General features: G+C 66.3%; 106 protein-coding genes and 1 riboswitch (2 of these 107 cut by a window edge). Of the genes, 51 read left to right on the forward strand and 55 right to left on the reverse strand.

The features are described from left to right. Nucleotides 1–123: the end of an MIP/aquaporin family protein gene (locus ACYVI5_RS03685; RefSeq protein WP_460579030.1), read on the forward strand. Its footprint begins 657 nt before the window's first position; the window shows 123 of its 780 coding nt (coding positions 658–780); the start codon falls outside the window, past its left edge; its stop codon occupies nt 121–123. Between the two features lie 108 nt (nt 124–231). Here the strand turns inward: ACYVI5_RS03685 and ACYVI5_RS03690 are convergent, their stop codons facing one another. After that, nucleotides 232–1,227 (reverse strand): stage II sporulation protein M, encoded by a 996-nt coding sequence (locus tag ACYVI5_RS03690; RefSeq protein WP_460579031.1) that lies wholly within the window; start codon nt 1,225–1,227, stop codon nt 232–234. 9 nt (nt 1,228–1,236) lie between these two features. On the opposite strand from ACYVI5_RS03690, the gene ACYVI5_RS03695 reads away from it, so the two are divergent. From ACYVI5_RS03695 to ACYVI5_RS03720, 6 genes are all read left to right on the forward strand, one after another. Further along, on the forward strand, nt 1,237–2,139 hold the full coding sequence (locus ACYVI5_RS03695; protein ID WP_460579032.1) for an RDD family protein: 903 nt from the start codon (nt 1,237–1,239) through the stop codon (nt 2,137–2,139). A 424-nt stretch (nt 2,140–2,563) separates the two neighbouring features. Then, a complete protein-coding gene (locus ACYVI5_RS03700) occupies nt 2,564–3,643 on the forward strand; it encodes an iron-siderophore ABC transporter substrate-binding protein (RefSeq protein ID WP_460579033.1) in 1,080 nt (359 codons plus the stop codon). Between the two features lie 55 nt (nt 3,644–3,698). After that, complete coding sequence (locus ACYVI5_RS03705; protein WP_460579034.1) at nt 3,699–4,817, forward strand: FecCD family ABC transporter permease; 1,119 nt, start codon at nt 3,699–3,701, stop codon at nt 4,815–4,817. Beyond that, entirely contained in the window at nt 4,814–5,926 is a 1,113-nt protein-coding gene (locus ACYVI5_RS03710) for a FecCD family ABC transporter permease (RefSeq protein WP_460579035.1), read from the forward strand. Before ACYVI5_RS03705 ends, ACYVI5_RS03710 begins: the two co-directional genes overlap by 4 nt. After that, nucleotides 5,923–6,768, forward strand: a complete 846-nt coding sequence (locus ACYVI5_RS03715; protein WP_460579036.1) for an ABC transporter ATP-binding protein — start codon at nt 5,923–5,925, stop codon at nt 6,766–6,768. Before ACYVI5_RS03710 ends, ACYVI5_RS03715 begins: the two co-directional genes overlap by 4 nt. Then, on the forward strand, nt 6,755–7,846 hold the full coding sequence (locus tag ACYVI5_RS03720; RefSeq protein ID WP_460579037.1) for a siderophore-interacting protein: 1,092 nt from the start codon (nt 6,755–6,757) through the stop codon (nt 7,844–7,846). The genes ACYVI5_RS03715 and ACYVI5_RS03720 overlap by 14 nt, the downstream gene beginning before the upstream one ends. A 144-nt stretch (nt 7,847–7,990) precedes the next feature. Here the strand turns inward: ACYVI5_RS03720 and ahcY are convergent, their stop codons facing one another. Together ahcY and ACYVI5_RS03730 are read right to left on the reverse strand one after the other, a co-directional pair. Continuing rightward, nucleotides 7,991–9,532, reverse strand: a complete 1,542-nt coding sequence (gene ahcY, locus ACYVI5_RS03725; RefSeq protein WP_460579038.1) for an adenosylhomocysteinase — start codon at nt 9,530–9,532, stop codon at nt 7,991–7,993. Between the two features lie 109 nt (nt 9,533–9,641). Further along, nucleotides 9,642–9,866 carry a DUF3499 family protein gene (locus ACYVI5_RS03730; protein WP_460531015.1) on the reverse strand — a complete coding sequence of 75 codons (225 nt, stop codon included), beginning with the start codon at nt 9,864–9,866 and terminating at the stop codon, nt 9,642–9,644. A 99-nt stretch (nt 9,867–9,965) separates the two neighbouring features. Here ACYVI5_RS03730 and ACYVI5_RS03735 point away from each other — a divergent pair, with 99 nt between their 5' ends. Further along, a complete protein-coding gene (locus ACYVI5_RS03735) occupies nt 9,966–10,403 on the forward strand; it encodes a metallopeptidase family protein (RefSeq protein WP_460579039.1) in 438 nt (145 codons plus the stop codon). Between the two features lie 131 nt (nt 10,404–10,534). On the opposite strand, the gene ACYVI5_RS03740 is transcribed toward ACYVI5_RS03735, so the two are convergent. The 5 genes from ACYVI5_RS03740 to manA all read right to left on the reverse strand — a co-directional run bounded on the left by ACYVI5_RS03740 (nt 10,535) and on the right by manA (nt 18,080). After that, a complete protein-coding gene (locus ACYVI5_RS03740; RefSeq protein ID WP_460579040.1) occupies nt 10,535–12,007 on the reverse strand; it encodes a DUF5719 family protein in 1,473 nt (490 codons plus the stop codon). Further along, complete coding sequence (locus ACYVI5_RS03745) at nt 11,997–15,182, reverse strand: glycosyltransferase (RefSeq protein WP_460579041.1); 3,186 nt, start codon at nt 15,180–15,182, stop codon at nt 11,997–11,999. Before ACYVI5_RS03745 ends, ACYVI5_RS03740 begins: the two co-directional genes overlap by 11 nt. Nucleotides 15,183–15,268: 86 nt before the next feature. After that, nucleotides 15,269–15,586, reverse strand: coding sequence for a WhiB family transcriptional regulator (locus tag ACYVI5_RS03750; RefSeq protein WP_460579042.1), 318 nt, complete (start codon nt 15,584–15,586; stop codon nt 15,269–15,271). A gap of 181 nt (nt 15,587–15,767) precedes the next feature. Continuing rightward, a complete protein-coding gene (galE, locus tag ACYVI5_RS03755) occupies nt 15,768–16,730 on the reverse strand; it encodes an NAD-dependent epimerase/dehydratase family protein (RefSeq protein ID WP_460579043.1) in 963 nt (320 codons plus the stop codon). A 126-nt stretch (nt 16,731–16,856) separates the two neighbouring features. Then, the gene (gene manA, locus ACYVI5_RS03760; RefSeq protein ID WP_460579044.1) at nt 16,857–18,080 is read right to left on the reverse strand and encodes a class I mannose-6-phosphate isomerase; all 1,224 of its coding nucleotides are present in this window, start codon (nt 18,078–18,080) and stop codon (nt 16,857–16,859) included. Nucleotides 18,081–18,244: 164 nt separating this feature from the next. Between manA and ACYVI5_RS03765 the strand changes: the two genes are divergently transcribed. From ACYVI5_RS03765 to ACYVI5_RS03775, 3 genes are all read left to right on the forward strand, one after another. Further along, the gene (locus tag ACYVI5_RS03765) at nt 18,245–19,423 is read left to right on the forward strand and encodes an acyl-CoA dehydrogenase family protein (RefSeq protein WP_460579045.1); all 1,179 of its coding nucleotides are present in this window, start codon (nt 18,245–18,247) and stop codon (nt 19,421–19,423) included. A 38-nt stretch (nt 19,424–19,461) separates the two neighbouring features. Next, entirely contained in the window at nt 19,462–20,796 is a 1,335-nt protein-coding gene (locus tag ACYVI5_RS03770) for an O-antigen ligase family protein (RefSeq protein WP_460579046.1), read from the forward strand. A gap of 76 nt (nt 20,797–20,872) precedes the next feature. Next, the gene (locus ACYVI5_RS03775; RefSeq protein WP_460579047.1) at nt 20,873–22,174 is read left to right on the forward strand and encodes an O-antigen ligase family protein; all 1,302 of its coding nucleotides are present in this window, start codon (nt 20,873–20,875) and stop codon (nt 22,172–22,174) included. A gap of 44 nt (nt 22,175–22,218) precedes the next feature. On the opposite strand, the gene ACYVI5_RS03780 is transcribed toward ACYVI5_RS03775, so the two are convergent. After that, on the reverse strand, nt 22,219–22,479 hold the full coding sequence (locus ACYVI5_RS03780) for a hypothetical protein (protein ID WP_460579048.1): 261 nt from the start codon (nt 22,477–22,479) through the stop codon (nt 22,219–22,221). Then, nucleotides 22,476–24,065, reverse strand: a complete 1,590-nt coding sequence (locus ACYVI5_RS03785) for a LicD family protein (RefSeq protein ID WP_460579049.1) — start codon at nt 24,063–24,065, stop codon at nt 22,476–22,478. The genes ACYVI5_RS03780 and ACYVI5_RS03785 overlap by 4 nt, the downstream gene beginning before the upstream one ends. 301 nt (nt 24,066–24,366) lie before the next feature. Between ACYVI5_RS03785 and ACYVI5_RS03790 the strand changes: the two genes are divergently transcribed. Together ACYVI5_RS03790 and ACYVI5_RS03795 are read left to right on the forward strand one after the other, a co-directional pair. Further along, on the forward strand, nt 24,367–25,506 hold the full coding sequence (locus ACYVI5_RS03790; protein ID WP_460579050.1) for an NAD-dependent epimerase/dehydratase family protein: 1,140 nt from the start codon (nt 24,367–24,369) through the stop codon (nt 25,504–25,506). Continuing rightward, entirely contained in the window at nt 25,503–26,708 is a 1,206-nt protein-coding gene (locus ACYVI5_RS03795; protein ID WP_460579051.1) for an acyltransferase family protein, read from the forward strand. The genes ACYVI5_RS03790 and ACYVI5_RS03795 overlap by 4 nt, the downstream gene beginning before the upstream one ends. Here the strand turns inward: ACYVI5_RS03795 and ACYVI5_RS03800 are convergent. After that, the gene (locus tag ACYVI5_RS03800) at nt 26,641–27,360 is read right to left on the reverse strand and encodes a glycosyltransferase (protein ID WP_460579052.1); all 720 of its coding nucleotides are present in this window, start codon (nt 27,358–27,360) and stop codon (nt 26,641–26,643) included. The genes ACYVI5_RS03795 and ACYVI5_RS03800 overlap by 68 nt on opposite strands. Before the next feature lie 123 nt (nt 27,361–27,483). Between ACYVI5_RS03800 and ACYVI5_RS03805 the strand changes: the two genes are divergently transcribed. After that, complete coding sequence (locus ACYVI5_RS03805; protein ID WP_460579053.1) at nt 27,484–28,398, forward strand: glycosyltransferase family 2 protein; 915 nt, start codon at nt 27,484–27,486, stop codon at nt 28,396–28,398. Between the two features lie 78 nt (nt 28,399–28,476). Here ACYVI5_RS03805 and ACYVI5_RS03810 read toward each other — a convergent pair whose 3' ends face one another. Further along, entirely contained in the window at nt 28,477–29,433 is a 957-nt protein-coding gene (locus tag ACYVI5_RS03810) for a glycosyltransferase family protein (RefSeq protein ID WP_460579054.1), read from the reverse strand. A gap of 78 nt (nt 29,434–29,511) precedes the next feature. On the opposite strand from ACYVI5_RS03810, the gene ACYVI5_RS03815 reads away from it, so the two are divergent. From ACYVI5_RS03815 to ACYVI5_RS03830, 4 genes are all read left to right on the forward strand, one after another. Continuing rightward, nucleotides 29,512–30,243, forward strand: a complete 732-nt coding sequence (locus ACYVI5_RS03815) for a glycosyltransferase family 2 protein (RefSeq protein ID WP_460579055.1) — start codon at nt 29,512–29,514, stop codon at nt 30,241–30,243. Next, on the forward strand, nt 30,240–30,632 hold the full coding sequence (locus tag ACYVI5_RS03820; RefSeq protein ID WP_460579056.1) for a DUF2304 domain-containing protein: 393 nt from the start codon (nt 30,240–30,242) through the stop codon (nt 30,630–30,632). Before ACYVI5_RS03815 ends, ACYVI5_RS03820 begins: the two co-directional genes overlap by 4 nt. 154 nt (nt 30,633–30,786) lie before the next feature. Beyond that, a complete protein-coding gene (locus ACYVI5_RS03825) occupies nt 30,787–31,740 on the forward strand; it encodes a glycosyltransferase family protein (protein WP_460579057.1) in 954 nt (317 codons plus the stop codon). Continuing rightward, complete coding sequence (locus tag ACYVI5_RS03830) at nt 31,737–32,594, forward strand: glycosyltransferase family protein (protein ID WP_460579058.1); 858 nt, start codon at nt 31,737–31,739, stop codon at nt 32,592–32,594. Before ACYVI5_RS03825 ends, ACYVI5_RS03830 begins: the two co-directional genes overlap by 4 nt. Nucleotides 32,595–32,634: 40 nt before the next feature. Here the strand turns inward: ACYVI5_RS03830 and ACYVI5_RS03835 are convergent, their stop codons facing one another. Together ACYVI5_RS03835 and ACYVI5_RS03840 are read right to left on the reverse strand one after the other, a co-directional pair. Beyond that, nucleotides 32,635–33,543: a glycosyltransferase family protein gene (locus tag ACYVI5_RS03835; RefSeq protein WP_460579059.1), complete on the reverse strand. Its 909-nt coding sequence runs from the start codon at nt 33,541–33,543 to the stop codon at nt 32,635–32,637. Then, nucleotides 33,531–35,216: a glycosyltransferase family protein gene (locus ACYVI5_RS03840; protein WP_460579060.1), complete on the reverse strand. Its 1,686-nt coding sequence runs from the start codon at nt 35,214–35,216 to the stop codon at nt 33,531–33,533. Before ACYVI5_RS03840 ends, ACYVI5_RS03835 begins: the two co-directional genes overlap by 13 nt. A 249-nt stretch (nt 35,217–35,465) precedes the next feature. On the opposite strand from ACYVI5_RS03840, the gene ACYVI5_RS03845 reads away from it, so the two are divergent. Beyond that, the gene (locus tag ACYVI5_RS03845) at nt 35,466–36,341 is read left to right on the forward strand and encodes an ABC transporter permease (protein ID WP_460579061.1); all 876 of its coding nucleotides are present in this window, start codon (nt 35,466–35,468) and stop codon (nt 36,339–36,341) included. Between the two features lies 1 nt (nt 36,342). Beyond that, entirely contained in the window at nt 36,343–37,110 is a 768-nt protein-coding gene (locus ACYVI5_RS03850) for an ABC transporter ATP-binding protein (protein ID WP_460579062.1), read from the forward strand. Between the two features lie 64 nt (nt 37,111–37,174). On the opposite strand, the gene glf is transcribed toward ACYVI5_RS03850, so the two are convergent. Beyond that, nucleotides 37,175–38,329 (reverse strand): UDP-galactopyranose/dTDP-fucopyranose mutase family protein, encoded by a 1,155-nt coding sequence (gene glf, locus ACYVI5_RS03855; RefSeq protein ID WP_460579063.1) that lies wholly within the window; start codon nt 38,327–38,329, stop codon nt 37,175–37,177. A 159-nt stretch (nt 38,330–38,488) separates the two neighbouring features. Between glf and ACYVI5_RS03860 the strand changes: the two genes are divergently transcribed. Further along, entirely contained in the window at nt 38,489–40,426 is a 1,938-nt protein-coding gene (locus tag ACYVI5_RS03860) for a DUF6541 family protein (protein ID WP_460579064.1), read from the forward strand. A 40-nt stretch (nt 40,427–40,466) separates the two neighbouring features. Here ACYVI5_RS03860 and rfbA read toward each other — a convergent pair whose 3' ends face one another. Together rfbA and ACYVI5_RS03870 are read right to left on the reverse strand one after the other, a co-directional pair. Continuing rightward, nucleotides 40,467–41,333, reverse strand: coding sequence for a sugar nucleotidyltransferase (gene rfbA / locus ACYVI5_RS03865; RefSeq protein ID WP_460579065.1), 867 nt, complete (start codon nt 41,331–41,333; stop codon nt 40,467–40,469). Nucleotide 41,334: 1 nt separating this feature from the next. Continuing rightward, nucleotides 41,335–41,943, reverse strand: coding sequence for a dTDP-4-dehydrorhamnose 3,5-epimerase family protein (locus ACYVI5_RS03870; protein ID WP_460579066.1), 609 nt, complete (start codon nt 41,941–41,943; stop codon nt 41,335–41,337). Nucleotides 41,944–42,014: 71 nt separating this feature from the next. Here ACYVI5_RS03870 and rfbB point away from each other — a divergent pair, with 71 nt between their 5' ends. Genes rfbB through ACYVI5_RS03890 form a run of 4 tightly spaced genes read left to right on the forward strand, consistent with a single transcriptional unit; the run spans nt 42,015 to nt 45,817 of the window. Next, nucleotides 42,015–43,010 (forward strand): dTDP-glucose 4,6-dehydratase, encoded by a 996-nt coding sequence (rfbB, locus tag ACYVI5_RS03875; protein WP_460579067.1) that lies wholly within the window; start codon nt 42,015–42,017, stop codon nt 43,008–43,010. Between the two features lie 2 nt (nt 43,011–43,012). Continuing rightward, nucleotides 43,013–43,879 carry an SDR family oxidoreductase gene (gene rfbD / locus ACYVI5_RS03880; protein WP_460579068.1) on the forward strand — a complete coding sequence of 289 codons (867 nt, stop codon included), beginning with the start codon at nt 43,013–43,015 and terminating at the stop codon, nt 43,877–43,879. Next, a complete protein-coding gene (locus tag ACYVI5_RS03885; RefSeq protein WP_460579069.1) occupies nt 43,854–44,990 on the forward strand; it encodes a glycosyltransferase family 4 protein in 1,137 nt (378 codons plus the stop codon). Before rfbD ends, ACYVI5_RS03885 begins: the two co-directional genes overlap by 26 nt. Nucleotides 44,991–45,034: 44 nt before the next feature. Then, entirely contained in the window at nt 45,035–45,817 is a 783-nt protein-coding gene (locus ACYVI5_RS03890; protein WP_460579070.1) for an HAD family hydrolase, read from the forward strand. Here ACYVI5_RS03890 and ACYVI5_RS03895 read toward each other — a convergent pair. From ACYVI5_RS03895 to ACYVI5_RS03940, 10 genes are all read right to left on the reverse strand, one after another. Next, nucleotides 45,786–46,025, reverse strand: a complete 240-nt coding sequence (locus tag ACYVI5_RS03895) for a hypothetical protein (protein ID WP_460579071.1) — start codon at nt 46,023–46,025, stop codon at nt 45,786–45,788. The two genes, ACYVI5_RS03890 and ACYVI5_RS03895, sit on opposite strands and share 32 nt — an antisense overlap. Nucleotides 46,026–46,069: 44 nt before the next feature. Beyond that, nucleotides 46,070–47,077, reverse strand: coding sequence for an acyltransferase family protein (locus ACYVI5_RS03900; protein ID WP_460579072.1), 1,008 nt, complete (start codon nt 47,075–47,077; stop codon nt 46,070–46,072). A gap of 129 nt (nt 47,078–47,206) precedes the next feature. Next, nucleotides 47,207–47,878 carry a transcriptional regulator gene (locus ACYVI5_RS03905; protein ID WP_460579073.1) on the reverse strand — a complete coding sequence of 224 codons (672 nt, stop codon included), beginning with the start codon at nt 47,876–47,878 and terminating at the stop codon, nt 47,207–47,209. 10 nt (nt 47,879–47,888) lie between these two features. Then, entirely contained in the window at nt 47,889–49,145 is a 1,257-nt protein-coding gene (locus ACYVI5_RS03910; protein WP_460579074.1) for a sensor histidine kinase, read from the reverse strand. Next, nucleotides 49,142–49,807, reverse strand: a complete 666-nt coding sequence (locus tag ACYVI5_RS03915; protein ID WP_460579075.1) for a DedA family protein — start codon at nt 49,805–49,807, stop codon at nt 49,142–49,144. The genes ACYVI5_RS03910 and ACYVI5_RS03915 overlap by 4 nt, the downstream gene beginning before the upstream one ends. A gap of 467 nt (nt 49,808–50,274) precedes the next feature. Continuing rightward, on the reverse strand, nt 50,275–51,399 hold the full coding sequence (locus ACYVI5_RS03920) for an acyltransferase family protein (protein WP_460579076.1): 1,125 nt from the start codon (nt 51,397–51,399) through the stop codon (nt 50,275–50,277). Between the two features lie 24 nt (nt 51,400–51,423). Continuing rightward, nucleotides 51,424–52,698, reverse strand: coding sequence for a lipopolysaccharide biosynthesis protein (locus ACYVI5_RS03925; protein ID WP_460579077.1), 1,275 nt, complete (start codon nt 52,696–52,698; stop codon nt 51,424–51,426). Next, nucleotides 52,695–54,050 carry an LCP family protein gene (locus ACYVI5_RS03930; RefSeq protein WP_460579078.1) on the reverse strand — a complete coding sequence of 452 codons (1,356 nt, stop codon included), beginning with the start codon at nt 54,048–54,050 and terminating at the stop codon, nt 52,695–52,697. Before ACYVI5_RS03930 ends, ACYVI5_RS03925 begins: the two co-directional genes overlap by 4 nt. Next, entirely contained in the window at nt 54,047–54,559 is a 513-nt protein-coding gene (gene purE, locus ACYVI5_RS03935; RefSeq protein WP_460579079.1) for a 5-(carboxyamino)imidazole ribonucleotide mutase, read from the reverse strand. The genes ACYVI5_RS03930 and purE overlap by 4 nt, the downstream gene beginning before the upstream one ends. 17 nt (nt 54,560–54,576) lie before the next feature. Then, a complete protein-coding gene (locus ACYVI5_RS03940) occupies nt 54,577–55,713 on the reverse strand; it encodes a 5-(carboxyamino)imidazole ribonucleotide synthase (protein ID WP_460579080.1) in 1,137 nt (378 codons plus the stop codon). A gap of 201 nt (nt 55,714–55,914) precedes the next feature. Between ACYVI5_RS03940 and ACYVI5_RS03945 the strand changes: the two genes are divergently transcribed. Next, the gene (locus tag ACYVI5_RS03945) at nt 55,915–56,487 is read left to right on the forward strand and encodes a GtrA family protein (protein ID WP_460579081.1); all 573 of its coding nucleotides are present in this window, start codon (nt 55,915–55,917) and stop codon (nt 56,485–56,487) included. A 49-nt stretch (nt 56,488–56,536) separates the two neighbouring features. Here ACYVI5_RS03945 and ACYVI5_RS03950 read toward each other — a convergent pair whose 3' ends face one another. Together ACYVI5_RS03950 and ACYVI5_RS03955 are read right to left on the reverse strand one after the other, a co-directional pair. Further along, nucleotides 56,537–57,076, reverse strand: a complete 540-nt coding sequence (locus ACYVI5_RS03950; protein WP_460579082.1) for a PH domain-containing protein — start codon at nt 57,074–57,076, stop codon at nt 56,537–56,539. Between the two features lie 7 nt (nt 57,077–57,083). After that, complete coding sequence (locus ACYVI5_RS03955) at nt 57,084–57,863, reverse strand: biotin--[acetyl-CoA-carboxylase] ligase (protein ID WP_460579083.1); 780 nt, start codon at nt 57,861–57,863, stop codon at nt 57,084–57,086. Between the two features lie 403 nt (nt 57,864–58,266). Here ACYVI5_RS03955 and ACYVI5_RS03960 point away from each other — a divergent pair, with 403 nt between their 5' ends. The 3 genes from ACYVI5_RS03960 (at nt 58,267) to ACYVI5_RS03970 (ending at nt 62,233) form a co-directional block, all read left to right on the forward strand. Continuing rightward, on the forward strand, nt 58,267–60,228 hold the full coding sequence (locus ACYVI5_RS03960; RefSeq protein WP_460579084.1) for a lysozyme: 1,962 nt from the start codon (nt 58,267–58,269) through the stop codon (nt 60,226–60,228). A 167-nt stretch (nt 60,229–60,395) separates the two neighbouring features. Beyond that, nucleotides 60,396–61,946 (forward strand): acyl-CoA carboxylase subunit beta, encoded by a 1,551-nt coding sequence (locus tag ACYVI5_RS03965; RefSeq protein WP_460531844.1) that lies wholly within the window; start codon nt 60,396–60,398, stop codon nt 61,944–61,946. A 50-nt stretch (nt 61,947–61,996) separates the two neighbouring features. After that, nucleotides 61,997–62,233 carry an acyl-CoA carboxylase subunit epsilon gene (locus ACYVI5_RS03970; RefSeq protein WP_460579085.1) on the forward strand — a complete coding sequence of 79 codons (237 nt, stop codon included), beginning with the start codon at nt 61,997–61,999 and terminating at the stop codon, nt 62,231–62,233. Between the two features lie 291 nt (nt 62,234–62,524). On the opposite strand, the gene ACYVI5_RS03975 is transcribed toward ACYVI5_RS03970, so the two are convergent. Genes ACYVI5_RS03975 through ACYVI5_RS03990 form a run of 4 tightly spaced genes read right to left on the reverse strand, consistent with a single transcriptional unit; the run spans nt 62,525 to nt 66,931 of the window. Further along, a complete protein-coding gene (locus tag ACYVI5_RS03975) occupies nt 62,525–63,619 on the reverse strand; it encodes a hypothetical protein (RefSeq protein WP_460579086.1) in 1,095 nt (364 codons plus the stop codon). Continuing rightward, nucleotides 63,616–64,842 (reverse strand): sensor histidine kinase, encoded by a 1,227-nt coding sequence (locus ACYVI5_RS03980; protein WP_460579087.1) that lies wholly within the window; start codon nt 64,840–64,842, stop codon nt 63,616–63,618. The genes ACYVI5_RS03975 and ACYVI5_RS03980 overlap by 4 nt, the downstream gene beginning before the upstream one ends. A 10-nt stretch (nt 64,843–64,852) precedes the next feature. Next, nucleotides 64,853–65,530, reverse strand: a complete 678-nt coding sequence (locus ACYVI5_RS03985; RefSeq protein ID WP_460530889.1) for a response regulator transcription factor — start codon at nt 65,528–65,530, stop codon at nt 64,853–64,855. A 39-nt stretch (nt 65,531–65,569) separates the two neighbouring features. Continuing rightward, nucleotides 65,570–66,931, reverse strand: coding sequence for a class I SAM-dependent RNA methyltransferase (locus tag ACYVI5_RS03990; RefSeq protein ID WP_460579088.1), 1,362 nt, complete (start codon nt 66,929–66,931; stop codon nt 65,570–65,572). Between the two features lie 173 nt (nt 66,932–67,104). Between ACYVI5_RS03990 and ACYVI5_RS03995 the strand changes: the two genes are divergently transcribed. The 3 genes from ACYVI5_RS03995 (at nt 67,105) to ACYVI5_RS04005 (ending at nt 71,201) form a co-directional block, all read left to right on the forward strand. Then, the gene (locus ACYVI5_RS03995) at nt 67,105–68,658 is read left to right on the forward strand and encodes an LCP family protein (protein ID WP_460579089.1); all 1,554 of its coding nucleotides are present in this window, start codon (nt 67,105–67,107) and stop codon (nt 68,656–68,658) included. 41 nt (nt 68,659–68,699) lie between these two features. Beyond that, complete coding sequence (locus tag ACYVI5_RS04000; protein WP_460530880.1) at nt 68,700–69,335, forward strand: Maf family protein; 636 nt, start codon at nt 68,700–68,702, stop codon at nt 69,333–69,335. 102 nt (nt 69,336–69,437) lie between these two features. Next, nucleotides 69,438–71,201: an acetyl/propionyl/methylcrotonyl-CoA carboxylase subunit alpha gene (locus ACYVI5_RS04005; RefSeq protein WP_460579090.1), complete on the forward strand. Its 1,764-nt coding sequence runs from the start codon at nt 69,438–69,440 to the stop codon at nt 71,199–71,201. Nucleotides 71,202–71,322: 121 nt separating this feature from the next. Here ACYVI5_RS04005 and ACYVI5_RS04010 read toward each other — a convergent pair whose 3' ends face one another. Next, nucleotides 71,323–73,020, reverse strand: coding sequence for an APC family permease (locus ACYVI5_RS04010; protein ID WP_460579091.1), 1,698 nt, complete (start codon nt 73,018–73,020; stop codon nt 71,323–71,325). Nucleotides 73,021–73,171: 151 nt separating this feature from the next. Then, entirely contained in the window at nt 73,172–74,605 is a 1,434-nt protein-coding gene (locus tag ACYVI5_RS04015) for an NAD(P)H-quinone dehydrogenase (protein ID WP_460579092.1), read from the reverse strand. Between the two features lie 98 nt (nt 74,606–74,703). Here ACYVI5_RS04015 and ACYVI5_RS04020 point away from each other — a divergent pair, with 98 nt between their 5' ends. Both ACYVI5_RS04020 and ACYVI5_RS04025 read left to right on the forward strand, forming a co-directional pair. Further along, nucleotides 74,704–75,540: a purine-nucleoside phosphorylase gene (locus ACYVI5_RS04020; RefSeq protein ID WP_460579093.1), complete on the forward strand. Its 837-nt coding sequence runs from the start codon at nt 74,704–74,706 to the stop codon at nt 75,538–75,540. Between the two features lie 101 nt (nt 75,541–75,641). Beyond that, nucleotides 75,642–77,315, forward strand: coding sequence for a phospho-sugar mutase (locus ACYVI5_RS04025; protein WP_460579219.1), 1,674 nt, complete (start codon nt 75,642–75,644; stop codon nt 77,313–77,315). A gap of 2 nt (nt 77,316–77,317) precedes the next feature. On the opposite strand, the gene ACYVI5_RS04030 is transcribed toward ACYVI5_RS04025, so the two are convergent. The 12 genes from ACYVI5_RS04030 to ACYVI5_RS04085 form a co-directional block, all read right to left on the reverse strand. Beyond that, nucleotides 77,318–77,632 (reverse strand): hypothetical protein, encoded by a 315-nt coding sequence (locus ACYVI5_RS04030; protein WP_460579094.1) that lies wholly within the window; start codon nt 77,630–77,632, stop codon nt 77,318–77,320. Between the two features lie 331 nt (nt 77,633–77,963). After that, entirely contained in the window at nt 77,964–78,236 is a 273-nt protein-coding gene (locus ACYVI5_RS04035; RefSeq protein ID WP_460530863.1) for a PTS sugar transporter subunit IIB, read from the reverse strand. Between the two features lie 33 nt (nt 78,237–78,269). Next, a complete protein-coding gene (locus tag ACYVI5_RS04040) occupies nt 78,270–78,743 on the reverse strand; it encodes a PTS sugar transporter subunit IIA (protein WP_460530860.1) in 474 nt (157 codons plus the stop codon). Between the two features lie 78 nt (nt 78,744–78,821). Then, nucleotides 78,822–79,970, reverse strand: coding sequence for an adenosine deaminase family protein (locus ACYVI5_RS04045; protein ID WP_460579095.1), 1,149 nt, complete (start codon nt 79,968–79,970; stop codon nt 78,822–78,824). A gap of 40 nt (nt 79,971–80,010) precedes the next feature. After that, a complete protein-coding gene (locus ACYVI5_RS04050; RefSeq protein WP_460579096.1) occupies nt 80,011–81,309 on the reverse strand; it encodes a thymidine phosphorylase in 1,299 nt (432 codons plus the stop codon). A gap of 99 nt (nt 81,310–81,408) precedes the next feature. Beyond that, complete coding sequence (locus ACYVI5_RS04055; protein ID WP_460579097.1) at nt 81,409–81,834, reverse strand: cytidine deaminase; 426 nt, start codon at nt 81,832–81,834, stop codon at nt 81,409–81,411. A gap of 28 nt (nt 81,835–81,862) precedes the next feature. Then, on the reverse strand, nt 81,863–83,158 hold the full coding sequence (locus tag ACYVI5_RS04060) for an ABC transporter permease (protein ID WP_460579098.1): 1,296 nt from the start codon (nt 83,156–83,158) through the stop codon (nt 81,863–81,865). Next, nucleotides 83,155–84,468 carry an ABC transporter permease gene (locus ACYVI5_RS04065; RefSeq protein WP_460579099.1) on the reverse strand — a complete coding sequence of 438 codons (1,314 nt, stop codon included), beginning with the start codon at nt 84,466–84,468 and terminating at the stop codon, nt 83,155–83,157. Before ACYVI5_RS04065 ends, ACYVI5_RS04060 begins: the two co-directional genes overlap by 4 nt. Beyond that, nucleotides 84,465–86,045 carry an ABC transporter ATP-binding protein gene (locus tag ACYVI5_RS04070; protein WP_460579100.1) on the reverse strand — a complete coding sequence of 527 codons (1,581 nt, stop codon included), beginning with the start codon at nt 86,043–86,045 and terminating at the stop codon, nt 84,465–84,467. The genes ACYVI5_RS04065 and ACYVI5_RS04070 overlap by 4 nt, the downstream gene beginning before the upstream one ends. A gap of 134 nt (nt 86,046–86,179) precedes the next feature. Next, on the reverse strand, nt 86,180–87,268 hold the full coding sequence (locus tag ACYVI5_RS04075; protein ID WP_460579101.1) for a BMP family lipoprotein: 1,089 nt from the start codon (nt 87,266–87,268) through the stop codon (nt 86,180–86,182). Nucleotides 87,269–87,442: 174 nt separating this feature from the next. Then, nucleotides 87,443–88,561: a mannose-1-phosphate guanylyltransferase gene (locus ACYVI5_RS04080; RefSeq protein WP_460579102.1), complete on the reverse strand. Its 1,119-nt coding sequence runs from the start codon at nt 88,559–88,561 to the stop codon at nt 87,443–87,445. Between the two features lie 30 nt (nt 88,562–88,591). Next, on the reverse strand, nt 88,592–89,380 hold the full coding sequence (locus ACYVI5_RS04085; RefSeq protein ID WP_460579103.1) for an LLM class oxidoreductase: 789 nt from the start codon (nt 89,378–89,380) through the stop codon (nt 88,592–88,594). A 185-nt stretch (nt 89,381–89,565) separates the two neighbouring features. Between ACYVI5_RS04085 and ACYVI5_RS04090 the strand changes: the two genes are divergently transcribed. The 5 genes from ACYVI5_RS04090 (at nt 89,566) to ACYVI5_RS04110 (ending at nt 94,304) form a co-directional block, all read left to right on the forward strand. Next, nucleotides 89,566–90,540, forward strand: a complete 975-nt coding sequence (locus tag ACYVI5_RS04090; protein ID WP_460579104.1) for an endonuclease domain-containing protein — start codon at nt 89,566–89,568, stop codon at nt 90,538–90,540. Between the two features lie 259 nt (nt 90,541–90,799). Next, nucleotides 90,800–91,222: a succinate dehydrogenase, cytochrome b556 subunit gene (gene sdhC, locus ACYVI5_RS04095; protein WP_460530826.1), complete on the forward strand. Its 423-nt coding sequence runs from the start codon at nt 90,800–90,802 to the stop codon at nt 91,220–91,222. After that, the gene (locus ACYVI5_RS04100) at nt 91,219–91,671 is read left to right on the forward strand and encodes a succinate dehydrogenase hydrophobic membrane anchor subunit (protein ID WP_460530823.1); all 453 of its coding nucleotides are present in this window, start codon (nt 91,219–91,221) and stop codon (nt 91,669–91,671) included. The genes sdhC and ACYVI5_RS04100 overlap by 4 nt, the downstream gene beginning before the upstream one ends. 42 nt (nt 91,672–91,713) lie before the next feature. Continuing rightward, on the forward strand, nt 91,714–93,516 hold the full coding sequence (gene sdhA / locus ACYVI5_RS04105; protein WP_460579105.1) for a succinate dehydrogenase flavoprotein subunit: 1,803 nt from the start codon (nt 91,714–91,716) through the stop codon (nt 93,514–93,516). After that, nucleotides 93,516–94,304, forward strand: a complete 789-nt coding sequence (locus tag ACYVI5_RS04110) for a succinate dehydrogenase iron-sulfur subunit (protein ID WP_460579106.1) — start codon at nt 93,516–93,518, stop codon at nt 94,302–94,304. The genes sdhA and ACYVI5_RS04110 overlap by 1 nt, the downstream gene beginning before the upstream one ends. A gap of 24 nt (nt 94,305–94,328) precedes the next feature. Here ACYVI5_RS04110 and ACYVI5_RS04115 read toward each other — a convergent pair whose 3' ends face one another. Continuing rightward, nucleotides 94,329–95,633 (reverse strand): putative GNAT family N-acetyltransferase, encoded by a 1,305-nt coding sequence (locus tag ACYVI5_RS04115; RefSeq protein ID WP_460579107.1) that lies wholly within the window; start codon nt 95,631–95,633, stop codon nt 94,329–94,331. A 24-nt stretch (nt 95,634–95,657) separates the two neighbouring features. Continuing rightward, entirely contained in the window at nt 95,658–97,301 is a 1,644-nt protein-coding gene (ptsP, locus tag ACYVI5_RS04120; RefSeq protein ID WP_460579220.1) for a phosphoenolpyruvate--protein phosphotransferase, read from the reverse strand. A gap of 110 nt (nt 97,302–97,411) precedes the next feature. Between ptsP and ACYVI5_RS04125 the strand changes: the two genes are divergently transcribed. The 4 genes from ACYVI5_RS04125 to ACYVI5_RS04140 are packed head-to-tail and all read left to right on the forward strand — an operon-like array spanning nt 97,412 to nt 101,450. Continuing rightward, nucleotides 97,412–98,812: a YihY/virulence factor BrkB family protein gene (locus ACYVI5_RS04125; RefSeq protein ID WP_460579108.1), complete on the forward strand. Its 1,401-nt coding sequence runs from the start codon at nt 97,412–97,414 to the stop codon at nt 98,810–98,812. 10 nt (nt 98,813–98,822) lie between these two features. Beyond that, nucleotides 98,823–99,662 carry an exonuclease/endonuclease/phosphatase family protein gene (locus tag ACYVI5_RS04130; RefSeq protein ID WP_460579109.1) on the forward strand — a complete coding sequence of 280 codons (840 nt, stop codon included), beginning with the start codon at nt 98,823–98,825 and terminating at the stop codon, nt 99,660–99,662. 25 nt (nt 99,663–99,687) lie between these two features. Then, entirely contained in the window at nt 99,688–100,698 is a 1,011-nt protein-coding gene (gene trpS / locus ACYVI5_RS04135; protein WP_460579110.1) for a tryptophan--tRNA ligase, read from the forward strand. Between the two features lie 8 nt (nt 100,699–100,706). Continuing rightward, on the forward strand, nt 100,707–101,450 hold the full coding sequence (locus tag ACYVI5_RS04140) for an HAD family hydrolase (protein WP_460579111.1): 744 nt from the start codon (nt 100,707–100,709) through the stop codon (nt 101,448–101,450). A 180-nt stretch (nt 101,451–101,630) separates the two neighbouring features. Here ACYVI5_RS04140 and ACYVI5_RS04145 read toward each other — a convergent pair whose 3' ends face one another. Beyond that, entirely contained in the window at nt 101,631–102,626 is a 996-nt protein-coding gene (locus ACYVI5_RS04145) for a hypothetical protein (RefSeq protein ID WP_460579112.1), read from the reverse strand. Nucleotides 102,627–102,841: 215 nt separating this feature from the next. Further along, a riboswitch (FMN riboswitch) is annotated at nt 102,842–103,039 on the forward strand. A 99-nt stretch (nt 103,040–103,138) separates the two neighbouring features. Between ACYVI5_RS04145 and ribD the strand changes: the two genes are divergently transcribed. Genes ribD through ACYVI5_RS04170 form a run of 5 tightly spaced genes read left to right on the forward strand, consistent with a single transcriptional unit; the run spans nt 103,139 to nt 107,276 of the window. Next, nucleotides 103,139–104,293 carry a bifunctional diaminohydroxyphosphoribosylaminopyrimidine deaminase/5-amino-6-(5-phosphoribosylamino)uracil reductase RibD gene (gene ribD, locus ACYVI5_RS04150; protein WP_460579113.1) on the forward strand — a complete coding sequence of 385 codons (1,155 nt, stop codon included), beginning with the start codon at nt 103,139–103,141 and terminating at the stop codon, nt 104,291–104,293. Between the two features lie 2 nt (nt 104,294–104,295). Further along, complete coding sequence (locus tag ACYVI5_RS04155) at nt 104,296–105,000, forward strand: riboflavin synthase (protein WP_460530794.1); 705 nt, start codon at nt 104,296–104,298, stop codon at nt 104,998–105,000. Beyond that, complete coding sequence (ribB, locus tag ACYVI5_RS04160) at nt 104,997–106,364, forward strand: bifunctional 3,4-dihydroxy-2-butanone-4-phosphate synthase/GTP cyclohydrolase II (protein WP_460530791.1); 1,368 nt, start codon at nt 104,997–104,999, stop codon at nt 106,362–106,364. The genes ACYVI5_RS04155 and ribB overlap by 4 nt, the downstream gene beginning before the upstream one ends. Further along, complete coding sequence (gene ribH / locus ACYVI5_RS04165) at nt 106,361–106,840, forward strand: 6,7-dimethyl-8-ribityllumazine synthase (RefSeq protein WP_460579114.1); 480 nt, start codon at nt 106,361–106,363, stop codon at nt 106,838–106,840. Before ribB ends, ribH begins: the two co-directional genes overlap by 4 nt. A gap of 22 nt (nt 106,841–106,862) precedes the next feature. Beyond that, a complete protein-coding gene (locus tag ACYVI5_RS04170; RefSeq protein WP_460579115.1) occupies nt 106,863–107,276 on the forward strand; it encodes a hypothetical protein in 414 nt (137 codons plus the stop codon). 4 nt (nt 107,277–107,280) lie between these two features. Here the strand turns inward: ACYVI5_RS04170 and ACYVI5_RS04175 are convergent, their stop codons facing one another. From ACYVI5_RS04175 to ACYVI5_RS04190, 4 genes are all read right to left on the reverse strand, one after another. Then, on the reverse strand, nt 107,281–107,766 hold the full coding sequence (locus tag ACYVI5_RS04175) for a DUF2269 family protein (protein ID WP_460579116.1): 486 nt from the start codon (nt 107,764–107,766) through the stop codon (nt 107,281–107,283). A gap of 68 nt (nt 107,767–107,834) precedes the next feature. Further along, entirely contained in the window at nt 107,835–108,668 is an 834-nt protein-coding gene (locus ACYVI5_RS04180) for an ABC transporter permease (RefSeq protein ID WP_460579117.1), read from the reverse strand. Beyond that, nucleotides 108,665–109,501, reverse strand: a complete 837-nt coding sequence (locus ACYVI5_RS04185) for an ABC transporter permease (protein WP_460579118.1) — start codon at nt 109,499–109,501, stop codon at nt 108,665–108,667. Before ACYVI5_RS04185 ends, ACYVI5_RS04180 begins: the two co-directional genes overlap by 4 nt. Next, nucleotides 109,498–110,424, reverse strand: a complete 927-nt coding sequence (locus ACYVI5_RS04190) for an ABC transporter ATP-binding protein (protein WP_460579119.1) — start codon at nt 110,422–110,424, stop codon at nt 109,498–109,500. Before ACYVI5_RS04190 ends, ACYVI5_RS04185 begins: the two co-directional genes overlap by 4 nt. 96 nt (nt 110,425–110,520) lie before the next feature. On the opposite strand from ACYVI5_RS04190, the gene ACYVI5_RS04195 reads away from it, so the two are divergent. Then, on the forward strand, nt 110,521–112,539 hold the full coding sequence (locus tag ACYVI5_RS04195) for an ABC transporter ATP-binding protein (RefSeq protein ID WP_460579120.1): 2,019 nt from the start codon (nt 110,521–110,523) through the stop codon (nt 112,537–112,539). A gap of 4 nt (nt 112,540–112,543) precedes the next feature. Here ACYVI5_RS04195 and ACYVI5_RS04200 read toward each other — a convergent pair whose 3' ends face one another. Next, nucleotides 112,544–113,281: a FadR/GntR family transcriptional regulator gene (locus ACYVI5_RS04200; RefSeq protein WP_460530767.1), complete on the reverse strand. Its 738-nt coding sequence runs from the start codon at nt 113,279–113,281 to the stop codon at nt 112,544–112,546. 139 nt (nt 113,282–113,420) lie between these two features. Here ACYVI5_RS04200 and ACYVI5_RS04205 point away from each other — a divergent pair, with 139 nt between their 5' ends. Further along, nucleotides 113,421–114,800, forward strand: coding sequence for an MFS transporter (locus ACYVI5_RS04205; protein ID WP_460579121.1), 1,380 nt, complete (start codon nt 113,421–113,423; stop codon nt 114,798–114,800). Continuing rightward, nucleotides 114,797–115,343: the beginning of a dihydroxyacetone kinase family protein gene (locus ACYVI5_RS04210; RefSeq protein WP_460579122.1), read on the forward strand. Its footprint extends 1,187 nt past the window's final position; 547 of the gene's 1,734 nt are visible here — the first part of the coding sequence; its start codon is at nt 114,797–114,799; the stop codon falls past the right edge of the window. Before ACYVI5_RS04205 ends, ACYVI5_RS04210 begins: the two co-directional genes overlap by 4 nt.

Here is a 115,343-nt window from a genome sequence, read left to right on the forward strand (position 1 = left end):
GCCATCTACGGCGGTCCAGATGCCATCGCCCAGGTCTGGGTCACGATCGTCGCGCCCATCATCGGCGCGCTGATCGCCGGCTTCACATTCCGGCCGCTGTTCGACGGCATCCTGAAGCGCTGACCGGCACCGCCTGCGCATCCAGACTGCACGCCCGCTCCGAGACTGTGGGAATCACCCGCTGTTTCGGGGCGGGCGTGCAGTCTCTCGATGGACAGGTGCTCACGAGTTTCACCCGGCGACGAGGCGACGGGTTGCGGCATCCGCATCGTCGAGGTCGCCGGTCTCCCCGGCCAGAACCGCACGGCGCCCGAGCACGAGCATGTAGGCGAGGAAGGCCGCCAGCGCCAGCGCTCCGATCGTGATCTTCGCCCACACGGGGAGCGCGGACGGCGTCACGAAACCCTCGATGAGGCCGGAGCAGAACAGGCTGATCGCGGTGCCGACGGCGATCGCGAACAGCGCCCGGCCCTCCTGCGCGAGCGCCTGGCCGCGGGTGCGGGCGCCTGGTGCGATCCACGCCCAGAAGATGCGTAACCCGGCGGCCGCGGCGACGAAGAGAGACGTGAGCTCGAGCATCCCGTGCGGCAGGATGTACGAGAACAGCACGTCTGTGCGGTCGTAGTGCACGAAGATGCCGGCCGCGACCCCGAGGTTCACCGCGTTCTGCAGCAGGATGTACGGCACGTACACGCCGAGGATGCCCGTGGCGATGCTCTGCGCCGCCAGCCACGCGTTGTTCGTCCAGACCTGACCGGCGAACGACGCGGCGGGGTTGCGCGAGTAGTAGTCGATGAAGTCGTGATTCAGGTACTGCTTCAGGTCCATCGTGCTGCCCACCGAGGCCAGCGCCCGAGGGTCGCCGACGAGCCACCACGCGGCCAGCGCCGCCACCAGCACCGTTCCGAGCGCGACGCACAGCGTCGCCCAGCGCACCCGGTACAGGGCCGCGGGCAGCGAGATCACGAAGAACCGGGCGATCGCACCGGCCGCACCGGAACGCGCGCCGGTGAACCGCAGCCGCGCCCGTGCGATCACGGTGGCGAGCCGGTCGGTGTAGGCGCTGTCGCCATCCGCCGAGCTCAGCGCCGACAGCTGCGTGGTCGCCACCTGGTACGCGGCGATCAGCTCATCGGATGTCTCGCCGTCCAGCCGCCGCCGTCGCGCGAGCGCACCGAGCCGATCCCATTCGGCGCTGTGGGCTGTGGCGTACGCGTCGGCATCCATGCTGTTTAGATGGTAGCCATGACGGGCAAGGCGGCGGGCACTGCGCGAGCCGCCGATCCGGCACCGATTCGCTACGCCGACACGGTGTTGACGCAGTACGGCGACGACGACCGGCAGCTCATCGGCGAGGCCGTGGGGGTGGATGCCCGCTCGGCCAGCTTCGTGCTGCGTGCGGCGGGCGTCATCATCGACGTGCTCGCCACGTACGCCGTCGTGCTCTTGCTGTTCTGGGCGCTCGCCGCGGCCGGCAAGGTGCTCGATGCGGCGGCGACGGCCGCCATCCAGGTCGTCATCGTCGCCGTCATGTTCGTGATCGTGCCCACGACCGTCGAGACGCTCAGCCACGGGCGCAGCCTGGGCAAGCTGGCGATCGGCGCCCGCATCGTGCGCGACGACGGTGCAGCCGAACAGCTGCGTCACGCGTTCGTACGTTCGCTCGCCGGATCCATCGAGATCTACCTCACGTTCGGCGGCGTCGCCGCCGTGGCAGGCCTGCTCAGCCCGCGCTCGAAGCGCATCGGCGACCTCCTCGCCGGAACGTACTCGCAGCTGCAACGGATGCCAGCGCCTCCTCCCCCGCCGCTCCCGCTGCCCGCGTACCTGGCGGGCTGGGCGACGGTTGCGGATGTCGCGGCCCTGCCACCCCGGCTCGCCCGGCGCATCGCGGAGTTCCTCCGGCACGCCGCGACCCTGACACCGGATGCCCGCGCCCGCGTCGCCACGGATCTCGCCCGCGAGGCATCCCCCTTCGTCTCCCCCCTTCCGAACACCGATGCGGAGTCGTTTCTCGTCGCGATCGCCGCGCTCCGCCGCGACCGCGAGTACGCCGCACTGATGGGCGAGCGTGCCCGGCTCGAGCGCGTCGAGCCGGCTCTCACCGCGCTGCCGCCGGGCTTCCACCGCCGCGACTGAGCCTTCTCCCGAGCACGAACAGGAATTCCCGTCCGAAGTGGTCGCTCACGCTCAGGGATAGCGACACATTCGGACAGGAGGTTTCCCGGGGTCCACGCTTTCCTGTCCGCGGTTGTCGTTTCCGCGGGCGGTAACGGCAACCGCGGACAGGAACTTACGCCGGACGCCGGACACGCGAGAGGGCCCGCGGGGCTGGACCGCTCGCCATCTCCTGAGTTAGGCTTGTGAGAGTTAGGTAAGCCTTACCTACTACGAACCTCGCTGACCAAGGCGAGAGTTCGAGACAAACGGGCATCGCCGCCGACGGCATCTTCGGCGCCCTCCTGCGGGCGGGCATCCGTGCTGCCGCTGGCTGCGCCGACTCTGGTCGATCGACTGGCCCGACCCCATTCACGCATCCGGATCACCCGACCCGAAGGACAGCATGACCCTCCGCGCCTCGTTCGCCAATCGCACGTCTGCCCGCTCCAGCGCGCCCCGGCGGCGATCGCGGCTCGCCGTCGCCAGCGTGCTCATCGCCGCCGCTCTCATACTCACCGGCTGTTCCGCGACGACCGGCTCGGCGACGAACGACGCGGAGAAGGCATCCGGTCCCTTCCCGGTGTCGCTGAAGAACACGTACGGTACGACGGTCATCCCTTCCCAGCCGAAGCGGGTGGCGACGATCAGCTGGACGAACCAGGACGCCGCCATCGCGCTCGGTGACATCCCGGTGTCGATGTCGAAGGCCACCTACGGCGACGACAACGGCGACGGCGTGCTGCCCTGGACGGCGGAGGCGCTGAAGAAGGCCGGTGCGAAGACGCCGCAGCTGAACGACGAGAGCGACGGCATCCCGTACGAGAAGATCGCAGACTCCGCACCCGACGTCATCCTCGGCGCCTACTCGGGCCTGACGAAGCAGGAGTACACGACGCTCAGCAAGATCGCCCCGACGGTGTCGTACCCGAAGGATGCCTGGGGCACGCCGTGGCGTGAGACCACCCTCATCGACGGCGAGGCGCTCGGCAAGAAGGCTCAGGCGCAGAAGCTGATCGATCAGACCGACGCCAAGATCGCCTCGGCGGTCTCGAAGTACCCGCAGATCAAGGGCAAGACCGTCATGTACGTCTGGGTCGACCCGAAGAACCTCGGCACCATCACGTACTACACGCCGAACGACGCCCGCGTGCGGTTCCTGAACGACCTCGGCCTGAAGAACGCACCGGCGATTCAGAAACTGTCCAAGGGCAGCACGCAGTTCTTCGGCACGATCAGCAGCGAGGAGGCCGACACGCTGGATGCCGACATCGCGGTCATCTACGTCGACAACGACGGCTCGTTCGACCTGATCAAGAACGACCCGCTGCTCAGCAAGATCCCGGCGGTGAAGCGCGGCTCCGTCGTCGAGCTGAGCAACACGACCGACATCATGGCGACCTCGGCGCCATCCGTGCTCTCCATTCCGTGGGTGCTGCCGAAGTTCGTGCCTGAGCTGGCCCAAGCCGCCGACAAGGTCCGGTAGGACAGCGACGGATGTCCGCACACCGCGCACGACGACCGGAACGATGACCGCTTCAGTGCATGAAACGCGCGCGGAACGGCGCAGCGGCGCCAGCGTGGCCGAACGCGCCGCGGATCTCGCCGCAACACGCGCCAGCGTCCCAGTTCACGGCCGCGCGGCGAGGCGGCGCACCCGCACGGTGCGGATAGCGGGAATCACGGCGTGCGTGCTCGCGCTGGCGGCCGCAGCGGCGGCATCGCTCGTGTTCGGCGTGCGGGACGTGCCGCTGCACGAGGTGTGGCAGGCACTGACCGGACCGCAGAACGTTGCGCACAAGGGCATGAACGCGGCCGCGGCGCTGAGCCGGGTGCCGACGACGGTCGCGGGCATCCTGGTCGGAGCCGGGCTCGGGATCGGCGGCGCGCTCATGCAGGGCGTGACCCGTAACCCGCTCGCCGACCCCGGACTGCTCGGCATCAACTCGGGAGCCGCCCTGTTCGTGGTGCTCGGCATGACCTTCCTCGGTGTCGGCAGCGCGATCGGCACGGTGTGGTTCGCATTCGCCGGCGCAGCAGCCGCCGCGCTCGTGGTCTACGCGGTCGCGTCGGCCGGGAGGAAGGTGGCGACGCCGCTCGGGCTGACTCTCGCCGGCGCCGCGGTCACCGCCGCCGCCTCGTCGCTGACGCTCGGTGTGCTTCTCACGCACGTCGACTCGCTGGACTCCTACCGGTTCTGGCAGATCGGGTCGATCTCGGCGGCATCGTGGCCGACGATCGTGCTGCTCGCCCCGTTCATCGTGGCCGGCGTGGTTCTGGCTCTGCTGCAAGGCCCGGCACTCAACGCGCTCGCGCTGGGCGATGACCTGGCGCGCGGCCTCGGCCATCGGGTCGGCCTCTCCCGCGTGCTGGCGGCGATCGCGGTGGTGCTGCTGTGCGGCGCCGCCACCGCGATGTGCGGTCCCATCGCCTTCGTCGGCCTGGCCGTTCCGCATGCCGCCCGCGTCGTCTTCGGCCCGGACTACCGCTGGGTGCTTCCGGCATCCGCGCTGCTCGGCGGCGTGCTGCTGCTCGTCGCCGACGTGATCGGCCGGCTCGTCGCCCGCCCGTCCACCATCGAGGTCGGCGTGGTCGTCGCCGTGATCGGGGCGCCCGTGCTCATCGCTCTCGTTCGTCGCACGAAGGCGGTAGCGCTGTGAGCGCGCAGACCGCGACCTCCGCCACGCAGACGCGAGCCGGGTACCAGCTCGAGGCGAGGGCACGGGATGCCGCGGTGGCGGGCATCCGCGGCGCACGTCGGTCAACGTTGCGACGCGACGCGGTCGTCGTGGCAGCCCTCGCAGTTGCCGCTCTCGCGCTCGTCTCGCTCACACTGTGCATCGGCGCCACCATCACGCCGATCGGCGACGTGCTGCGCGTGCTGCTCGGCCAGAACGTCCCGGCCGCGAGCTTCACGGTCGGCGAACTCAGGCTGCCTCGTGCGCTGGGCGGGCTGCTGGTCGGGCTCGCGTTCGGCGCGGCCGGGTGCCTGTTCCAGTCGGTGCTGCGCAACACGCTCGCCAGCCCCGATGTGATCGGGATCAGCTCGGGAGCGGGCCTTGCCGCGGTCGTCGCGATCGCCGTGTTCGGGGCATCCGGATTCGTCGTCTCGGTCGCCGCACTCGCCGGCGCACTGCTCACTGCGGGAGCGATCTTCCTTCTCGCAGCCGCACGTTCCACCACGGGCTATCGGTTCGTGCTGATCGGCATCGCCGTGGGCACGGCCGCTCAGGCGGTGGTCGGCTACGTCATCTCGCGCGCCGACATCGCCGACGCGCGACAGGCCATGGTCTGGCTCACCGGCAGCCTCAGCCGCAGCCTGTGGGATCAGCTTCCGGCCGTCGCGATCGCCATCGTCGTGCTGCTGCCCTTCGCGCTGCTCTCCGGACGAGCGCTCGAAGTGCTCCGCCTCGGCGACGACACCGCGACGGCGCTTGGCGCCAAGGCGGGTCGCGACCGCGCGCTGCTCATTCTGCTCGCCGTGGCACTCGTCGCTGTCGGCACCTCGTTGTCCGGTCCGGTGGCGTTCGTGGCGTTCCTCGCAGCCCCCATCGCCACACGGATGCTCCGCTCGAGCCGTCTGATCCTGCCCGCGTCCGCGCTGATGGGCGCCGTCATCATGCTCGGCGGCGACTTCGTCGGCCAGCACCTCATTCCCGGCGTCGCGCTCCCGGTCGGCGTCGTGACCGGCGCTATCGGCGCCCCGTACCTGCTCTGGCTGCTCGCCAGAGGCGGGCGCCGCAGCGCATCCTCCGGAGGAGTCTCGTGACCACGCACACCCTCGTCGCCGACCACGTCACGCTCGCGTACGACGACCGCGTCGTGGTCGACGACCTCACGCTGCGGCTGCCCGCGAACGGCGTGACGATGATCGTCGGGGCGAACGGATGCGGCAAGTCGACCCTGCTGCGCGCACTCGCCCGCCTGCTCGCTCCGAAGTCGGGAGCCGTGCTGCTGGATGGCGCGAGCATCCGTCGCACACCGACGAAGGCCGTCGCCCGGGTCGTCGGACTCCTGCCGCAGAGCCCGGTCGCACCGGAAGGGGTCACCGTATCCGAGTTGGTCGGTCGAGGCCGCTACCCGCACCAGTCCTGGGCGAGGCCGTGGAGCGCGGCCGACGACGAGGCGGTCTCCGACGCCCTGACCGCCACGGGCATGGCCGAGCTGGCGCAGCGCCGTGTGGACGAGCTGTCCGGTGGTCAGCGGCAGCGCGTGTGGATCGCGATGGCGCTCGCGCAGGAGCCGCACATCCTGCTGCTCGACGAGCCGACCACCTACCTCGACGTCGCCCACCAGATCGACGTGCTCGACCTGCTCACCGACCTCGCGCATCACGGCACGGCGGTCGTGGTCGTGATGCACGAGCTCAACCTCGCCACCCGTTACGCGGACCACCTGATCGTGATGAAAGACGGATCCGTCGTCACGTCAGGGCCGCCGAGAGAGATCGTCACGAGCGAGCTGGTCCGTAACGTCTTCGGGCTCGACGCGGCCATCGTGGACGATCCCGTGTCGGCGACACCGCTGGTCGTGCCGATCGGAAGGCACCGCACGAGAACGGATGCCCGGCCCACGTCGGCCGAGATGGTGGTGGCTGATGTCGGCCGCTGAACTGCACACGCCCGGGACCGACGACCAACCGATCTCTCCCGAACACGACACGCTCGCAGATGCGGCGGCGTGTACGGCACCGAACGCAACCCTGCGTCCGCCCGACCGCGACGCGCCCGGTGGGGACGGGCGCGTCATCGACGCTGGCACGGCGAGCGAACCGCTTTTCCGTTTGTTCGACGTCACCGTCGTCGCCACGGAGCGGATCTCCCCCACTTTCGTGCGCATCACGTTCGGCGGCGCCTCGCTCGACGAATTCGCCTGGGACGGCCTCGATCAGCGCATCAAACTGCTCTTCCCGAACGCGCTGGACCGATACCCGGCCATGCGCGCCAAGGATCCCTCGTGGTACGCCCAGTGGTCGGCACTGCCCGACGACGTGCGACCGCCGATGCGCACCTACACGATCCGCGACCGCCGCGACGGGTTCCGGGGAACGGAGGTCGACGTCGACTTCGCGCTGCACGAGGAGACGGCCGGGCCCGCGGCGACGTGGGCCGTCCGGGCACGAGCAGGGATGCCGCTGCGCGTTCTGGGGCCAAACGCGCGGGCGGAGGGCGACCGCGGCGCGATCGGGTGGATACCTCCCGCCGGCGTACGACGGTTCGTGATCGCCGGAGACGAGACGGCGCTGCCGGCGATGGCGGGCATCCTCGCCTCACTCCCTGCGGATGCCGCGATCACCGTGTTCGCGGAGCTTCGCCACCGCGCCGACCTGGCCGCCCTGGACGCGCCGGCTCACGTCGACCTCAGGCACGTGCCGCGCGGGACGGAGCCCGGCCAGGCATTGGCCGAAGCCGTGTGCGCCGCTTTCCCGGTCGGCTCGTCCGGCATGCGTGGCACCGAGCCGGACGACGTCGACATCGAGACCCAGGTTCTGTGGGAGGTGCCAGGCACCGACCCGCTCACCGGCGGCCGCATCGACGGCGACGTGCGGCGGGCATCCACCTACATCTGGCTCGCGGGCGAGGCTGCGGCGATCAAGCGCATCCGCCGCCACCTGGTTCGCGACGTCGGCTTCGACCGCGGGGCAGTCTCGTTCATGGGCTACTGGCGCCGCGGTCGCGCTGAATACTGACGCCTCTGCTCTCTGCCCTCTGCCCTCTCGCCTCTGCCTGCTGCCCGCTGCCCGCTGCTCCCAGCCACCCCCGAACTGCCCAACCACCCGCAAAACCGCGCAAAGTAGCGGGTGGCTCGGCAGTTCGGGGGTGGCCCGGCGAGGTCAATAGCGGTACTGGTCCGACTTGTAGGGGCCCTCCACCGGGACGCCGATGTAGTCGGCCTGCTCGGGGGTGAGCGTCGTGAGCTCCACGCCCAGGGCATCCAGGTGCAGCCTCGCAACCTTCTCGTCGAGCACCTTCGGCAGCGTGTGCACGCCGAGCGGGTACGCGTCGAGGTTCGTGTGCAGCTCGATCTGCCCGAGCACCTGGTTCGTGAACGAGTTGCTCATCACGAACGACGGATGCCCCGTCGCGTTGCCCAGGTTCATCAGGCGGCCCTCGCTCAGCACGAGCACGCTGCGCCCGTTCGGAAGCCGCCACTCGTGCACCTGCGGTTTGATCTCCACCTTCTCCGCACCCTCGAGCGACTCCAGCGACGCCATGTCGATCTCGTTGTCGAAGTGCCCGACGTTGGCGACCACGGCGAGATGCTTCATGGCCAGCAGGTGCTCGAGCCGCACGACATCCTTGTTGCCGGTGCCGGTGATCAGGATGTCCACCTCGCCGATCACCGACTCCAGCCGCGACACCTGGAACCCGTCCATCGCCGCCTGAAGCGCGTTGATCGGATCGACCTCGCTGACGATCACGCGAGCGCCCTGCCCGCGCAGCGCCTCCGCCGCACCCTTGCCGACGTCGCCATAGCCTGCGACGAAAGCGACCTTGCCTCCGATCAGCACGTCGGTGGCGCGGTTCAGCCCGTCGGGCAGCGAGTGACGGATGCCGTACTTGTTGTCGAACTTCGACTTGGTCACCGAGTCGTTGACGTTGATCGCGGTGAACAGCAGCTTTCCGTCGCGCTCCAGCTCATACAGCCGGTGCGCGCCGGTCGTCGTCTCCTCGGTGACACCGACGATCTCGCCGGCGATGCGCGTCCACCGGTCGGACGACTCCGCAATGGATGCCCGCAGCACGTCGAGAATCACCCGATACTCGTGCGAGTCGCCCGGCCTGGCATCCGGAACCCGGCCCTCCCGCTCGAACTGCGCGCCGAGGTGCACGAGAAGCGTCGCGTCGCCTCCGTCGTCGAGAATCTGGTTCGGCCCGATGTAGTCGCCACCGGATGCCCCTGCCTGTCGTGACGCTTGTGCCTCGGCACTCCAGTCGAACACGCGGGAGGTGCACCACCAGTACTCCTCGAGGCTCTCGCCCTTCCACGCGAACACCGGCACGCCCTGAGGATGCTCCGGTGTTCCGTTCGGGCCCACGACCACTGCGGCGGCCGCCTCGTCCTGCGTTGAGAAGATGTTGCAACTCGCCCAGCGCACCTGCGCGCCCAACGCCACGAGCGTCTCGATCAACACCGCGGTCTGCACCGTCATGTGCAGGGAGCCGGCGATCCGTGCACCGGCGAGCGGCTGGGCATCCGCGAACTCGGCACGAAGCGCCATCAGGCCGGGCATCTCCTGCTCGGCGAGGCGCAGCTGGTGCCGTCCCGCCTCGGCGAGCGCGAGGTCGCGCACCTTGTACTCGAACGGGCGGGAGTCGGGCGCCGCCGCGGCCTCGGTTCGCGCTTCGACACCGGTGGAACTCAGGGAAGTCATGTGCACCATTGTCGCAGGCGGCCTCGGGCAGCCATACCCTCGGGGAATCCCGGCTTCGCGCAGGTCACCGCCGGTGGAGGCTGTTGAAACCCGACGAGCGAGCGCGGAATCAGAGACCGAGACCCTGCGGCTCGCCGATCACCTGATGACGAACGACCTGCCAGCCCTGCGGAGCAGACAGCCGGTCGGCGTGGATCGCGCACAGATCGTACGTGTGCGGCTCGTGGGTCAGCGAAAGCGGCCCCAGCACCACCATGGAGTCGGCGTAGTCGTACGTCAGGGTCGCCACGGCGTCTCGCGAGCACGCGACCTTGGAGCACGTTCTGGCCACCATCAGGGCACCACATTACTCGCCGGCGGGCTGCGGGGAGAGCTTCCACAGCGGCGATCCGAGCGGCGATCCGGCCGGGCGCCGCAGCCTAGTATGGACGACATGCCTCGATCCCGGCCGGTGCGTTACGCGACACCGGTGCGCCGCTCGGACCGCCACGGTCGAGGCGCGCGCGGCCCCGTCACCGGTCCCCATCTGCCCCTGCTGCAGGACCGCATCGACGTGTTCGAGATGACGGTGGCGAGCACGGCCGACTTCCTCAAGGGGCTCTGGCCTGATGAGCTCTCCGACATGCGCGTGCAGATCGCGGCTGCACCGGCCGGAGCGCTCGGCTACGACGAGGTGGAGCGCTGGGGCGTCGACCCCGCGCACAAGGCGATCACGCTCTACCGGGTGCCGATCGAGCGGCTGGCCAAGCTGCACCGCAACGACGACCTGCACCGCAAGCTGCTCGTGGAAAGCTGCGTCTTCCGAGCCGTTGCCGAGCTGCTCGGCCGCGACCCCTGGGACCTCGCGCCCGGCCATTTCGGGCACTTCTGACGCCGCGTCCTCGCCAGGCGATGCCGCGATCACTCCGGCTCGCATCTACCACGGTTCAGGTCGCACTTTTTGTCGCCTCAAGCGACCTGAGACGACATAAAGTGCGACCCGAACGGAGCACACGAGCGGCGCTACTTCGGGTACACCGCGATGGGTTGCGCGAGCGGCCCGGGCGGGTTCAGTGCGAACGACGATGACGAGGCATCCGCCGTCAGGCTCATGGATGCCCGCAGCCCGTCGACGCCGTCGAGCCTGTAGGTGCTACGCGCGGTCACCGGCACCGCGACGGCCTTTCCCGCCGGCACGGACACCTTGATGGTCGCGCCGTGTTTCGGAGTCAGCGTGACGGAGGCATCCGTGCTGCCCCCGTTGACGAGATGCAGCGTCGGTGCCGAACCGGGCGGCACCGCGAGCATCGTCTTCTGCGGCAGTGGCGCGCTGGCCACGAACCAGGCGAAGTCCTGCGTGGCGGCCTCAGCCTGAGCCGTCGCCGACTCGTCCGCGCCGGGTGCCGCGCCGACGTCGACGGTGCGGGCCGCGGCGAGAACCGGGGCGTCCGAGGTGACCTGAACCGTGTAGGCGCCATCGATGAGGTGGTCGAATGTCACCTCGCGCACGGTTCCGCCCTGCAGCGTGATCCGCGAGGTGCCGCCCACGCCGGCGGTGGTCTCCGATGTGGCGGTCACGGTGACATGCGCGGCCGTCGTGCCCGGCACGAGAAGGCGCACGGCGGGCAGTTGGTTCGAGCCGCCGTCGGCGCCGGCGCTCAGCCGGGCGATGTTGGCCACGGTCATCCCCGGGATGACGAGGTTCTTGGCCGGCTCGGCGGTCGGCCCGACCAGCTCGACGCCCTGTGGAGCCAGACCCTGCACGCTGCTCTGCTGCAACGAGGCGTAGACCCTGCCACCCCCCACCTGCACATGCACGACGGATGCCTGCGCGTTCGGCACGATTCCGGCCAGCGGCACCACGAGCTGCGAGCCGGCGCGCACGACGAGTCCGCGTGCGCCCGGCGCCTCCGCTCGGCCGCCCTCGGTGTAGACGGTCAGGTCGACGGTCGCTTGCACCTTCGACGGGTTGCTCAGCAACACGAGGCTCGTGGATCCGAGTGTGGTCGCGCCAGCGACGAGCCAGCTGTCAGACGTCGCCTCGCCGCACGCGGCGGCCGCGAGCCCCGCGACATCCGACTCGCTCGCCTTCTGCGATTGAGCGCCGGCGATCAACGGCCGTGTCGCGGATGCCTGCGACTGCGTGCTGATGACGCGCGGGGCGCCTCCGCCGCCGTGCACGCTCGGTGCCTGCAGGCTGCGCTGACCGACGGAGGTGGTGGCCGTCGTCACGAGCGACGGTGATCCGATCGAGGTGAGCGATGACGCATCCGTGGCGTCTCCCTGATCGAGCAGTCCGCCTGGGCAGACCCGCTCCTGGTCCGCCGGAACGGGCGTGACCGTCTGGGCAGGAGGCGTCACATGGAAGCTCGGCAACGGCAGCAGGGCCGCCCCGGCCAGCGCGATCACAGCGACGCCGACGCCGATGGCTCCGGCAACGATGCGTACGCTTCCGCGGGCGATCGCCCGAGTGTTGCGGGTGCGGTCAGCGGACATCGTGGCCTCCCTCGAAGCCATGGACGCCGGAGCTCGAGGGCGCGGCAGGCGCATACGGCCCGGTCAGCACGGGCGGCCGCTCCACCGTGATCTCCTCGATCTCACCCTTCGAACGCTCGTCCTTGTCGGTCGGGTATTGACCTGTGGATGCGTCGTCCACGTCCGGGCCCGCGTCGCCCGGCTCTGCGGACGTGTCGTTCGGCTCTGTCGATGCGTTGTCCGGACTCGCGGATCCGTCGCCTCCGGCGACCGCTGCCGCCGCGTCGGTCACGGCATCCCCCTGCGGCCCGCTGTCCGGTTCCTCCGCGCCCGTCGATTCATCGCCGGCGGTGCCTTTCGCTGCCCAGCGACGCTTCGCCTGCCTGCCGAGAACCTCGGCAGCAGTAGGCCGCCGCAGGGTGCCGCGCTCTGTGCGCCCGGTGGGCAGTGCGAGCAGAAGCGTGAGGCCGAACACGACGCCGAGCGCGATGAGCGCGACGAGGCGTTCCCAGCCACCGGCATCCGGCGGGATCGGCACGCTGTGGGTCTGCGCCGGAACGCTCCACAGCACGGAGTCGTCGGTCGACGCGACCTGGGTGAGCAGCGGGTTGCTGTCCAGCGCCGTCTCGGCCCGCGACTGGGTCGCCGATGCCGGCGATAGTCCCTCGCCCGCCCCGGTGTCCAGCAGCACGAACGAGACGCCGAAGTGCTTCAGCAGCGACGAGGCATCCATGCCGCTCGTCGAGGTGAGGTTGCCGGCAAGAGTCGCCAGCCGGCGCTCGTCGGCGGTGAGCCCACGGCTCGTCGCGCTCAGCGTGCTCTGCTCGTCGAGAGTCGCGCCCTGCCCATGAACGAGTTGTGCGCCGAGCGATCCGTTGGACTGAGGTGACAGCCGGAGCGTGCCGATACGCGGATGCGTCTGCGCCTGCGCCGTCGCGTACGCCGGAAGTGCGGTCGCTGGGCCCGGAACGATCGCCGATGTCTGCAACGGCACCGCGATCGCCAGCGGCGCGATCGCGACCGCCACGAACGCCACCGTGACCGTCGCCGGCACGATCGCGAACCTGCCGAGCGCGACCAGCGCCATGGTCGCCGCTGCGATCAGGCCGAGCCAGTACAGACTGAGCGCCGTCCCCGGCCACAGTGGAACGGCCGCCGACCCCTGGGTGGACAACGAGACGTGCGTGGCGATGATGGCCGTCACGAAGCCGAGCAGGGCACCGACCAGGCACAGCGTCGCCCGGATCGTGCCGCGCAGGAACAGCGACAGCAGCGCGAGGATGGCCACCGGCGCCATCAGGATCGGCACCACGATCGAGGGGATCATCCCGCTGAAGCCGAACACGCCGGCGAGCGTCTGCCAGCCGCCGAGGTCGCCGTCGGAGAACCCGAGGGCGACGTGCAGCGGATGCGCTGTCGCTGCAGCTACCGGCAACCCGGGGTCGGCGAACACCGCCAGGGGCGTTCCCCGCATGACCTGCTGCACCACCAGCGGCGCGAACAGGGCGAGAGCTGGGATCGGGACGAGGAGCACGCGAACAACGCCGCGTCCGGCCAGTGCCGATCCGATCACCCAGACGACCAGCAGCGCCGGCGCGAGCAGGGGTGCGCACGCGAGCACGGCCGCCGCGAGGATGCCCGTGGTCGCCGCTGCCGCCCACGAGCGCCGCGCGGCGGTGCCGGCGAAGAACAGCCAGGGCAGCAGGATGTGCACGATCACCGCGGCCGGACGCCCGTGCTGCAGCGCGTCGAACAGCATCGGCGCCAGAGCCCACACGATCGCGAAGGTAGCGCGCAGCACCGCGCGATGCGTGAGCCGGGTGGAGAGGAACCAAGCGCCGAGCGCTGCAAGAGGCAGAGCGGCGAACCAGAGCAGCACGATCGCGAACGACGGCTGCCAGAACGTCAGCGAGCCGAGCACGGCGAGCACAGCGGTGAACGGATCGGCAGCGCCCGCGAAGCCGATTCCGATGTCGCGCCATCCGTAGCCGAGGTTCGCCCAGAGGGTGCCGATGTCGTTCAACGGCAGCAGTCCCCCGCCGCCGAGCTGCGACGATCCGAGCAGCGGCGCGAACAGGGCAACGCTCATCAGCGCGACCGCGAGCACGACCCAGGCGCCTCCGCCGCTGAAAAAGTTGAGCTCGCGACGCTCGCCGTGCTGGCGAACGAGGCTCGCCTCGCGACGCAGTGCGCGCATCCGCCGCACCTCGACGCGCGGGATGCGCAGCGGCGCGATCGCCTTCCACTTCACGGTGCGTGCCCGCTTCAGCGCGTTCCTCGCCTGCCCGATGTGGCTGCCGCCGAACGCGGTCGCGAAGGCCGCCGCGAACTCGCCGCCAATGGCGCCCGGCTGTTTGCCGAGCAAGAACCCGAGCGAGCGGATGACCGCGAGTGGCACCAGCGAGAGCCAGTGGAAGACGAGTGCGAACGCCGGCGCGTACGTCATGCGCCTGTGCAGTTGCGCGGCGCGGCGCAGCCGGTGCTGCCTTCGGCGCTGCCTGCCGCGCGGCGTTCGCGGTTGCACGCTGACGCCGTCGCCCGCCGATGCCACCCGAGCGCCGGGAACGATGACCACGCGATGACCGGCAAGGCGCGCTCGTACGCACAGGTCGAGTCCGGTATCGAACGCGGGGAGCGCGGGGTCGAATCCGCCGAGCCGTTCCCACACCGAATGCCGGATCAGCATGCCGGCGGCGGGCACGCCGAGCATGTCGCTCGTGCGGTCGTGCTGAGCCTGGTCGAACTCGTCCTCGACGGGCACGATCGTGGTGCCGAGACGCGTCATCGACAGGCCGAGCTCCCGGATGACGGATGCCTCGTCCCAGTCGACGAGTTTTGGTCCCGCGATCGCCACCGACGGCGACACCGCCACGGTGTCGATCAGGTGGGCGAGGGCATCCGGCTCCGGCGCTGTGTCTTGTCCGAGGAACCACAGCCACTCGTCGTCGGAGGTCGCAGGCGGAACCACGCGCGCGGCCACGCCGAGCGCCGTGGGGAACGGGAGTTTCTCGGTGGATGCCAGCAGCTGGTCGGGGGAAGCGGCTGCTGCCTCCGCGGTCGTCGCGTCGTCGGAGGAGACGCCGATCACGACGAGGGAGTCGACGGGTCGGGTCTGGGAGGCGAGGGCATCAAGGCTGCGCCTGAGATGCTCGCTGCCGCGGTGCGCGACGAGAATGGCGGTGACTGTCGGAGGCATCGCGGACAGCCTAGGCAGGTGCACGCGGAATCCCGGGCACCACCGTCGCGTGCTCCGCGAATTGGTCCGTCAGAACCGCAGAGTCGTCAGACCGCGCGCTTGCGCAGCTTGCGGCGTTCGCGCTCCGAGAGCCCGCCCCAGATGCCGAAGCGCTCGTCGTTCTGGAGTGCGTACTCCAGGCACTGCGCCCGCACCTCGCACGAGGCGCAGATCTTCTTGGCGTCCCGTGTCGATCCGCCCTTTTCAGGGAAGAACGCCTCGGGGTCGGTCTGCGCGCAGAGCGCATCCGACTGCCACGACAACGCGCCGTCTTCGTCTTCATCGACCGATCGAACCCCGGGCACCCCAAGCCGCACGGGATCGACGAACCAGTTTTCGGGTACCCCCGGTCGATATTCGCTCATCGCCATATCGATCTCCCCACCTGTGTTGCCACGCCTTGACGTGCCGTGTTCCCTGCACGAGGCGTTTCACTAATTACACCGGTGTAGTTCGATTGCGTCAAGTCGCGAATCGTAAAGGCTCAAGCGGTGCTCGAGGGTTCGCGACGCGCCGAAGTTAGACAACGATTTGTGCCCGTGGCGATCAGGACGCCCCTTGCCGGGCTTGCCACGCGCTATCGACCATGTCGGCCAGGGTGTGACGCATCCGCCAGTCCAGATCCCGGGCGGCGAGCTCGCCAGAGGCGACGATGCGCGCCGGGTCGCCCGGGCGTCGTGGTGCGATCTCCGGCGTGAATCGGATGCCCGTCACCTCCCCCACAGTCGACATGATCTGCCCGACGGAGACTCCGTCGCCGCTGCCCAGGTTGTACGCCGGCTCGAGCGTGTCGCCCTCCTGCAACCGTCGAGCCGCCGCCACGTGCGAGTGCGCGAGGTCGGAGACATGCAGGTAGTCGCGCACGCAGGTGCCGTCGGGTGTGGGGTAGTCGTCACCGTTGATGCGCGGGGTGCGACCGGCCAGCAGCGCGTCGAACACGAGTGGGAAGAGGTTGTGCGGGCTGGTGTCGTAGACATCCGGATATCCGGACCCGACCACGTTGAAGTACCGCAGGCTGGTGTGCCGTAGGCCGCGCGCGACGCCCTGGTCGCGCAGCAGCCATTCGCCGATCAGCTTCGATTCGCCGTACGGCGACTCGGGCGCCTTCGGCGTGCTCTCGGTGACGAGGTCGACGTCCGGCGTTCCATACACGGCAGCGCTGGAGGAGAACACGATCTTGTCGATCCCCGCCTTCTCCATCGCCGCCAGCAGGGTCGCCGTTCCCGTCACATTCTGCTCGTACGTGTGCAGCGGACGCTGCACTGAGACACCGGCGTACTTGAATCCGGCGATGTGCATGACGCCGTCGATCGGATGCTGCGAGAACACGTCGGTCAGCAGCCCGCCGTCGAGGATCGTGCCGCGCACGAACGGCACCTCGGGCGGAACGAAGTCCTCGTGTCCGCTCGAGAGATCGTCGATCACGACGGCGTCGATGCCCGCCTCCGCGAAGGCGCGCACCACGTGCGCGCCGATGTACCCGGCGCCGCCGGTCACCAACCAAGCCATGGAATCCAACCTATAGGCGACTGAGGTGAGAGCAGAGCGAGCTTGCTCGCTCTGCCGAGCCGATGGAGCCTGTTGAGCGCGAAGCGCGAACATCGGCCGCTGTGCGGGCCTCCCGCCCGCGCCAGCTCAGCGGTTGTCGGTCGCGACGAACAGCACGGCGTCGTCGTGTGGCGCGAACCGCAGCGTGCCCTCGTCCGGCGAGACGAAGACCGCGTCGCCGCGTGAGACCTCCACGCTCGACCGCTCCCCCGCCACCGATGCCGAGCCGGCCGTGCACAGCACGATCGCCGGCCCGGTCAGCTCGAGTGAGGCATCCGCCGTCACGTGCGCGAGCTTGAAGTCCGGTACGTCAGGGGTGAAGAGCTCGAGGGCACCGACGCGAGACGGCGCCAGCAGCGGCGCGGGAACGGGGGTGAAGTCGAGCACGCGCAGAAGCTCGGGCACGTCGATGTACTTGGGGGTGAGTCCGCCGCGCAGCACGTTGTCCGATGCGGCCATCAGCTCGATGCCTGTGCCGGAGAGGTACGCGTGGATGTTGCCGGCCGGCAGGTAGAGCGCTTCCCCCGGTGCGAGGGCGACGCGATGCAGCAGCAGTGCGAGCACGATTCCCGGGTCGCCCGGGTAGGCATCCGCCAGCAGCCGCACGATGCCGAGCTCCCGGATGCCCTCACCCTTCGGCGAGCGCGCGATCGCGGTCGCCTGCGCCACGATCTCCTCTGCGGCCTCTCCGCCGCCGAGCAGCAGCCCGACCGTGGCTCGGAGTGCGGCCTCCTCGTCCTCCCCCGAAACCAGCATGCCGTGCAGCACGTCGAGCTCGTCGTGCGGCAGTCCGCTCGCCTTGCCCGCGGCGATCAGCCGATCGAAGACGGCGACCGACGTGCCCACATCACGGAACCCGCACAGCGCATCGAACGGAGTGACGGCGTAGATCAGCTCGGGCTTGTGAAACGGGTCCTTGTAGTTGCGCTCGGGCGCGTCCAGCGGAACGCCCATGGCGTTCTCGCGGTCGAACCCAGCCTGCGCCTGCTCGGACGACGGATGCGCCTGGATCGACAGCGGGCCGGCGGCCGAGAGCACCTTCAGCAGGAATCCGAGGCGTGGCGCTCCCTCGTACGAGTCGCGCTCGCGCCATGCAGCGCCGAGCGTGGCGGCGGGGTCTTCCGAGACGAGCTCGGCGAGCGTCTCGGCGCCCTCGACCGGTTCGCGCAGCCGGCTCGGCGAGCCGGGATGCGCACCCAGCCACAGCTCCGCCTCAGGCCCTCCGGAGGCGATCCTGCCCAGCAAGTCGGCGATGCCGTGCGAGGACCCCCACGCGTAATCGCGAGGAACGTTGTCGATGCGCACAAACATCCGTGCCCGCCTTTTCTTCCGGTTAGTCGCAGAGTACCAACGGCCTTGGGGTGGCCGGATGCCGCTGCCTAGGCTGACCGCATTCCACCGGTCTTCACTGCGCGGCAGCGTGCGCTGTCGGCGACGACCGCACGCGACCCGAATCACGATTCAACGGAGCAGACATGGCATTCGAGCCTCTCGCGGCAGACTTCTACGGCTTCTCGAACGAGCTCACCGAACAGGAGAAGGAGGCGATCGCGAACCTGCGGGAGTACCTCGAGACGGAGGTGAAGCCGATCGCGAACGAGTACTGGGAGCGGGCGGAGTTCCCGAAGCAGATCATCCCCGACCTGCACCGCCTCGGCGTCGCCGCATTCGCGTGGGACGAGACGAAGCCGTTCCCGAACTCGGCCGTGTTCCGCGGATTCGTCGCCCTGGAGCTGGCCCGCATCGACGCCTCCGTCGCCACTTACGTCGGGGTGCAGAACGGACTGGCCGCCGGTTCGCTCAGCGCGTGCGGCTCGCAGGAGCAGCGCGACGAATGGCTGCCGAAGCTGGCCTCCGGCGAGATCATCGGCGCGTTCGGTTTGACCGAGCCGCTCTCCGGATCCGACTCGGCTCAGGGTCTTCGTACGACGGCCGAGCGGCAGGGCGACGAGTGGGTCATCAACGGCTCCAAGCGCTGGATCGGCAACGCGACCTTCAGCGACATCACCGTCATCTGGGCGAAGGATGTCGCCGACGGCCAGGTCAAGGGCTTCATCGTCCCCACCGAGACGCCCGGTTACCACGCCACGAAGATCGAGGGCAAGCAGGCGCTGCGGGCCGTGCAGAACGCTGACATCACGCTCGACAACGTGCGCGTGCCCGAGCGGCTGCGCCTGCAGAACGCGAACTCGTTCCGCGACACAGCCCGCGTGCTGCGTGCCACGCGCGCCGAAGTCGCCTGGGCGGCGGTCGGAGTGGCGGTGGGCGCGTACGAGGCGGCCGTGAAGTACGCGGGCGAGCGCATCCAGTTCGGCAAGCCGATCGCGGCGCACCAGCTCGTGCAGGACATGCTTGCCGGGTCCCTGGCGAACATCACGTCGTCGCTCGCGCTCGTCGTGCAGGTGTCACGGATGCTCGACGCCGGCACCCAGCGCGACGAGCACTCCGCGCTCGCCAAGGCTTTCACCACCTCCCGGATGCGCGAGACCGTCGGTTGGGCGCGCGAGATCCTCGGCGGCAACGGCATCGTGCTCGAGTACGACGTGGCCCGGTTCTTCAGCGATGCCGAAGCGCTGTACTCCTACGAGGGCACCCAGGAGATGAACACCCTCATCGTGGGCCGGGCGATCACGGGCCTCGGCGCGTTCGTGTAGTGCGATCCGGGCCACCCGCGCCCGGTTAAAGTAGCCCCATGACGCAGACCTCGCCGGCGACGGCGCCTCGCACCGTGCCGACAGGTCAGGGCTGGATGCTCGCCTTCGCGGGTTTCACGTTCTTCACGCTGTTCGCGCCAGACTTCTGGCGCAACTCGATCAGCTGGTACGGCTGGGGCGTCGCGGCGCTGATCGGTCTGATCGGCAGCATCGTGTTCCTGGTGCGGGCGAAGCCGCGTGTGCCGGTGCGCAAGTGGCCGAAGACGCTGCTGCTGTTCCTTCTGCTGTGCATCGTCTCGATCGCCTGGTCCGCATACCGCCTCGAGTCGGTGGAGGCCGCCGTCACGCAGTTGGCGACGACAACCGCAGCAGCGTTCTTCGCGCTCTGCCTGAGCTGGGAGCAGATCCTCCGCGCGCTCGGCGCCGCGTTCCGGTGGATCATCGGCCTCTCGCTCCTCTTCGAGCTGATCGTCTCGCTGATCATCCGGCATCACATCCTGCCGATCTTCACGACCTATCAGTACCCGTCGGGCAAGCTGCCGAACGCGTTCTACTGGAGCCGCGACCTGCTCTTCCACGGCGGTCAGATCCAGGGCATCGTCGGCAACAGCGACATCCTCGGCATGATCACGCTGTTCGCGCTCATCGTGTTCGGCATCCAGCTCGCGGACCGCGCCGTGAACCGCACGGCAGGAATCGTCTGGCTCGCGCTCGCCGGCATCACGTTCCTGCTCACCCGCTCCTCGACCGTGATCGTCGCCATGGCCGCGGTCATCGTCGTCCTGCTCTTCGCGTGGTGGGGGCGCAGCGTTCCGCAGAGCCGACGCGTTCCCATCTACGTGACGGCCGCCGCCGTGATCGTGGTGGGCGCGGCATCCGTGATCCTCTTCTGGGGAACCATCACGAAGATCCTCGGCAAGAGCGCCGACCTCACCGGACGCACCGACATCTGGGACAAGGTCATCCACCTGGCGCAGCAGAAGCCGTACTTCGGCTGGGGCTGGATCAGCTATTGGGCGCCCTGGGTCGAGCCGTTCAAGGGGCTGGCGATCCGAAACAAGGTGGAGTACCTGCAGGCGCACAACGCGTATCTGGATGTCTGGCTGCAGCTGGGCATCCTCGGTCTCGTGATCTTCGCGCTGCTGGTGCTCACGGTCTTCGGACGCTCCTGGTTCAAGGCGGTCGACCGTGCCCCGTTCGACGAGCAGGGCGTCGTGCGGGCGGATGTTCCCTACACGGCGATCACGTTGCTCCCGCTGCTCTTCATGGCCGCGCTCATCGCGCAGTCGTTCACCGAGAGCAGGCTCCTCATCGAGGCCGGTTTCGCGCTGCTGGCGATGTTCAGCATCAAGACGAAGCTCGAGCGGCCGTAGGGTCAAGACCCTCAACGTTAAGATGAAGCATGCCCGCCTCGCCCGTCTACGTCTCTGACCTCGGGTCCGCGTCGCAGTGACCTCCACAGCACGGCGCGTGCCGCGGTGGTTTGCCCTCACCAGGGCACTTTTCGAGTCGGCGAAGTTCTCCCGGGCGCTTTCGCTGTGCGTCGTCGGCTCCGCCTTCCTCACCACCGCGATCAAGGACGTCATCGGATGGCCCGGCCTGATCGGGGTGCTGGCCACCGTAACGGCAGTCGCGATCTGCTCGTTCATCGCCCACTGGGATGTCATCGAGTGGCACGGCCTGCTGCCGGTCTCTCTCCTGGTGTTCGTCGGATGGTGCGCCGTCTCGGTCGTGTGGAGCACGTATCAGTGGGCGACACTCGCGGCCGTGATCTACCAAGGGATCTTCACGTTCCTCGCACTGTATCTGGCGCTCGTGCGCGACGCCATCCAGATCGTGCGGGTCATCGGCGACGTACTGCGTGTGCTCTTGGCGGCATCCCTCGCCCTCGAGGTGCTCAGCGGCCTGCTGATCGACGCACCGATCAAGTTCCTCGGCATCGCCGGCAACCTCGCCGAGGGCGGCCCGATCTCGGGCCTGTTCGGCAGTCGTAACCAACTCGGACTCGTCGCCCTGATCGCGGTCGTGACGTTCATCATCGAGTGGCGCACGAAGTCCGTCATACTTGGGGTGGCGGTCTTCTCCGTCGCGGTAGCGCTGCTCTGCCTGCTGTTCGCGAACTCCCCCGTGATTGCGATCATGATCGTGATCATCCTGCTGGCGGCGGCGGCGCTGTTCGGTATCCGGCACATCCGCCGTGAGCGCTGGAAGTTCGCCGTGCAGGTCTCGCTCGGCGTCGTCACGCTGGTGCTGGCCGTGCTCGCGTTCATCTTTCGCGCCCCGATCATCGATGTGCTGCACGGCCGCTCGGTGATCACCGTGCGCTACGACGTGTGGCTGCAGATGTGGCATCTGATCCCGGTGAACGAGCTGCTCGGCTGGGGCTGGATCGGCTTCTGGCGCGGCTCGCTTCCCCCGTACTCGCTGATCAACGCGATGACCGGCGCCCCGCACGCGAACGGTCTGAATGCGTTCCTGGATGTCTGGCTGCAGGTCGGACTCGTCGGCTTTTTGCTCTTCCTGATCCTGCTTGGTCTCGCCATGGGACGTTCCTGGCTGCTCGGCTCCAACAAGCGCAGCGTCATCTATGCGTGGCCCCCGCTGATTCTGATCGCCCTCATCGGCACAGCGATGGCCGAGAGCACGATGCTCTACGAGAGCGGCTGGATGCTCGCCGTCATCTGCACCGTGAAGGCCTCGCAGGGCATGTCATGGCGGCAGGCGCTGCCCGCGGCGCCAGAACACGGGTGAGCCCGCCGCTAATCAACGTATGTGGCAGCGCTCCGCCATTCCGGTCAGCGCCGCTCGGCGTCCGAGCGAACGCGTTCCACGACGAGGTCGTATAACTCCGCCACATGGCGGCCTTCCCGCCGTAGCTCGTCGATCTCGTCGCGCAGTCGGCGGTTCTCACGGACGAGCTCATCGAGCTGGGGCCGTAGGCGGTCGAATGCAGCCTGAAGAGTTCCATTGCGTTCCCTTACCTCAGCCAGATCCTTCAGGGAGGCCATCGTGCGGGGAGCGAGGCGCTCCGCCATTCGGCCCAAGAACTCCTTCATCGCGTCGCTCCTTCTTGCCTTCGCACTATCACGTGTGCTGTAACTCTCGTTCGCCCACGGTCATCGGGTGAGACGACCGTGCGCACGGTTTCTGCGGCGAGGTCATGTGCGTTCGTCATGGCTATGAATTCATCGACCGGCAGGTGCCACGAGGTTGGATCCTCGAATGCGTGATCATCCGGCAAGTCCGTGTCGAAAGTAACCGCTGCCACGGCGGTCCCGCTCAGGATCCAGTGCATCAGTAAAACCGCGTTCTCCCGGCCGTCGCCGTCGAGCCCCTCCAGCACGTGCTCGAACACCAGGCTCGTCTGCCGGCCGTCGGCAATCCGCTCCAATGCGAACTCGAGCACGCGGTGTCGGTCGTTGAGATTGAGGTAGACAGCGTCACCCTGCCTAGCGCCTTCAACGGCTGCTTGGGCGAACAGCGCAGGGAGGCTGAAGTCCGCTACAATCGCGCTTCGTCCGCTGTCGTGCACCCGCTGCGCGGTTCTTGACGTCCCCGCGCCGATGTCGACGACGACACTGTTCGCGGGCGTTGTTGCGAGCGTCTCCAGCACAAAGGCGCAATCGCGAGAATCTGTGATTGCAGCGCCTCCGTGCCGCGCCTCCCAGAAGTCGCGGTGCAGGTTGAACGAGCCGAACCAGGAGTCGAACCTGCGCCTGGTGTCTTCGGGTATCCCGAATTGAAATCCAGGATCCGGTGTGCGCCAGCCTCGGCCGTAGTTCAGCTCGAGCCACTTCTCGGGGACCGCCGGACTCGGGTAGCTGTTGCCTTCAAGTTCGATCCCAACGAAGGGCTCGAGCGCCTCGCGAGGAAGCTCCCCGCGAATAGAGAACGGTTGATTGAACGTGCCGTCCGGGTCGAAGTAGGCCGTGAAGATGTCGATGTAGTGATCGAGGTCGCCCTCTTTGTGAAGAAACACGATCTGCAGGTGGGCGTGTGTGTGCCGCACCACGGTGTATCCGAGACCAGCGAGTGCCCGCTCGATGCGCTCGCTCTCGATCACGAGATCGGCAGGATGCTGCGTGTCTGTGACGTTGCCCAGATCGATGTCGTCGTCATGCGGAAGGAAGCGCCCGTTGCGGATGGCGCCGAGGAGCGAGCCGCTAGAAAGGAATGGTCGGAACCCGAGCCCACTAAGGTCCTCGATCAAACGATGTGCTCGATTCAAGAGCCGCTCGCGTGCGCCTTTCTTCTGCGATTCCAGCGGAACTCCGAGATTTCCCCATTTGTTGATTGCTAGCCAGCGGCCACGCCGGTCGACGACTGCGGTGCGTGTAGCAGAGTGGTCGAACGAAACAGTTCCCCTCGCGACGACGTCCTCGGTTGCTGCCTTCACGACGGTGATGTTCGTGCTGCCCGCAAGCATCGGCCTCAGGTTGACGGGCCAGTCAAGGTGCACGTGCTCATGAGAAAGACACACAATGTCGGTCGACCAAACGCGATGTCCATCGAAACGTATGTCCACGCTCTCGTTATGGACATCCGCCACGGATACAAAGGACAGCGAATCTTGCGACGATTGAAGGAAGCCCGGGTTCGGCAACCTGGCTTGCATGTGACGTCGTGCCGGGTTGAGAGGCAAGTCAGCTCCTGTGAAGATACTCAGATACGAGTCTGCATCTATTCTTCGGGCGCCACAAACGGGCCGAGCGAAGCGACCCACTCTGGCGCTTCCTTCGATGAATCGGCTATGCGTTGCTTCCGAACTGAGCAGTCGATGGACGACTTCGGCCTGGACGGACCGCTGAAATGAACGTGCGGAGAAGAGGGGCACAAGGTCGGTCCGAGCAGGCATTGTTTCTCGGCGGCGAGCTGAGGGGCGTTACGATCGTGGGGCGTCGGCGGCTTTCCGTGCGGCGCCGACCGTACGAAGGAGCAGCTGCTTGTCGCAATCCGTCTTGATCACAGGAGGCGCGGGTTTCATTGGCACGCGACTGACCCGCAAGTTCGTGGATGCCGGGTACGACGTCACGATCTTGGACGCTCTCATCCCACAAGTGCATGGCGAGGATGCCGAGCGGACGTCGTCTCTGTTCGGATCGGTGGCAGACATCGCCGATGTGATTCGGGGTTCTGTCACAGACGCTGAAGCCATCGCGCGGGCCGTCGAGGGGAACTCGATCGTGGTGCACTTGGCTGCCGAGACCGGAACCGGTCAGTCCATGTATGAGATCGACCGTTATGTCGAGGCGAACGTCGGGGGAACCGGCAAGCTGCTCGACTTCCTCACGAATCACGATTCCGAAGTCCGGCGACTGGTCGTCGCTTCATCTCGATCAATCTACGGCGAAGGCGCGTACAAGCGCGCGAACGGTCAGATTGTCTACCCGCCCCCTCGCGCAGAAGTAGATCTTTCTGCGGGAATCTTCGAAGTGAGAGACTCCGAGACAGGCGAGCCGCTAACCCCTGTGCCAACACCAGAGAGCGCAAAGCTCCACCCGTCGTCGGTGTATGGGATCACGAAGCAGATGCAGGAGTCCCTCGTCATGACTGTTGCTCCAGGAATCGGCATCGAACCGGTTTCACTTCGATATCAGAACGTCTACGGGCCAGGACAATCACTCAAGAACCCGTATACCGGGATCTTGTCCATTTTCTCCACCTTGATCACCCAGGGCAGGGAGATCAACATCTTTGAAGACGGGAAGGAGAGCCGAGATTTCGTCTACATCGATGACGTTGTGGACGCCACGTTCCTCGCGGCTGTGCACCCGGATGCAGCCGGACACATCTTCAACGTCGGTAGCGGAATCGCGACCACCGTGGACGATGTAGTGAGCGCGTTGTTCGCCGCATTCGGCAAACAAGTGCCGACACGTGTGTCCGGCAACTACCGAATCGGCGACATCCGATACAACGTCGCCGACACGGAGCGGCTGCGTAAGCGCCTGGGATTCGCTCCCCGGGTTGACTTTGGTGACGGCGTTCGTCGCTTCGTCGAGTGGGTGCAGACAGAGTCCGTCGAAGACAGCGGCTACGAACGGTCGCTGAAGGAAATGTCCGAACGTAATCTGCTGAAATGATGGAGAACGCCCTGCTGCGCTCGCGGCCATTCCCTTCACGACGGAACAGTATGAACATGTTCCGCCTCATCTTTGCCGCTATGGTGTTGTTCGCCCATAGCTGGTATACAGCGGGGCGCGGAGCGGGACCGGTTTTCAACAACGAAAACCTGGGGGGCTGGGCTGTTGCAGGCTTCTTCGTACTCAGCGGTTTTCTCATCACCGGTAGCCGGATCTCTCATTCCGCCGGCGAGTATCTCGTACACCGTGTTGCCCGAATCTTCCCTGCCTTCCTGGTGTGCCTGGCGTTGACTGCGTTCGTCTTCGCGCCGATCGCCCTATTCGCCCTTCATCACACCCTCGCGGGTTTTTTCTCCACCGGGCCGACGCCTCTGAACTACATCTGGTCGAACGCCGGCCTACATATGAACACGTACGCGATAGGGCGCAGCCTCGATGCGGTCCCCTACAAGGACGCGTGGGACGGTTCATTGTGGACGCTGTACTACGAGTTTGTCTGCTACCTGATCATCTGGGTTCTGGGTGGGCTCGTCATCTTTCGGAAGTCCGTGGTCCCGGTGGCAATCCTGTGGGTCCTATCGGTCATCAACTACGCAGGGCTTGGACTGGCATCACGTCTCGGCCTCAACCAGGATTACATGCTGCTTTCCCGGCTGCTCCCGTTCTTCCTGGGCGGATCGATCGTCTACTTCGTCATACGTCGATGGGGAATCAGCCCGGTGATCGGGGTCGGCACTCTGATCATCGCGGCGGTCGGAATCTGCTTTATTCCCGGGTTCGGCGGGCAAGCGTCCGCACCATTTCTGGCGTACGGCCTAATCTGGCTAAGCACTGTCGTACCTCAGCCCGGATTCATCGCTCGCAACGACATCTCGTACGGTTTCTACATCTATGCATGGCCCATGCAACAACTAGTCACCGTCTTCAGTGGCGCCTCGTTCGGGATGTGGATCTATTGGCTGATCACGCTCATCCTGACCGCGGCACTTGCACTGGCAAGTTGGTTCGTTGTCGAGCGGCCGATACTGCGATTGGTCAAGCGTGCGAGAATCGCCATTCCTCGCGAATCGGATCACAGGCATGGTGATATCGAGGCCGACAGATCGTCGGTTCGTCCCGAGGAGCACGGTCGCACTATCGCTTCGGACCCGCGCGTCGCGCGCGCAGGTCGCGTCGATAGGACACAAGAAGGCACCGTATGAGCATGACACGCGCCGCGAGTACCCTCCCCAGACGTCGCGGGCGCGTGGGTGTCACATTCTCACTGTGGACCCGACGTTGAAGAGTGGGCTCTTCAACTAGGCCGATGGAGTGCGCGACGTTCCCCGCAATTGCGATCCAGAGGTCGTGCGACTCGTGGAGAAAACTAGGGAACGGGAGAATCCGGGACACGAAGCTTCGCCGGAAGCCCATTCCGCAACCGTAGTAGCCGCTTACCCCGGCCAATATCCGCACTATGTTCCTGCGCCATTGTGCCGCCTGGGAGGCCGGCATCCGCCAGTTCGGGCGCTCACCGGTTCCGAGAATGGTCATGTTGCTGGCTACGACTGCTTCTGACCGAAGTACGTCGAGCATGGCATCTACACGACCTGGCAGCCAGATATCGTCTTGGTCGGCAAGCAAGACGAACTCCCCCCGGCTAAGGCTCACTGCGCGCTCGAACGATCGCACATATCCTCTGTTTTCTCGGCCCACCAGTAACCTCAGCCGGGCGTCGCCAAGCTCGTTCAGGATGTCTACGGTGCGATCCGTCGAAGCGTCGTCGACGATGACGACCTCGTCGAAGGCATTGAGTTCCGCAAGGATGGATCGAACCTGATCAGCCACATAGAGTTCGCCGTTGAACGTCGCCATGCATACGCTCACCCGAATGTTGTCTGACAAGACACTCCTCTCCGGCGCTGGCCGCTATCGCTGCGTCGTGTCCATCTTTCCGGATGTGAAACGATGGATGCTGCTCAAGAGATGGGATGCAGCATGACGTTCGACATCATGATGCCGTTCTACGGTCGCGTCGACCATTTCAAGGCGGCGGTCTCGAGCGTGCGCTCACAGTCGAACGAAGACTGGCGATTGGTCGTCATCGATGACGTCTACCCGGACCTCACGGCCGGCCAGTGGCTCCTCTCGTTGGCCGACCCGCGAATCGAATACATTCGCAACGAAGTCAATCTTCGTCCGAGCCGAAACTACCGGAAGGCGTCTGGTCTCATGACCAGCGAGTTCTCCATGCTCATGGGTTGCGACGACATCATGCTTCCAGGCTTTCTCCGCCGCGTCGAGGAGCTGATCGATGCCCACCCGGACGCCTCACTCGTGCAGGTGGGAGTGCAGCCGATCGATGCCAACGGCGAGCCCCGACGACCGGTCGCAGATTGCGTCAAAGCGTTGCTTACGCCGCGCGGGCCATACCCCCGAATGCTCGACGGCGAACCGCTGGCCAAGAGCCTCTTGCGCGGCAACTGGACGTACTTCCCCTCGCTCGTCTGGAGGGTTTCGCAAATCCAAGATCCCGGGTTCCGCGTGGATCTCGACGTGGTCCAGGACCTAGAGATGCTTCTGCAGATAGCGGAGCGCGGCGGCAAGATGGTCGTTGACGACGAAGTTCAGTTCCAATACCGCAGACATAAGCAAAGCTACTCGGCGGTGACTGGACCGGATGGATCGAAATATGCGCAGGAGCGAACTGTCTTCGCGGAAGCGGAACGGGCTACTCGGGCTCTCGGCTGGAACCGCGCCGCTCGATCGGCGCGCTTCCATCTGACGTCCCGTCTCCATGCAATTGCAGAGCTGCCCGCCGCTGTACGCGCTGGAAGCGGCGCGGGCGTTCGCGCCTTGAGCAGGCACGCATTCGGACCGTCAGAAGCGCCACAGCGCCGAGCCTCCAACTAGTCGAGGAAGCTCATCCCGCCCAGCCGCTAATGCACCCACCACCACGCACACGGTCGCGGCGCGCTCATAGGCGTGACGTTATAGATGAAGGGTGCCGTCAGGCCGGCCGTCTGACGAGTCGTGGGGCCGGCCCCGCCATGCGATTCTCGCGGCGATTTGAGCTACCTCCGGGGGAATCCGTCCAGTGCGACCTAGCCGAGCATCACGTAGCCCTCGCCATAGAACCGTCAGCATTGATCGGCGGGGCCGCGCGAACAATAACACCGCCACGAAGTGAGCGGCATCAAGAGCGCTGTCGCGCAGGATGAGACCCGGTGATGACGATCGGTAGCGGCGCGACAGCAGGATCCTGTTGCGGGAACGGTAGTAGTACCGGAACGGCGTGCTCAGCGTCGTAGTGATCGGAACGCCCAGGATGCGCAACGTGCGAAAGCTCCCGAGTCTGTGCGGCAGATCTAGGTCAGCCGAAGCCACCGATAGGAAGCCCGCAGCTCTCGCTCGAAAATAGTACTCGTCATCTACGAGGTCGATGAAGAAGTCAGCGTCGAAGTCTCCGACCGTCCTTAAGGCCATGCCGGTCACGAGCAGCCCGGACTGGATTGGGCGCAGTGCTTCCGTGAAGCCGTCCGAAAGCTTGCTCCCTGTCTGGCTTATTCCGCCGAACGATGCCGGCGCCACCATGCCGACTTTCAGGCCATCAGCGGTCGACCGACAAAGCGTATCGATTAGGGCATCGATAAATCCGACGGGCACCACACTGTCCTGATCGAAAGTGATCACGACGTCGTCGATTCCCGGTGCGGCATGGGAAATGCCTCGGTTGAGTGCGGCACCGATGCCCTCGTTCTCGCTGGACGAAAGGACGAAGACACCGAGCCCTGCAATTGCCTCGACGATGCTCTCATACTCGTCTCCGCTGCCGTCGTCCACCGCGATCACCTCATCCGCTTGCGCAGCGATACGAGATACGTTGGCCAGTGCCTCCTTATCTGGACGGTACAACGAGACAATGGCGATCACTCGACGCTTGGACACCGTCCAATTCTCAGTCATACGGATCAAGGGAATTCACCGGCGAGGATTGGGACCGGCCGGACATCTAGGATTGTCAGCATGCCGACGCCCATCGAGCGCACGCTGATCGTCATGCCTGCCTTAAACGAAGGGACCAGTGTCGGGGCCGTGGTCGACGAAGTCTTCTCGGCTCTCCCCGGCATCGCGTGCCTCGTTGTTGACGACGGCTCGACCGACGAGACAGCGCGCGTGGCGGCACGCGCCGGTGCGAAGGTCGCGCAACTACCGTATAACCTCGGCGTCGGCGGGGCCATGCGCCTGGGATTCCGGTACGCGTCGGAGAACGGGTACGACAACGTTGTACAAGTCGATTCCGACGGCCAACACGACCCGCGCGCGGTTCCCGAATTGGTCGCGGCTCTCGACGAAGCGGACATTGTGATTGGCGCTCGCTTCGCAGGCAAAGGGTCCTACCGCGTGCGCGGCCCGAGGCGTTGGGCCATGTCGCTGCTCGCGGTAGCTCTCAGCCGCATCGCCCGAACAAGGCTGGCAGACACCACGTCGGGCTTCAAGGCGATGGGACCCCGCGCGATCGCGCTTTTCGCCACTAACTACCCTGCAGAGTACCTCGGCGACACGATCGAGGCATTGGTCATCGCAGCGAAAGCTGGACTGACGATTCGGCAGATCCCGGCGGAAATGCGTGAACGTGCTGGAGGAACGCCATCGCAGAATCCCATTAAGTCAGCCGTCTATCTCGCCAGAGCGACCCTGGCACTGGTCGTTGGACTCATGCGTCCAGCGACGCCGATCCCGGGAGATGAATCGTGACAGTAGCCAGCTACATACTTGGCGTCGCGGCCGCCCTGCTCGTCCTCGTCATCGTGACGGAAATGCTTCGACGGCGGCGCCTTAGGGAGCGTCATGCGCTTTGGTGGCTGGTCGCGGGAGTCCTCGCTCTCATCGCCGGTCTTTTTCCGAGCACTCTCCAATGGGGCGCCCGGCTGCTCGGCGTGCAGTTACCGACCAATCTGATCTTCTTTGTGAGCATCGCGATCCTGTTTCTGGTGTGTCTCCAGCACGCCGCCGAGCTCACGACTGTGGAAGCGAAAACGCGGACCCTTGCTGAGCAGACGGCGCTTCAGGACTTACGCATCCGCGAATTGGAACGCCAACTGAATGGCCGTGATCGACTCGCCACCGATCCCGACGAGAGCTGAGCCTGGCGTCTATGCTCACGTTCACCAGCGCGCCCCTCAACGAACTGCACAGCATCTACCGATAAACTCGCTCGGTCCCCACGCGCCGGCCCCTCCGTTCTCCGTGTCAGACGACGGTGGGCCGTGTTGCCCGATGTGAGCAAAGGATTCTGGTGTGCGAGTAGTCGCAGTGATCGTTGCCCACAACCGGCGCGAACTCCTGCTCGAGTGCCTGGACGCGTTGCGAATCCAAAGTCGACCCCTGGACGCGATCATCGTGATCGATAACGCGTCGGACGACGGTTCGGCCGCGGCCGCGGCCGCCATGCCAGGCGTCGATGTCGTCCGACTCGAAGTGAACACCGGAGGTGCTGGTGGCTTTGCGATCGGCATCAGACGGGCCGCATACGAACAGGGCGCTGATCTCGCTTGGGTCATGGACGACGACACCGTACCAAGCGCTACCGCCCTAGAGACCCTGCTCGCGGCCTTCTCGTCAGCGCGAGAACGGCCGGGTGTTCTCGCGTCGCGGGTTGTGTGGTCCGACGGAGCGGACCATCCCATGAACACGCCCAGACGCAAGCCCTTAGCACGCTCCCAGGAGCGCCGTGATGCTGCCGAAATCAACGCAGTCCCGATCAGATCAGCATCGTTTGTGTCCGTTCTCGTTGATATCACTGCGGTCCTGGAGCATGGACTACCCGTCGCCGAGTACTTCATCTGGAACGATGACTTCGAGTTCACGGCCCGAATTCTTCGTCATCGCCGCGGACTCTTTGTGCCTGACAGCGTCGTTACGCATAAGACCAAAGCTCGGGCGGACACGGATGCCGATCCGGGCGAGCGCTTCTTTTTCGAGGTTCGGAACAAGTTGTGGTTGTTCCGTGACTCACCGGCGCTGGCCTGGTATGAGACGCCGCTCTACTTGGCGGCTACCGCTCGACGTTGGCTTCGCACGTACCTACGATCAGCGAACCGCAGGACGATAACCCGTACATTCAAGAACGGCTGGCACGACGGCATGAGCAAACGCCCCCGGCCGAATCACGAGTATCTCGCGTCAATTGGCGTCCAATTTGCCGCTCTCACCGCCGGGAGAAACTCCTCGCGGAAAGAACATGGCGCATGACATCTGCTCCTCGGTTCTCGTTGCTGATGCCGGTGTATCACGGGGATGACGCGCAGTTTCTGCTCCGGGCTTTCCGCAGCTCGGTCTCCGAGCAGTCATTGATGCCGGCCGAGGTGATCCTCGTGCAGGATGGCCCCTTGTCTGCACAATTGGTGTCGGCAATTGCGGAACTCGATCGCACCACGCCGGTGCCCTTGAAGATTGTCATCCTGCCAGAGAATCGTGGCCTGGCAGAGGCGCTCACAGCAGGTCTCGCCGAATGCAGCTACGAGGTCGTCGCGCGAATGGACGCCGACGACATCTCTGAGCCGCATCGGTTCCAGGTCCAACTCGAGCTGATCTCACGAGGATTCGAGTTGGTCGGCAGCGGGCTGAGCGAGTTCACTGACACGCAGAATGGCGAGTTGTTGGGCATCAAGCGCATTCCGCCGACTGATCCGGAGGCGATCGGCAAGTACGCTCGCTTCCACGATCCGTTCAACCACCCAACTGTCGTCTATACCAAACAAGCGGTGGAGCGAGCCGGCGGCTATCAGACGATGGGGATGATGGAGGACTACTGGCTCTTCGCTCGCATGCTCGCCGCCGGGGTCCGTGCAGTCAATTCACCGGATCCGCTCGTACGCTACCGTGTCTCGTCCGGAGCGTACAAGCGGCGCGGCGGCATGCGTCTGCTCCGTAGCGAGTGGATGCTGCAGCGCGCATTTCTCCGGAGCGGCTTCACCACACGTCGCCAATTCCTGCGGAACGTGTTCATCAGGGGCGCGTATCGGCTCGTCCCGGAGGCGGTCCGTCGGCGGGCCTACCGAACATTGATCGTCCAAGACGAGTCACGCACAGCCACAGCGCGCTGAGTCGGGACTTCGAGCGTGCGCCACGAGATCGCTCCGAAGGTTACGCCGGTACGGGAACGCTCTCGGGATATGCGACCTCTGGATTGAACCGGACGCCGCGGAGAAGCTCGCGGGTCATGGATCGACGCAACTTTCGAGGGACTCGTCCGCGGTGCATGACGACTTGCACTCGTGCGAAGAACATGAGGTAGGAAAAGAGGCTCTGGTGGTGCAGCCGGAACGACGCCTCGTTGCGGATGCCGTACCGGAACTTCCAGGCGTTCGTCTCGTCGATCAGTCCGAAGTTGACGCCCTTGTTGTCGCCCATGTCATGAACGACCGTGCTGTCAAGCACCTGAACCCCAGGGCATACGCCGGTCACCCGCAAGGTGTACTCGTGGTCATCGAACCAGATGAAGTACTCGGCGTAGGGCAGACCGTACTTCTCAATCACCCAGCGCGGGAAGAGAACCGAGACGAATGAGCAACTGCGCACCATGACGGAGTGCGACCCATCGGCGATCAGTCGTGCCCAATCCCACGTCGTCTCCGGGTTGTTCATCTCGCAGATCTTGCCGTCCGTGTAGAGCACCAGCGAGCAAGAAAAGGGAACGTCTGGGCCAAGCTTGTCGACCGCGTCCGCGTGACCGTCGATCAGCAGCCTCAACGCATCGGAGTTCGGGTAGCAGTCGTCGTCCATGATCCATACGAAATCGGCGCCAAGGTCATACGCGCGAGCCATGCCGGCTGCGAAGCCGCCCGCACCACCGCGGTTCTCCGAGAGCGACAGCACGTCGATGTCCAGGGAGGAGTCAACCGACGACAGGTAGTCTCCCGTCCCATCCGTCGAGGCGTTGTCCACGACGACGAGCCGGTCCGGCCGCCGCGTTTGACCCTCGATCGCCGCGATCACGTTCTTCAGCTTCTCCAGCCGGTTGAACGCGACGACCACCGCCGTTACTTGCTCCACTCGATCATCTTCCTTTCCAGCCAGCGATCCGATGGCTCAAGCCGAGAGAATTCATCGGCGAGTCGTGCCTCTTCCACCCAGATCTGCCGGCGGAAATCTTCCGACCGCGCCGCCTGAGCCAGGATCGCGCTCGCCTGCGGGATGAACTCGTGGGGCTCACGTGATACCAATGCGATTTCAGCAACCACCGTGCGCTGTGATCCGACATCCGCCGAGACCACGGGCACCCCCGCAGCGATGGCTTCGAGCGCGGTCAACGCGATTCCCTCATTCTGTGACGAGATCACGAGAACGTCGATCATCGCAAGGGTCTCGCTGACCGGAGCGCTCTCGCCCCGCAGCGTTACGATGTCGCGAAGATCGTGCCGATCGATCTCGCGCTGAACGAACGACTCGAGAGCCCCACTGCCCTGGATCACGGCATGAATGGGCGAGGGCAGTGCCTGTCGAAGTGACTCGATCAGCTTCAAGAACAGGTACGGCCGCTTCTGATGAGCAAAGCGACCGATAAAGCCGACCCGGAACGGTGCTCCTTCTACACGCGGCCGTACTTTCACCGTCTCCGTCGTGCTTGTGGTCAAGCCCATGAGCGGCGCGAGTTCGATCTTGTGGTCAGCGACTCCCTGCACGTCGCGAAGCCAATCACGAAGTTGGGGCGAAATCACATGATGTATATCGATGCTGTCATCGAGAATAACGCCGAACGACGGGTATCCCCCGCCGTTGTATTCAAGAATGTGCTGCGAGTCGACGATCGGCACCGATGGGAGGCGCCTCTTGAGCCACGGAAGCCTGTCATAGAGCCAGCGACAGTGATGCACGAAGACCCCTCGAACATCCCAATTGCGAGCGATGGCATCGAGCACAGGTTCCTGGTTCTCGGGCTGGCCGATCGGATGCGTAAGCGGAACAACGACAGCTTCCGACAATTCCGGCCGCGTGATCCACGGATGGGCTGAGTCAACGTCTGTTATCACGATCGGGCGCAGTCCATGAGACCATGCCGCTTCAATCGTCTTTACGGCCCATCTCTCGGCGCCGCCGAGATCGAGCCAGTGCAGGCCGAACAGCACCGCTGGCTCCTCTTCGAGCCCGCGCCCTTCAGGAAGGATGTCCGGGTCCCGCTGGGTTCGCGACAGGCGCCTGGTAAGCAGCTCTGCCTCCCGCCCACGGATCAGGAACTGACGGACGCGATCGTATGCGAATGGGAACCGGCGCTCAACGGCCATACGTAGACCCCAGTACAGTCCGTGGTTCCGGAACAGATCCCCCTGATCAGCCGACGGATCAAGGTCGAGCACAATATGACGCTCGCCCGTCTCATGGTCTGGGGCGAAGTCGTGCCTCCTGCGAAGCTTCTTCGCGGTCGGCGTGAAGAGGTCATGGGGCTCGCCTTGCACTTTGCTTGCGACCGCGAACTCGCCTATCCAACTGACGTGATGAGTCGGCTTGCGCCTTGTACGCACGTCGGTTAATGACGACGAGCCGCCACGGCGCCCGAGATAGACCTGAACCTTGAGGGCTCCCCCTGGCACATCCAGTGCATGGTAGTTGAGGGCCCCCACGAGAAGAGCACGCTGCCGGAGGCTGAGACCTTCAGCGATCGATGCGAGGTCGCCATCGTCAGTTACGGAGAATAGAGCCGGTCTCTCAAACGTTCGGAAGATGCGCATCGCGTTGGTAAACCTCAGAGTTTTCGTCGTATTCGCCGTCAAAGCGCCCCGGTCATACTAGCGGGACCCTTGCTTCGAGATGCCTGGAGACGCAATGGCGTGCCCGGCCGGCGCGCGTGCCCGCACCGCTGGGAGCTGGCGCAAGATGGGACATATAGCAGCGATTACACTGGTCACGGTTTCACGCCCGCCCCCGAGAGCGGACTACGACGGCCGATCCCGCAGCCTTTCACTAAGGAATCACACGCCTTGACGAGCACCCACCACGCCGGAGCCGAGGGCTTCATCACGCCCGGACACAGCCGTGGCCTCATGGACGTGATTCGCTACCGATACCTGTTGCGACTGCTCGTGCGCAAGGGAATCCAAACCAGATACCACGGTTCAGTGTTGGGCTGGACCTGGTCGTATGTGAAGCCGGCGGCGCAGTTCTTCGTTTACTTCTTCGCCCTCGGTGTCTTCCTGGGGCTCAACAAAGGGGTTCCTAACTTCCCCATTTACCTGTTCTCCGGCATGATCGTGATCAATCTCTTCGGCGAGGCTTTCACGAATGCGACGCGGTCGATCGTTGACAATGGTCCGCTCGTTCAGAAGATCTACCTCCCTCGTGAGTTGTTTCCGCTGGCGGCGGTCCTCGTGGCGTTCGTGCACTTTCTTCCACAGGTGGCGGTACTCTTCATCGGCGCTTTGGTCACCGGCTGGACACCGAGTCTGGTAGCAGTTGCGGCGTTCGTGCTCGGCGTGATCATCGTGACCGTTCTCTCGACAGGACTCGGCCTGCTCTTCGGTGCCGTCAATACATCGTTCCGGGACGCACAGAACCTCGTCGAGTTATTCCTCCTCTTCGCGACGTGGGCCTCACCGGTTCTCTACCACTGGCAATCCGTCCAACACGCGCTTCCGTCGTGGGCGCAGACCGTGTATCTGCTCAATCCGCTGACACCTTCCGTCGAGTTGATGCATCTGGCGTTCTGGACTCCGACACTGCATGGCCAGAACGTGCCAGGCGGTCCCCCGAACCTTCTATTCTTCTCCGTTATCGCCTTGCTGACCTCAGTCGTCATTCTGGTCGTCGGTCAGCTCACGTTCCGAAAATTCGAGGGTCGATTTGCCCAGGATCTCTGACATGACGAGAAGCTCTCCACAACCCGGCGACCGTGCCGCGGGCAGATTGCCCAGCATCATCGTCAACGACGTCACCAAGAGCTTCAAGCTGCGACACACACACTCCTTCAAGGAGGCTTTCGTCGGATTCATCCGACGAAAGAAACTGTCGACGACGTTCTCCGCGCTGTCGCATGTCTCCATTGAAATCAAAGAAGGCGAATCGGTCGCACTGCTCGGGTACAACGGCTCTGGCAAGTCCACGTTGCTGAAGCTGATCTCGGGCGTATTCCTGCCTGACAAGGGCCGAGTGCTCACCCGCGGACGAGTAGCTGGCCTCATCGAGGTCGGAGCAGGCTTCCATCCAGACCTGACTGGGCGAGACAATGTCTACCTCAACGCCGCCATCCTCGGAATGTCTCGAAAAGAGATCGATGCGCGCTTCGACGACATTGTGGAGTTCTCCGAGATCGCCGACTTCATCGATACAGAGGTCAAGCACTACTCGTCGGGAATGTTCCTTCGGCTAGCATTTTCGGTCGCTATCCACACGGAGCTGGACGTCCTTCTCGTCGACGAGATACTTGCGGTGGGCGACGCCCCGTTCCGCGCAAAGTGCGAACGGCGGATCCGGGAGCTCATCGAGCAGGGTAAGACGATGGTCGTCGTGAGTCACGACTTGGAGATGGTCACATCCTTATGCGAGCGGGGTGTGGTGCTCCGGAAGGGCGACGTGGTGTTCGACGGCCCTATAGATGAGGCGGCCAGCGCGTTGTCCGGGCTCGACTGACGGGCCAACAGCCAACCGTGAGCTAAGCCTCCAGCAATGGACCCGGAACGCCACCAACGAAGCGCTATGACGCGAACAGTGGGCGAAGCTTGTTCTCGAACAACGAGAGGGCCGATCCGATGGCCATGTGCATATCGAGATACTGGTAGGTACCGAGACGGCCCCCAAAGAACACGGCCGGCTCATCAGCACCAAGCTCCCGGTAAGTCAGCAGCTTGTTTCGGTCCTCGGGCGTATTGACCGGGTAATACGGCTCATCCTCGTCGCGCGCGAAGCGCGAGTACTCACGCATAATGACGGTCCGATCCCTGTCGTAGTCGCGCTCTGGATGAAAATGCTTGAACTCGTGCACGCGCGTGTACGGAACGTCCAGGTCGGCATAGTTCATCACCGATGTGCCCTGGAAGTCTTCGACCTGGAGCACCTCCTGCTCGAAATCAAGAGTGCGCCACGACAGGGCGCCAGCTGAGTAGTCGAAATAGCGGTCGACGGGGCCGGTGTAGACAACGGGCACGGCGCCGACTACGGCGTTCTTCGCGAACGGAGACGTATCGTCGAAGAAGTCGGCCTGCAGCGCCACGTCGATCTTCGGATGCTCGGCCATTCGTTCGAGCCACCGTGTGTATCCGTCTACAGGCAGACCCTCGAACGAGTCGTTGAAATAGCGGTTGTTGTACGAGTAGCGAACCGGCAGACGACTGATCACCTCAGCCGGTAGTTCGCGCGGATCGGTCTGCCATTGCTTTGCCGTGTAGTCCCGAATGAACGCCTCATACAAGGGGCGTCCGATCAAGGAGATCGCTTTGTCCTCGAGATTAGAGACCTCGTGAGCAGCCACTTCGGCCGCCTGTTCGGCGACCAGCGCCCTCGCGCTGGCCGGAGAGTGCGCGGCCCGGAAGAACTGGTTGATCGTCCCGAGGTTGATGGGCAGCGGGAACACCTCACCGTTGTGCGTGGTGTAAACCCTGTGCTGATATGACGTGAAGTTGGTGAAGCGGTTGGCGTACGACCAGACCGACTTGTTCGATGTGTGGAAGAGATGTGCTCCATACCGGTGAACCTCGATCCCGGTACTCGGCTCGACTTCACTGTATGCGTTCCCACCGATGTGGCTGCGTCGCTCGATCACTGCGACCCGCAACCCGAGTTCTTCGGCACAGCGTTCGGCCACGGTCAGACCGAAGAATCCGGCTCCGACAACCAGAAGGTCATAATCCATTGCCGTGGAATCCTCTCAGGTCTGATGCTCACGCGAGCGCAGTCTCCAGGGTATAGGGGCTTGCTCAGCCCGTGGATACACACCGGACGCGCCGACGTTCAGCCTCGAGTTGGTAGTCTCGGGGCGGCGCGAGGTAGCCGGCGCCTCGAAAGGATACGAATGACTTGGGCTGACCTCGCACTGGCACTCGGCGCGGCCGCAGCGTTCGTCCTCGTGCCGGGGCTCGTCATTGGCCTGGTCGCTGGACTTCGCGGAATGTGGCTGTGGGGCCTTTCGGCGCCGTTCGGTGTGACGGTCATCTCGATCGCGGCAGTGGGGGCGCCATTTGCAAACCTGCGCTGGGGTGTGCTTCCTGTTCTGATTGCCTTGGCGGCGCTAGCCCTGATCGTCCTCGTTCTGCGGTTACTGATATGGCGACGGCTCCCGCCACTCTCGTTCAACGAAGCTAACCGGCATGCTTGGGTTCCAGCCGTCGCCATTGCTGCACCCATGCTCATCATCCTGATCCAAGTGCTGGTCATCGTCGGCAACCCACAGAACATCTCGCAGACATTCGACAACGTCTTTCACCTGAACGCGATAAGGTACGCAGTCGATCAGGGGAATGCCTCACCGCTCTTTATCAACAGCATGACGAGCGCGGGGGGCCCAGCGGGTTTCTATCCGTCCGGCTGGCACGCACTTGGTGCGCTGGTAGTGATCACTACGAACGCTTCCATTCCTGTCGCCTCTAATGCGCTGACTTTGCTGTTCCCGGCGATCATCTGGCCAGGAGGAATCCTCCTGCTGGCGCGAGTTTTCGGTGGTTCATCACCGGCGTTCCTGCTCAGCGCGGGCCTCCTCGCGGCGGCCACACCTGCTTTCCCACTGCTCATGATCCAGTACGGCGTGCTCTTCCCGTACATGATGTCGTTGACGCTTCTTCCCGCGGCATTTGCTGTTCTCGTCACAGTGGCGTTTCGCAAACATGAGTCGCCTCGGGCCGATTGGGGCGCCGTCCTCCTGCTTTTGGGGACGATACCGGGCATTGTGGTCGCACATCCGGGCGCATTCATGGCCCTTCTCGCGTTCGCGACGGTGACGTTGGCAGTGTGGTTCGTCTACCAACTGCGATCACACCCTTCGAGGCGACGGATCTGGGTGCTGCTTGCCCTGGGATTCGGGTACCTCGTGGCCCTAATCGCAGCCTGGTACAAACTCCGACCCCCCGCAGCTGCCCGCGGATGGCCGGCACAAGAAACGGTTGCACAAGCAATAGGTGAGGTGTTCGCGGCAGCCGTCTGGAGCGCACCGATCGACATCGCGGTGGCTGCGCTTGCGATCGTAGGGTGCGTGGTCGCACTCCGACGGCGGACGCGCGTTGACGTTGTCCTTCTTCTAGTCTTCGTCACGACTGTGATTCTCTATGTAGTGGTGAGCGGGCTCCCTTACTGGACCCCCAGGGACATGCTTGTCGGCCCCTGGTACAACAACGCCCCCCGTCTCGCCGCGCTGCTTCCCGTCGGCTGGATACCGCTCGGCGCAATAGGGGCGAAACACGCTCTCGGATGGCTCATGCGTTGGGCGGATCGGAGGCAACGGAAGCGAGGAGCCCGCGTCATAGTTGCGGCCGCGGCAGTCGTAGTGCTCATCGTGCTACCTCAGTTGACCAGCATGAGGAATATGGTGCTCGACACCGTTCCGATCTTTCGCTACTCGAAGAACGCTCCACTGTTGTCGGCGGACGAAGACACACTTCTGAATCGCCTGGATCGTGAGGTACCTCGTGACGCAGAGATCGCTGGCAGCCCTTGGACGGGCACGGCTCTTGCATATGCATTAGCAGATCGTCGCGTGATTATGCCGCATATCCTCTCGCAGTTAAGCAGAAGTGACAAGCTCATCATGAATGGCATCAACCATGCGGTCCCCGGTAGTGCGGTTTGCGCCGCCGTGCACCACGATCATGTCGACTTCGTCCTCGATTTCGGTTCGGCCGAGGTCAACGGGGGGCGTCATCCGTACCGAGGGCTACAAGACCTTTCCAAATCCGCTGCATTAAAACTGGTCGATCATGTGGGGCAGGCAAAGCTATATCGTGTGGTTGGCTGTTCCTGATGTCGTTGCTCCCGGGACAGTCACTGTTCCAGAAGTAAGATCACGCCAAGTTGACTAGTTGTTGTAGATATGTCCCGTACCCGCTCTTCACTAGCGGCGCCGCGAGTCCTTCGAGCTGCAACGTGTCGATCCATCCCGCTCGCCAGGCGATCTCTTCAATGCAGCCGATCTTCGTGCCTTGGCGGTCCTCGATGACGCGCACGTACTCCGACGCCTGCATCATTGACTCGAAGGTGCCGGTGTCGAGCCACGCTGTGCCACGGTCGAGCACCTGCACGTTCAGCTTTCCCGCCTGCAGATAGCGCTCATTGACCGTCGAGATCTCGAGTTCACCACGAGCACTCGGCTCGATGGTCTTTGCGATCTCGACCACATCGTTGTCATAGAAGTAGAGGCCCGGCACCGCGTAGTTGCTCTTGGGCCGTTCTGGCTTTTCCTCGATCGAGACCGCCTTGAAATCCTCGTCGAACTCCACCACACCGTAGGCGCGAGGATTACTCACGTGGTACGCGAAGATCGTTGCGCCTTCATCATTGGTGACGTGACGAAGGGCGGTTCCGAGGCTCGTGCCGTGGAAGATGTTGTCGCCGAGCACGAGCGCGACGGACTCGTCACCGATGAACTCCTCGCCGATGATGAACGCCTGCGCGAGCCCGTCCGGCGAGGGCTGCACGGCGTATTCGAGCCGAAGCCCGAGAGCGGTGCCGTCCCCGAGCAGAGCTCGGAACTGATCGTTGTATTCGGGCGTCGTGATGATGAGGATCTCGCGGATGCCCGCCATCATGAGGGTCGACAGCGGGTAGTAGATCATCGGCTTGTCGTAGATCGGCATCAGCTGCTTCGAGATGCCCTTGGTGATCGGCCAGAGGCGGGTGCCGGAGCCACCGGCGAGGATGATGCCGCGCATGTCAGTTCGCTCCGCTCAAGGAGGCGTAGAACGCCTTGGCTGCCTCATATTCCGGCAGAAATCCCTGCTCATGGGCTGCCGCAAGGGTCGGGGCATCCGTGTCCTTCGGCGACAACAGCAGTTCCGATGCGTCAAGCGGAAACTGGAGCGCGATGTCGGGATCCAGCGGGCTGATTCCGTGCTCTCGCTGCGGGTTGTACACATCTGTCACCAGGTAGCTGACGGTCGCATCGTCGCTCAGTGCGACGAAGCAGTGGCCGAGTCCCTCTGCCAGGTAGATGGCGCGGCGATCGACATCGTCGAGCAGCACGGTGTCCCACGTTCCGAAAGCCGGGGACCCGGTGCGGATGTCGATCGCGAAGTCGAGCACAGCGCCTCGCGTGCACATCACGTACTTCGCTTGGCTCGGCGGGATATCGGCGAAGTGGATGCCTCGCACCGATCCCTTGCGGGAGACCGATGTGTTCGCCTGTCGCAGGTCCAGAGCGTGACCGATCGTCTCCTCGAGTCGGTCGAAGCGGTACCACTCCAGGAACGCCCCGCGGTCGTCCCGGTGCTGCACCGGGGTGATCTCATAGGCGTCGGGCACGGACAGCTCGCGGATTTGCACCGGGCGAGTCTACCAATCGGCCTTCGGTAGACTCGTCGGCAGTCTCACGACCAGAAAGCATCCCGGCACCCATGAAGATCCTCGTCACCGGCGGCGCCGGTTTCATCGGCTCGAACTTCGTCCACTATCTGCTCGACAACACCGATCACGACGTCACGGTGCTGGACAAGCTCACCTATGCCGGCAACCTCGCGTCCCTGGAAGGTCTCCCGGAGAACCGGTTCACGTTCGTCAAGGGCGATATCGCGGACGCCGGACTGGTCGATCGTCTCGTTGCCGAACACGATGCCGTTGTGCACTACGCGGCCGAGAGCCACAACGACAACTCGCTCGCCGAGCCGGAGCCATTCGTTCACACCAACCTGATCGGCACGTTCACACTGCTCGAGGCCGCTCGCCGTCATGGCACGCGGTTCCACCATATCTCCACCGACGAGGTCTACGGAGACCTCGAACTCGACGATCCGGCACGGTTCACGGAGTCGACGCCGTACAACCCCTCCAGTCCCTACTCCTCGACCAAGGCCGGCAGCGACCTGCTGGTCCGCGCCTGGGTGCGATCGTTCGGCGTGAAGGCGACGATCTCGAACTGCTCGAACAACTACGGGCCCTATCAGCACGTCGAGAAGTTCATCCCACGCCAGATCACCAACGTGCTGCGCGGCGAGCGCCCCAAGCTGTACGGCACGGGCGAGAACGTGCGCGACTGGATCCACGCCGACGACCACTCCTCCGCCGTCCTCACCATCCTCGAGAAGGGCCGCATCGGCGAGACCTACCTCATCGGGGCCGACGGTGAGAAGAACAACAAGCAGGTCGTCGAGTTGATACTCACTGAGCTGGGCCACCCAGCGGATGCCTACGACCTCGTCGCCGACCGGCCTGGCCACGACCTGCGCTACGCGATCGACTCCACGAAGCTGCGTTCGGAGCTCGGCTGGACGCCTCAATACGGCGACTTCGCTGCGGGGCTCGCCGCGACGATCCAGTGGTACAAGGACCATGAGGACTGGTGGGCCCCGCAGAAGCAGGCAACCGAGGACCGTTACGCGGCACAGGGACAGTAGCGGTGCGTTACCTGATCACCGGTGCATCCGGAATGCTCGGCCGCGACCTGCAGGCCGCCCTCGCCGAACGCGAGGTCACGGCGCTGTCCCGGGCCGACCTTGACGTCACCGATCGCGACGCCGTGCGCGAAGCGGTGAAAGGTCACGATGTCGTGTTCAACGCTTCGGCCTACACGAAGGTGGATGACGCGGAATCGCACGAAGATGCCGCGTACGCCGTGAACGCGCTGGGAACGCAGAATCTCGCCATCGCGGCTCGAGAGGCAGGCGCGAAGCTCGTCACTATCTCCACGGACTACGTCTTCAAGGGCGATGCGACCGCGCCATATGCGGAGGATGCCGCGCGTGACCCCCTCAACGCGTACGGTCGCACGAAGGCCGCCGGCGAGGAACTCGCCCTTGCGGCGCATCCGGAGGGCACGTACATCGTGCGCACCGCCTGGCTCTACGGGGAACACGGGCCGAACTTCGCCAAGACCATGCTGCGCCTGGCTGCTACGCACGACACGGTGACCGTGGTGGACGACCAGCGCGGTCAGCCGACGTGGACCGGCGACCTCGCCGAGCAGCTCCTGCGCCTCGCCGATTCGAACGCCGTCTCCGGCGTCTACCACGGCACTGCCAGCGGTGAGACGACATGGTTCGGCTTCGCACGCGAAGTCCTCCAGCAGGCAGGCCTCGATCCGGCGCGAGTGCAGCCCACCACGAGTGCGGAGTTCGTACGACCCGCCGCTCGCCCTGCATACTCCGTGCTCGGCCATGAGGCCTGGCGTGCGGCCGGGCTCGCCGTGATGCGAGACTGGCGAGAAGCGCTGGCCGAGGCGTTCGACCGAAAGGCATTCGATGACAACCCTGCGGGTGATCGTTGACGATGTGCTCACGGACGTGCCAGACGGCATCTCCCGGTACAGCCTCGAACTGACGCGCCAGCTGATCGCTACGGCCCCCCGCGGTTGCGTCGTGGAGGGAATCGTCGCCGCGCGAGGTGAGACGGATCGTCGCCTCTTGCAGCAGCTCCTGCCCGGCCTGGTCGGCGTGCACGCACTGCCGGTCGGATCGCGGGAACTCGCGCTGGCCTGGCAGATGGGCGTGAAACTCCCTCTGGGCGGCGGCCTCATCCATGCCCCGAGCCTGCTCGCCCCGCTCTTCAAGCACGACGCGACTGACTCGCTGGATCAGACGACCGTGACCGTGCACGATGTCTCGCCGTGGACGTCGCCGGATTCCGTCGGTGTGGTGGAGGCGGCCTGGCAGAAGGCGATGGTGAAGCGGGCGCGCAAGTTCGCCGACGCCGTCGTGGTGCCGACGCACGCCGTCGCGGAGCAGCTGGACGATGTCGCGAAGCTCGGCGACCGCATCCGGGTGATCGGCGGCGCCCCCTCCGACACACTTCGCGTTCCCTCGGACGCGGATGCCCGTGCCGAAGCTCTCCGTCTGCCCGAACGCTACATCGCCACCGTTTCTAGCCTTGATCCACGCAAGGGGCTCCGTCCGTTGATCGCGGCCATGGCGCATCCGTCCGTTGCCGGTCTGCCTCTCGTGGTCGTCGGCCCCGAGGAGTTCCACGGGGAGCACGTGTCGACCGTGGCCATGGAGGCCGGGTTGCCCGAAGGACGGGTGCGTGCGCTCGGCACCCTGGGCGATCCGGACCTCGCCGTGGTCCTCAGCCGTGCGGCGGTCTTCGTGTACCCGAATCTGTCGTCCGGCTTCGGCCTGCCCGTCATCGAAGCGATGCGCTTCGGCACTCCCGTGGTGCACTCCGACGATCCGGCCGTAAGCGAGGTCGCGTTCGGTGCCGGCGTCTCCGTCTCGAAGGACGACGCCGAGCGGTATCCGGTCCGGCTCGCTGAGGCGATCGATTCCGTGTTGGCCGACGACGCCCTTCGGGAACGACTGCGTTTCGCCGGCACCGACCGAGCGGCGGCGTTCAGCTGGCAGGCTTCGGCCGAACAGGTATGGCGCTTGCACGCCGAACTGTGACCATCCATCCCTCCCGGCACGACGTGCCCGACCGTTCAGGATCCATGCCTTCGATCAGCTATCGCCCCCGCCTCGTCGCCTTCGACCTCGATGACACACTCGCGGCATCCAAGTCACCGCTCGATCCGTCGATGGCCGAGCGCCTCACCGCGCTGCTTGACGTCGTGCCCGTGTGCGTCATCTCCGGCGGCCAATTCGGGCAGTTCTCGAAGCAGGTGATCGGCAGGCTGACGGATGCCTCCCCCGCGGCCCTCGAGCGCCTGCACCTCATGCCAACGTGCGGGACCCAGTACTTCCGGTTCGTCGGCGGTGAGTGGACGAAGGTGTATGCACAGGACCTCAGCGACGATGAGAAGTCGCGCGCTCTCGCCGCCGTAGAGACCCAAGCTCGCCGGCTCGGCTATTGGGAGGAGAAGACCTGGGGTCCGATCCTTGAGGATCGAGGATCGCAGATCACGTTCTCGGCGCTCGGGCAATCGGCCCCTGTCGACGTGAAGTCCGCATGGGACCCCAGCGGCGAGAAGAAGAACACCCTCCGTGCCGCCGTGCAGGAACTGCTTCCCGACCTCGAGGTGCGCTCCGGCGGATCCACGTCGGTTGACATCACCCGGCGCGGCATCGACAAGGCGTACGGCATCGGACGACTCTCCGAACTGACCGGCATCCGCCTCACCGACATGCTGTTCATCGGGGACCGCCTCGATCCGGACGGCAACGACTACCCCGTGCTCGCCCTCGGCGTGCCGACGCTCGCTGTCACCGGCTGGAAACACACGGTCGACGTGCTCGACGAGCTCATTCCGCAGCTGACGCCGCAGCGGGGCTGAGCCTCGGCACGAGAACGTCCGAGTCGTCCGGCCGCGGCATGACCGCGGCGAGCGCGGTGCCGATGCAGGCGAGGCCCACGACTCCTCCGACCACCGTGATGCCCGTGGCGAGAAGGATCACGACGCCGCCGATCGCCAGCACGGTCGACACTAAGGCCGTCAGCGGGCCCGTGCGCCGCTCCGCGTTCAGGGTAGGCGTCGGTTTCACTTCCCATCGCCCGGCTGCTCGCGTTACCAGAGCGACAACGGTAATCACGCAGCATCGAGCGGAACCGGCAGGCGGTCGCCGGTGAGGAGGAGCACGCCCGCCAGGAGCACGAGCACGAGCATGTGCCAGAGGTAGATCGTCATCGCGCGAGCGTTGATCCAGGTGCTGATCCCATGCACGACGCGTGCGGCATCCATCCTGCGCAGCGCAGGACGCGCGAGGTCGAACAGGGCCAGCTGGCCGATACCGAGCAGCACGAGGGCGCCGCATGGCGGGTTGAGGTCTGCCAACAGATCGAACGAGTACGCGCCAGTGGTGCAGAGGAGCGCAAGCGTGCCGAACGACCCGACGGCGAGCATCCATTGGCGCACTCTGGAGCGCGGCATCCGGCCGTCGGCCAGCCAGAATCCAAGCTGCTGCACTAAAAGCCACACGAACCCCAAGTTCAGATACCCGACGGCGGCCACGCCCGTCGAGGCTCTGACGATGTCCACGGCGACCACGGCGAGCGCGAATGCACACACCGTCGCGATGGGCGCACGTCGATGTGCTGCGACCATGGCCGGCACGAGCGACGTGGTGAGGGCATAAACGCCGAGGAACCACAGCGGCTGGCTGAGCCTGAACCCGGCGACGGTCACGAGGTCGGCCGGAACGTGCAGGATGCTCAGAACGGCGAGCACGATCACCATCGCTCCGATGGCCGCGACGGCCGGGCGGAGCAATCTGCGCATGCGCATCCCGACGTACTCGGACGACGTCGTGCCGCGACCGCGCAGCGCAGTCCATTGAGTGAAAGCCGAGAACCCGCCGAGCACGAAGAACAGCGGCATGATCTGCACCAGCCAGGTGAACGGCGCGAAGCCCGCCCAACCCTCGAGCGCGTTCTGCAGGACAGGACCGCGCGCGCCGATCCACACGCCGACCATGAGTGCATGCAGCACCACGACGAGCGTGAGGCACCATGCACGCGCCAGGTCGATAGCGCCATCCCGCCTGCGAGGTAGGGCGGTTCGTTCTGATCGTACCGATGGCTGTATGTCGACGGACACGGGCTTCTCCCCTCCTGAGCGACCCGATCGGGCCGTCCAGGCGACGGTACGGAGAAGGTGCAGGCGGCCGCGTCACCGCCGAGAGCCATTCCGCTCCCGTACGCCGGTAGTGTGCTGGAGGCGTTGCGCTCAGGAGGCGGGTTCGACCAGCCCGCTGTCGAAGGCCAGGATGACCGCCTGTACGCGGTCCCGCACGCCGAGCTTCGTGAAGATGCGGCTCACGTGTGTCTTGACGGTCTGCTCGGCGATGAACAGCTCCGACGCGATCTCGCCGTTCGAGAGCCCACGCCCGATCAGCACCAGGATCTCCCGCTCACGCTCGGTGAGGTCGGCCAGCGCCTGCGTCCTGCGCGGCGCCGCCGGCCGCTGCGTCGCGAAGCGTTCCAGCAGCCGTCGGGTCACACTCGGAGCGAGCAGTGCGTCCCCGGCCGCGACGACGCGCACCGCCTGCACGAGCTCCTCAGGCAGAGCGTCTTTGAGGAGGAATCCGCTCGCTCCTGCGGCCAGCGCGTCGTAGACGTAGTCGTCGGCATCGAAGGTGGTGAGCACCAGTACACGGGGAACGTGTGGCTGGCCACGGCTGGGGTTGACCAGCTCCTTGGTCGCGTCGATGCCGTTCAAGTTCGGCATGCGGATGTCCATGAGCACGACGTCCGGTCGCAGACTTCTGGCGAGGTGCACAGCTTCGGCACCGTCGGCAGCCTGGCCCACCACGTCGATGCCGTCGTGGGCATCCAGGATCGCCGAGAACCCGGCGCGCACCATCGCCTGGTCGTCGGCGACGAGCACAGTGACCGTCATGGGCTGTCCTTCACGATTTCGGTATGGGGATGGCAGCGCGCACGACGAAGCCGCCGTCGTCTGCGCGCAGCGCTTCCAGCGTGCCACCGTGCAGAGCGGCACGCTCGCGCATTCCGCGGATGCCGTGGCCACCGGCATCCGCGATGCTTTGCCCCTTCGGGGACCCGGCGGGAACCGCGTTACGCACTTCCACCCGCAGTACGTCGCCGCTGCGCTCGAGTGTGACCAGAACGTCGGCACCCGTGGCGTGTCTGGCGACGTTGCTCAGCGATTCCTGAACGATGCGATACACCGTCAGCGAGAGCACCGGGTCCAGCGCGGCGAGGTCGGCGGCCGACAGCCGGTCGTCCAGTTCCACGCGCGAACCCGCTCTGGTCGCGGATGCCACGAGCCGTGGAATGTCAGCCGCGGTCGGCTGCGGCACCGCTTCCGCCTCGACTCCGTCGTTCCGAAGGAGGGCGAGAAGTGCTCGCATCTCGCTCATGGACGCCCGCGCCAGAGCGGCGATCCCATCGAATTCCTCGACGGCGTCCGGCGGTAACGACGCAAGCCGATATCGAGCGGAGGATGCCTGCACCTGAATGGCACTCATGCCGTGCGCGACCACGTCGTGGAGTTCTCTCGCGAGTTGGGTGCGCTCCTCGGCCGCCTGCCTTCGGGCGAGCTCGGCAGCGGACAGTTCGCGCTCGCGCACGAGCTGCGCGCGCACCGTTGCCCACCTGCCGAAAAGAAGTCCGATCAGCCACGCGACAGTGAGGAGCGAGACGAAGACGATCAGGTCAGCCGTCGCAGCGCCCTGCTCCGGTTCGGGCACCGGGGTGGTGAAGGCGACGACGACTGCGCCGAGGCCGCCTGCGGCCGCCGCGGTAAGCCCGATGATCCACTGTGTTCTGGACACGAGAAACACCACGCTGGCATGAGCGATCATCGAGGTCACCATGACCGGCCACGGTCCTTCGGGGCGCGTGGCCAACGCGAAGCCAAGGAGCCCGATGACGCTGAGCACGGAAGCTACCGGCGGATGCACAAGCGCGAGAACCATGGCTACTGCCTGGGCGGCCGCCAGGAGCAGCGCGACAACGACCGGTACGCCCAGTGCGGCCGACGAAAGCGATGAGCCCACCGTCAGAACGGCGACCGCGCCGAATCCGACAACGATCCAGAGCGCGATGCGCCCCACACGCAACCGTTTTGACGCAATCCGTCCGGCAGATGCCGCTGTCAGTTGCGGCACCGGCTCCCGCGCGGGCTCCGTCGATTCCGTCATTCCGCCCCGATGCACTCGGATTCCCGTGGCTCCGCTTCCGCCGACTCGTGATCGGTCCCGGCCGCCCTGTTCCTGGACTCGCGCCTGCTGATGAGCCGCATCATCTGGTCGACGATCACCCCGGATGCGAGCCCTCCCGCAATCCCGAAGAGCATACCCAGCAGCGCGTTCCCGTGGAGAAGATGCCCGGCGAGGAGCCCGATCGCCACGGAGTATGCCGCCCAGCTCATGCCGGCGAGTACCGAGAGCAGGAAGAACTTCCGCCGCGGAAATCCGGACGCCCCTGTCACGAGGTTGACCGCGACCCGGCCGACGGGCACGTACCGGGCCGACATCAGAAAGACCGCCGGACGTTTGGCGATTCCGCGGCCCGCCGAGTCGAGCGCGGCGCGCATCCGCGGGCGGCGCATCCACGCGAAGCGCTCCAGGCCGACCTTTCGGCCGATGGCGAAGGTGAGGTTGTCCCCGGCGATCGCGCCCGCCGCGGCACACGCGACAACAAGCGCGATGTTCGGTTGCCCGACCGAAACCGCCGCAGCTGAGGCGGCGATCACGATCGACTCGCTCGGCACCGGCGGGAAGAACGCGTCGATGAGCACGGCCAGCACGATCACGATCGGAATCCACGGCGTGGAAACCACGGCGGCGATGAAGGCGTTCACGGCGTCGATGATTCTCTCCCCTCGTCGACCGCCTTTCGACGGCACCACACCAGCCTTCGCGATCGCGGCCCTCGACGCGTCACCCTGCAGTACCTCACGCCCCCTACCAGGGAGTGATTCCGTCGACGATGCACAAGAATGCTGCGTACGGACCTCACGTCATTTGAGTTTCCTCGGCAACCCGCCTCGGCCATGAAGCCTCATGTCGTCCGTCGCGTCCACGATTCGAATCAGCGTGTGCTCGATCGCAGCCGTCATCGGCTTCCTCGAGTTCGTCGAGTACACCCGAGAATCGTCCAGGGCTGCTACACAACGCCGTACTTCGACGTCGCCGTATTCCTCGCTGTGAACGAGGCCGAGCTGAACTCGGAACCGTTTCCAGACTCCGCCCGTCGCGTGTGGCACCTCGGAGCGTCGATCTCCCTAGTTACCATCAGGATCCGATAGAGGGCAAGGACCTCAGCCGCTCAAGCGATCTGCTTTACAACCTCTGATTGGATCGACGCGTTGATCCGCTTCGATCGTCGTTGCGTAATCCGCTTGCCAATACCGATCGCCGGCGATTCGATTCCGCGATAAATCAGATCCGCGATAGCCGCGGAAACGGCCGCGACCAAGATCGCCTTGGTGAGCCCGAAACCAGCCATGGATAAGACCGCCGTCACGACGTATCCAGCCAGGAATTGGACTAAGTAGATCGAATATGACCGTTCACCCAGCCATTTCAGAGGAGTCCAGGAGAGCACCCTGGTTGTTCGTGAGGCCGCCACAAGCCCGGGCAGGCTCAGGGCTGCTGCCAGACCGTACAAGAAGACGACTGGTATTTGCGACCCCCAATAAATCGACAACCAACCAGCCATAAGCTGCATGGCGACAAGCACGAGAAGGGCAGTTGCTGCGACCCACCGGACAGTAAGAAACCGTACGATCCGAAAACCATGGGAAGAGTTCATGAGAATCGCAAGTGTCGCACCCATTCCGATCACGACGTAATGAACAAGAATGCCGGGGTAGATGAATGCCGCCATCCCTAGTGCGAGCAGGATAACGAGGCGCCAAACCGTTTCTCTCCGAACGTGAAGAAGGAGTGTGAAGCCGAGTATCGGCCAAAGAAGATAAAACTTCTGCTCAATGCCGAGTGTCCATGAATGACCAAAGTATCCCGTGGGTGCGAACTCGGGCAGAAAGGAAGCATAATACGGAAGCGATCGAAATACACCGGCCCCGGCGGCGGCGCCGATAGCAACAAGGTACGCGGCCGTCGCCCCAAGCGCGACGTAGTAAGCAGGAAGGATACGGAAAGCTCTGCGAATGTAGAAATTGGCGAGGGAGACCTTGCCACTGCGGTCCTCTTCCCGAAGCAAGAGAGTCGTGATCAAGAATCCCGAAAGAACGAAGAAGAGATGTACACCGAGCCAACCGCTTAGAAAGGCAAAATGCACACCACCGAAATGGAAAGCTACGACCATGAGGGCGGCTATTGCACGCACACCATCAAATCCTCGAAAGTGGCGAAATCCTAGGAAGTCGGAACGCGAGTACAGCGAGGCTGCGAAATAGCGTGCGGTCGCGCGGGCCTTCGTTTGGAACACAGAAGCATCCTAGGTGATCTCCAGCTATGGCACACGTTGAGAACGTCGATCTCGGAGAATCAGGGTCGTCGCTGGCCAGGCAAGCACGGCCACGATGATGAACTCGCTCAGGGCGAGCGCGGCGGCGACGCCCGCCGGGCCGAAGGCTATGCCCAATACAAGCATTCCTCCGATTCCCAGGATCGCCGACGCGAGGGTCGCCGATAGGACGACCGAGGTCCGCTCGGCCGGGATCAGCACGTTGCGCATCAACGGCGTCGATACGGAGATCCAAAAGTAGGCGATTCCGTACCAGATGAAGACGGCACTGATTGGAACAACGTCAGGGCCCAGAAGCAGGGTGGCGAGCAACTCACCGCCAAAAGCGAGAACTATGAAGCCGATCAAACCGAGCACGATGTGGGCTGCAATGCTGATGCAGTGCCGTAAGTATCGGGGAGCGCCGCGCGGCAGCTCAAGTACCCAGCCTTGCAGAGAATTCCCTAACACGACGACCGCGACTAGTCCAAACCGATAGATCCGGTCTGCGGAGGCAACACCGGCTGCAGCTGAGATACCGTCGACGACACGCGTTGCTGGGACGGGCGCTGAGGCGTAGCCGCCCCCAGTGATATCCACGAGTGCCGGCGCCAGATTTCTTCGGAACGCATGGCCGAGTTCGAGATCTCGAATCCTTGGCGCGCGCGCGTCGCGAAACAGCGAACGATGCATGAGGACCAATCCGACAATTGTGCCGGCGATGAGCAACGCTGGATAGACGATGAGTTCCCTCGTAATCAGCAGAACAGGAATCGCTAGCGCCATCGAAAGCGCTACAGGGATGGACTCGAATTTCATCACCAGGCTCGGGCGCGAACTACCAACTCCGTACCACGAGACCGTCATGCCGGAGAGAGCCGTCGCGACTGCTGTCAGAGCGCCAACCATACGGAACTGGGGTGCCGATATTCCGAAAGCAATGGCACCGAGGACAATAGACGTGAGGACGAACATCGTCCCACGCATCCACAAGCTTTGCGCGTAGATCACCTTTCGAGCATCACCGCTTTTCTCGAGCGCTACGCGCGCACTGCCGACCACGTTCCATCCGAAACTTGTAGTAAAGGTGCCGAATGCGCCGAGAGACTGACCGATGCCGATGCTTGCCCAACCATCAACCCCTCCGATCCGGGCAATAATGGGTAGCACCACCAGCGGGGCGACGAAAGAAATCAGAGGGATTGTCGTAAAGCCGAAAAATCGGCGCGCAAGCGATCGATGGGGTGAAGATCCTCGATCTTCGTCAGGGTTATTGGTCACGGCTTCGGCGTCGCTGTCGGCGGTGTTACCGCTTTCTGCACGAGCGAGTGGATCTGGTCGTAGTTCGGATCGGTCGGGTCCACCGTGGGCGGCACCAGTTCGAGGTTCTGTACGGGCAACTGCCGGGTCTTCATGCCTAGATCCACGAAGTATCCGAGCATCGACTGCGGAATATCCGTCTTCATCACCTGCTGGCCTGCCTTGGCGATGTCCTGGAACTTCGTCACGACGTTGATCGGCGTGAACTGCTTGAGAATGGCATCTTCGAGAATACGCTGCCTGGCCATGCGGTCGTAGTCGCTGGTGGACTCCCGTGAACGTGCGTACCACTGCGCGGTGTATCCGTTCATGTGCTGATCGCCCGGGTAAATCCAGCCCGTGACTCCGTTGCCCTGCGCGTCGCCGCCGATGGGAAGCTTCTCCTTGACGTCGATCTGCACACCACCGAGGGCATCCACCATTTGAGCGAAGCCCTCCATGTCGATGAGCACGTAGTACTGGATCTTGAGCCCCGTGACGCCTTCAAGGGCATCACGCATCGCTTCGATGCCAGGCTGGCTGTTCTGCTTCGAGGCGTTGGGATACAGCTTCGCCTTGTAGAGCTCGACCTCGGTGTAGATGGAGTTCAGCTGGCACACGTCGACGTCGCAGTTGTCGTTGTAGCCGTAGCCGTCGGGGTAGATCTTCTGCATCGGCGACCCGTCGCTGAACGGCACGGGATCGAGGTCACGGGGTACGCCGATCGAGACGGCCTGCCCCGTGTTCGCATCGATGCTGAGCACCGACATGCTGTCGGGCCGCATCCCGTCTCTGCCTGGCCCAGCGTCACCACCGAGCAGCATGATGTTGTACCGACCGTCGACGGGTGGTTCGGATGCCGCCGCCGAGAAGATCCCCGAGAGCGCGCCGCGCGCGGATCCCGCTAGCACTGCGCCGTACGCCGCCGTGCCAGACACCACGACGAGAAGGGCGACGGCGAACGCGGCGATGCCCGCCCGCGCCGGTGGGTGTGCCTTCACCAGGCGCACGAGCCGCAGCGTGTCGAGCGTCAGCACCACCCAGAGGAGCGCATACAGCACGAGGAGGACCTGAAGCACCGACAGCGCGAGCGTCTGCGTGAAGAACCCGACGACGGCGGTCGGCTTCACCAGGTAGACGATGAAGATCGCGAGCGCGGCGAGCCAGAGGACGAACGTCGTGACGAGACCGAAACGCCCCAACTTGCGGTTGCCGGCGAGCACCTGTGCGCTGCCCGGCATGAGCAGATTGAGCGCGACGAGCCACCAGCCCCTGCGCGTCATCACGTCGCGGGAGCCGGCGTTCGGATACCGGATCGGGTTGGCGATGGTCATAGCGTCTGGTGCAGGTCGGAGTTCTTTTGTTCCACGAGGTCGATGAGGCCGGCGGCATAGTCCGCGAGCTTGCCTGCGAGTGCGGCGTCACTCGTCGCCAGGATGCGCGCGGCGAGGATTCCTGCGTTCTTCGCCCCGCCTATGGCGACGGTGGCGACCGGGATCCCGGCCGGCATCTGCACGATGGACAACAGTGAGTCCAGGCCGTCCAGCTTCGCGAGCGGCACGGGCACGCCGACGACCGGCAAGGTTGTCACAGAGGCCAGCATTCCCGGGAGCGCAGCAGCACCACCCGCGCCCGCCACAATGACTTTGATGCCGCGCGATGCGGCATCCTTTCCGAACGCGATCATCTTCTCCGGCGTGCGATGCGCAGAGACGACCTCGACCTCGTAGGGCACACCGAATTCGGCCAGTGCCTCACCAGCCGCCTTCATGGTGGCCCAGTCCGAATCAGACCCCATCACGATCGAGACGACTGGAGGCTCAGTGGAGTTCACGCTGGGCATGAAACCCAGGCTAGGTGTCACTCGTCGAAGAACGCCGCTGCGCCACGCGCCTGGTACGCGACCTCGTCGAGGTCGTCTCCGCACACCGTAACGTGCCCGACCTTGCGGCCCGGCCGTGACTCCTTCTCGTAGCTGTGGAACTTCGCGGTGGGATGCTCGCGCATGGCCTCCGCGTACCGGTCCGGCATAGTCGCACCCTCCGGCCCTCCAAGCACGTTGATCATCATCGACCACGGTCGCAGAGTGCCCGTCGCACCCAGCGGCAGGTCGAGCACGGCGCGCAGGTGCTGTTCGAACTGACTCGTGGTCGAGCCATCGATCGTCCAGTGGCCACTGTTGTGTGGGCGCATGGCCAGCTCGTTGACGAGCACACGGCCGTCGCGAGTCTCGAAGAGTTCAACTGCTAGGGCTCCCGTCACGTCGAGGCCCTCGGCGATGCGGAACGCGATGTCTTCGCTGACCTCCCCGACGCGGCCCGCTGACCCGGGTGCGGGCGCCACGACCTCAGCACAGACACCGTCACGTTGCACGGTCTCCACAACGGGCCACGGAACGATGTCGCCCGAAGGCCGCCGTGCCACCTGCTGCGCGAGCTCGCGACGGAAGTCCACGAGTTCCTCGACCAGCAGTGATCCGCCATTACCATCTTCGGCAAGCGCGGCGAACCAGTCGTCCACCTCTGTCGGGCCGCCGATTACGCGAACGCCCTTGCCGTCGTACCCTCCGCGGGCCGTCTTGACGACCGCTCGGCCGTCATGGTCCTTAAGGAAAGCGTCCAGCTGCTCCGGATCCTCGACCGCAGCCCAGTCGGGCACCGGGACCCCGAGTTCCGACAGCTTCTGCCGCATGAGCAGTTTGTCCTGGGCGTACTGGAGCGCATCGGGACCCGGGTGAACCGGGATGCCTTCGTCGACGAGTGCGCGAAGCACCGGCTGCGGGACGTGCTCGTGGTCGAAGGTGACGACGTCGACCGTGCGCGCGAACTCCAACACGGTGTCGAGATCGCGGTAGTCACCGACGGCCGAAGCGGCGATCGACGCGGACATGCCCTCTGTTTCGGCGAGAACGCGGATGCTCACGCCCAGCTCGAGCGCTGCGGGGATCATCATCCGTGCGAGCTGTCCGCCACCGATCACACCGACTGTCTTGGCCACCGTGAAAGCCTAACGTTCGTACTGTCGTGCGGATGTGCCGCAGTCCGCTCTGCGTCCTGGACAGCTCAGTCTGTGCGGCTACTCACAGTCTCCAGCCAAGTGCTAGGTCGCTCACAAGTGCCTTGGCTACGCTCAGCGTGCATCCGTTGAGCTCGCAAGAGCTGCGGCTTACGACGAACTGCGAGCAGGAAGCGTCGCCTCATGGCTCAGACTGAAGAGGTCACTGGTACCGATCGGGCCGGTGCTGGCTTTCGAGTTCACTGGTTGCCTCAGTTGCTTCAACTCATCAAGTTCGGAGCCGTCGGCGGCGTCGGCGTCGTTGTGAACTTCGCGGTCTTCAATGGCCTCTGGCTCACGGTCTTCAATCCGGTGACCATGCCGCACGGTCCGCTGCTCGCGACGCTCGTCGCGACGCTCGTCGCGATCATCGTCAATTGGCTGGGGAATCGGTACTGGGCGTTCGCTGGGGAGCGTCAGCAAAACACTGCCCGCGAGGGTCTCGAGTTCTTCGCGGCGAGCCTTCTCGGGATGCTCGTTCCATTGATGTGCATCGGCGTCTCGCGCTATGTGCTCGGGTTCCACTCACTGCTTGCTGACAATATCGCCAGCAACGTGGTCGGCCTCGTGCTCGGCACCGTAGTGCGCTACGTGCTCTACAAGTTCTGGGTGTACTCGCCGAGGCGCGCAGCAGCGCGCTCTTTGGATGAGACCAGCAACGGGAGGCGCGGAATCACGGGCCAACTCAGTCAGATCGAGAGTCCGCCTGCCGATTAGGCACTTGGCAGCGACGATTCATCCGATTAGTTGACTCTGGTCTCTTGGATCAGTTCCGCTGCTCGGCCTGGTCTGGAAGTAGGCTTCCCGTCGGCCATCCCGTTGCGTAGAGGCGCTGGCTGTTCTCCATCAGGTCGTGCAACGCCTCGGTAACAACTTCGGCATGCGGAACGTCTCGCAGTCGTGCGACAGTCTTCTGATCCATCGCGCCGATGACGATCGTTCCGCTTCGGAAGAGGCTCTGTAACCACGAGGTACGGAGCGTGACGGTGTAGCCGCGGCTATGCAGTAGCTCGCGGCGCTCCCGCACGAAGAGACCGCTACGCACGATGAGCCGACGCGTGGTCACTGTGTAGCGGGTCGTGAGCCAGCTGCCCAACGGCAGCAGGAACAGGAAGATCGCCAGCAACAGCGCCGCAGCCCAGATGGCCAGGCCGATCCATCCGCTGAATGCTGACCCGAGGTACGCAGCCGCCCCGCAGATGAGGATCAAAGCGACCGAGGGCCAGAACATCCTGCGGGCATGCTGGCGCAGCCGTGCCACGACGCGCTCGGCAGGCGGCACGCCGTATCCGTCGCTCAGCGCCATAGGCCCATTAATACCGCAGGTGGGTCACATCTCCCGCGGAGACCGCCGTGAGCCGCCCACTCGCCTCGACGACGAGGCGGCCGTTGGCATCCAGTTCCTTGGCGGTGCCGATCAGATCCTCGTCTCCGGGGAGTTGCACTCGAACAGTGCGGCCAAGGGTCGAGCATTCTTGGGTCACGGCGGCCCGTATTCCCGAGGCATCCGCGTCGCCTCCGGCTGCCGCGAAACGCCGGTAGAGCTCGCGAAGCTCCTTCAGATACGAGGCGAGCACGGCATCCGCGTCGGTCTCGGCGCCAGCAATCAGCATCGAGGTCGCTGTCGGCACGGGCAGATCGTCTGCGGTGACCGTGAGATTCACGCCCGAGCCGACGATGATCGTGTCGCCAGGCTGTGCCTCGGCGAGGATGCCACAGACCTTGCGTCCGTCGATCAGCACATCGTTCGGCCATTTCAACTCAGTCGGCGCGCCAAGAGCGGCGAGAGCCCTCGTCATTGCCAAACCGGCGATGAGCGGTACCCAGCTCGTGGCACCTGCAGCTCGGATTCCCGCCTTCTCAGGACGCAAGAGGACGGAAATCGCAAGCATCGTTCCTACCGGAGCGACCCAGGCTCGTCCGAGTCGACCACGTCCAGCGGTTTGGTTGTCGGTGACGAGAACGCTGAACTCGGGCCAGGCTTCGATCCTCTCGTCTCCCAACACCCTCTGCATCAGTTCGTCGTTTGTGGATCGAGCCTTGTCGAGCAAAATCAAGCGCGTGGCGTGCCCTGTGGACCGGTGAAGTTTCATGTTAAATCGTTTCGATTCTGATGATGTGCAAGTTCAACATTCAACATAAGCTTGAAACATTGCGTCATCGTCGCGTTGCAGGGGGAAACCGATGAAATACAAAGACCGTCTTAGGCGTCGCGCTCCGTTTGCCGTCGTCGCCGGGATAGCGTTCCTCGTTTCGTCAGCGTTTGGCGTTCAGGATGCGTTCGCCGAACAAACCTCAAGTACTTGGAGCCCAACGTCGGCTGGCACCGCTAACGCCCCAGTATCGTCAGCATCGAGCGACCCCGTCTCAGATGTTGACACGGGCCGGCCACCAGCTTCGGAATCGCAGCAGACCGCGACACCACAACCCACAACCAATACAGGCGGGACCAATTCTCCTGCGGCTAGCACCGAAGCGCAGCCTTCACTTGCAGAAATGAATGCTGCACGCAATCACACGATGGGCTCCACCATCCCTCAAAGCGACCGGGAGACATGGGCGAAAGCGCCGCGCGTCAACGCCCGGATGCTGGCGACTACGACCTACACCAACGGGGTCGATGTCAGCGGATGGCAAACGCTCAACGCCTCCAGCTGGGCCTCGATGTACGCATCGGGTATCAGGTTCGCGTACGTCAAAGCTACCGAAGGCACTGACTATGCGAGCGAGGAGTTTCCGGCTCAGTACACGGACTCGTATAACGCGGGTATGTCTCATGGCGCATACCACTTCGCGACTCCAAACACGTCTTCCGGGTCCGCCCAAGCAAACTACTTTGTGAACAACGGCGGCGGCTGGTCCGCGGACGGCCGCACGCTACCCCCAATGCTTGACATCGAGTACAACCCTTACCCCGGCACCGGAGGGACGTGCTACGGCCTGAGCCAAAGCGCGATGGTCTCGTGGATTTTGGATTTCTCGAATACTGTGGCGCAACGGACGGGGAGGCTACCCGTCATCTACTCGACCACCGATTGGTGGACAACCTGCACCGGAAATTCACCGGCTCTCGCCGCTAACCCACTTTTTATCGCACGTTACGTATCAAGTCCATCGAGCGGGCCTGGTACCCTTCCAGCCGGTTGGAGCAACTACACGTTCTGGCAATGGAGCAGTTCCTCGGGGACCGTTCTCGACTTAAACGGCAAGAACGTCGACACAGATGTCTTCAACGGTCCCGGTGTCTCACTAGAGTCGTTCGCGCGAGGAGCGAGCCTGGTGCAAGGCACCGGCGACTCAGCGGTGTACTTACTGAGCGGAGGACAGAAGCACCACATCCTCAACTATTCCGACTACGTTGTCTTTGCATCTCGGCTTGGAACAGTTACGCAGGTCGACCCTTCCGTGATCTCGAGTATGCCCACGGGCAGTGATGCGACTCGGTATGTGCACGATCCTTCGGCGGGAGTTCTCTACCTGCTGCAGGACGACGGGACGAAACATCGTTTCCCAACTGCAGCGTTGGTCGCGTCGTACGGCTATGTCTTCTCCTCGTATACGGATTTAGATACGGCCCAACTGGCGGCGTTCACGACCGGCGCAGAGGTGGGCAACTTCTTTCGCATTGAGGACGCCCCGCAGACGTACCTCATTGATGGCACGACGAAGCGCTATCTACCCTCGCCGCGCGCCTACTTCGCCGCTGGAGGTGCGCCCGTCATGCAAATGTCTGGCAGCGGAGCTAATCAGTTGAGCACCGGGCCTGTCTACTTGGCACCGGGCTTCCCCATGACCGAGGCAGACACGTCGAAGGTTTATCTGGCAACCGACGACCACACGGTCATCTACCTACCAAGCTTTGACCTCACCCAGGACCTCTTCGGCAACTCGGGCTTCGATACGGTGCCGAATGGGTCGCTGGCTAACCTCACAGTGACGAGCGGATCGTTGACAGCTGCGGTGACTTGCGCAGGAACGACGTATGTCGCGTCGGGTGGTCAGGCCGTGCAGGTTTCTGGATCAGATATCGGCGGGCTGACCCCCACGAGCTTGCCGCCTGCATCCTGCGGCCTCCTGCCAAAGTCTCTCGCATCGACGGCGGCGCCGCTCTTCGTTGAGATCAAGGGCACAGGAGACGTGTATCAGCTGAGCGCAAACTCGCTACGCCATGTCGTGGATTACTCGACGCTGCTCACGCTAAACGGGTATCGCGGACTGACAATAATGTCCTGGCGTCCAGGGACCGCAGCGCTCGTGCCGATTGGCATTCCAGTGCTGGCCGACGGGGACGCCGTCCAGTTCACGGGGCTTCCAGAGGTGTACGAGTACAAGTCTGGGCAACTGCACCACATCCTCGCCTACCAGACGCTCCTGAATCTCGGAGGCGGCGCATTGCCTCACATCGAGAAAGTGTCTCCGTCGCTGAAGGGGCAGTTCACGTTCGGCGCAGACGTGTGATTCGAGTCGGACTTTTTGTGCACTTCCGTCAACGAAGTGCCCCGAACTCCTGCTTGTAAAGTGAACGGGTGACCGACATCTCCACCTCCGACGCCACCGGTGCCGCCGAGGCCCAGAACGACACGACACAGAACGAGAGCGTCGTCGACACGACGACCGCCGGCCGCATCGCTGACCTCAAGGTTCGCTATCACGAGGCCGTGACGGCTAGCGGACAGGCCGCCATCGAGAAGCAGCACGCCAAGGGCAAGCTGACCGCACGAGAGCGCATCAAGCTTCTTCTCGACCCCGGCTCCTTCGTCGAGTTCGACGAATTCGTGCGTCACCGCACTCACGCGTTCGGCATGGAGAACAAGCGCCCCTACGGCGACTCGGTCATCACGGGCATCGGCACCATCCACGGGCGCAACGTCGCCGTGTTCAGCCAGGACTTCACGATCTTCGGCGGGTCCCTCGGCGAGGTCGCGGGCGAGAAGATCATCAAGGTGATGGACCACGCCCTGAAGACCGGCGTGCCCATGATCGGCATCCTCGACTCGGGTGGAGCTCGCATTCAGGAGGGTGTCGTCGCGCTCGGCAAGTACGGCGAGATCTTCCGCCGCAACACGCAAGCATCCGGTGTCATCCCGCAGATCTCCATCGTGATGGGTCCTGCCGCCGGCGGTGCGGTGTACTCGCCCGCGCTCACCGACTTCGTCATCATGGTCGACAAGTCGAGCCATATGTTCGTCACCGGGCCGGATGTGATCAAGACGGTCACCGGCGAAGACGTCGGCTTCGAGGAGCTCGGCGGCGCACTCACGCACAACAAGATCTCGGGCGTGAGCCACTACCTGGCATCCGACGAGCAGGATGCTCTTGAGTTCGGTCGTGCACTGATCAGCTTTCTGCCCGACAACAACCTCACCGATCCGCCGGTCTACGAGGCAGAGGCCGAGCTGGAGATCACGGATGCCGACCGCCGACTCAACGAGATCATCCCCGATTCCCCGAACCAGCCGTACGATGTGACCTCGATCATCGAGCACATCGTCGACGACGGCGACTTCCTCGAGATCCAGCCGCTGTTCGCGCCGAACATCGTGATCGGCTTCGCGCGGGTGGAGGGCCGCTCGGTCGGCATCATCGCGAACCAGCCGAACGCGATGGCGGGCACGCTCAACATCGACGCCGGCGAGAAGGCGGCGCGATTCGTGCGGTTCTGCGACGCGTTCTCGATCCCGATCCTCACGCTCGTCGATGTGCCCGGATACCTGCCCGGCACCGACCAGGAATGGACCGGCGTCATCCGTCGCGGCGCCAAGCTGCTCTACGCGTACGCGGAGGCGACGGTGCCGCTCGTCACCGTCATCACCCGCAAGGCCTACGGCGGTGCCTACATCGTCATGGGCTCCAAGCAGCTCGGCGCCGACATCAACCTCGCCTGGCCGACCGCGGAGATCGCCGTGATGGGCGGGCAGGGCGCGGTGAACATCCTGTATCGCAGCGAGATCAAGAAGGCGGAGGAGTCGGGCGAGGATGTTGCGGCCGTGCGCACCAAGCTCGCGAACGAGTACCTCTACAACGTCGCATCCCCATTCCTCGCAGCCGAGCGCGGCGAGCTGGACGGCATCATCGAACCGGCCGCCACACGCATCGGGGTGATCAAGTCCCTGCGGGCGCTGCGCGCCAAGCGCGCGACGCAGCCACCGAAGAAGCACGGAAACATCCCGCTGTGATCGTGACACCGTCGGCCAGCAGCGTGGGCCGGGACTGAGAGGAGGCGTCCATGGCCAAGCACAGCACGCAGCCAGAGGTGGATGCCTCGCAGTTCGTGTTCCACACCAAGGGGCTCTCCGAAGACGAGATCGCCGCCGTCACTGCCGTGCTGACGTCCGCTCTGCGTGAGCAGGCCGCGGCACAGCAGCCGACGCCGGACGCCGACACGAATGGGTGGCAGCGCAGCCAGCGTGGCCTGCGCCAGCCACTGGTGCGCGGCCCTGGCACGTGGCGGAGCTGGGGCTGAAGCGCCCCGACGGCCTGCCTACGTGCCTCGCGCATCGGATTTGTACCCCGAAATGGGGCGCGAAGACCCGTCCGCTCCCATGAGCCCGGCGATTTTGTCCCCCGATTGTCCCCCTAAATGACGACTTTCCCTCTTGCGGGATCGGGCACATTATTGATGTTGCTAGGTGTCTCTCATGTGAGATTCACCGCCATTCATTCGCCGACTAGGGTAAGCGGGCGAGTGTTTTGGGGGCGAGTCGGGGCGATATTCGGGTTGTCGCCCCGACTCGGGGCTTCCGGAGGGCGTCGGTCAAGGACCGGCGCCCTCCGATGTTTCCGCGGCGGCGTCCTCGCGACGCGGGATCTCCAGCCACAGCTCGACCTCGTCGTCGGCGCCCTCCGACTCTGCGGAAGCCGTGTCGTGGGCGTCGCGCGGTCCCACTCCATCGCCGGGGACGGCATCCGGAGGGCTCGAACGCAGCCCGACCACCGTCACGGCGACGGGTGACCCGGTCTGCACGGTACGCACCACGAACTTGTCGGCCAGGGAACCCTGCAGGGCTTCGGCGAGACGGGTGTGGATGCGCTGCAGCTCCTGCTCGTCGAGGCCGTCCAGTCCGCCGTCGTCGAGAAGCACGACGTTGGCGCCACGTCGCCGCGCTGCGAGCACCTGCTCGCGCACTCCATCGTCGAGCAGTGCGCGGCCCCTGATCTCGTCGCGCATCCCCGCCTCCAGGAGCAGGCACTCCGCGCGTTCGTCTTCGGTGAGCATCCCACCGCTCTCCACGATGCGGATGAGCAGAGGGGCGGCACGTTGATACGTCTCGTCCAGGCGGCGCTGGCGCTCCACGACGTGCGCCTCCTGCTCCGCGTGCCACTCGACGACCTGGCGCTCGGCGCGGGCGAACCGTGAGGCATCCCGAGCCATGCTTCCGAGCGCCCTGGTGACGACGGCCGCGGCCGCCACCCAGACCACGCTTCCGATGACGCCGAGGGCGGCGAGCGCGGCGAACCCGGCGACGACGACGGTGTGCGCCACGAGGAAGGCGATGCCGACCCAGGCGAAGACGTTACGCCTGCGCACCACCACGATCGTCATGAGCGTGCCGATGGCCGCCACGTACCAGGTGGCGTATCCGTTTTCGCGTGCGAGGTCCAGCTGGCTGGCGACCAGCACAGGCACGGCGACGCAGACGGCAAGATCGAAGGCGGCGACCCACGCCGGTAGCACGATGCGGGAGGGTCTCGCCAGCGACAGCGCCGTCGCCGCGGCATAGAGCGCGATGGCGACGATCACCGGAGCCGGATGCCGATACATCGACATCGACGTGATGCCGAGCACCACGTGGTAGACGGAGAACAGCGCGGCCAGGGTAACGAGCACACCACGGGAGACGGCGATCACAGACGCTCCTCTCCCGCGACATCCGGCTCCGGATGCCACACCAACCGCACGCTGGTGCCCTCACCCGGTGCGGACTCCACGGATGCCACGCCGCCGGCGAGCGCCACGCGCTCCTTGATCGAGACCTCCAGGCCGAGCCGCTCGGGCGGGATGGAGTCGAGCTCGAAGCCGTGGCCGTCATCCGCCACCACGATGAGCACGCCGCCGTCGTCGGTCGCCTCAACCCGAAGACTGCGTCGCACCAGCACTCCCCCGGCGTGCTGCGCGCTGTTCACCATGGCCTGCACGGTTGCGGAGTAGAGCGCCTCGGCGACGCTGACCGGGATCAGCACGTCGCCCCGGCCGCGCGGCACGATCGAGAACGGCACGGTGAACGATCGCGCGGCCGAGATGATGCGGTCACGAAGCCTGCTGCAGAGAATCGAATCGAGGGCACGCCCGGGCCTGGCCAGCGGCGCGGACGTGTCGAGGTGACCGAGCGCATCCTGCGCCATCGACGCCGCGATGGCCATCGCCTCCGGCGTGCGGGCGCCCGCCGCGGAGAGCAGGGTCGTGAGCACGCTGTCGTGCACGATGGCGTCGACCTCGACACGCTCCGCCTCGAGGGCGTGAGCCCGCACCGCGACCTCGTAACGTTCGAGCGCCGTCGACTGGCGGGCATCCACCTGACTCGCCGCCTGCCGCAGCATCGTCATGATCGCCAGCAGGATCGAGGCGAAGAGCGCGGCGTAGAGGGCGTCCAGCACGGCGATCTCGATCGCGCCCGCCCCGGCGGAGAGGGCGAGCACGACACCGTAGAGCAGCGGCGCGACGATCGTGTAGACGGCGGCAAGGAGGAACGGCATGGCCAGCGCCGCGCACGCGGTCGACACCGTGAGCAGATACCAGAGCCACGGCCGCACGCCGTCGAAGTAGGAGGCATCCGCTATGCCTTGCTCCCAGAACACGAGCGCCAGAAGGTAGCCGACGCACAGGGTGATGGCGGCGACGCGCACGGTGCGGCCCACGATGGAGGCGATGCCCAGCCAGGCCAGCGAGACCAGAAGCACCGCGGCGACCGCGGTGGTGTAGGCGGGACGCAGGTGCGACGACTGCGCGATAGCGACCGGGATGACCTGCAGCGCGAACACCCAGCTGAAACCGGCGACGGCGCGTGCTGCGAGACGTTCGACTCGCGCCCTGGTCAGCGGGCTCGGCGTCGCCGCCGGCAGCAGCTCCGGCATGGCCGCAGGGTCAGCGGCGGCCATCCGCCTCGCCCGATGCGCCGGATGACTCGGGCGCCAGCCCGGGGAGGATGCCGTCTTCGACCGCACGGCGCAGCAGGTCCATCTTGGTCGGCGCCGGGCGTCCGACCTGAACGTACTTCGTGCGGATCCGGTCGAGGTACTCCCGAGCCGTCGAGTGGGCCACACCGAGCTGCTCGGCCACCGCCTTCAACGGCAGGCCGGATGCGTACAGATGCAGCACGTCGCGCTCGCGCCGCCCGAGCTGCGCCTTGGCGAACTCGCTGTCCGCGTCGATCGCGCTGGCCCATTCCAGGTTGTTCAGCACGTCGCCGGCGGCGACGGACTTGATCGCCGCCATCAGGGTGGTGGTGGGAGCGGATTTCGGGATGACCCCCGCCGCGCCGGCGGCCAGCGCTTCCCGCACGCTCGCCACCTGGTCGGCGATGCTGTGCACCAGAACGCCCGCGCCGGTGGCCTGAACCCGCTTCACGTTCTCGGTGATGCTCGACCCGTCGCCGAGCGAGAGATCGAGCACGATCACATCGGGATCGGCGTCCGCCAGCGCATCCAGAACGGCGCTCACGGTGGGTCCGGCGGCCAGCACGTCGTATCCGGCCTGAAGGCAGGCGGCCTGCAGACCGAGGCGCACGGACTCATGGTCGTCGACGATCCCCACGCGCACCATGGCACTCATGCTAGCGACGTAGAGCGCCCGGTCCCCGACCTAGGTCGTGCGAACCAGCGACGCCACGACTTCGACGTGGTGCGTGTTCGGGAAGAGGTCGAACGCGCGTGCCGTGCGCAGTTCGTAACCGCGTTCGCGGAACCAGCCCAGATCACGTGCCAAGGCGACCGGATCGCACGCCACGTACACCAGCTGTGCCGGCTCGAACGACGCCAGCAGGCCGACGACCTCTCGCCCAGCTCCGCTGCGCGGCGGGTCGAGCACGACCGTTCCGGCGCGCAGGCGGGCGCGTTCCCCCGCGGATGCCCGGTCGGCGAGGCCGCGCAGGTACTTCTCGACGCGTGCCGTCACGGTCTGCGCGCCGATCCATTCGGCGAGGTTGGATGCCGCGTGATCCGTGGTGCTCTCGTCGGACTCCACGCTCGTGATGCGCGTGGTCGGACCGAAGCGGTCGGCGACAGCGGCCGCGAACAGTCCCACTCCGCCGTAGAGGTCGAGGTTGTACGCGCGCGGGTCGAAGAGCGACTCATCGACCGCCTCTTGCACCGCCTGCGTCAGCACCTCCGGCGCCTTGCGGTGCACCTGCCAGAACCCCGTCGAGTCGAGGGCGAAGCGGCGGTCTCCGACCCGTTCGTGCACCGTCTGCTGGCGTCTGCCCGTGTCTCCCGCTGCATCCCGGCGGATCACCGAGACAAAACCCTCGCTCGTGACGGCGATGTCGACGGTTCCACTGCGGTTCTGCTGCTCACCGAGCGGCGCGGCACGCTCGACCGCCTCGATCGCCAGCGGAAGATCGGTGACCGGCACGACGCGATGCGAGCGGGCCGCGTAGGGTCCGACGTTGCCCTCGTCATCCACTTGCAGCCGCACTCTCGTGCGCCAGCGGATGCCCTCCTGATCGTCATCGACCCGCTTGCCCGATCCGGTCACGGCCTCCACGACAGGAGCCTCGTCGAGCCGGGCCATGCGGGAGAACGCGTCCGCGATCACCTGCCGCTTCAGCTCGCGCTGATGCGGCAGGTCGATGTGCCCGAACTCGGCGCCGCCTGCGCGGTCGTCTGGATCCCGTTCCACCGATGCCGCCTGCCACACATGCGGCCGTCGATGCCCGGATGCCTGCAGCACCCGCACCGTCTCGGCTCGCCAGAACCGGTCGTGACGGGTGTCAGAGACCCGGGCGAGCACCCGCTCACCGGGAAGCGCGTCGCTCACGAAAACCACCCGGCCCTCGTGCCGGGCGACGAACACGCCGCCGTGCGCGACGCCCGTGATCTCGAGTTCCAACTCGACCGGATCGCTGGCGACCCGGCGCACAGCGGTCGTCGACCTCGAGGGTCGCCGGGTCTGCGCAGGCCGGCCGGCGGAGGATCGCGGGGCGGGGCGGCGAGGAGGTCGAGGCATCCTTCGATGGTCGCATACGGCGCGCGATGCCCCGCCTACCCCGCTTCGAGGCGAGAGCCCGCACATCCACCCGGCGAGCCGCTATGGGTCGCTGCGAGTTCGCTCATCGCGGTTCACCGGGCGCCCAGAAGCGGCCGCTACCGTCGGAATCTGCGTCGAACGAGAGGGGGCGCGTGACCTACTACAAGAACGGCCGGCCGATCGACCCGCGCAAGATCGCGCGGGTCTCCGGGTCGAAGCAATCGAGGTCCGGGCAATCCGGGGACGGGCAGCCCGTGCAGCCCGATTCGGGCCGGGCATCGTCGCCGGTTCGCAATCGGCAGGCGCCGAACACCCCCGCTGAAACGCCGCGACAGCCGCCGGCACCACGCCCTCGCGATCCCTACGAGTATCTCGAGCCCTTCCACGAGCCACGTCGGCGCTCGACGACGCGTGCCTACGCTGCCGATGACCCGTCGCGAGAACCGTCGCCCGGCCACCCGGCCAAGCCGCCCGCCGACCGCCGCAAGCGCACGTTCCGGCGCCGGCGCATCATCGCCGGAATCGCCGCCGCGGTCGTGGCCGTGCTCGTCGCGGGCGGCATCTTCGTGTTCACGCAGTACCAGCAGCTGTCAACGGGCATCCACCGCACGAGCCTCGGTCCGGTGCAGAACACCGCGGAGACGAACATCCTCGTGATGGGGCTGGACAGCCGGCTCGACGAGAACGGCAATCCGCTGCCCGCCGACGTTTACAACGCCCTACACGCCGGTACGGCGGACGACGGCGGATACAACTCGAACGTGTTGATGCTGCTGCACATACCCGCTGGTGGCGGGCATCCGGTGGGCATCTCGATTCCGCGCGATGACTGGGTGAGCCTGCCGGGGGCGCCGGACGGCGCATCCATGGGCAAGATCAAGCAGGCGTACGGCCTGCAGCTCGACCAGACGCTCACCCATCTGACGCAGACGCAGCCGAGTCTTTCGCGTGCGGATGCCTACCAGCAGGCACGCTCCGCAGCGCGCGTCGAGGAGGTGAAGACGGTCGAGCAGTTCCTGAACGTGAAGATCAACCACTTCGTCGAGGTGACCATGGGCGCGTTCTACCAGCTCGCCGAAGCGGTGCAGCCGATTCAGGTGTGCCTGAACGAGGCAACGGCCGACAGCTACTCCGGTGCGAACTTCGTGAAGGGCCTCCAGGAGATCAACGCGCAGCAGGCGGTGGCGTTCGTGCGTCAACGGCGCGACACGACGAACTCCCCCGTGAATCTCACGGATCTCGACAGGGAGCGGCGGCAGCAGGCGTTCATCATCTCGCTGGCGAACAAGCTCGAGCACCAGAACGTGTTCGACGACTTCAGCGTGATGGAGAAGATGCTAGGCACCGTCAAGAACGACATCGCCGTGGACTCGAACCTCGACCTGCTCAGCCTCGCGTCGGACGCCAAGAAGTTCGGCGGCGGTGGAGTGAGCTTCGAGACGCTGCCGATCTCGTCGTTCGGCGTGGAGGACGGCCAAGACGTCAACCTCGTCGACCTGAACCAGGTGCGCACCACGACAGCGCAGCTCATCGCCGCATCGGATGCCTCGTCGACGCCGAGCCCGAAGCCCTCATCCGGCTCCTCCGGCTCGCCGAAGGCGTCGTCCGGGTCGTCCGGGTCGTCATCCGGGTCGACGCCCACGCCGTCGAACACGTTCGGGACGAACGGCGTGATGTCGTCGGCCGGCATCCCCTGCGTGAACTAGGGGTCCCGCGGACGGATGCCTGAGCCGGGCACAATGGTCGGGTGCGCCTCTACCTCGCCTCCACCTCGCCCGCCCGGTTGACGCTCCTTCGATCTGCCGGCGTCGAACCGCTCACGATCGCGCCCGGCGTCGACGAGCCGGCCACGGTCGCCGAGGCGGAGGCCGAGCAGGGTCCGCTGGCCGCGGCAGACATGGTGCAGCTCCTCGCCAGGGCCAAGGCCGAGGCGGTCGTCGGAGCGCTCGTCGACGACGAGCCGATCGACGGTCTCATCCTCGGCGGGGACTCGGCGTTCGAGGTCGACGGGGTGATCTACGGCAAGCCGCACGAGCCATCCGTGGCGCGTGAGCGGTGGCGCGCGCAGCGCGGGCGCACGGGCGTGCTGCACTCCGGGCACTGGCTGATCGATCACAGTGGCGGAAAGGTGAACGGAGCCGCTGGCGCGGTGGCGGAGGCATCCGTCACGTTCGCCGACGACATCGACGACACGGAGATCGACGCCTACGTCGCGACCGGCGAGCCGCTGAAGGTGGCGGGCGCGTTCACCATCGACAGCCTCGGCGGTCCGTTCATCACGAGGGTGGACGGCGATCCGAGCACCGTCGTAGGACTCTCGCTCTCCACGCTTCGGTCACTCGTGAAACGTCTCGGCTACGAGTGGACCGACCTCTGGAGCTGAGCGCCGCGGGGCCGCGTGTTGTAGGCATCCGAAAGCCCTGAGGGCGAGGTTTGTGTACGGCATTCAAAACCGCGAGGGGGGCCGTCAATAGGCTTGAAGACTGTGCCACACATCTCGAAGGTCCTGATTGCCAACCGCGGCGAGATCGCTGTGCGAGTCATCCGAGCGGCCAGAGACAGCGGAATCGCGTCCGTCGCGGTGTATGCGGACCAGGACCGGGACGCCGTGCACGCACGCCTCGCCGACGAGGCCTACGCGCTCGACGGGTCGACCAGTGCCGAGACCTACCTCTCGATCGAGAAGCTGCTCTCGGTATGCCGTCGCTCCGGCGCGAACGCCGTGCACCCCGGCTACGGGTTCCTGTCCGAGAACGCCGACTTCGCTCGTGCCGTCATCGATGCCGGCCTGATCTGGATCGGCCCTGGTCCCGAGGCGATCGAGCGGCTCGGCGACAAGGTGTCCGCCCGCCACGTCGCGGAGAAGGTGGGCGCACCGCTCGCCCCCGGAACGCTGAACCCGGTCAGCGGCGCCGACGAGGTGCTCGAATTCGTCGACCAGTACGGGCTCCCCGTGGCCATCAAGGCCGCCTTCGGTGGCGGCGGTCGCGGTCTCAAGGTGGCCCGCGAGCGCGACGAGGTCGCCGAGCTCTTCGAGTCCGCCACCCGTGAGGCGATCGCGGCGTTCGGGCGGGGCGAGTGCTTCGTGGAGAAGTACCTCGACAAGCCCCGGCACGTCGAGACGCAGTGCCTCGCGGATGCCCACGGCAACGTCGTCGTGGTCTCCACCCGTGACTGCTCCCTGCAGCGTCGCCACCAGAAGCTTGTGGAGGAGGCGCCCGCGCCGTTCCTCACGGACGAGCAGCGCGAGAAGCTGTACACCTCGTCGAAGGCGATTCTCAAGGAGGTCGGATACCTCGGTGCCGGCACCTGCGAATTCCTCATCGGGCAGGACGGCACCGTCTCGTTCCTCGAGGTGAACACGCGACTGCAGGTCGAGCATCCGGTCTCCGAAGAGGTCACCGGGATCGACCTGGTGCGCGAGCAGTTCCGCATCGCTGAGGGCGGGGTTCTCGACTACGACGACCCGGAGCCGCGCGCGCACTCGTTCGAGTTCCGCATCAACGGCGAGGACCCGGGGCGCGGCTTCCTCCCGGCACCCGGACCGGTGCACGTGTTCAAGCCCGCGTCTGGACCGGGCGTTCGGGTCGACTCCGGCGTGCAGTCCGGAGACGTGATCTCCGGCGCATTCGACTCGCTGCTCGCCAAGCTCATCGTCACCGGTGCCACCCGCGAGGAGGCGCTGGAGCGGTCACGTCGCGCCCTCGACGAGTTCGAGGTCGCGGGCCTCGCCACCGTGCTGCCGTTCCACCGCGCGATCGTGCGCGACCCGGCGTTCGCGCCAGAGGGCGGGCATCCGTTCGGCGTGTACACGCGCTGGATCGAGACCGAGTTCGTGAACGACCTGGAGCCGTGGAGCGGCGAATCCACCGAGCCGGCCGAGGCGGAGGCGCGGCACAGCGTGGTCGTCGAGGTGGGCGGCAAGCGCGTCGAGGTGAGCCTGCCGACGAACCTGCTCATCGCGGGCGGCGGCACCGCCACGGTCGGGCACGCGCCGAAGCGCAAGGGCGCCTCGCACGCGATCGCCACCGCTACCGGCGACTCGGTGACCGCTCCGATGCAGGCCACCGTCGTGAAGCTCGCGGTCGGCGAGGGAGATCAGGTGGTGAAGGGCGATCTCATCCTCGTGCTCGAGGCCATGAAGATGGAGCAGCCGCTCACCGCTCACAAGGACGGCACGGTCACGGATGTCAACGCGCAGGTCGGCGCGACGGTCTCCAGCGGCCACCTGCTGCTGAACATCGTCTGACGGGGCACACGCTTCACCGCGTTTCGAACGATGCGCCGGAGATGATCTTGCGATCTCTCCGGCGCATTGTTCGATTTCCGGCCGACCTCAACAGAACGGGTCAGCCGATCGCGTGAGAGGCTCAGCCGATGGCACCGCCGGCGAGGGTCTCCTCCTCGATCTCCGACTCGTTCGCGGCTTCCTCGATGTATTCCTCGATCTTCTTGGTCGGCAGCGTGATCGTGACGGCCACCACGTAGATCACCGCGGCGATCACCGCGTTGATCAGGAACACCCAGAAGAACGCGCCCTTGATGACGGGCGTCGTCGGGTCGAACAGCCAGCTCACCAGGAACATCAGGATGAGCCACGGGATCACCCAGAACACGCTCGCCCTGAAGTCGAACTTGGGCCGGTTCGGACGCTTCCACGCGACCAGTTCGTAGATGATGAGGAACACGTACCCGATGGCGATCGAGATCGCGAGCTTCGAGTTCGTCGCCCAGCCGGCCCAGAACACGATCATGTTCGTGCAATAGAAGGCCAGGAACGGGATGATGTGACCGCCCGGCAGCTTGAACGGCCGCTCGTGGTCGGGCAGCTTGCGCCGCATCACGGCCAGCACGAGCGGACCGGTGCCGAACGAGAGCACGGTGGCGCTGGTGATGAAGCCCACCAGCTGCTGCCAGCTCGGGAACGGCAGCAGCAGCACGATGCTCACCAGGAACGAGAGCAGCAGGCTCCAGTACGGAACGCCGTGCTTGTTGTTCGTGGCCAGCCACCGGGGCCCGTTGCCGTTGCGCCCGACCGCGTAGGACACGCGAGAGGTCACCGTGGTGTAGATGAGGCCGGTGTCCAGCGGCGAGATGATCGCGTCGAAGTACAGGATGTACGCCAGCCACCCGAGCCCGGCGATGGTCGCCAGAGCCGCCAGCGGGCCGAAGTCGTTCTTGAACGACAGGCCCATCCATCCGCCCGCGTGCGACAGCGCGGAGGCGGGCACCATCATGGTGAACGCCACCTGCAGCAGCGCGTACAGGATCGCGGTGATGCCGACCGACCCGATCACGGCGAACGGGATGTTGCGCCGCGGGTTCGTCGTCTCGCCGGCCAGCTCGATGCCCTGCCGGAAGCCGAGGAACGAGAACGTGATGCCTGCGGTGGCGATGCAGACGAAGATCGCGGCGAATCCCTTAGGAGCGAATCCGTGCGAGCCGAAGTTGCCGATCGCCTGCGACGATGCGGTGGCCAGCGCTGTGATGATGAACACCACGACCACCAGGCAGATCACGAACACCTTCCACCACACGACCACCGTGTTGACCTGGGCGAACAGCCGAACGCCGAAGTAGTTGATCACCGCGAACACGGCCAGCAGGATGATCGCCACCACCATGCCGAGCGGGGTCAGCACGTGAGCGGATGCCCCGCTGTCTTTCGCGAGCACCGTGAACGGCGCGTACTGGGTTCCGTAGGTGAGCGCCCCCTCGACCTCGATGGCCGGAACGGCCGCCGACGCGATCCAGGTGATCCACCCCATCGTGTAGCTGCCGAACGAGCCCCACACCATGTGCGGATACCTGACCACACCACCGGAGATCGGGAACATCGGCCCGAGTTCGGCGTAGCAGAGGGCGATCAGCATGATCATCACCCCGGCGATGAGCCAGGAGAAGATCGCCGCAGGGCCGGCGATCACGGAGGCGTTGAACGCTCCGAACAACCACCCCGACCCGATGATGGAGCCGATCGCCGCGAACAGCAGGCCGATCGGGCCGACATGTCGCTTGAGCTTCACCTCCTCGGTGGGCGGTTTCGGCTGATTCAGTGTGCTCGACATCGTCGTCTCCTCACGTACGGATCCTCACGGATTGCGCATACGGACGCCCGCGCTCACGAGAGAACGCGCCGTCCCGGTTCGGACGTTACTCCTCCGGCGACGCTTTTTTCACGCGCTTGCGCTGAGGCAGCGCACAGGATACGAACAGGCTTCAGAGAACGATGTGCATCGCCCGTGCGGCGTCGGTGATCGAGTTCGACAGCGACGGGTACACCGAGAACGCCCTCGCCACCTGGTCGACGGTGAGCCGGTGCTCCACGGCGAGCGCGACAGGGAGGATGAGTTCGCTCGCCCGCGGCGCCACGATGACGCCGCCGATGACGGTGCCGCTCCCGGTGCGGGCGAACAGCTTGACGAACCCGTCTTTGATGCCCTGCATCTTCGCCCGAGGGTTGGACTTCAACGCCAGCTTGTAGATGTCGCCCTGTGCGATGCCCTCCTCGATCTCGCGCTGATTCCAGCCGACCGTGGCGATCTCGGGCGTGGTGAAGATGTTGGATGCGACGTTCCGCAGCTCGATCGGCGTCACCGAGTCGCCCAGCGCGTGGAAGATCGCGGTGCGGCCCTGCATCGACGCGACGGATGCCAGTGGCAGCACGTTCGAGCAGTCCCCCGCCGCGTAGACGCTCGGCATCGAGGTGCGTGCGACGCGGTTGACGCGGATGTGACCGCTCGGGGTGAGCTGGATGCCGGCTTCCTCGAGTCCGATGCCTGCCGTATTCGGGATCGAGCCGACTGCGAGGAGGCAGTGCGAGCCCTCGACGGTGCGGCCGTCGGTGAGTGTGGCGACCACGCCGTTCTCGGTGCGCTCGACGGACTCCGCGCGCGACTTGGAGAGCACGGTCATGCCGTTGCGGCGGAACACCTTCTCGAGCACGGTCGCGGCATCCGCGTCTTCGCCGGGCAGCACGCGGTCGCGGCTGGAGATGAGCGTGACCTTGGCGCCGAGGTAGGTGTAGGCGCTGGCGAACTCTGCGCCGGTGACGCCGGAGCCGACCACGATGAGGTGCTCTGGAACGGAGTTCAGCGAGTAGAGCTGGGTCCAGGTGAGGATGCGCTCCCCGTCCGGCATCGCCGACGGAAGCAGTCGCGGGCTGGCGCCCACCGCGATCACCATCGTGTCGGCCTCGACACGGTCGAAGTCGGTGCCGTTCTCCTTCGAGGTGGAGACGATGACCGCGCCCGGCCCGTCCAGCCGTCCCTCACCGGTGACGATGCGCACGCCGGCGTGCACGAGCTCGCTGCGCATGTCTTCGGACTGCTGCCTCGCCAGGCCGAGAAGCCGTTTGTTCACGGCGGAGAGGTTGACCGCGACCTCGGGGCGGATGGGCCGCCCCGTCTCGGTGCGTCCGAAGAACTGGACGCCCAGGTCGGCCGCGTCGCCGATCGCGCGCGTCGCGTCCGCGGTGGCGATCAGGGTCTTCGAGGGCACGACATCCGTCATCACGGCGGCGCCGCCCACGCCGCTGCGCTCGACGAGCGTCACCTCGGCGCCCAGCTGCGCACCGGCGAGCGCCGCCTCGTACCCGCCGGGGCCGCCCCCGAGAACGGCGATACTCTGCTTGCGCTCGAACTCGAAGGCCATGGCATCCATTCTCTCAGACGCCCTGGCGGCGCCCGGACGGATGCGCGCAGGTGAGCGGGTCGCACGGGTCGACCTCCTGCGCTGTTTAGAGTGGTGCAATGGCATCCGAGGACGCAGCTCATCCTTTCGACGACCCGGCGGCCGATCCGTTCGAGATCGCGCGCATCGCGGCCGGGCAGATCGCGGAACGCACCGGCGTCGAGCACCACGACATCGCCCTGACACTGGGCAGCGGCTGGGGCAAAGCCGCCGACCTCGTCGGCGAGACAGTGGCCACGGTGCCGGCGACGGACATCCTCGGGTTCCGTCCGCCGGCCGTGCCGGGGCACGTCGGCACGCTGCGGTCGGTGCGGCTGCCGAACGGCAAGCATGCGCTCGTGCTCGGTGCGCGCACGCACTTCTACGAGGACCATGGCGTTCGCTCCGTGGTGCACGGCGTGCGTACGGCGGCCGCGACCGGCGCGAAGACGATGATCCTCACCAACGGCGCGGGCGGCATCAAGCAGACGTGGGGGCCCGGCACTCCGGTGCTGATCAGCGACCACATCAACCTCACGGCGTCGTCACCGTTGGAGGGTGCGACCTTCGTCGATCTCACAGATCTCTACTCGAAGCGACTGCGCGACCTCGCCCGCGAGGTGGATGCCTCACTCGAGACGGGCGTGTACGTGCAGTTCCGCGGTCCGCACTACGAGACGCCGGCCGAAGTGCAGATGGCGAAGACCATCGGCGGCCACATCGTGGGCATGTCGACGGCGCTGGAGGCGATCGCGGCGCGGCAGTCCGGCATGGAGGTGCTCGGCATGTCGCTGATCACGAACCTCGCGGCAGGCATCTCCGACCAGCCGCTCAGCCATGCCGAGGTCATCGAGGCCGGCCAGGCAGCTGAGCCGGTGATCAGCGCCCTGCTCGCCCGCATCGTGGAGCGGCTGTGAACGCGGCGGGACAGAGCGGGGCGGGGCAGAACGCGGCGGCGCGATCCGCGGCGGCGCAGACCACGGCCGCCGTCGACGTCGTCGAGGCGGCGCGCGCCTGGATCGCGGACGATCCGGATGCCGAGACGCGCGCCGAGCTGCAGGCCATCGTGGATGACGCGGCCACCGGGTCGTCCGACGCGCTCGAGGACCTGCACTCGCGGTTCGACACCCGCCTCGCGTTCGGCACGGCCGGCCTCCGCGGTGAGATCGCTGCCGGGCCGAACCGCATGAACCGGGTGCTCGTCGCCCAGGCGGCGGCCGGGCTGGCGGCGTACCTGAACGAGCAGGCATCCGCTTCCGGCGACGACATGCAGCCATCGGTAGTCATCGGCTACGACGGACGCAAGAACTCAGACGTCTTCGCACGCGACACGGCGGAGCTGATGGCGGGCGCCGGCATTCGCGCGGTGCTGCTCCCCCGTCTGCTGCCCACGCCGGTGCTCGCGTTCGCCGTGCGGCACCTCGGCGCATCCGCCGGTGTCATGGTCACCGCCAGCCACAACCCGGCAAGGGACAACGGCTACAAGGTGTACCTCGGCGGCGCCGACGAGGGCTCGCAGATCGTCCCGCCTGCGGATGCCGACATCGCAGCCTGCATCGACCGGGTGGCACAGGGTCGCGTCTCCGACCTGCCGCGATCGGATGCCTACGAGCTAGCCGATGAGTCCCTGGTCGACGCGTATATCGCCGCTACGGCTGCGGTCGCCGGGCCGCCGTCGACGGCCGGATCCGCCTCGTCGCCGTTACGGGTCGTGTACACGGCCATGCACGGCGTCGGATGGTCCACGGCGCGCGCGGTGTTCGAGGCGGCCCATCTTCCTGCGCCCGTCACGGTCGCCGAGCAGGCCGACCCCGACCCGGACTTCCCCACCGTGTCGTTCCCGAACCCGGAGGAGCCCGGCGCGCTCGACCTGGCGTTCGCTCTCGCCCGCGAGACAGAGGCCGGCCTCGTGGTCGCCAATGACCCCGACGCGGACCGGCTCGCCATCGGGATCCCGGACGCATCCGAACAGGGGTACCGGCGGCTGAGCGGCAACGAGGTGGGAACGCTGCTCGGATGGGCCGCCGCGGAACGGGCCCACGCGGCGGGCGTGAACGGCGTGCTGGCGGCATCCATCGTCTCCTCCCCCGCACTGCGTGTTATCGCGGATGCCTACGGCCTGGGATTCGCGGAGACGCTCACCGGATTCAAGTGGGTCAGCCGCGTTCCGGGCCTCGTCTTCGGCTACGAGGAGGCGCTCGGATACCTCGTGAACCCGGACACCGTGCGCGACAAGGACGGCATCTCGGCTGCCACGGCGGCTATTGCGCTTGCGACGCGACTGCACACGGAGGGAAGGACGATCGCAGACCGCCTCGACGAGTTCACGCAACGTTTCGGCGCGTACGCGTCCGACCAGATCTCGATCCGCGTCACCGACCTCGAGCGCATCGGGCGCGTCATGGCCGGTCTGCGCGCCCAGCCGCCGGCAGTGCTCGGCGAGGTCGCGGTGTCGCATATCGACGACCTGCGCGACGGATCGGCAGACCTGCCGCCGAGCGATGTGCTGCGCATCGTGCTCGAGGACGGATCGCGCGTCATGGTGCGCCCCAGCGGCACCGAGCCGAAGCTGAAGATCTACATCGACGCGTTCGACGACGCCGCGCCGAACGCGGCCGGCCGCCGATCTGCCGCGCAAGCGCGCGTCGCGGCGCTGGGCGCAGCCATGCGCACCCTCACCGACCGCATTTGAGTTCAGGCAACGTTACTGCTGGCCGCCAGTCGGCGAAGTCGGTCGGCATCGCCAGCCAGACGCTCGATAGCGCTGCGCAACGATGTGCTGCGTTCCTCGGCAAGCCCGGTCAAGACCCAGCCGCGGATCAACGCGCTGACCGGTACGCCGAGTTGACCAGCAAGGCGCTCGATGTCGGCGAACTCGGCTTCTGGGAGGCGCACTGACTGCACCACCGAACGACCGCGGCGCTGTCCCTGAACCTGATCGGGCAGCGCGAGATCCCGGTTCACCTCGGACTCCGCCTGTACCGCCTCCACATCACCCTTAGCGCTCATCACTCGCCCCTTTCGTACCGGCGCCGATCGGAGCTGTTAGCTGCCCACCCGTTCGCTCCCCAGTAGCCCGCACCATTCTCGCGACGCACAAGGATGACCGTGAGAACTGGGCGTCTGCTGTGGCTATAACCAAGAACGCGAACGCCGCGCCCAGATCGGCTGAGGGGATCCGGATCGAACCACACCGCGTCGACGTCTGCGAGCGCTTCGTTCGCCTCGGAAACAGTGATCTGGTGACGCTCCCCCCATGTGCTCAGCGCAATGCTGCCAGTCTACCGCGTCCACGACTACAAAGCTACTACAGCGCGCCCGACCCCCCGATGCGCGGCCCTCAGCCGATGGCCTCTTCGAGCTTGCGCTCCAGCTCGGTGACGTCGAAGTAGTTGTCGATCACGACGATGTCCGCGTTCGTGCGCGGGATGCGCTCGACGAGCTCGGGGGACGTGAGGATGACCTGCGCATCCGATCCCGTCGTGGTGAGGCTCGCGACGTCGGACGCGCTGACGTCGGCCGTGAGCCCCAGGCGCTCGAGCGCCCGCTCGGCGTTCACCTTCAGGATCGCGGATGTTCCCACGCCTGCACCGCAGATCGCGACGATCTTCACCAGCGCTTCACCTTCTTCACCGGGCAGCCCGCTTCACCGGGCAGCGCTGACGTCGCTCGGCAGATCGGATGCACCGATCACCCGCCACACGTCGTCCGCGCTGGACGCGCTGGCCAGCGCGGGAATGGCCTCTGGGTCGTTGAACACGTTGGCGAGCTCCGCGACGGAGTGCACGTGGGCATCCGGCGTCTCCACGGCCAAGCCGAGGACCACGCTCACCGGATCGTTGTGCGGATGCCCGAACGTCACCGGAGTCGCGAGCGTGACGACCGAGAGCCCGTCGGCGAGCACATCCGGACCCGGTCGCGCATGCGCGAGCGCGAGGCCAGGAGCGATCACGATGTAGGCGCCGAACTCGTCGATGACCTGGATCATGCGTTCGGTGTAGCTGTCGCGTGTGGCCCCGGAACGACGCAGTGCGTTGCCCGCGAACCGCACGGCGGCGCGCCAATCCGCTGCGTGCACACCGAGGTCGATGGCAGAGTCGGGCAGCGGCGGAAGCGACATGATCACAAGCGTATCGCGACCCTCCGTCAAGGCCCGCCGGGTTTGAGCGTTACGTGCCTGCGAGGACGCTGTGATTTTCTACGCTGCGTCGAATCCGGCGGAGATCGCTTCGGCGATGTCTTCCCGGTCCTCCAGCGGGAGGAACGACGAGCGTGCCGCGTTGAGCTGGAACGTCTCGAGGTCGTCGAGGTCGTAGCCGAAGGCATCCGACAAGATGGCCAGCTCGCGGCTCAGGGTGGTGTGGCTCATCAGCCGGTTGTCGGTGTTCACGGTCACCCGGAATCCGAGCTGGTACAAGAGATCGAACGGGTGGTCGACGAGCTCATCGCCCCAGGCCGCGATGGCACCGGTCTGCAGGTTCGACGACGGGCTCAGCTCGAGCGCGATCTCGCGGTCCTTCACCCACTGCGACAGCCGCCCGAGCGACACATAGATGTTCTCGTCGTCCTGGCGTTCGATCGTGATGTCTTCTGCCAGCCGCACGCCGTGCCCGAGCCGGAGGGCCCTGCCATCGATGAGCGCACTCTGGATGCTCGCGAGCCCGTCGGCTTCCCCCGCGTGCACCGTCGCCGGGAAGTACTGCTCGGCGAGGTAGTCGAACGCGACCCGGTGATTGCTCGGCGGGAAACCCGCTTCGGCACCCGCGATGTCGAAGCCCACCACCCCTGCGTCGCGGTGCCGCACGGCGAGCTGAGCGATCTCCAGCGCACGATCAGCGTGACGCATCGCCGTCACGAGCTGACCGACACGGATGCTCGTACCTGCGCTCCCACCGCTGGCACGCACATCCGCCACGCCCTGCTCCAGGCCGCTCTGCACCGCCTCGACAGCCTGATCGAGGCTGAGGCCACGACCCAGGTGCTGCTCGGGCGCCCAGCGGATCTCGCCGTAGACCACGCCGTCGGCGGCGAGGTCGAGCACGAACTCGCGCGCGACCCGCGCCAACCCGTCACGGGTCTGCATGACGGCGGTCGTGACATCGAACGTCTTCAGGTACTCCACGAGCGAGCCCGAGTCCGACTGCCGGGTGAACCACTCGCCGAGCGCATCGGCATCCGTCTCCGGAAGGTCAAGGCCGACGTCGTCGGCCAGTTCGATGATGGTCTGCGGCCGCAAGCCTCCGTCGAGGTGATCGTGCAGCGACACCTTGGGGAGGGTCTGCACGTCGACACCGTCGACGACGTGGTGGGCGTTGGGACTGTCCGTGGGGGCGGGCTGTTCGCTCATTGCTCCAGATTATGGGTCGCGGGCATCGCTGGATAGGCGGTCATCCGATCCGCTCGACCACGAGCGGGCCGCGTCGCGGTGCGGCTCGGCCGGGGTCGATGTCCGCGATGTCCCAGGCACCCTCGAGCGCTTCGAGTGCCCGCTCGAAGCGCACCGGGTCGTCCGTGCCGAGTGTGAAGAGCGCGTCGCCTTCCGACACCCGGTCGCCGACCTGCGCGTGCAGGTCGATGCCGGCCGCGTGCAGCACGGGATCCTGCTGCCTGGCGCGTCCTGCGCCCAGCCGCCAGGCGGCGACGCCGAACGCGAGCGCGTCCTGCCGCGCCACGACACCGGACCGCTGCGCCGTGACCGTGTGCGTCTCCCTGGGGTGCGGCAGCGGGGCATCCGGGTCGCCGTCTTGCGCACGGATGAGCGCGCGCCAGGAATCCATGGCCCGGCCCGACTTCAACGCATCCTCGACGTCCGCATCGGGCTGGCCGACCAGGCGCAGCATCTCGCGGGCGAGAGCGAGCGTGAGCTCCACGATGTCTGCAGGTCCCCCGCCGGCAAGCACCTCGACAGACTCGCGCACCTCGTTCGCGTTGCCGATCGCCCTGCCCAGCGGCGCGTTCATGTCGGTGAGCAACGCGGAGGTGGCGACGCCCGCATCCTGTCCCAGTCCGACCATGGTTCGCGCCAGTTCGCGGGCCTTGTCGAGATCACGCATGAACGCACCAGCGCCGAACTTGACGTCGAGCACGAGCGAGCCGGTTCCCTCCGCGATCTTCTTGCTCATGATCGACGAGGCGATAAGTGGGATCGCCTCGACCGTTCCGGTGATGTCGCGCAGCGCGTACAGCTTCTTGTCGGCCGGCGCGAGACCGGCGCCAGCAGCGCAGATCGCGCCGCCGACGTCGCGGAGCTGGGCCATGAGTTCCTCATTGCTGAGGGATGCCCGCCACCCCGAGATGCTCTCCAGCTTGTCGAGCGTGCCGCCGGTGTGCCCGAGGCCACGGCCGGAGAGCTGCGGCACGGCGACGCCGAAGCATGCCACGAGCGGCACCAGCGGAAGGGTGATCTTGTCGCCGACACCGCCCGTGGAGTGCTTGTCCACGGTCGGCTTGCCGAGGTCGGCGAAGCTCATCCGCTCGCCGCTGGCGATCATGGCCAGTGTGAGATCGCGGATCTCGCGCCGCGACATCCCGTTCAGCAGCACGGCCATCGCCCATGCGGACATCTGCTCGTCGGCGACGAAGCCGCGCGTGTAGGCATCCACCAGCCAGTCGATCTCGGCGGTGGAGAGCTCGCCGTGATCGCGCTTGGCGCGTATGACGTCGACTGCGTCGAACCGCTCGCTCACTTCTGTACCACCTCTCCGGCATAGCCGTCGAGGCGCTGGCGTCGCGGCGACGGTCCACCGGACCGTCGCTCCAACCTCCAGCGCGCAGCGTCGAACCGCTCAGCCATGGAACTCCTCGAGGTCCCGGCGACCGAACGCATCCGGGATCACCTCGTCGATGGAGCGGATGCCCGACACGGTCTCCAGAAGCATGCCCGGCACCGAGTGCTCGTACAGCAGCTGACGGCACCGGCCGCACGGCATGATGACCTCACCCTCGCCGTTCACGCACGTGAACGCGACGAGCTGGCCGCCGCCGGTCATGTGCAGCATCGAGACGAGCGAGCACTCCGCGCACAGCGTGAGCCCGTAGCTCGCGTTCTCGACATTGCAGCCGGCGATCACGCGGCCATCCGTGGCGAGTGCCGCGGCCCCCACCGGGAAACGGGAGTACGGAACGTACGCGCTCCTCATGGCTTCTTCGGCCTCGGCGCGGAGCGCGCCCCAGTCGATATCGCCCGAGAAGGGCGTCGTATCGTCACTCATTGCTTCGTCACTCCTCGTGCCTCGTCGCTCACGACTTGATGTAGGGCTTTCCGGATGCCGCCGGCCCGCGCACGTATCCCACGAAGCCCGCGACCGCGAGGATCGTGACCACGTAGGGGAGCATCAGCAGGAACTCGCTCGGCACGGGCGATCCGACCGCCGCGAGCGTGTACTGCAGGTTGCTCGCGAAACCGAATAGCAGGGCGGCGAGGGTGGCGCGGATCGGATCCCAGCGGCCGAAGATGACGGCGGCGAGCGCGATATAGCCCTGGCCCCCCGTCATGTCCTGGCTGAACGAGCCGACCGACCCGAGCGTGAAGTACGCACCGCCGAGGCCGACGATGGCGCCGGCCAGCGAGACGTTCCAGAACCGAGTGCCCGTCACGTTGATGCCCACCGTGTCGGCGGCCTGCGGATGCTCGCCCACCGACCGCAGACGGAGCCCCCACCTGGTGTGGAACAGTCCGATGTAAACAGCGGCGACCGCGATGTACATCAGGTAAACGATGATCGACTGGTCGAAGAGCACAGGACCGATCACCGGGATCGCGCTCAACCCCGGAATCGGGATGGCCGGCAACAGCGGTGGATCGTTCAGGAGGCTCGCATCCTTCGCGAGCACCTGGCTGTAGAAGAAGTTCGTCAGGCCGAGCACGAGAACGTTGATGACGACGCCGACGATCACCTGATCGACGTAGTACTTGATCGCGAAGGCCGCGAGCACGAACGATACGAGCACGCCGGCGACGAGCGCCGCGAGCAGGCCGAGCCACAGCGAACGGGTCATGCTCGCCACGACCGCTCCGAGGAACGCACCGCCGAGCAGCTGACCCTCGATAGCGATGTTGACGACGCCGCTGCGTTCGGAGATGACCCCGCCGAGCGCGCCGAAGATGTACGGCACGCTCAGGCTGACCGTTCCGAGCAACAGGCTCGTGATCGGCAGCGGCCTGGAGTTGTCTCCGGCCGCCCAGGTGAGGAACGAGACGACGAACAAGAAGGAGAAGACCGCGGAGTACCACAACGGCACCCTGGCGAAGCGCACGAGGAGCCACCAGCTCGCAGCCGCCATCACCGCCAGGACCAGAGTGAGGATGATGCACGTCAGCGTGGTGGGAAGCACGAGCTCCGGCAGGCTCGGCGCGATCCGCCCTCCGGCGAACGTGAACGTTGTGTCACCGCCGCGGCGGAAAATCACGAAGAGCACGATCGCGAGCACGGTCACGACTGTGAGGATGATCGGCGTCTTGTAGCTGCGCACGACCTTCTTCTCGAGAACGATCGGAGACGCATCCGGGATCGTGTGGTCGACGGTGGTCGTCACTTCGCTGCCACCTCCTTCGGTGCCAGGGAGGCCGGCGTCGCCGGCGCCTTCTTCTGCGGCGGTCGCCTACCGGGAGTCGGAAGTCGGAAGATGGCACGCACCAGCGGCGGGGCTGCGATGAACAGCACGATGAGCGACTGCACGACGAGCACGATGTCGATCGGGATGCCGTTGGCGGCCTGCATGAGGAACCCGCCCGCCTTGAACGCGCCGAACAGCACGCCGGCGATGAAGATGCCGAGGGGACGGGAACGACCGAGCAGCGCGACGGTGATGGCGTCGAAACCGATGCCGGCGTCGATGGATGATCCGAAGCCACCGCTGGTCGTGCCAAGCACCTGGTCGACGGCGGCGAGTCCGACGAGGCCTCCGCCGATGACCATCGACCAGACGATGGCGGCGTTCACGCTGATTCCGGCGACCCTGGCCGCGTTCGGATTCTCGCCGACTGCGCGGAACTTGAATCCGAGGCTGGATCGCTCGAGCAGCCACCAGACGACGACGGTCGCTGCGATGGCGATCACGAAGCCCCAGTGCAGTTGGTATTGCGGCCCGAACAGCGGCGGGAGCACCGCGTTCGGCAGGATCGCGGGCGACTTCGGATTGTTCGATCCATGCGCCTGCAGCGCGCCGGGCGTGCGCAGAAGGTAGGAGATGAGGTAGAACGCGATCCAGTTGAGCATGATCGTGACGATCACCTCGTGCGCCCCGGTGCGTGCCTTGAGCACACCGGCTATCGCAGCCCAGAACGCTCCGCCGACGAAGCCGGCGGCGATCGCGACGATCAGGTGCAGCACCGGGGGCAGCTGGAACGACCAGCCGATCCACCCGCAGAACGCCGCGGCGATCAGCATCTGGCCCTGGCCGCCGATGTTGAAGATACCGGTACGGAACCCGAGCCCGACGCCGAGCCCTGCGACGATGAGCGGCGTCGCGTAGGTGAGCGTGTCCATGAACGGACGGATGCCCGCCGCGAACGTCGGCCGCCCGAAGTTGTAGATCGCTCCCTGGAAGAGCGAGGTGTACGCGCCGGAGACGACGTTCCAGATCGCCTGGAAGGTGTCGCCCGGACGGGCGAAGAAGTAGCCGGCGGCCTTCTGCACTCCCGGATCGGTGACCGCGATCAGGATGGCTCCGACGATGAGGGCGAGCACGACGGCAAGAATCGAGATGACGACGCTTCCCCCGACGATCTGTCGCAGCGCGTCGTTCCACCGGTTCGGCTGCTGGTCGTCGGGCGCAACCCGCGCACCCGTCTCGAGTGCGACATCCGCTCTGCCCGCGGCGTCCGCCGCGTTCTGGTCGCTCACGCGGCCTCTCCTCTCGACCCGGCGTCGTCGCTGGCGTCGTCCAGATCGCGCGGCGCGGGCGGAGGCTCGTGCGGAGCATCCGGATGCTCGCCCGCCATCATGATGCCGAGCGTCTCACGATCGGTCCCGGCAGGGACGATGCCCACGATGCCGCCCCGGTACATGACCGCGATCCGGTCGGCGAGGGCGTCGACCTCGTCGAGTTCGGTGGAGACGACGATGACCGGGATGCCGGAGTCGCGAGCCTCCACGATGCGCTTGTGCACGAATTCGATCGATCCCACGTCGAGACCTCTGGTCGGTTGCGCGGCGACGAGCAGACGCAAGTCGCGGCTCAGTTCGCGAGCGAGCACCACCTTCTGCTGGTTGCCGCCGGACAACGTGCCGACCGGGGTATCGATGCCCTGCGCCCGCACGTCGAACTCACGCACCTTCTCGGCGGCGAACCTGGCGCGGTAGCCGAGCTGGAGCCCGCCGCCCTTGACGAACGGCGCGGAGTCGGAACGGTCGAGCATGAGGTTCTCGGCGATCGAGAACCCGCCGACCAGGCCGTCCTCGTTGCGGTCCTCTGGCACGAAGCCGACTCCGGCCTCCAGTACCTTGCGCACGCCCTCTCCGCTGATCGTCTTGCCGTCCAGAACGATCTCGCCCTCGACGTGTTCCTGCAGTCCGAGCAGCGCCTCGGTCAACTCGGTCTGGCCGTTGCCCTGCACACCCGCGATGGCGAGTATCTCGCCGGCGCGCACCTCGAAGTCGACGTCATTGACCACGAGCTGGCCGAGATGGTCGACGACCGTGAGGCCGCGAACCTGCAGAGCGGCCACGCCCGGCTTCGCCGCCTCCTTCTGCACCTTCAGCTCCACGGCCCGGCCGACCATGAGCGAGGCGAGCTCCGCGTTGCTGGCAGTCGGGGATGCCTCGCCCACCACCTTGCCGAGCCGCACGACCGTGATGCGGTCGGCGACCTCGCGCACCTCGCGGAGCTTGTGGGTGATGAAGACGATGGCGGTGCCCGCGTCTCTCAGCTGCCTCATGATGGCCATGAGCTCGTCGGTCTCCTGCGGAGTCAGCACCGCAGTCGGCTCATCGAAGACCAGCACCTTCGCGTCACGGGAGAGCGCCTTGATGATCTCCACACGCTGCTGCACGCCGACCGGCAGGTTCTCGATGAGCGCGTCCGGGTCGACGTCGAAACCGAACCGCGACGAGATCTCCTGCACGCGCGTGCGAGCTTCCTTGTGGTTGAGGAAGCCCGCGAAACCGGTGCTCTCGTTGCCCAGCATCACGTTCTCGGCGACGGTGAACACCGGGATGAGCATGAAGTGCTGATGCACCATGCCGATGCCGGCCTTCATCGCGTCGCCCGGTCCGTCGAAGTGCTGCACGACGTCGTCCAGGAGGATCTCGCCCTCGTCGGCCTGCAGCAGACCGTAGAGCACGTTCATCAACGTGGACTTGCCCGCGCCGTTCTCGCCGAGGATGCAGTGGATCTCACCCGGCTCGACGGTGAGCGAGATGTGATCGTTGGCGGTGAGGGAGCCGAATCGCTTCGTGATGCCGCGAAGTTCGAGCTTCATGGGGTCAATCTACCTTTCGGGGGTCGCTCCGTTGCGACCGCAAGAACGGCGCTCCCTCGGTGCCGGGATGCGACGTAAGCGCCGGGAGGGCCTCGTTATCGAGGCCCTCCCGGCCTGGCTGACGAAGGTGCTGATCAGGACTTCGGCGACGCCGGCGAGGTGACCTTGATCGAACCATCGATGATGCCGGACTTGATCTTGTCCAGTTCGGACTTCAGGTTCGGGTCGACCTTCGACGCGAAATCGTGGAACGGTGCGAGGCCAACGCCGTCGTTCTTCAGGGTTCCGACGTAAGGAGCGTTCGAGAACTTGCCGGCGGCGGACTGCTCGATCACGGCAGACGTCGACGGCTTGATGCCCTTCATGACCGAGGTCAGCAGGATCGAGCGCACGCTCGGGTCGGTGTTGTAGACATCCGCGTCGACGCCGAGCATGGCAATGCTCTTGCCGGAGCTGTTCGCCTCGTCGATCGCCTGTGCGGCCGACTGATAGATCGGACCGCCGACCGGCAGGATCACGTCGGCGTTCTGGTCGATGATGCCCTGCGCGACCTGCTTCGCCGTGTCGTTGGCGTCGAATCCACCGGTGAAGGAGCCCTTCTGGCTGTCGACGTTCCAGCCGACGACCTGGACGTTCTTGCCCTTCTGCTGGTTGAAGTATTTGACTCCGTCGACGAAGCCGTCCATGAAGATGGTCACGGTCGGGATCTGCATGCCGCCGAACGTGCCGACGACTCCGGTCTTGGAGTAGCTGGCCGCCGCGTAGCCGCCGAGGAACGCTGCCTGCGCCGTGTTGAAGATGATCGACTTCACGTTCGGGGCGGTGAACTCGTTGTCGTCGATGATCGCGAAGTCGGTGCTGGTGTTCGCCGCAGCGGCCTTCTTCGTGGCATCGGAGAGGTTGAAACCGACGGTGATGATCAGGTTGCAGTTCTGGTCGATCATGCTGTTGATGTTCGGCGCATAGTCGCTGGCGGTCTTCGACTCCGCCTTCTTGTACGTGGTGCCGAGCTTCTTAGCGGTGTCGACCAGTCCCTCGTAGCCGAGCTGGTTGAACGAGTGGTCGTTGAACCCGCCGTTGTCCGAGACCATGCAAGGCAGGAACTTGGATGCCGCCTTCGTCGTGCTGCTCGACGACGGCGCCTGACCGCAGCCGGCCAGGAGGGCGAGCGCGCTGGCTGCGGCGAGTCCCGCGAGCGCTACCTTGCGTACTTTGAATGTCACGTTGTCCTCCACGTAGAAGAAGATGCGCGGGCGCGCGAGACGCCGCCCAAGCGACGTTACTCAACGTTACGAACGCCTTGGATTCCGGTATGGAGTTCCTGCCGTCGCCGTTATCATCTTGTTTCTTTTGAGCAGCGACAGCCAATCTGATGCTCAAAAGTGCACGCCGTGCCGCTACAGGACCTCGGTCGAACCGGTCAGGCGCAGCGCCTCCACCACCGATTTCACGCGCTGCGCGTTCTCGCTGGTCGTCACCAGCAAGGCATCCGGGGTGTCGACGACGACCACGTTCTGGATGCCGATCAGGCTGATCACGCGGCCGGTCTGGCTGACGACGATGCCGCTGGAGGCATCCGAGAGAACACGGGCGTTCTCACCGAGGATGGCCAGGTCGGTCGCCCGGCCGCCGCTGTTCAGCTTGGCGAGGGAGGCGAAGTCGCCCACGTCGTCCCACGCGAAGTGACCGGGGATGACGGCCAGCTTGCCCGCCGCGGCGGCAGGTTCTGCAACCGAGTAGTCGATCGCGATCTTCTTCAAGCCGGGCCAGATGCGGTCGACGGCCGGTCCGCGCGTGGCCGGGTCGTCCCAGGCCTCGGCCAGCTCGAGCAATCCCGCCAGGAGTTCCGGCTGCGACGAGCCGATCTGATCGAGCAGCGCCGACGCCTTCGCGATGAACATGCTCGCGTTCCAGAGGTAGTCGCCGCTCTTCAGGTACTTCGTGGCCGTCTTCAGGTTCGGCTTCTCGACGAACGAGATCACCTGCCGGGTCGATGTGGCGCCCTCGATCTTGAGCGGCTCGCCGACGTGGATGTAGCCGAAGCCGATCGCGGGTTCGGTCGGCGTGATGCCGATGGTGGTGATGTATCCGGCTCGGGCCGACTTGACCGCCTCGATGACGGCAGCCCGGAACAGCGGCTCGTTGCCGATCACGTGGTCGGCGGCGAACGAGCCGATGATCACGCCGGGCTCCCGCCGCTCAAGGATGGCCGCGGCGAGCCCGATGGCCGCGGTGTTCTCACGCGGCTCGCTCTCCAGCACGATGTTCGCGTCGGCGAGCGCGGGGATCTGCCCCTCGACCGCGGCGCGGTGCGCTCGGCCGGTGACGACCATGACCCGCTGTGCGCCGCTCAACGGCGCGAGCCGGTCCCACGTGGCTCGCAGCAACGTCGAGCCCGAACCGGTGAGGTCGTGCAGGAACTTCGGCGCGTCGGCGCGGGACAGCGGCCAGAGCCGAGACCCGACACCGCCGGCGGGAATGATGCAGTAGAAGTCCTGCAGGGGCAGCGCGCTCATGCCTCTCAGGATAGGTGTGCGGCGGAGCTGTCAGCTGAGCAGGTCCGCTGCCGCCTCCACGAATCGGATGTGATCGTCGACCGAATCGGACGGCGCGATCACCCGCAGAACGACCTCGTCGACCGCGTCCCGGTAGCGACCGATGCGATCACCGAACGTGTAGGCGTCCAGCACGGTGTCCTGCGCACGGATGCCCAACCGCTCGAAGTTCGCCGCGTACGCCGGATATCCGGCGTATCGACCGGCTTCCTCTGCCAGGCGGTCATCGGCCGACGCATCGAGGGCGGTGCGCACATAGAGCGCGACGCGGCATCCGGATGCTCCGTTCGCCGCCGCGGACGACCGTGCGGTCGACGCCTGCTCGGCCGCGACCTCGGGCGTCAGCCAGCTCAGCAGGACGCCGTCGCCCCGCTCCGCTCCGAGCCGTCGCATCTTCGGCCCGAGGGCCCCGACCAGCACGGGAGCCCGGGTTCCCTCGCGGAGTTCGGCGACCGCGGTTTCCACCAGGAAGAGCGCGCCGTTCCGCGCCGCGCCGGCGCCGATCCCGAGCACCAGTCGATCCTCGGGGAGCTGCAGCCGCTTCACCGCGCCGACGACCTCGTCGGGATGCCTGCGGTCGACAGGGATGACGCCGGTTGCGAGCGTGAGCCGGCTCGTGGCATCCGCTGCCGCCGCCAGCGCCGCCAGCGAGTCGCCGCCGGGGGTGTCGTTCACCCAGAGCGACCGGAAGCCGCAGCGTTCGACGACCGGTGCGAGCCGCGCAAGCGCCTCGGGACCGAGCGTGCCGGCGACGCCGATGGAGACATCCGCAAGAGCCATGTCCCCATTGTGCCGACGGTGCCGCCGTTCCGGCGCTTGAGTCCCTCCGGTTCAAGTCGCGAAGTCGGTCGTTATGAGCGCTTATAACGACCGACTTCGCGACTTGAACCGGTCGGGTCGGCGCTGACCGCGGTGGTCGGTGGATAACCCGGGTGGGCGAGCAGGCATTCGGCCATGGTGGAGCGATGAGGACCCGAGGCGCGCTTCCAGACGGCATCGCGGCGGAGTTCAGCGTCGCGCAGGCGGTGCGTGCCGGAGCGTCCCTCAGGCGCCTGCGCGGGTCGGACCTGTCACGGCCGTTCTACGGAGTACGGAGTCTGATTCAGGACGACCCACAGGAGGAGGAACTCGACCCTTATGCCTTGCAGAGGCGAGCACGGCTCGCTCGTGCCAGGCAGTACCTGCCGCTCATGCGGCCACGACACTTCTTCAGCCACCAGACCGCGGCGTCGGCTTACGGCGCTCCCCTGCCGTTGGTCTTCACCGAGTTCGGCGACCCTGCCGACGGATGCGACCTCGACCTCCATGTCAGTGTGCTCGGCTCGGGTCCGGTGCCACGGACGCAGGGAATCGTGCGCCACCGCGCTCAGCCGAAGATGGCGACCATTCGCGAAGTGGACGGTCTGCCGGTTTCATCACCCGCGACCACATGGGCGAGCCTCGGCACTCTCGGCCTCCGAGACCTCATCGCCCTCGGGGACTACTTCTGCCGGGTCTGGCGCCCGGGGATCGGGCGACCGGACGTGGGCAAGGCACCGCTGACGACACTCGACCAGCTCCGGGCAGCGGCTGCAGCCGGACGTCGCAGAGGCGCTGCGAACCTCAGGGAGGCGCTCACGTTCATACGCCTCGACTCCTGGTCGCCCCGGGAGTCGGCGGTGCGCTTCGAACTCGTTCGCGCCGGTCTTCCCGAGCCGGAGCTGAACGCCGACGTCTTTGATGCGTCCGGAAGGTTCCTCGGCTGCGTCGACATGGTCTACCGGGAGAAGAAGGTTGCCATCGAGTACCTCGGGATGCTGCATGGAGCATCCTGGGCGCGCGACGTCGAGCGCCTCGCAGCGTTGCGCGCCGCCGGCTGGGAGGTCATTGAGGTGACGGCACCGCTCCTGGCGAAGCCCGCCGAACTCGTGGACCGGGTGCGCCGCGCGCTGGCGCGTTGACCGAACCAGCACCGCTTCCCGGTTCAAGTCGCGAAGTCGGTCGTTATGAGCGCTCATAACGACCGACTTCGCGACTTGAACGGATGGATGCGCCGCCGGCGACCGCCGGCGGCGGGGGAAAGTGTCTCGACGTCGAGACAGTTAGGCTGGCCTTAGGAGCGAGGCGGCGGACGCGGGACGTAAACTGACTGCGCGCCGGATCCGCGGGCATCCATGCCGCGAGAAGCGCTCGCAAGCTACCTACCAGGGAGGGTTGTCCGTGTCGGCAGAAACGGCAGACACTCTCGAGCCGACCACTCATCGGCCCGGGGGAACGCTGTATCGGGGTCGGGAAGGCATGTGGTCGTGGGTGCTGCACCGCATCACCGGCGTGGCCATCTTCTTCTTCCTGCTGGTGCACATCCTCGACTCGGTCGTGCTCAACATCAGCCCCCAGGCCTACAACGCCGTCATCGGCACGTACAAGAACCCGATCATGGGCCTCGGTGAGACCGCGCTCGTCGCGGCGATCGCGTTCCACGCGCTGAACGGCATCCGCATCATCCTGATCGACTTCTGGAGCAAGGGCGCCAAATACCAGCGGTTCATGTTCTGGACCGTCATCGTGCTGTGGGTCATCCTCATGATCGGCTTCGTGCCCGTTCAACTGCACAACGTCTTCACCGAGGGGGCCGCGTCGTGACCACCATCGAGGCTCCCCGCTCCCCGTCCCGTCCCGTGCGCTCGAAGGGCGTGAACTGGGAGAAATGGGGATGGGTGTACATGCGCGTCTCGGGCGTGCTGCTCGTCGTGCTCATCTTCGGGCACCTCATCGTCAACCTCGTGCTCGGTCAGGGCATCAAGGCGGTCGACTTCGCGTTCGTCGCCGGCAAGTGGGCCGACCCGTTCTGGCAGGTCTGGGACGGCCTGATGCTGTGGCTGGCGCTCATCCACGGCGGCAACGGCATGCGCACGCTCGTCAACGACTACGCGCGCGGCAAGACCGTGAACCGCACGCTCAAGGTGCTGATCCTGCTCGCGGTCATCGTTCTGATCGTGCTGGGCACGTACACGGTGACGGTCTTCAACCCGTGCCCGAGCGGCACGCCCGCGCACCTGCTGCCGCAGTTCTGCTCGACCATCACCAAGTAAGCCCGCGACGGCGCAAGAGAACCGAAAGCTACGGACATCCACGTGACTGAACAGATCGCAGACGGAGCCGTGATCGACGGCGTGCACTACCACCAGTTCGACATCGTCATCGTCGGCGCCGGAGGCGGAGGCATGCGCGCGGCCATCGAGGCCGGGCCGCACGCGAAGACGGCCGTCATCTCCAAGCTCTACCCCACCCGGTCGCACACCGGCGCTGCGCAGGGCGGCATGGCCGCCGCGCTGTCGAACGTGGAGGAAGACAACTGGGAGTGGCACACCTACGACACCGTCAAGGGCGGTGACTACCTCGTCGATCAGGATGCCGCCGAGATCCTCGCGAAGGAGGCCATCGACGCGGTCATCGACCTCGAGAACATGGGCCTGCCCTTCAACCGCACACCCGAAGGCAAGATCGACCAGCGTCGCTTCGGCGGTCACACCCGCGACCACGGCAAGGCCGCCGTACGCCGCGCGTGCTACGCCGCAGACCGCACCGGGCACATGATCCTGCAGACGCTGTTCCAGAACTGCGTCAAGCTCGGCATCAACTTCTTCAACGAGTTCTACGTGCTCGACCTCGTCATGAACGAGGTCGACGGCAAGCGCCGTCCGGCCGGTGTCGTCGCGTACGAGCTCGCCACCGGAGAGCTGCACGTGTTCCAGTCGAAGGCCGTGATCTTCGCGACCGGTGGTTTCGGCAAGATCTACAAGACGACATCCAACGCGCACACGCTCACCGGCGACGGTGTCGGCATCATCTGGCGCAAGCGGCTGCCGCTGGAAGACATGGAGTTCTTCCAGTTCCACCCGACCGGGCTGTACGGTCTGGGCATCCTGCTCACCGAGGGCGCTCGCGGCGAGGGCGCGATCCTTCGCAACGCCTCTGGCGAGCGGTTCATGGAGCGGTACGCCCCCACCATCAAAGACCTCGCGCCGCGCGACATCGTCGCCCGGAGCATGGTGCAGGAGGTGCTCGAGGGCCGAGGCGCCGGGCCGCACAAGGACTACGTGCTGCTGGACTGCACGCACCTCGGTGCCGAGGTGCTGGAGACGAAGCTGCCCGACATCACCGAGTTCGCCCGCACCTACCTGGGCGTGGACCCGGTCGTCGAGCCGGTCCCCGTCATGCCGACCGCCCACTACGCGATGGGCGGCATCCCGACCAACAACAACGCCGAGGTGCTCGCCGACAACACCACAGTGGTGCCCGGTCTCTACGCCGCGGGCGAATGTGCGTGCGTGTCTGTGCACGGATCCAACCGCCTCGGCACGAACTCGCTGCTGGACATCAACGTGTTCGGAAAGCGCAGCGGCCGCAACGCGGTCGAGTACGTGAAGACGGCCGACTTCGTTCCGCTTCCGGATGACCCGGCCGCCGACGTGCGGAACATGCTCGAGGGCCTGCGGAACTCCAGCGGGACCGAGCGGATCGGAGCCATCCGCAAGGAGCTCCAGGACCAGATGGACCGCAACGCGCAGGTCTTCCGCACCGACGAGACGCTGGCCACGGTGACCGAGACCATCCACGGCCTGCGTGAGCGCTACCGGAACGTGCAGGTACAAGACAAGGGCAAGCGGTTCAACACCGACCTGCTCGAGGCCGTGGAGCTCGGATTCCTGCTCGACCTCGCCGAGGTCGTCGTGTTCTCTGCCCGCAACCGCAAGGAGAGCCGCGGCGGTCACATGCGCGACGACTTCCCGAAGCGCGATGACGAGAACTACATGAAGCACACCATGGCCTACCTCACCGGCGACCCGCACTCGTCGAACGCGGCAGACCACATCAAGCTCGACTGGAAACCCGTCGTCGTGACGCGCTACCAGCCGATGGAGAGGAAGTACTGATGTCCACCGCCGTGGCCGACGCCTCGACCGACGCGCCCGAGAAGGTACAGGCATCCGACTCGTCCGACGCAATCAAGTCGTTCATCGTGACGCTGATCGTGCGGCGCTTCGACCCTGACGTGGACACCGAGCCGCACTGGCAGGACTTCGACGTCGAGGTGTATCCGACCGACCGCGTGCTCGACGCACTGCACAAGATCAAGTGGGAGCAGGACGGCTCGCTCACGTTCCGCCGCTCCTGCGCGCACGGTGTGTGCGGGTCGGATGCCATGCGCATCAACGGCCGCAACCGGCTCGCCTGCAAGACCCTGATCAAAGACCTCGACGTTCAGAAGCCGATCTACGTCGAGGCCATCAAGGGACTCCCGCTGGAGAAGGACCTCGTCGTCGACATGGAGCCGTTCTTCGCTTCCTACCGCGAGGTGCAGCCGTTCCTGCAGGCCAACTCGGCTCCGCCGGAGGGCAAGGAGCGCATCCAGTCCGTCGCCGACCGGGCGCGCTTCGACGACACCACGAAGTGCATCCTCTGCGCGGCGTGCACGTCGTCGTGCCCGGTGTTCTGGACCGACGGGCAGTATTTCGGTCCGGCCGCGATCGTGAACGCACACCGCTTCATCTTCGACTCGCGCGACGACGCCGCGCAGGTGCGCCTCGACATCCTCAACGACAAAGAAGGCGTGTGGCGCTGCCGCACTACCTTCAACTGCACGGATGCCTGCCCCCGCGGCATCCAGGTGACGCAGGCGATCGCCGAGGTGAAGCAGGCGATCATGCGCGGGAAGCGCTGAGCGGCAGCCCGCAGTACCTGAAACTCAGTACCTGAAGCTCAGCGTGGGCGCCTCGTCGGCGCGGAATGCCGCATCGAAGCGCTGGGCCGCGCCCGGCGTGAGCTCGGTCACGCGTCCGGCACGGGCGAGCGTCGAGGTGCGCCACGCGCCGAGGTAGAGCGCTGAGAGCGTCGCGACATCCATGCTGAGGTCGGGTGCGGCATCCGTCTGCTCGACGGCCGCCGAGCCGTCGGCCTGCACATCGACACGGTACGTGCCGGACGCGAAGCCGAGGCGGTCCTCGATGCGGAGGGCCAGCCATCCTGGGCGGCCGTAACGTCGTGCCTCGAGCGCGGTCTTCACGTCGAGGATGCGCAGCCAGTGGTGGTCGCGGAGCACAACGGTCGCGGCCCGCTGGTCGCGGATCATCCACAGCACCGGCTCGTCAGCGGTTGCGATCTCGTTCTTGACCGTGCCGACGAGGTCGAGTTCGAGGAGGAAGCGCCAGAGCGCCGCGTACGCCTCGTCGGTCGCCGCACGCAGGTAGCGGATGTCGACCGTGTGGTTCGCGAAGTCGCTGCTGTCGGCCTTGAGCGAGTACACGACGAAGCCCTGTGGCACGCCGTGCTCGTCGTCGTAGCGCACCGCTCGCAGCGAAGCGCTCTTCTTGTCGCGGTCGCCCAGGATTCCCGCACGCTGACCCCAGATGAAGTCGTCGAGCGTCATCTCGCCCGGGGTCTTCAGCCGGGCGCGCTCGAAGACGTCGCGGCAGGTGTCGGCGATCGTCTGCAACGACACGAACGCGAGCCGGCCGGCCGATGCCTGCCGATGCGCCCACCCTGCACGCCGCGTGTCGATCGTGAGGTCGGCCGTCTGCGTGGCCGGTCCGAATCCGTAGCGCTCATAGATGGTCGCCTCCGACACCGTGAGCGAGGCCATCGGAACTCCGGCCGCCGCCGCGATGCGCAGTTCTCCCTCGAGCATCGCGCGGGCGACGCCGCGGCGGCGATGCGTCGGGGCAACGGTGACGGAGCTGACCGCCCAGGAAGGCAGCACCGCGCCGCCGGGCACCGTGAGATCGCCGACCCACGTGGAGACCGTCGCGACCGGAACGTCAGACTCCAGGATGCCGTCGTCCCACACGCCCACGATGCGGCGGTACGCCGTGTGCCGCACGTGCTCGTCGACCGTCTCCGGCTCCGGGCGACGGTCGTGGAACCCTCGGTAGTCGGCCTCGTCCCACGCGGCGAGCGCGGCGTGGTCGCTGCCGTCGACGAGTCCGAGACGAAGGCCCTCGGCGCGCAATGCGTCAGCGGAGGTGCGGTCGAGGGGCTGTTGCTTGGCGTCCATCGATCCAGACTATGGGCGAGATGGTCAGGCGAGGGCCTCGGCGACGACGGCACGGGCATCCGCTGCGCTCGTCTGCGCCAGTGTGCGTGCGGCCAGATCGCGGGCCTGCTCGAGGGTGACCTTGGCGAGCGTGGCCCGCACGTCGGCGAGCGCGCCGGGCGACATGGAGAGGTCTTCTGCGCCGAGCCCGACCAGCACGACGGCCATCAGCGGGTCGGATGCTGCCTCACCGCACACGCCGACGGGCGTGCCCGATGCGCGGCCGGCATCCCCGATCATCTTGATCAGGCGGAGCACGGCGGGATGCCAGGGATTCTGGTATTGCGCGACGGATCCGAGCATCCGGTCGGCGGCCAGCGCGTACTGCGTGAGGTCGTTCGTGCCGATGCTGACGAAGTCGCACAGGGGCACGAGCTGGTCGGCGAGCACCGCCGCGGAGGGGACCTCTACCGTGATGCCCACTGTGCTCAGTTCGAGTGAGCGGGCGAGCTCCACGAAGTAGGCCGTTTCGGCGACGTCCGCGACCATCGGTGCCATCACCCACAGGTCGGCGCCGGTGTCTTCCTGGGCGCCGGCGAGCGCCGCGAGCTGGTCGCGCAGCACGCCCTCGTGCTCTCGCAGGGCACGGATGCCGCGACGCCCGAGCGCGGGATTCTCCTCGTGCGTGTGTCCGAGGAAGGCGAGCTGCTTGTCGGCGCCGGCATCCAGCACACGCACCACGACCTTGCGACCCCGGAACGCGGCCATGAGGTCGCGGTAGCGGGACCGCTGGAGGTCGACGGGCGGCGCTTTGCGGGCATCCAGGTAGAGGAACTCGGTGCGGAACAGTCCGACGCCCTCGGCTCCGAGCGCGACGGCCGGCGCGGCCTCTTCCGGGGCGCCGACGTTGGCCAGGAGCGGAACGGGCGTGCCGTCCGCCAGCGCGCCGGGGGTCAGAGGGCGGGGGGCCGCGACGGTGCCGCCCCGCTCCGCGGCGGCGGCGACGGACTGCTCATCCGGATCGATCACCACCCGGCCGTGTTCGGCGTCGACGATCACCGTCTGGCCGTTGACGATGGCGTCGCTGCCCGCGGCTCCGACGACGGCGACGAGGTTCTTGTTGCGGGCGAGGATGGCCGTGTGCGACGAGTTGCTGCCGTCGCGTGTGACTACCCCGAGCACCCTGCTGAGGTCGAGAGTCGCCGTGTCGGCCGGCGCGAGGTCGTGCGCCACGAGCACGAACGGTGCGTCAGAGCGCGGCACCGTGGGGAGGGCGACTCCGCGCAGCCTCGCGATCACACGCCTGGCGACGTCGCGCACGTCGGCACCGCGAGCCGCAGGGTTCTCGCCCAGGCCCTCGAGCACCTTCGCGTACTCCTCGTAGGCCTCGAACACGGCGCGTTCGGCGGTCTTGCCGTCGCCGATCCGCTGCCGGATGTCATCCACCACCGCCGGATCCTGCGCCATCAGCGACTGTGCCTCGAGGATCTCCTCGGCGTCACCGCCTGCCTGGTGCCCGAGCTCGACGAGTTCGTCCGTCACCGCCTCCAACGAGGAGACGACCCGGCGGTATTCGTCGGATGCCTCCGCGTGAGACTCCACGTCGTCGGGCTCGCCGATCGGGTCCGGCATGCGCAGGGCGGGGCCGACGGCGACGCCGTGGCCAACGCCGATGCCCGCGATCTGGATCGACACGGGTCCCAGCCTATGCCGCGCGCGGTCGAGCTATAAGCGACGATCCGGTGGATCGTCGCCGCTCGCTCCCATCGCCGACCTTCGATCGCCCATAGGCTGAGGCCGTGGCGCGGCGGAACGCGAAGTCGACGGATGCTCCGCCCGGGGGACGCGGGACGGGCGCGGGAGCCGGGGCACAGGCATCCGTTGTCGCTCATCCGGATCCAGCCGAGCACCGCCGCATCGAACGGCTCCGCGCGGAGGCCCAGCACGAGCGGGAACAACTCACGGAACGGCTGGAGGAGTTCGCCGACCCGCTGCGCGACAGGTTGGCCAGGCCCGTGCGGAAGGTCAACCGCTGGTGGCGCTGGGTCACGGCGCTGAAGCCGTACCGGGTGTGGATCCAGTTCTCGCACAACGACGGCAATCTCCGCACGGCGGGCATGTCGTACCAGTCGCTGTTCGCGATCTTCGCCGCACTCTGGGTGGGCTTCTCGATCGCCGGATACTGGCTCACGAGCAACACGGACCTCTTCCGGGCGCTCGTGAAGATCATCAACGAGGCCGTGCCAGGCCTGATCGGGACCGACGGCCACGAGGGCGTGATCAGCCAGGATGCGCTTCAATCGCTCGGTACGACCTTCGGCTGGACGAGCATCATCGCGCTCATCGGCCTGCTCTGGACCGCGATCGCCTGGCTGTACTACACCCGCCAGGCCGTGCGGGCGATGTTCGACCTCGAGCGCGACGAACGCAACTACGCCCTGCAGAAGATCACCGACCTCGGCCTGGCGATCGTGTTCGGTGTGGTGCTCATCGTTTCGGCATCCATCACCCTGATCACCACCGAGGCGATCACGTTCGTGCTCGGCCTGTTCGGCATCGACAGCGGCTTCTGGCCGAACTTCTTCGCCCGGGCAGTCGGCTTCGCGGTCTCGATCGCACTGAACTATTTCGTGCTCGTGGCGATGTACCGCGTGCTCTCCCGCGTGGTCATCCCGTGGCGGTTCCTCGTGCTCGGTCCGCTGCTCGGTGCTGTCGCGCTCAGCGGTCTCAGCGTTCTGGGCGGCCTGCTGATCGGCGGCGTCACCCGCAATCCGTTGCTGGCGACGTTCGCCGTGTTCGTCGGGCTCTTGCTGTGGTTCAACATGATCTGCCGGATGATCTTGCTCGCCGCGGCATGGATCGCTGTCGGGATGTCCGACCACCGCATCGAGCCGCGCAGACGCACGCCGGAGCAGCTCGCCTATGAGAAGGCGCTGGCCGAACGGTCGGCGAGGCTGCTGGTCGCCCAGACCCGGGTGGAGGATGCCGAGCGGAAGGCTGCGAGGGCTCGTGGACTGGCCAAGTGGTTCGCGAACCGGGAGGTGCGCGACGCACACCAACGGCTGGAAGACGTCGCCCGCGAACCCGCGCCGACGCCGCCGAAGAAGCGCAGCTGGTGGATGGAAGCCGTCGTCGGCGAGGCGGAGCGGTCGGAGGCCGGCAACCACCACCGCACGAAGGATGTCGGCGGCCCCGGCTAATCTTTTACGCATGCCTTCCCGCCGCACGCTCCGCATTGCCACGGTCAACGTCAACGGCATCCGAGCCGCATTCCGGCGCGGAATGGGCGCGTGGCTCGACAAGCGCGGTGTGGACATCCTCGCTCTGCAGGAGGTGCGCGCCTCCACTGACGACCTGACCGGCCTGCTCGGTGAGGAGTGGGATGTGCTGCACGATGCGGCCACCGCGAAGGGGCGAGCCGGGGTTGCGCTGGCGAGCCGCGGCAAGGCATCCATTCACCGTGTCGAGCTCGGCGACGAGGACTTCGACACCGCCGGGCGCTGGCTCGAGGCGGACTACGAGGTCGACGGAAGCATCGTCACGGTGGTGAGCGCATACGTGCCCTCCGGAGAGGCGGGCACCGAGAAGCAGGTCTACAAGTACCGATTCCTCGACGCGATGGATGCCCGCATGAAGGCACTGCCCGAGCACAACGAACTGGCCGCCGTGATGGGCGACCTCAACATCGGCCACCGCACCCTCGACATCAAGAACTGGAAGGGCAACGTGAAACGCGCCGGGTTCCTGCCGGAGGAGCGCGCGTACCTTGACAAGATCCTCGGTGCGGAAGACGACGAGCACTACAACGACGGCGCCGGGTACGGCTGGGTCGACGTCGGCCGCAAGTGGGCCGGTGAGGTCGACGGCCCGTACAGCTGGTGGACCTGGCGTGGCCAGGCGTTCGACAACGACACCGGGTGGCGCATCGACTACCAGCTCGCGACGCCGAAGCTCGCCGGCAAGGTCGTGGACTACCACGTCGACCGGGCGCCGTCGTACGCGGAACGATGGTCGGATCACACCCCCGTCGTCGTCGACTACGCGCTCTGAAGACAGCACCACACGTAAGGAACCCATGAGCAAGCCACGCCTTTTCTCCGGCATCCAACCGTCGAGCGATTCGTTGCACCTCGGCAACTACATCGGCGCGCTGTTGCAGTGGCGTGAGCTGCAGAACAGCCACGACGCGTTCTTCTGCGTCGTCGACCTGCATGCCATCACGGTGCCGCAGGACCCGAAGGAACTGGCGGAGAAGACCCGGCGCACGGCCGCTCAGTACATCGCCGCCGGCATCGACCCGACGGCTTCGACGCTGTTCGTGCAGTCGCACGTGCCCGCGCACGCCGAACTCGCCTGGGTGCTGAACACCATCACGGGGTTCGGTGAGGCCGGGCGCATGACGCAGTTCAAAGACAAGTCGTCGCGGTACGGCGCGGACTCGACCAGCGTCGGCCTGTTCACGTACCCGGTGCTGATGGCTGCGGACATCCTGCTCTACGACGCCGTGGACGTGCCGGTGGGCGACGACCAGCGGCAGCACGTCGAGCTCACCCGTGACCTGGCGGAGCGCTTCAACTCGCGATTCGGTGAGACATTCGTGGTGCCGCGGGCGATCATCCAGAAGGACACCGCCCGCATCTACGATCTGCAGAGTCCGACGTCGAAGATGTCGAAATCGTCCGATTCGGTGGCTGGGCTCATCCTGCTGCTCGACGAGCCGAGTGTCACGCGCAAGAAGATCATGCGCGCGGTGACCGATACGGACTCCGTCGTGCGCTTCGACCGGGAGGAGAAGCCCGGCGTCTCCAACCTCCTGGCGATCTACGCGGCGCTCAGCGAACAGAGCATCGAGGCGGTCGCGAACGAGTACGACGGGCGCGGCTACGGCGACCTGAAGAAGGGGCTCGCGGAGGTCGTGATCGGCGAGTTCGAGCCGGTACGTGCGCGCGCTCTCGAGCTGCTCGGCGACCCGGCGGAGCTGGACCGACTGCTGGCGGCGAACGCACAGCGGGCATCCGAGGTTGCCGAGGCGACACTGGCGAAGGCGTACGAGCGGGTCGGATTCCTGCGTCGCGTGCGGCTCTGACGAGACGGATGTCTGCTGCGACGAGCACCCGTGCCGTGCTCTTCGACCTCGACGACACGCTGTTCGCGCACAGAGACGCGGTGGAGCGCGGTCTGCTGGCGTATGTGCGCGGGCTCGGGCATCCGTACGATGCGTCGGACGCCGACGCCGAGACCGCGTTCTGGCGCCGCCTCGAGGAGCAGCACTACCACCGGTATCTCGGCGGCGAGCTCAGCCACGAGGAGCAGCGGCGGGCGAGGGCGCGGGAGTATGCGGCGCGGCACGGCGTGACGCTCACGCCGGAGGCGGCCGCTGCATGGTTCTCGGACTACTTCGAGCACTACACGGACGAGTGGGGCCTGTTCGACGACGCGCTCCCCTGCCTCGACTCCCTTCGTGCCCGGTTGCCCGGTGTGCGTCTCGGTATCGTCACGAACGGCGAGCTGGACTACCAGCTGCGCAAGATCGACGCGATCGGCATCCGGGATCGATTCGATGCGATCGTGGCTTCGGGCGACGTAGGCATCACGAAGCCGGACGTGCGCATCTTCCAGCTGGCTTGTACCCGGCTCGAAGTGGAGCCGGAGCAGGCCGCGTATGTGGGCGACCGGCTCGGCACCGATGCGATCGGCGCGGCCCGCGCGGGCCTCACCGGCGTGTGGATCGATCGGTATGGCGCCGAGGTGTCCGAGTCCGAACACGCAGCGGCCGAGCAGCTCGGCGTAGCGCGCATCACCGGCCTCCCGGCGTTGCCCGCCGCGCTGCACCTCTGACGGATCATCTGCCCGTCCTATTCCCGCATTCGCATCGCGTCCTCAGGTTCGTAACTCCTGCGAATTGGTCTGGGCACTGCGATTCGCGTCCTGGATATCCGGATCTGGCGGAAGGCAAGGCCATTCTGCAGGAGTTACGAACCCAGCAGAGGGCCGGCGTCGGGCGAATCGGCAATTCGGCTACCGCTTCAGCAGGGCGACCAAGCGTTCGATGGCTGCGCTCACCAGCTCAGGCTGCTCCATCGTGTGCTGGTACGCCGGCCTGAGCGACGCGTAGCCGAGACGCGCCGCTTGAAGGTCTCGCTCACGGTCTCGTACATGTAGCGACCAGCCGTCATGATGAGCACGGCTGTCCGCTTCGAGTACGAGCACGTCTTCGACCACGATGTCGACCCGGCCAAGGCCGTCCAAGTGAACTTGAATCTCGTAGCGCAGCCCAAGGCCCTCGACGATGAGACGCAAGACAGTTTCCTTTCCTGCTTCGGCAAGGGGATTGAGTCGTGATCGCATCCACGCGTAGCGCTGCGGCAGCCGAGCGAATAGCTCGGCGATCGCGTCCTCATCGATCAGGCCGAGGTGCCATGCGTTGTCGATCGATGCGATCGCGAGGGACGACTTCTGACAGCGAACGACGTGTGCAAGAGCATCGAGAAGCCCTACGCGATGATCGTCGCCTGCCGTGGAGACTATGAGCGGCTGCCAGTGCAGAACAGCTCCGCCGCGGTTCTCCTTCGTCAGTCGCTGACGTTTCTCGGCGGGCGCCCGTAGCCGACTCGCGGCTCGGCTCAGGTGGACGTGCGGTGCACGAGGTTCCACCGCAAAAACACCATAGCTCCTGAGCGCCGAGACACAGGTGAGCCGGCCGCCTATGCGAACCGCTGAACGGCCGTCCGCGTCAAGCGATGGAAGGCAATAGTGATCGCGCCGAGGCCGGCGTAGAGCGCCGCCGCGAACGGCGGCGGTCAGCGAGCGACTGGTCGCACCCAAGCCGATGAGTTCTGCTCGACTCAGCACGTCTCGGCCCGTCATTCGGAACGCGTCATCCCAACCCATCGCGCCAGCTTTGACGGGCGAACGACATGGTGGCTCGCGACGAAGCAGAACTGTGAAAACAACCGCCGGAGATACCGCTGGGGAGGACAAGAGTAAGCGACCCGCGCGATGCGCCCACGCCATCCCACCGTTCGTAACTCCTGCAGATCGTCGACTGCACAGGCGCAGACTCGCCAGTTGCCGCCTCCTTGCCCACAATCTGCAGGAGTTACGAACCGGTGGACTGGGCGAGCCGGCGAGTGACCCCCGGGTCGGTTGGGCCCGGGCGACGGCGCCCGCCCCGCGTCGCCGCGAGACGTGGGAATACGGCGGTCGAGCACGCGTTGGTAGCATGTAGGCAGTGCTCCGGGGTCGGTGAGAGTCCGAACCGGCGGTGAAAGTCCGCGAGCCGAGGCGTCAGTCGTTGTGTGAAAGCAACAGCGGGCGGCGAGGTTGAGCCGGTGGAATCCCGGCACCGACGGTGATGGCGCTTTGAGCTTCGGCTGCTTCGGCAGTGGAAGCCCAATGCGACAGAGTCCGGATGGGAGGCAGCACACGCACGGTTGCGTCAGCATCCGTGCCGTCGGCATGTATCCGAGGAAACCCCGGGGTCCGCCCACCGCCAGATAGGCGGAGCAGGACAGACGGAGACCGGGATGACCGACATCGGGTTCGAGGCGCAGAGCTTCGAGGCGCCGATGCGCCGCGCGCTCGAATTGGCCGCTCTCGGTCCTGCACGCGGGGTGAACCCCCGGGTCGGATGCGTCATTCTCTCCCCCGGCGGCGAGGTGCTGGCCGAAGGCTGGCACCGCGGGGCCGGCACGCTCCATGCGGAGGTCGACGCACTGTCGAAGCTCACGCCGGAGCAGGCATCCGGAGCGACGGCCGTCGTCTCCCTCGAGCCCTGCAACCACACCGGCCGCACCGGGCCGTGCAGTGAAGCACTCATCGGAGCCGGCATCGCGCGCGTGGTCTACGCCGTCGACGACCCGGGTCACGCCTCGCACGGCGGTGCGAAGCGGCTGCGCGAGGCCGGCGTCGAGGTCATCGCCGGTGTCGAAGCGGATGCCGCGACGCGGCTCCTGCAGGATTGGCTCGTGGCCGCACGCCTCGGCCGCCCGTACGTCACGCTGAAGTGGGCGAGCAGCCTGGACGGCCGCGTCGCCGCATCCGACGGCACCAGCAGGTGGATCACGGGCTCCGCGGCGCGTCAGCACGTGCACGAGCGGCGTGCGGCATCCGACGCGATCATCGTCGGCACCGGGACGGTGTTCACCGACGACCCGAGTCTCACGGCACGCGGCGACGCGGGCGAGCTGCTGTCGAACCAGCCGGTACCGGTCGTGCTCGGCGACCGCGTTGTGCCGGACGACGCGGCCGTGCGGCGGCATCCGAATCCACCGATCTTCCTGTCCGGTCACGATCTCGCCGGCGCGCTCGTCGAGCTGCGGGAGCGCGGAGTGCGCACCGCCTATGTCGAGGCCGGGCCGATGCTGGCCAGCGCCTTCGTGCGCGAGGGGCTCGTCGACGAGTTCCACGTCTACCTGGCGCCCACCTTGCTGGGCGGCCCGCGCACTGCGCTTGACGAGATCGGCGTGCACTCCATCGCAGAGCAACGAGACCTGTGCCTTCATGGCGTTCAGCGGCTCGGCAACGACCTGCTCGTCGTGGCGACCAACCCTGCAGCACGCACGCTCAATCCGCGGCACGATGACGACGCGAGGCAGCAGGCACGGCCCGACCGCACGCGCTTCCCCGAACCGCCAACCCCCGAACTGCCCACCCCCGAACTGCCCACCCAAGGAGCGTGAGGATGTTCACTGGAATCATCGAAGAACTCGGCGTGATCACGGCCGTCGAACGCGGTGCCGACGCGGCACGCATCACGGTGCGCGGCCCACTCGCCGTGCAGGGCGCCCGGCACGGCGACTCGATCGCCGTGAGCGGTGTCTGCCTCACCGTCATCGACCAGACGGAGGACTCCTTCACCGCCGACGTGATGGCCGAGACGCTCGCCGTGAGCACGCTCGACGACGCGGCAGCGGGCATCCCGGTCAACCTGGAACGCGCCGCACTCGTCGGCGATCGGCTCGGCGGACACATCGTGCAGGGCCACGTCGACAGCATTTCGACCGTTCTGGCCGTGACGCCGGGTGAGGCGTGGCGAGTGGTGCGATTCAGCCTCTCCCCCGAGATTGCCTCCCTCGTCACACGCAAGGGATCCATCGCGGTCGACGGTGTCTCACTCACCGTCTCCGCCGTGAGCGACCCAGGCGCCCCGCAGCAGTGGTTCGAGGTTTCCCTCATCCCGGAGACCCTCGCGGCGACCACCCTGGGCGGCAGGGAGGTGGGCGATCGGGTGAACGTCGAGACGGACATCCTGGCGAGGCATGTCGAGCGGATGCTCGCACTCGAGCAGGCATCCCCCCGGCACCGCGTCTCCGATGAACGTCGCGACGCAGATACGAGTCGCGTCTCCGGTGCGAACCGGGACACCGCTGTGAGGAGCGAAGCATGACACTGGCGACGATCCCCGAGGCGCTGGAGTCGCTGCGCGCCGGACGACCGGTATTGGTAGCAGACAACGAGAGCCGCGAGAACGAGGGCGACATCGTGCTCGCCGCCGAGACCGCGTCGCAGGAATGGGTTGCCTGGCTGGTGCGGCACTCCTCCGGCTTCATCTGCGCACCGCTGACCAACGAGCTCGCAGACAAGCTCGAGCTCCCGGTCATGGTCGTGGACAACGAGGACTCCAGGGGCACCAACTACACGATCACGGTCGACGCCGCAGACCGGCTCTCCACCGGCATCAGCGCGGCGGACCGCGCGCACACGCTCCGCGTGCTCGCGGACCCGTCGTCAACCGCTCGCAGCCTGCATCGCCCCGGCCACATCGTTCCGCTGCGGGCCGTCGACGGCGGCGTGCGGGAGCGCGACGGGCACACCGAGGCAACGGTCGACCTCTTGAAGCTCGCCGGCATGACACCGGTCGGCGCGATCGGTGAGGTCGTCGCCGACGACGGCGAGATGATGCGCCTGCCCGAGCTGATCGAATTCGGCGCGCGCGAGAACGTGCCGGTCATCACGATCGAGGCGCTGATCGCCTACCTGCAGGAATTCCACTGCGACACGCCTCTCGAGGCGGTCGCCCCGGTTCCCGAGAGCTCGCGCGTCATCTTCGAGGTCGAGACCACCATTCCGACGACGCACGGGCCGTTCCGGGTGCGCGCCTACCGCGACCGCATGACCGGTGCCGACCACGTCGCGATCATCGCGGGCGAACCCCGCGAATCCGGGTCGCTCGTGCGGGTGCACTCCGAGTGCCTGACGGGCGAGGCGTTCGGCTCCCTGAAGTGCGAGTGCGGTCCGCAGCTGGATGCCGCACTCGACACGATCCAGCGGGACGGCGGAGTGGTGATCTACCTGCGCGGCCATGAGGGCCGAGGCATCGGCCTGATCAACAAGCTGCGCGCGTACCGGCTGCAGGAGGACGGGCTCGACACCCTCGACGCCAACCTCGCGCTCGGACTGCCGATCGACGCACGGGACTACGGCGCGGCATCCGCGATCCTCTCCGATCTGGGGATGCATTCCGTGCGGTTGCTCACGAACAACCCCGACAAGGTCAACCAGCTCAACGAGCACGGCGTCGTCGTCGAGGAGCGGGTGCCGCTCGTCGTCGGCCTCGGTGCGCTGAACGAGCAGTACCTCAAGACGAAACGCGACCGGCTGGGACACCTTCTGCCCGTCACGGACGCCGAGTTGCGTGACCTGGACGGCGCTTTCGAACAGGATGCCGCCGCCTCCGATGACGAACTGATCGCACACCACGTCGCTACGAAGACGATTCCGACCCCCGAGCAGAAAGGCGCGACCCGATGAGCGGAGCCGGCGCACCCGACCACGAGACCCTGAACGCCGAGGGCCTGCGGGTGGTGGTGATCGCGGGAACGTGGCACGAGGCTATCGGCGACGGACTCGTCGCGGGGGCCGAACGCGAGCTCACGGCATCAGGAGCCGACTGGAAGCTGGTGCGGGTTCCCGGCAGCTTCGAGCTGCCGGTGGTGAGCAAGGCTGCGCTGGATGCCGGCGCCGACGCGGTCGTGGCACTCGGCGTGATCATCCGCGGGGGCACTCCGCACTTCGAGTACGTCTCGTCGGCGGCCACCGATGGACTCACCCGGGTTGCGCTGGACACCGGGAAACCCGTCGGATTCGGCGTGCTCACGCTCGACGACGAGCAGCAGGGACTCGATCGCGCCGGGCTGCCCGGCTCGAAGGAGGACAAGGGCGCGGAGGCCGCACACGCTGCGATCGCCACCGCGATCGCCCTGCGGGAGCTGCGGCAGGGAGCCTGAGCGCCGCGCTTATGCTGAGCACGTGAGCAACGCGCGCAAGTTCGTTCTCTGGGTCGGTGGGGCGGTGGTCGCGGTCGCGATCGTCGTCGTCATCGTGATCGTCGTCGCACGCCCCGGTTCCTGGAACGGCACGTTGACCTCGGTCGCATACAGCCAGTCGCAGGCTGTGCCGAACTTCGACGACTCGACCCGCACCACGACAGACGCCGACCGGCTCGCGGCGCTGCAGCGGGTACTGCACGACGACGGATGGCATCCGGGCGACGCAAGGCAGGCATCCGGCAACGGTTGCGCCGGTGGGGTCACCACGCACCTCGCCATGCGGCTCGGCGACGGGTCGTCTGCGAAGCTCGACACCTACCAGTGCGGCAACAGCAACGACCGCCTGACCGCCGACGTCACGCGGCTCGTCTCGTCGTGGCGCGCTGCGGACTGAGCCGTCAAGGCTTCCAGACCATGAGCACGACGACGGCGAGGAGCAGCAGGCTGGAGATGCCGCTTGTGGCGGCCAGCGGACCATAACCGCCGTTAGCCGCAGGCGGGGCGGGCTTGGCGGCCGGGTCCTCCTCTTCGACGGCCTCCTCGCCCTCGATCGCGTCTGCGGCGCGCCGCATCGCGGGCACGACGACGAACAGGGTGAGACCCAGCGCGATGACGTACAGAACGATGGACAGCCAGATCCACGTCGACGAGATGCTCGTGTGGTACTTGGGGTCCGAGGTGCCGAGAGCACCGAATCCGAAGATGAAGACCGCGAGCGACAGCAGGCTGAACACATTCGTCGACCGCGCCAGTGTTCGCACCTGGTTCGGGGAACCTGCCCTGATCGCGCGCATCGCGGTCATCGGAAGAACGGCCATCGGTCCGACGATGAAGACCGCCGCCGCCACATGCAGGATGCCCAGAATCACGTTCGCCACGTTCATGGCTCCAGACTATCGGCAGGTGTGAGTTCGCTGAACGTGCACGCGGAGCCGCCGAGAAGCGGTGTCCGTCAGTCGAGGAAAAGGGCGCGGAGCCGCCTGGTGGTCAGGATCATCCCGAGCGCGGCCATGACCACGAGGTACAGCACGTGCCACAAGACGCCTGCGCCGACCGCGCCCGTCGTCAGCGAGCGCACGAGGTCCACGCTCTGCCACAGCGGCAGCGCCTGGATCACCACCTGCACACCCTGCGGGTAGACCGACAGCGGGTAGAACGTGCCGGAGAGCAGGAACATCGGCAGCATGACGAAGTTGATGATGTCCATCTGCTGGAACGATTTCATGTAGCTCGTGATACCCATGCCGAAGCTGGCGAACGCGAAGGCCACCAGCAGCACTGCGGGCAACGCCAGCAGCGCCCACCACGACAGGTTCAGCCCGACGAATTGCATGACGATCATGAACGCGACGGCGTAGCCTGCGCCTCGCAGCAGGGCGAGCGCGATCTCGCCGAACGCCACGTCGAGCGGACCGAGCGAAGTGGCGAGCATCCCTTCGTAGAGCCTGGCGAAGCGGATCTTGAAGAACACGTTCCAGGTGGAGTCGTACACGGCGCCGTTCATCGCGGCGGTCGCCAGCAGCGCCGGCGCGATGAACGCGGCGTACGAGATGTGCCTTCCATCACCGGCCGACACCGTGCCGACGAATGCGCCGAGCCCGATGCCCAGCGACAGCAGGTAGAACACCGGCTCGAAGACGCCGGAGACCACGACCAGCCAGTTCGTCGACTTGGTGGCCAGCCATCCGCGGTACACGACGGATCGCGCGTTGCCCGCGTACAGCGATCCGACCCCTCTGCGGCGGCCGGATACCTGCACGGGCGCCTCGACATCGACGCCGGTCATGTGTAGAGCCTCCGCCTCGCGATACGGCGGGCGAGCAGCCAGCTGGGCACGAACAGCACGAGCAGGTAGAGGACGTGCACGACGATCAGCCACGGCGGCACCTGAGCACCGTAGGAGACGATCCTCGCCAGTTGCGTGCCGTGCCAGATGGGCGAGAGCCAGCCGATCCACTGCAGGTAGATCGGCATCGACGTCAGCGGGAAGAACGTGCCCGAGAACAGTGTCAGCGGCAGCAGCACGAAGCGCATCAGCATGGCGATCTGCCCCGAGTCCGTCTGAATGGTGGCGACGTACGCCATGATCGGAGCACCGAAGGCGAGCCCGACGAGCGTGGCGATGAGCACGCCGAGGAACGCCGTGCCCGACGGCGTCGCACCGAACAGCTGCATGAACAGCCAGTAGACGACGCTGGAGGCGACCAGGCGCACGACGACGGAGATCACCATGCCGTCGATGATCTGCCCCGGAGTGATCGGCGATGCGCTGATGCCGAGGAACGTGGGATTCCACTTGAACCCGAGCATGACAGGGTAGGTGAACTCCTCGGAGGCCACGGTGACCGCCGCCGTGCAGAGCAGCGCGGGCGCGACGAACTGCAGGTAGCTCACGCCGTCGACGGCATGCGGCCCGAGGTTTGCGCTCACCAGGGCCCCGAGGCCGATCCCCATCGCGAACAGGTACAGCAGCGGCGTCCCTACGGCGCCGATGAGAACGGTGGAGACGTAGGAACGCATCACGCGCAGGCGGTGCTCCGCCACATACCACGCACCGAACCGGCGCGGCTTTCGTGCGCTGTTTTCGAGCGCGGCCTGCGCTGTCTCGACGGCGGTCATTCGATCAGCGACCTTCCGGTCAGCCGCAGGAAGACATCCTCCAGGCTGGAACGGCGCACGAGCGAGGTGAGCGGACGGATGCCCGCCTCGGTGAGCCGCGCCAGCTCGGCCTCGCCGTCGGCCGTGTACACGAGAACACGGTCGGGAAGTGCTTCCACCCGGTCGCCGGCATCCTGCAGCCGCTCCGCCATCTCGGCGTTGCGGTCGGCACCGAAGCGCAGCTCGAGTACCTCGCGCGTCGAGTACTCCCTCATCAGTGAGGCCGGAGTGCCCTCGGCCATGATCGTGCCTTTGTCGACGACGATCAGACGGTCGCAGAGCTGCTCCGCCTCGTCCATGTAATGGGTCGTGAGGACGAGGGTTGTGCCCTGTTCCTTGAGCCTGAACAGCCGATCCCACAGGATGTGCCTCGCCTGCGGGTCGAGGCCCGTCGTCGGCTCGTCGAGCAGCAGGATGCGCGGGTCGTTCATGAGGCCGCGCGCGATCGTGAGCCGCCGCTTCATGCCTCCGGAGAGGTCGGTGACCTTGGCCTTCGCCTTGTCCTGCAGTTGTGCGAACGCGAGCAGGTCGTCTGCCTTCGTCTTCACCTTCGCCATCGGCAGACCGAAGTAGCGGCCGTAGACGACGAGGTTCTCACGCACCCGGAGTTCTTCGTCGAGGTTGTCGGACTGCGGTACGACGCCCAGTTGCGACCGGATCTCCGGCCCGAACCGGTCGGGGTCGAGGCCGAGGATCTCCAGCCGTCCGCTCGTGCGCGTGGAGACCGCGCCGATCATGCGCATCGTCGTCGACTTGCCCGCCCCGTTCGGGCCGAGCAGGCCGAAGGACTCCCCCGGCGCCACCTCGAAGCTGATGCCGCCGACGGCAGTCACCTCCCCGTACTGCTTGACGAGGTCGGATGCGACGATCACCGGCGAAGACACGCTCACCAACGTAACGCGCACGGGTGACAGTGGCGCGGGGTTCCTGCAGGCGGCGTTGGTACCCTTTTCGCCGCCACCCCCGATTCGGAGTCCCTCATGAGCTCACCCGCCACCACGCGCCGCCGGTTCGGCCGTCCGGAGAAGGACGACGGCCCCCGCGCCACCTTCGGGCAGCTGCTGCCCTACATCTTCGAGCACAAGGCATCCATGTCGGTGGTCGTCGTGCTCAGTGTGCTCGGCGCGGCCGCCAGCCTCGCCCAGCCGCTGCTGGTCAGCCAGGTGATCGGCATCGTGCAGGGTGGAAAGGCGCTCGGCGGCCTGGTCTGGGCACTCGTCGCTTTGGTTGTCATCTCGGGACTGATCTCGGGATACCAGCACTACCTGCTGCAGCGCACCGGCGAGAGCGTCGTGCTCTCCTCGCGCAAGCGTCTCGTCGCCCGCATGCTGAACCTGCCGATCAGCGAGTTCGACGCGCGCCGCACCGGCGATCTCGTCTCCCGTGTCGGCAGCGACACGACCCTGCTGCGCGCCGTTCTGACGCAGGGCCTCGTCGAGGCGATCGGGGGCACGCTCACGTTCATCGGCGCGCTGATCGCGATGCTCATCATCGACCCCGTGCTGCTCGGCCTCACGGTTCTCGTGATCGCGGTCTCGATCGCTGTGGTCGTGCTGCTGTCCGGACGCATCCGCGTCGCCAGCCGCAAGGCGCAGGAGCGGGTCGGTGACCTGGCGGCATCCGTCGAGCGGGCCATCAGCTCGGTGCGCACAATCCGTGCCGCCGGAGCCACCGATCGCGAGATCGAGGGCGTCGAAGAGGATGCCGCGGGCGCCTATCGCATGGGCGTGAAGGTCGCGAAGATCTCGGCGCTCGTCGTTCCGGTGGCCGGCATCGCGATGCAGGTGTCGTTCCTCGTGGTGCTCGGCGTCGGCGGATACCGCGTCGCTTCCGGCGCCATCACCGTGGCGAACCTCGTGGCGTTCATCCTGTTCCTGTTCATGATGATCCTGCCGCTCGGGCAGGCGTTCGGCGCGTTCACGTCGGTGAACTCGGCGCTCGGCGCGCTCGGGCGCATCCAGGAGATCGTCGACCTGCCGAGCGAGGACGCGAGCGACCTGCCGCCAGAGCAGCGTGCCGTGATGGTTGGGCCTGCGAATGCCGCCGTGAATGCGGATGCGCCGGCGATCGCCTTCGACGACGTGCGGTTCGCGTACCCCGACGCGGTCGTCGCGGCCCGGAGCTCGCGCGACGACGTCAAGGATGCGGAGAAGTCGGCAGAAGGCGCATCCGGGCGCGAACGAGGTCGACGCGCCGCGCCCGTGGCCGAGGACGCACTCGAGGCGTTCGAGGGACGCGACGTCGTCGCGGAGGCGGAAGCCGTCGCGGGCGGCGTCTCGGTGACCGGACTGACGGCATCCGATACCAGCGTTCCGGAGGAGGGCGTGCTGCATGGCGTGAGCTTCGCGGCTCCGCGCGGCAAGCGCACCGCGCTCGTCGGGCCGTCCGGGGCCGGCAAGAGCACGATTCTTGCGCTGATCGAGCGGTTCTACGACCCGGAGAGTGGCGTGATCTCGATGGGCGGCCTCGACATCCGCACCCTCGACCGCGCGGAGCTGCGTGCGCAGATCGGCTACGTGGAGCAGGATGCGCCGGTGCTGGCCGGTTCGATCCGTGACAACCTCACGCTCGCGACGCCGAGCGCGACCGACGCGCAGTGCATCGACGTGCTGCACGCGGTGAACCTCACCGAGGTGCTGGAGCGCAGCCCGCTCGGCCTGGACGCGCCGGTCGGCGAGGACGGCGTCATGCTCTCCGGCGGCGAGCGCCAGCGGCTCGCGATCGGCCGGGCGCTGTTGGCCGCACCGCCCATCCTGCTGCTCGACGAGTCCACCTCGAGTCTGGACGGCCGCAATGAACAGCTCATGCGCGACGCGATCGACGCTGTCGCGGAGGATCGCACGCTGATCGTCATCGCGCACCGGCTCTCGACCGTGGTCGACTCCGATCAGATCGTGGTGCTCGAGAAGGGACGCGTCGTGGGTGTCGGCACGCACTCGGAGCTCGTGGAGTCCACGCCGCTGTACCGGGAGCTGGCGAAGCACCAGCTGCTGGTGTGACGCCCTATTCGACGGCTTCCGCCGACAGGCGGGACGCCGCGGTCACCATGTGGGCGGCCATCGCGGATGCCGCGGCGTCGTCGTCTGAGGACTGGATGGCGCGGAAGATCCGGTCGTGCTCCACGACCGCCGCCTCGGCCTCGTCCTCGCTCGACACCGCGCGATCCGCATAGACCTGGAGAAGCGATCGCACGACGTGCAGCATGTCGATGAGCGCCGCGTTCCCCGCCGCGTTCGCGAGGCCCTGATGGAACTCGCGGTCGGCTGCGGCGAACTTCTTCAGGTCGTGCGTCGCCACGCGCATCCGCTCGAGCTGAGCGGACAGCGCTGCCTTGGCCGCATCGTCAGCGCGGATGGCGGCCAGTCGCGCCACGTAGATCTCCAGCCCTGAGCGCAGCTCGAGAAGCTCGCCGGTGTTGCGCTCGCCGATCAGCAGACCCCAGCGAAGGGTCTGCGGCAGCAATTCGCTCGCCGTACCACGCAGGTAGGTGCCCGAGCCGGGCCTCACGTCGACGATGCCGAGGATCTCCAGTGCGGCGAGCGCCTCCCTGACCGCCGAGCGTCCGACGCCGAGGCTTTCGGAGAGCTGTCGCTCCGGCGGGAGTCGAGTTCCCGGTTCGATCGACCCACTCGTGAAGAGCTCGAGCAGCCGACGCGCGACCTCGGAGACCGGCGTTCCGCTGGGCAGCTGGCCGAGCGCCGCAGCGATGTCGACGGCGGATCCATCGGAATACGCGGGCATGCGAACAACCTAACAGCGGTCCTGCAGCTGGATGGAAGCAAGCGCGCTCGCCTTGCAATTGGTCAACCGGTTTGTCACACTGGGAATGGCGGACGGCGCCTGCCGTACCTCACGACCACCGCCGCTTCCAGGAGTCAATGTGGACCAGAACCAGCTCGACACCTCGCCCGTAGCGCGCTCCGCGATCCGCAAGGTCGCTGTTCGTCTCGTGCCTTTCGTCGCCCTGATGTTCTTCGTCAACTACCTCGACCGCACCGCGATCGGCTTCGCGGCGCCCAACGGCATGAACGGCGACCTCGCACTGTCGGCCGCCCAGTTCGGCTTCGCATCGGGCGTGTTCTTCGTGGGCTACATCCTGCTCGAGGTGCCGTCGAACATCGCACTGCACAAGTTCGGGGCGCGCCGCTGGCTCGCCCGCATCATGGTGAGCTGGGGCATCGTCGCCTTGCTCTTCACCTGGGTTCAGAACTTCGAGCAGCTGACCCTACTGCGTTTCCTCCTCGGCGTGGCCGAGGCCGGGTTCTTCCCCGGAGCCATCCTCTTCCTCAGCCTCTGGGTTCCCTCGCAGTATCGCGGGCGCATCCTCATGCTCTTCTACCTGGCGCAGCCGCTCACGACGGTCATCGGTGCTCCTCTCGCGGGCTGGCTCATCGGGCAGCACGGCGTCTTCTTCGGCCTCGAGGGATGGCGCTTCATGTACTTCGGCGTCGCCATCCCGGCGATCGTGATCGGCGTCATCGCCTGGTTCTACCTCAAAGACAAGCCGGCCGACGCCAAGTGGCTCACCTCGGCCGAGCAGACCTGGCTCACCGACGCGCTGCAAAAGGAGAAGGTCGCGACGGAGGCGAGGGAGAAGCATCCGTCGATCCGCATGGCTTTCTCCAGCGGACGCGTCTGGCTGCTGTCGTTCATCTACTTCGGGTTCATCTACGGCCTTTACGCACTGGCGTTCTTCCTGCCGACCATCATCGGAGGCTTCCAGGAGGCGTTCGGCAGCTCGTTGAATGTCTTCCAGAAGGGCCTCATCACCGCCATCCCCTATCTGCCCGCCGCGATCGTCATGTACTTCTGGTCACGTGATGCCTCGAGGCGCGGGCTGAAGACCTGGCACATTGTCGTACCGGCGATCGCCGGCGCGGTGTCTATCCCCTTGGCGCTCTTCACCGGCTCCCCCGCGGCCACGATCGCGGTCATCACGGTCACGGCGTGCGCCATCTTCGCCGCCCTGCCCAACTTCTGGACGCTCCCGACGCGGTTCCTCACCGGCGTCGCTGCGGCAGCGGGCGTCGCGCTCATCAACACCATCGGCAACCTGGCGGGCTTCAGCGCGCCGTACATCACTGGCCTCCTGGCCGACCTGACCAAGAACGGCAAGGGCGAGCCGCAGTACGTCGTTCCGATGATCGTGGTGGGCGCGTTCATGCTGCTGTCGGCCGTGCTCATGGTGCTGCTGGCACGCAGCGGCAGGCAGCGGGATGCCGTACCCGCCGCTGCCGACCTGGAGACGGCTGCGTCATGACCAGGCTCTGGAACGACCCCGCCGACTTCACCGACGAGCTGATCGCCGGCTTCGTCGCGGCGAACGCGCGGTACGTGCGGCGGGTGCCGGGCGGCGTGGTGCGTTCGACCGTCGTCCCGGACGGCCAGGTAGCCGTCGTGATCGGCGGTGGCTCCGGCCACTACCCGGCGTTCGGCGGACTGGTCGGGCAGGGTCTCGCGCACGGCGCGGCGATGGGCAACCTGTTCGCGTCGCCGTCGGCCCATCAGGTGGCATCCGTCGCCAGGGCCGCGGATGCCGGTGCCGGCGTGCTCTACAGCTACGGCAATTACGCGGGAGACGTGCTCAACTTCGACGCGGCGCAGGAGCGCCTCCGTTCCGAAGGGATCGCGTGCGAGACGGTCACGGTGACCGACGACGTCTCGTCGGCACCGGCATCCGAACGGCACAAGCGTCGCGGCATCGCGGGCGATCTGACCGTGTTCCGCGCCGCCGCAGCCGCCGCGGAGGCTGGGTACGACCTCGCCGAAGTGGCGCGCGTCGCACGACTGGCCAACGAGCGCA

Source organism: Humibacter ginsengisoli (genome assembly GCF_054780095.1).

Bases quoted from the DNA above. Each gene is read 5' to 3' on its own strand.
- ACYVI5_RS03780 (WP_460579048.1), bottom strand. From the start codon at position 22,479: ATGAAGGAGTTCTTGGGCCGAATGGCGGAGCGCCTCGCTCCCCGCACG.
- ACYVI5_RS03700 (WP_460579033.1), top strand. From the start codon at position 2,564: ATGACCCTCCGCGCCTCGTTCGCCAATCGCACGTCTGCCCGCTCCAGC.
- ribH (WP_460579114.1), top strand. From the start codon at position 106,361: ATGAGCGGAGCCGGCGCACCCGACCACGAGACCCTGAACGCCGAGGGC.
- ribD (WP_460579113.1), top strand. From the start codon at position 103,139: ATGACCGACATCGGGTTCGAGGCGCAGAGCTTCGAGGCGCCGATGCGC.
- ACYVI5_RS04040 (WP_460530860.1), bottom strand. From the start codon at position 78,743: ATGTCGCTTCCGCCGCTGCCCGACTCTGCCATCGACCTCGGTGTGCAC.
- rfbA (WP_460579065.1), bottom strand. From the start codon at position 41,333: ATGCGCGGCATCATCCTCGCCGGTGGCTCCGGCACCCGCCTCTGGCCG.
- manA (WP_460579044.1), bottom strand. From the start codon at position 18,080: ATGTTTGTGCGCATCGACAACGTTCCTCGCGATTACGCGTGGGGGTCC.
- ACYVI5_RS03910 (WP_460579074.1), bottom strand. From the start codon at position 49,145: ATGACGGAATCGACGGAGCCCGCGCGGGAGCCGGTGCCGCAACTGACA.
- ACYVI5_RS03840 (WP_460579060.1), bottom strand. From the start codon at position 35,216: ATGCGCATCTTCCGAACGTTTGAGAGACCGGCTCTATTCTCCGTAACT.
- ACYVI5_RS03795 (WP_460579051.1), top strand. From the start codon at position 25,503: ATGATGGAGAACGCCCTGCTGCGCTCGCGGCCATTCCCTTCACGACGG.
- purE (WP_460579079.1), bottom strand. From the start codon at position 54,559: ATGCCCAGCGTGAACTCCACTGAGCCTCCAGTCGTCTCGATCGTGATG.
- ACYVI5_RS04110 (WP_460579106.1), top strand. From the start codon at position 93,516: ATGTCCACCGCCGTGGCCGACGCCTCGACCGACGCGCCCGAGAAGGTA.
- ACYVI5_RS04175 (WP_460579116.1), bottom strand. From the start codon at position 107,766: ATGAACGTGGCGAACGTGATTCTGGGCATCCTGCATGTGGCGGCGGCG.
- ACYVI5_RS03830 (WP_460579058.1), top strand. From the start codon at position 31,737: ATGACATCTGCTCCTCGGTTCTCGTTGCTGATGCCGGTGTATCACGGG.
- ACYVI5_RS03890 (WP_460579070.1), top strand. From the start codon at position 45,035: ATGCCTTCGATCAGCTATCGCCCCCGCCTCGTCGCCTTCGACCTCGAT.
- ACYVI5_RS04195 (WP_460579120.1), top strand. From the start codon at position 110,521: ATGAGCTCACCCGCCACCACGCGCCGCCGGTTCGGCCGTCCGGAGAAG.
- ACYVI5_RS03720 (WP_460579037.1), top strand. From the start codon at position 6,755: ATGTCGGCCGCTGAACTGCACACGCCCGGGACCGACGACCAACCGATC.
- ACYVI5_RS04020 (WP_460579093.1), top strand. From the start codon at position 74,704: ATGGCATCCGAGGACGCAGCTCATCCTTTCGACGACCCGGCGGCCGAT.
- ACYVI5_RS04055 (WP_460579097.1), bottom strand. From the start codon at position 81,834: ATGAGTGACGATACGACGCCCTTCTCGGGCGATATCGACTGGGGCGCG.
- ACYVI5_RS03960 (WP_460579084.1), top strand. From the start codon at position 58,267: ATGAATGCTGCACGCAATCACACGATGGGCTCCACCATCCCTCAAAGC.
- ACYVI5_RS04115 (WP_460579107.1), bottom strand. From the start codon at position 95,633: ATGGACGCCAAGCAACAGCCCCTCGACCGCACCTCCGCTGACGCATTG.
- trpS (WP_460579110.1), top strand. From the start codon at position 99,688: ATGAGCAAGCCACGCCTTTTCTCCGGCATCCAACCGTCGAGCGATTCG.
- ACYVI5_RS03735 (WP_460579039.1), top strand. From the start codon at position 9,966: ATGCCTCGATCCCGGCCGGTGCGTTACGCGACACCGGTGCGCCGCTCG.
- ribB (WP_460530791.1), top strand. From the start codon at position 104,997: ATGACACTGGCGACGATCCCCGAGGCGCTGGAGTCGCTGCGCGCCGGA.
- ACYVI5_RS03815 (WP_460579055.1), top strand. From the start codon at position 29,512: ATGCCGACGCCCATCGAGCGCACGCTGATCGTCATGCCTGCCTTAAAC.
- ACYVI5_RS04010 (WP_460579091.1), bottom strand. From the start codon at position 73,020: ATGTCGAGCACACTGAATCAGCCGAAACCGCCCACCGAGGAGGTGAAG.
- ACYVI5_RS04185 (WP_460579118.1), bottom strand. From the start codon at position 109,501: ATGACCGCCGTCGAGACAGCGCAGGCCGCGCTCGAAAACAGCGCACGA.
- ACYVI5_RS03950 (WP_460579082.1), bottom strand. From the start codon at position 57,076: ATGGCGCTGAGCGACGGATACGGCGTGCCGCCTGCCGAGCGCGTCGTG.
- ACYVI5_RS03945 (WP_460579081.1), top strand. From the start codon at position 55,915: ATGGCTCAGACTGAAGAGGTCACTGGTACCGATCGGGCCGGTGCTGGC.
- ACYVI5_RS04140 (WP_460579111.1), top strand. From the start codon at position 100,707: ATGTCTGCTGCGACGAGCACCCGTGCCGTGCTCTTCGACCTCGACGAC.
- ACYVI5_RS03970 (WP_460579085.1), top strand. From the start codon at position 61,997: ATGGCCAAGCACAGCACGCAGCCAGAGGTGGATGCCTCGCAGTTCGTG.
- ACYVI5_RS03695 (WP_460579032.1), top strand. From the start codon at position 1,237: ATGGTAGCCATGACGGGCAAGGCGGCGGGCACTGCGCGAGCCGCCGAT.
- ACYVI5_RS03990 (WP_460579088.1), bottom strand. From the start codon at position 66,931: ATGCCTCGACCTCCTCGCCGCCCCGCCCCGCGATCCTCCGCCGGCCGG.
- ACYVI5_RS04145 (WP_460579112.1), bottom strand. From the start codon at position 102,626: ATGGCGTGGGCGCATCGCGCGGGTCGCTTACTCTTGTCCTCCCCAGCG.
- ACYVI5_RS04080 (WP_460579102.1), bottom strand. From the start codon at position 88,561: ATGAGCGCGCTGCCCCTGCAGGACTTCTACTGCATCATTCCCGCCGGC.
- ACYVI5_RS03745 (WP_460579041.1), bottom strand. From the start codon at position 15,182: ATGCCTCCGACAGTCACCGCCATTCTCGTCGCGCACCGCGGCAGCGAG.
- ACYVI5_RS03980 (WP_460579087.1), bottom strand. From the start codon at position 64,842: ATGCCGGAGCTGCTGCCGGCGGCGACGCCGAGCCCGCTGACCAGGGCG.
- ACYVI5_RS04200 (WP_460530767.1), bottom strand. From the start codon at position 113,281: ATGCCCGCGTATTCCGATGGATCCGCCGTCGACATCGCTGCGGCGCTC.
- ACYVI5_RS04130 (WP_460579109.1), top strand. From the start codon at position 98,823: ATGCCTTCCCGCCGCACGCTCCGCATTGCCACGGTCAACGTCAACGGC.
- ACYVI5_RS03690 (WP_460579031.1), bottom strand. From the start codon at position 1,227: ATGGATGCCGACGCGTACGCCACAGCCCACAGCGCCGAATGGGATCGG.
- ACYVI5_RS04155 (WP_460530794.1), top strand. From the start codon at position 104,296: ATGTTCACTGGAATCATCGAAGAACTCGGCGTGATCACGGCCGTCGAA.
- ACYVI5_RS04085 (WP_460579103.1), bottom strand. From the start codon at position 89,380: ATGGCTCTTGCGGATGTCTCCATCGGCGTCGCCGGCACGCTCGGTCCC.
- ACYVI5_RS03930 (WP_460579078.1), bottom strand. From the start codon at position 54,050: ATGACCATCGCCAACCCGATCCGGTATCCGAACGCCGGCTCCCGCGAC.
- ACYVI5_RS04090 (WP_460579104.1), top strand. From the start codon at position 89,566: ATGAGGACCCGAGGCGCGCTTCCAGACGGCATCGCGGCGGAGTTCAGC.
- galE (WP_460579043.1), bottom strand. From the start codon at position 16,730: ATGGCTTGGTTGGTGACCGGCGGCGCCGGGTACATCGGCGCGCACGTG.
- ACYVI5_RS04045 (WP_460579095.1), bottom strand. From the start codon at position 79,970: ATGAGCGAACAGCCCGCCCCCACGGACAGTCCCAACGCCCACCACGTC.
- ACYVI5_RS03765 (WP_460579045.1), top strand. From the start codon at position 18,245: ATGGCATTCGAGCCTCTCGCGGCAGACTTCTACGGCTTCTCGAACGAG.
- ACYVI5_RS03740 (WP_460579040.1), bottom strand. From the start codon at position 12,007: ATGTCCGCTGACCGCACCCGCAACACTCGGGCGATCGCCCGCGGAAGC.
- ACYVI5_RS03905 (WP_460579073.1), bottom strand. From the start codon at position 47,878: ATGACGGTCACTGTGCTCGTCGCCGACGACCAGGCGATGGTGCGCGCC.
- ACYVI5_RS04070 (WP_460579100.1), bottom strand. From the start codon at position 86,045: ATGAAGCTCGAACTTCGCGGCATCACGAAGCGATTCGGCTCCCTCACC.
- ACYVI5_RS04030 (WP_460579094.1), bottom strand. From the start codon at position 77,632: ATGAGCGCTAAGGGTGATGTGGAGGCGGTACAGGCGGAGTCCGAGGTG.
- ahcY (WP_460579038.1), bottom strand. From the start codon at position 9,532: ATGACTTCCCTGAGTTCCACCGGTGTCGAAGCGCGAACCGAGGCCGCG.
- ACYVI5_RS03730 (WP_460531015.1), bottom strand. From the start codon at position 9,866: ATGGTGGCCAGAACGTGCTCCAAGGTCGCGTGCTCGCGAGACGCCGTG.
- ACYVI5_RS03800 (WP_460579052.1), bottom strand. From the start codon at position 27,360: ATGGCGACGTTCAACGGCGAACTCTATGTGGCTGATCAGGTTCGATCC.
- rfbB (WP_460579067.1), top strand. From the start codon at position 42,015: ATGAAGATCCTCGTCACCGGCGGCGCCGGTTTCATCGGCTCGAACTTC.
- ACYVI5_RS03860 (WP_460579064.1), top strand. From the start codon at position 38,489: ATGACTTGGGCTGACCTCGCACTGGCACTCGGCGCGGCCGCAGCGTTC.
- ACYVI5_RS03805 (WP_460579053.1), top strand. From the start codon at position 27,484: ATGACGTTCGACATCATGATGCCGTTCTACGGTCGCGTCGACCATTTC.
- glf (WP_460579063.1), bottom strand. From the start codon at position 38,329: ATGGATTATGACCTTCTGGTTGTCGGAGCCGGATTCTTCGGTCTGACC.
- ACYVI5_RS03770 (WP_460579046.1), top strand. From the start codon at position 19,462: ATGACGCAGACCTCGCCGGCGACGGCGCCTCGCACCGTGCCGACAGGT.
- ACYVI5_RS03850 (WP_460579062.1), top strand. From the start codon at position 36,343: ATGACGAGAAGCTCTCCACAACCCGGCGACCGTGCCGCGGGCAGATTG.
- ACYVI5_RS04180 (WP_460579117.1), bottom strand. From the start codon at position 108,668: ATGACCGGCGTCGATGTCGAGGCGCCCGTGCAGGTATCCGGCCGCCGC.
- ACYVI5_RS04015 (WP_460579092.1), bottom strand. From the start codon at position 74,605: ATGGCCTTCGAGTTCGAGCGCAAGCAGAGTATCGCCGTTCTCGGGGGC.
- ACYVI5_RS03985 (WP_460530889.1), bottom strand. From the start codon at position 65,530: ATGGTGCGCGTGGGGATCGTCGACGACCATGAGTCCGTGCGCCTCGGT.
- ACYVI5_RS03885 (WP_460579069.1), top strand. From the start codon at position 43,854: ATGACAACCCTGCGGGTGATCGTTGACGATGTGCTCACGGACGTGCCA.
- ACYVI5_RS03750 (WP_460579042.1), bottom strand. From the start codon at position 15,586: ATGAGCGAATATCGACCGGGGGTACCCGAAAACTGGTTCGTCGATCCC.
- ACYVI5_RS03955 (WP_460579083.1), bottom strand. From the start codon at position 57,863: ATGAAACTTCACCGGTCCACAGGGCACGCCACGCGCTTGATTTTGCTC.